The 112,662-nt window shown below is 64.4% G+C and carries 102 protein-coding genes, 3 tRNA genes and 1 pseudogene (2 of these 106 running past the window's edge); 56 read left to right on the forward strand and 50 right to left on the reverse strand.

What is annotated here, in order from left to right:
• On the reverse strand, nt 1-63 hold the 5' portion of the coding sequence (locus tag ACOAPY_RS04255) for a polyprenyl synthetase family protein (protein ID WP_465155167.1). Its footprint begins 906 nt before the window's first position; only the first 63 of its 969 coding nucleotides appear in the window; its start codon is at nt 61-63; the stop codon falls past the left edge of the window.
• 302 nt (nt 64-365) lie between these two features.
• Here ACOAPY_RS04255 and rplU point away from each other — a divergent pair, with 302 nt between their 5' ends.
• From rplU to ACOAPY_RS04280, 5 genes are all read left to right on the forward strand, one after another.
• Nucleotides 366-677 (forward strand): 50S ribosomal protein L21, encoded by a 312-nt coding sequence (gene rplU / locus ACOAPY_RS04260; RefSeq protein WP_043308929.1) that lies wholly within the window; start codon nt 366-368, stop codon nt 675-677.
• A 24-nt stretch (nt 678-701) separates the two neighbouring features.
• Entirely contained in the window at nt 702-959 is a 258-nt protein-coding gene (rpmA, locus tag ACOAPY_RS04265) for a 50S ribosomal protein L27 (protein ID WP_021702937.1), read from the forward strand.
• A 106-nt stretch (nt 960-1,065) separates the two neighbouring features.
• Nucleotides 1,066-2,289 carry an Obg family GTPase CgtA gene (gene cgtA / locus ACOAPY_RS04270; RefSeq protein WP_021702936.1) on the forward strand — a complete coding sequence of 408 codons (1,224 nt, stop codon included), beginning with the start codon at nt 1,066-1,068 and terminating at the stop codon, nt 2,287-2,289.
• 65 nt (nt 2,290-2,354) lie between these two features.
• On the forward strand, nt 2,355-3,473 hold the full coding sequence (gene proB / locus ACOAPY_RS04275; protein ID WP_330098959.1) for a glutamate 5-kinase: 1,119 nt from the start codon (nt 2,355-2,357) through the stop codon (nt 3,471-3,473).
• A gap of 10 nt (nt 3,474-3,483) precedes the next feature.
• Nucleotides 3,484-3,945, forward strand: coding sequence for a CreA family protein (locus ACOAPY_RS04280; protein ID WP_021702934.1), 462 nt, complete (start codon nt 3,484-3,486; stop codon nt 3,943-3,945).
• A gap of 99 nt (nt 3,946-4,044) precedes the next feature.
• On the opposite strand, the gene rpsT is transcribed toward ACOAPY_RS04280, so the two are convergent.
• On the reverse strand, nt 4,045-4,317 hold the full coding sequence (rpsT, locus tag ACOAPY_RS04285) for a 30S ribosomal protein S20 (RefSeq protein WP_021702933.1): 273 nt from the start codon (nt 4,315-4,317) through the stop codon (nt 4,045-4,047).
• Nucleotides 4,318-4,502: 185 nt separating this feature from the next.
• Here rpsT and murJ point away from each other — a divergent pair, with 185 nt between their 5' ends.
• The 6 genes from murJ (at nt 4,503) to ispH (ending at nt 11,849) form a co-directional block, all read left to right on the forward strand.
• Complete coding sequence (murJ, locus tag ACOAPY_RS04290) at nt 4,503-6,047, forward strand: murein biosynthesis integral membrane protein MurJ (protein ID WP_465155169.1); 1,545 nt, start codon at nt 4,503-4,505, stop codon at nt 6,045-6,047.
• A gap of 72 nt (nt 6,048-6,119) precedes the next feature.
• Nucleotides 6,120-7,058: a bifunctional riboflavin kinase/FAD synthetase gene (ribF, locus tag ACOAPY_RS04295; protein ID WP_465155171.1), complete on the forward strand. Its 939-nt coding sequence runs from the start codon at nt 6,120-6,122 to the stop codon at nt 7,056-7,058.
• Between the two features lie 14 nt (nt 7,059-7,072).
• Nucleotides 7,073-9,904 (forward strand): isoleucine--tRNA ligase, encoded by a 2,832-nt coding sequence (gene ileS / locus ACOAPY_RS04300; RefSeq protein WP_465155173.1) that lies wholly within the window; start codon nt 7,073-7,075, stop codon nt 9,902-9,904.
• Complete coding sequence (lspA, locus tag ACOAPY_RS04305; protein WP_076426898.1) at nt 9,897-10,406, forward strand: signal peptidase II; 510 nt, start codon at nt 9,897-9,899, stop codon at nt 10,404-10,406. The genes ileS and lspA overlap by 8 nt, the downstream gene beginning before the upstream one ends.
• Nucleotides 10,399-10,836: an FKBP-type peptidyl-prolyl cis-trans isomerase gene (gene fkpB / locus ACOAPY_RS04310; RefSeq protein WP_465155175.1), complete on the forward strand. Its 438-nt coding sequence runs from the start codon at nt 10,399-10,401 to the stop codon at nt 10,834-10,836. Before lspA ends, fkpB begins: the two co-directional genes overlap by 8 nt.
• A 65-nt stretch (nt 10,837-10,901) precedes the next feature.
• Nucleotides 10,902-11,849, forward strand: coding sequence for a 4-hydroxy-3-methylbut-2-enyl diphosphate reductase (gene ispH / locus ACOAPY_RS04315; RefSeq protein WP_465155177.1), 948 nt, complete (start codon nt 10,902-10,904; stop codon nt 11,847-11,849).
• Between the two features lie 71 nt (nt 11,850-11,920).
• On the opposite strand, the gene ACOAPY_RS04320 is transcribed toward ispH, so the two are convergent.
• The 7 genes from ACOAPY_RS04320 to ACOAPY_RS04350 form a co-directional block, all read right to left on the reverse strand.
• Nucleotides 11,921-12,292 carry a type IV pilin protein gene (locus tag ACOAPY_RS04320; RefSeq protein WP_465155179.1) on the reverse strand — a complete coding sequence of 124 codons (372 nt, stop codon included), beginning with the start codon at nt 12,290-12,292 and terminating at the stop codon, nt 11,921-11,923.
• An 8-nt stretch (nt 12,293-12,300) separates the two neighbouring features.
• Nucleotides 12,301-16,884 (reverse strand): pilus assembly protein, encoded by a 4,584-nt coding sequence (locus tag ACOAPY_RS04325; RefSeq protein WP_465155182.1) that lies wholly within the window; start codon nt 16,882-16,884, stop codon nt 12,301-12,303.
• 44 nt (nt 16,885-16,928) lie between these two features.
• Nucleotides 16,929-17,360: a pilus assembly PilX family protein gene (locus ACOAPY_RS04330; protein ID WP_465155184.1), complete on the reverse strand. Its 432-nt coding sequence runs from the start codon at nt 17,358-17,360 to the stop codon at nt 16,929-16,931.
• The gene (locus tag ACOAPY_RS04335; RefSeq protein ID WP_465155186.1) at nt 17,357-17,938 is read right to left on the reverse strand and encodes a PilW family protein; all 582 of its coding nucleotides are present in this window, start codon (nt 17,936-17,938) and stop codon (nt 17,357-17,359) included. The genes ACOAPY_RS04330 and ACOAPY_RS04335 overlap by 4 nt, the downstream gene beginning before the upstream one ends.
• The gene (gene pilV, locus ACOAPY_RS04340) at nt 17,935-18,492 is read right to left on the reverse strand and encodes a type IV pilus modification protein PilV (RefSeq protein ID WP_465155188.1); all 558 of its coding nucleotides are present in this window, start codon (nt 18,490-18,492) and stop codon (nt 17,935-17,937) included. The genes ACOAPY_RS04335 and pilV overlap by 4 nt, the downstream gene beginning before the upstream one ends.
• Nucleotides 18,493-18,502: 10 nt before the next feature.
• Nucleotides 18,503-18,967, reverse strand: coding sequence for a GspH/FimT family pseudopilin (locus tag ACOAPY_RS04345; RefSeq protein WP_465155190.1), 465 nt, complete (start codon nt 18,965-18,967; stop codon nt 18,503-18,505).
• 100 nt (nt 18,968-19,067) lie between these two features.
• Nucleotides 19,068-19,583 carry a GspH/FimT family pseudopilin gene (locus ACOAPY_RS04350; protein WP_465155192.1) on the reverse strand — a complete coding sequence of 172 codons (516 nt, stop codon included), beginning with the start codon at nt 19,581-19,583 and terminating at the stop codon, nt 19,068-19,070.
• A gap of 90 nt (nt 19,584-19,673) precedes the next feature.
• Here ACOAPY_RS04350 and thiO point away from each other — a divergent pair, with 90 nt between their 5' ends.
• Complete coding sequence (thiO, locus tag ACOAPY_RS04355) at nt 19,674-20,762, forward strand: glycine oxidase ThiO (RefSeq protein ID WP_465156710.1); 1,089 nt, start codon at nt 19,674-19,676, stop codon at nt 20,760-20,762.
• Nucleotides 20,763-20,774: 12 nt separating this feature from the next.
• Here the strand turns inward: thiO and ACOAPY_RS04360 are convergent, their stop codons facing one another.
• The 4 genes from ACOAPY_RS04360 to ACOAPY_RS04375 all read right to left on the reverse strand — a co-directional run bounded on the left by ACOAPY_RS04360 (nt 20,775) and on the right by ACOAPY_RS04375 (nt 25,078).
• Nucleotides 20,775-22,118, reverse strand: a complete 1,344-nt coding sequence (locus ACOAPY_RS04360; protein WP_465155194.1) for a sigma-54-dependent transcriptional regulator — start codon at nt 22,116-22,118, stop codon at nt 20,775-20,777.
• Between the two features lie 2 nt (nt 22,119-22,120).
• Nucleotides 22,121-23,713: an ATP-binding protein gene (locus ACOAPY_RS04365; RefSeq protein WP_465155196.1), complete on the reverse strand. Its 1,593-nt coding sequence runs from the start codon at nt 23,711-23,713 to the stop codon at nt 22,121-22,123.
• Nucleotides 23,710-23,934, reverse strand: a complete 225-nt coding sequence (locus tag ACOAPY_RS04370; RefSeq protein WP_465155198.1) for a PP0621 family protein — start codon at nt 23,932-23,934, stop codon at nt 23,710-23,712. Before ACOAPY_RS04370 ends, ACOAPY_RS04365 begins: the two co-directional genes overlap by 4 nt.
• Nucleotides 23,935-24,055: 121 nt before the next feature.
• Nucleotides 24,056-25,078 carry an outer membrane protein assembly factor BamD gene (locus tag ACOAPY_RS04375; protein WP_465155200.1) on the reverse strand — a complete coding sequence of 341 codons (1,023 nt, stop codon included), beginning with the start codon at nt 25,076-25,078 and terminating at the stop codon, nt 24,056-24,058.
• Nucleotides 25,079-25,225: 147 nt separating this feature from the next.
• Between ACOAPY_RS04375 and rluD the strand changes: the two genes are divergently transcribed.
• The 3 genes from rluD (at nt 25,226) to clpB (ending at nt 29,631) form a co-directional block, all read left to right on the forward strand.
• Nucleotides 25,226-26,197 (forward strand): 23S rRNA pseudouridine(1911/1915/1917) synthase RluD, encoded by a 972-nt coding sequence (gene rluD / locus ACOAPY_RS04380; RefSeq protein ID WP_465155202.1) that lies wholly within the window; start codon nt 25,226-25,228, stop codon nt 26,195-26,197.
• A gap of 7 nt (nt 26,198-26,204) precedes the next feature.
• The gene (pgeF, locus tag ACOAPY_RS04385; protein ID WP_465155204.1) at nt 26,205-26,918 is read left to right on the forward strand and encodes a peptidoglycan editing factor PgeF; all 714 of its coding nucleotides are present in this window, start codon (nt 26,205-26,207) and stop codon (nt 26,916-26,918) included.
• Between the two features lie 148 nt (nt 26,919-27,066).
• On the forward strand, nt 27,067-29,631 hold the full coding sequence (gene clpB, locus ACOAPY_RS04390) for an ATP-dependent chaperone ClpB (RefSeq protein WP_465155206.1): 2,565 nt from the start codon (nt 27,067-27,069) through the stop codon (nt 29,629-29,631).
• A 44-nt stretch (nt 29,632-29,675) separates the two neighbouring features.
• Here clpB and ACOAPY_RS04395 read toward each other — a convergent pair whose 3' ends face one another.
• Nucleotides 29,676-30,014, reverse strand: coding sequence for a PilZ domain-containing protein (locus tag ACOAPY_RS04395; RefSeq protein ID WP_076426935.1), 339 nt, complete (start codon nt 30,012-30,014; stop codon nt 29,676-29,678).
• A complete protein-coding gene (locus tag ACOAPY_RS04400) occupies nt 30,015-32,384 on the reverse strand; it encodes a DUF1631 domain-containing protein (RefSeq protein WP_465155208.1) in 2,370 nt (789 codons plus the stop codon). It abuts the gene before it with no gap.
• Between the two features lie 202 nt (nt 32,385-32,586).
• On the opposite strand from ACOAPY_RS04400, the gene ACOAPY_RS04405 reads away from it, so the two are divergent.
• From ACOAPY_RS04405 to ACOAPY_RS04415, 3 genes are all read left to right on the forward strand, one after another.
• Nucleotides 32,587-32,662, forward strand: a tRNA-Asn gene (locus ACOAPY_RS04405).
• 9 nt (nt 32,663-32,671) lie between these two features.
• Nucleotides 32,672-32,748, forward strand: a tRNA-Pro gene (locus ACOAPY_RS04410).
• Between the two features lie 5 nt (nt 32,749-32,753).
• Nucleotides 32,754-32,829: transfer RNA gene (locus ACOAPY_RS04415), tRNA-Lys, on the forward strand.
• Between the two features lie 105 nt (nt 32,830-32,934).
• Here ACOAPY_RS04415 and ACOAPY_RS04420 read toward each other — a convergent pair.
• The 4 genes from ACOAPY_RS04420 to ACOAPY_RS04435 are packed head-to-tail and all read right to left on the reverse strand — an operon-like array spanning nt 32,935 to nt 35,611.
• Complete coding sequence (locus ACOAPY_RS04420; RefSeq protein ID WP_465155211.1) at nt 32,935-34,230, reverse strand: NAD(P)/FAD-dependent oxidoreductase; 1,296 nt, start codon at nt 34,228-34,230, stop codon at nt 32,935-32,937.
• Between the two features lie 60 nt (nt 34,231-34,290).
• Nucleotides 34,291-34,464: a DUF3094 domain-containing protein gene (locus ACOAPY_RS04425; protein WP_021702229.1), complete on the reverse strand. Its 174-nt coding sequence runs from the start codon at nt 34,462-34,464 to the stop codon at nt 34,291-34,293.
• Between the two features lie 41 nt (nt 34,465-34,505).
• On the reverse strand, nt 34,506-34,988 hold the full coding sequence (locus ACOAPY_RS04430; RefSeq protein WP_465155213.1) for an MOSC domain-containing protein: 483 nt from the start codon (nt 34,986-34,988) through the stop codon (nt 34,506-34,508).
• Entirely contained in the window at nt 34,985-35,611 is a 627-nt protein-coding gene (locus ACOAPY_RS04435; RefSeq protein ID WP_465156712.1) for a DUF1780 domain-containing protein, read from the reverse strand. Before ACOAPY_RS04435 ends, ACOAPY_RS04430 begins: the two co-directional genes overlap by 4 nt.
• Nucleotides 35,612-35,681: 70 nt before the next feature.
• Here ACOAPY_RS04435 and ACOAPY_RS04440 point away from each other — a divergent pair, with 70 nt between their 5' ends.
• The 4 genes from ACOAPY_RS04440 (at nt 35,682) to ACOAPY_RS04455 (ending at nt 37,576) form a co-directional block, all read left to right on the forward strand.
• The gene (locus ACOAPY_RS04440) at nt 35,682-36,098 is read left to right on the forward strand and encodes a GNAT family N-acetyltransferase (protein ID WP_465155215.1); all 417 of its coding nucleotides are present in this window, start codon (nt 35,682-35,684) and stop codon (nt 36,096-36,098) included.
• 3 nt (nt 36,099-36,101) lie between these two features.
• Nucleotides 36,102-36,578, forward strand: coding sequence for an FAD/FMN-containing dehydrogenase (locus ACOAPY_RS04445; protein ID WP_465155217.1), 477 nt, complete (start codon nt 36,102-36,104; stop codon nt 36,576-36,578).
• Entirely contained in the window at nt 36,575-37,270 is a 696-nt protein-coding gene (locus tag ACOAPY_RS04450) for an energy-coupling factor ABC transporter permease (protein WP_465155220.1), read from the forward strand. The genes ACOAPY_RS04445 and ACOAPY_RS04450 overlap by 4 nt, the downstream gene beginning before the upstream one ends.
• 90 nt (nt 37,271-37,360) lie before the next feature.
• Entirely contained in the window at nt 37,361-37,576 is a 216-nt protein-coding gene (locus tag ACOAPY_RS04455) for a hypothetical protein (RefSeq protein ID WP_076580330.1), read from the forward strand.
• A 3-nt stretch (nt 37,577-37,579) separates the two neighbouring features.
• Here ACOAPY_RS04455 and yacG read toward each other — a convergent pair whose 3' ends face one another.
• The 5 genes from yacG to pilB are packed head-to-tail and all read right to left on the reverse strand — an operon-like array spanning nt 37,580 to nt 42,186.
• Entirely contained in the window at nt 37,580-37,774 is a 195-nt protein-coding gene (gene yacG, locus ACOAPY_RS04460; protein WP_021702222.1) for a DNA gyrase inhibitor YacG, read from the reverse strand.
• Nucleotides 37,771-38,382, reverse strand: a complete 612-nt coding sequence (gene coaE, locus ACOAPY_RS04465) for a dephospho-CoA kinase (protein WP_465155222.1) — start codon at nt 38,380-38,382, stop codon at nt 37,771-37,773. The genes yacG and coaE overlap by 4 nt, the downstream gene beginning before the upstream one ends.
• Entirely contained in the window at nt 38,379-39,251 is an 873-nt protein-coding gene (locus ACOAPY_RS04470) for a prepilin peptidase (protein ID WP_465155224.1), read from the reverse strand. The genes coaE and ACOAPY_RS04470 overlap by 4 nt, the downstream gene beginning before the upstream one ends.
• Nucleotide 39,252: 1 nt before the next feature.
• Nucleotides 39,253-40,479 carry a type II secretion system F family protein gene (locus ACOAPY_RS04475; protein ID WP_465155226.1) on the reverse strand — a complete coding sequence of 409 codons (1,227 nt, stop codon included), beginning with the start codon at nt 40,477-40,479 and terminating at the stop codon, nt 39,253-39,255.
• A 3-nt stretch (nt 40,480-40,482) separates the two neighbouring features.
• Nucleotides 40,483-42,186 (reverse strand): type IV-A pilus assembly ATPase PilB, encoded by a 1,704-nt coding sequence (pilB, locus tag ACOAPY_RS04480; protein ID WP_465155228.1) that lies wholly within the window; start codon nt 42,184-42,186, stop codon nt 40,483-40,485.
• Between the two features lie 228 nt (nt 42,187-42,414).
• Here pilB and ACOAPY_RS04485 point away from each other — a divergent pair.
• Nucleotides 42,415-42,526, forward strand: a pseudogene (locus ACOAPY_RS04485) (prepilin-type N-terminal cleavage/methylation domain-containing protein); the annotation flags it as partial.
• 480 nt (nt 42,527-43,006) lie between these two features.
• Nucleotides 43,007-43,372: a pilin gene (locus ACOAPY_RS04490; protein ID WP_465155231.1), complete on the forward strand. Its 366-nt coding sequence runs from the start codon at nt 43,007-43,009 to the stop codon at nt 43,370-43,372.
• A gap of 162 nt (nt 43,373-43,534) precedes the next feature.
• On the opposite strand, the gene nadC is transcribed toward ACOAPY_RS04490, so the two are convergent.
• Nucleotides 43,535-44,383, reverse strand: a complete 849-nt coding sequence (gene nadC / locus ACOAPY_RS04495) for a carboxylating nicotinate-nucleotide diphosphorylase (RefSeq protein WP_465155233.1) — start codon at nt 44,381-44,383, stop codon at nt 43,535-43,537.
• 304 nt (nt 44,384-44,687) lie between these two features.
• On the opposite strand from nadC, the gene ACOAPY_RS04500 reads away from it, so the two are divergent.
• The 3 genes from ACOAPY_RS04500 (at nt 44,688) to ampE (ending at nt 48,503) form a co-directional block, all read left to right on the forward strand.
• Nucleotides 44,688-47,030 (forward strand): DUF1631 domain-containing protein, encoded by a 2,343-nt coding sequence (locus ACOAPY_RS04500; protein WP_465155235.1) that lies wholly within the window; start codon nt 44,688-44,690, stop codon nt 47,028-47,030.
• A 91-nt stretch (nt 47,031-47,121) separates the two neighbouring features.
• Nucleotides 47,122-47,685: a 1,6-anhydro-N-acetylmuramyl-L-alanine amidase AmpD gene (gene ampD / locus ACOAPY_RS04505; protein WP_465155237.1), complete on the forward strand. Its 564-nt coding sequence runs from the start codon at nt 47,122-47,124 to the stop codon at nt 47,683-47,685.
• Nucleotides 47,682-48,503 (forward strand): regulatory signaling modulator protein AmpE, encoded by an 822-nt coding sequence (ampE, locus tag ACOAPY_RS04510; RefSeq protein WP_465155239.1) that lies wholly within the window; start codon nt 47,682-47,684, stop codon nt 48,501-48,503. Before ampD ends, ampE begins: the two co-directional genes overlap by 4 nt.
• Here ampE and ACOAPY_RS04515 read toward each other — a convergent pair whose 3' ends face one another.
• On the reverse strand, nt 48,504-49,391 hold the full coding sequence (locus ACOAPY_RS04515) for an ROK family protein (protein ID WP_465155241.1): 888 nt from the start codon (nt 49,389-49,391) through the stop codon (nt 48,504-48,506).
• A 181-nt stretch (nt 49,392-49,572) separates the two neighbouring features.
• On the opposite strand from ACOAPY_RS04515, the gene ACOAPY_RS04520 reads away from it, so the two are divergent.
• Nucleotides 49,573-51,603, forward strand: coding sequence for a methyl-accepting chemotaxis protein (locus ACOAPY_RS04520; RefSeq protein ID WP_465155243.1), 2,031 nt, complete (start codon nt 49,573-49,575; stop codon nt 51,601-51,603).
• A 61-nt stretch (nt 51,604-51,664) separates the two neighbouring features.
• Here ACOAPY_RS04520 and ACOAPY_RS04525 read toward each other — a convergent pair whose 3' ends face one another.
• The 3 genes from ACOAPY_RS04525 to ACOAPY_RS04535 are packed head-to-tail and all read right to left on the reverse strand — an operon-like array spanning nt 51,665 to nt 56,535.
• On the reverse strand, nt 51,665-52,444 hold the full coding sequence (locus ACOAPY_RS04525; protein ID WP_465155245.1) for a TatD family hydrolase: 780 nt from the start codon (nt 52,442-52,444) through the stop codon (nt 51,665-51,667).
• A gap of 43 nt (nt 52,445-52,487) precedes the next feature.
• Complete coding sequence (locus ACOAPY_RS04530) at nt 52,488-53,162, reverse strand: response regulator (RefSeq protein WP_465155247.1); 675 nt, start codon at nt 53,160-53,162, stop codon at nt 52,488-52,490.
• Nucleotides 53,137-56,535: an ATP-binding protein gene (locus ACOAPY_RS04535; protein WP_465155249.1), complete on the reverse strand. Its 3,399-nt coding sequence runs from the start codon at nt 56,533-56,535 to the stop codon at nt 53,137-53,139. Before ACOAPY_RS04535 ends, ACOAPY_RS04530 begins: the two co-directional genes overlap by 26 nt.
• 383 nt (nt 56,536-56,918) lie before the next feature.
• On the opposite strand from ACOAPY_RS04535, the gene urtA reads away from it, so the two are divergent.
• From urtA to ACOAPY_RS04585, 10 genes are all read left to right on the forward strand, one after another.
• Entirely contained in the window at nt 56,919-58,151 is a 1,233-nt protein-coding gene (gene urtA / locus ACOAPY_RS04540; RefSeq protein WP_061905356.1) for an urea ABC transporter substrate-binding protein, read from the forward strand.
• A gap of 201 nt (nt 58,152-58,352) precedes the next feature.
• Nucleotides 58,353-59,270, forward strand: coding sequence for an urea ABC transporter permease subunit UrtB (gene urtB / locus ACOAPY_RS04545; RefSeq protein ID WP_169919770.1), 918 nt, complete (start codon nt 58,353-58,355; stop codon nt 59,268-59,270).
• Between the two features lie 133 nt (nt 59,271-59,403).
• The gene (gene urtC / locus ACOAPY_RS04550; protein ID WP_076580360.1) at nt 59,404-60,576 is read left to right on the forward strand and encodes an urea ABC transporter permease subunit UrtC; all 1,173 of its coding nucleotides are present in this window, start codon (nt 59,404-59,406) and stop codon (nt 60,574-60,576) included.
• On the forward strand, nt 60,573-61,337 hold the full coding sequence (urtD, locus tag ACOAPY_RS04555; protein ID WP_061905354.1) for an urea ABC transporter ATP-binding protein UrtD: 765 nt from the start codon (nt 60,573-60,575) through the stop codon (nt 61,335-61,337). The genes urtC and urtD overlap by 4 nt, the downstream gene beginning before the upstream one ends.
• 147 nt (nt 61,338-61,484) lie before the next feature.
• A complete protein-coding gene (gene urtE / locus ACOAPY_RS04560; RefSeq protein WP_142136558.1) occupies nt 61,485-62,174 on the forward strand; it encodes an urea ABC transporter ATP-binding subunit UrtE in 690 nt (229 codons plus the stop codon).
• 284 nt (nt 62,175-62,458) lie between these two features.
• The gene (gene fmdA, locus ACOAPY_RS04565; RefSeq protein ID WP_142136559.1) at nt 62,459-63,688 is read left to right on the forward strand and encodes a formamidase; all 1,230 of its coding nucleotides are present in this window, start codon (nt 62,459-62,461) and stop codon (nt 63,686-63,688) included.
• Between the two features lie 54 nt (nt 63,689-63,742).
• On the forward strand, nt 63,743-64,090 hold the full coding sequence (locus tag ACOAPY_RS04570; RefSeq protein ID WP_142136560.1) for an FmdB family zinc ribbon protein: 348 nt from the start codon (nt 63,743-63,745) through the stop codon (nt 64,088-64,090).
• A gap of 135 nt (nt 64,091-64,225) precedes the next feature.
• Nucleotides 64,226-65,269: an aliphatic amidase gene (locus ACOAPY_RS04575; RefSeq protein WP_465155251.1), complete on the forward strand. Its 1,044-nt coding sequence runs from the start codon at nt 64,226-64,228 to the stop codon at nt 65,267-65,269.
• 117 nt (nt 65,270-65,386) lie between these two features.
• The gene (locus tag ACOAPY_RS04580) at nt 65,387-66,418 is read left to right on the forward strand and encodes an AAA family ATPase (protein WP_465155253.1); all 1,032 of its coding nucleotides are present in this window, start codon (nt 65,387-65,389) and stop codon (nt 66,416-66,418) included.
• 44 nt (nt 66,419-66,462) lie between these two features.
• Nucleotides 66,463-67,794: a DEAD/DEAH box helicase gene (locus ACOAPY_RS04585; RefSeq protein ID WP_465155255.1), complete on the forward strand. Its 1,332-nt coding sequence runs from the start codon at nt 66,463-66,465 to the stop codon at nt 67,792-67,794.
• A 3-nt stretch (nt 67,795-67,797) separates the two neighbouring features.
• Here the strand turns inward: ACOAPY_RS04585 and ACOAPY_RS04590 are convergent, their stop codons facing one another.
• From ACOAPY_RS04590 to ACOAPY_RS04605, 4 genes are read right to left on the reverse strand one after another with little or no spacing between them, the layout of a single operon-like run.
• Nucleotides 67,798-68,250 carry a PAS domain-containing protein gene (locus ACOAPY_RS04590; protein ID WP_076426993.1) on the reverse strand — a complete coding sequence of 151 codons (453 nt, stop codon included), beginning with the start codon at nt 68,248-68,250 and terminating at the stop codon, nt 67,798-67,800.
• A gap of 3 nt (nt 68,251-68,253) precedes the next feature.
• On the reverse strand, nt 68,254-69,264 hold the full coding sequence (locus ACOAPY_RS04595; RefSeq protein ID WP_465156714.1) for a response regulator: 1,011 nt from the start codon (nt 69,262-69,264) through the stop codon (nt 68,254-68,256).
• Between the two features lie 43 nt (nt 69,265-69,307).
• The gene (locus ACOAPY_RS04600) at nt 69,308-71,026 is read right to left on the reverse strand and encodes a diguanylate cyclase domain-containing protein (protein WP_465155258.1); all 1,719 of its coding nucleotides are present in this window, start codon (nt 71,024-71,026) and stop codon (nt 69,308-69,310) included.
• Entirely contained in the window at nt 71,023-72,060 is a 1,038-nt protein-coding gene (locus tag ACOAPY_RS04605; protein WP_465155260.1) for an extracellular solute-binding protein, read from the reverse strand. Before ACOAPY_RS04605 ends, ACOAPY_RS04600 begins: the two co-directional genes overlap by 4 nt.
• Before the next feature lie 121 nt (nt 72,061-72,181).
• On the opposite strand from ACOAPY_RS04605, the gene ACOAPY_RS04610 reads away from it, so the two are divergent.
• On the forward strand, nt 72,182-73,033 hold the full coding sequence (locus tag ACOAPY_RS04610; RefSeq protein ID WP_465155262.1) for a mechanosensitive ion channel family protein: 852 nt from the start codon (nt 72,182-72,184) through the stop codon (nt 73,031-73,033).
• Here the strand turns inward: ACOAPY_RS04610 and ACOAPY_RS04615 are convergent.
• The 7 genes from ACOAPY_RS04615 to fabR form a co-directional block, all read right to left on the reverse strand.
• Entirely contained in the window at nt 73,025-73,627 is a 603-nt protein-coding gene (locus ACOAPY_RS04615; RefSeq protein ID WP_465155264.1) for an LOG family protein, read from the reverse strand. The genes ACOAPY_RS04610 and ACOAPY_RS04615 overlap by 9 nt on opposite strands.
• A gap of 236 nt (nt 73,628-73,863) precedes the next feature.
• On the reverse strand, nt 73,864-74,745 hold the full coding sequence (locus ACOAPY_RS04620) for a hypothetical protein (protein ID WP_465155266.1): 882 nt from the start codon (nt 74,743-74,745) through the stop codon (nt 73,864-73,866).
• A 43-nt stretch (nt 74,746-74,788) separates the two neighbouring features.
• Nucleotides 74,789-75,361 (reverse strand): HupE/UreJ family protein, encoded by a 573-nt coding sequence (locus ACOAPY_RS04625; RefSeq protein WP_465155268.1) that lies wholly within the window; start codon nt 75,359-75,361, stop codon nt 74,789-74,791.
• Nucleotides 75,362-75,372: 11 nt separating this feature from the next.
• Entirely contained in the window at nt 75,373-75,987 is a 615-nt protein-coding gene (ureG, locus tag ACOAPY_RS04630) for an urease accessory protein UreG (protein ID WP_076580385.1), read from the reverse strand.
• A gap of 16 nt (nt 75,988-76,003) precedes the next feature.
• Nucleotides 76,004-76,678: an urease accessory protein UreF gene (locus ACOAPY_RS04635; RefSeq protein WP_465155270.1), complete on the reverse strand. Its 675-nt coding sequence runs from the start codon at nt 76,676-76,678 to the stop codon at nt 76,004-76,006.
• Entirely contained in the window at nt 76,675-77,175 is a 501-nt protein-coding gene (gene ureE, locus ACOAPY_RS04640; RefSeq protein ID WP_286947567.1) for an urease accessory protein UreE, read from the reverse strand. The genes ACOAPY_RS04635 and ureE overlap by 4 nt, the downstream gene beginning before the upstream one ends.
• Before the next feature lie 153 nt (nt 77,176-77,328).
• Nucleotides 77,329-77,964 carry an HTH-type transcriptional repressor FabR gene (gene fabR, locus ACOAPY_RS04645; protein ID WP_076580389.1) on the reverse strand — a complete coding sequence of 212 codons (636 nt, stop codon included), beginning with the start codon at nt 77,962-77,964 and terminating at the stop codon, nt 77,329-77,331.
• Nucleotides 77,965-78,104: 140 nt separating this feature from the next.
• Here fabR and ACOAPY_RS04650 point away from each other — a divergent pair, with 140 nt between their 5' ends.
• Both ACOAPY_RS04650 and ACOAPY_RS04655 read left to right on the forward strand, forming a co-directional pair.
• Nucleotides 78,105-79,187 carry a ferredoxin reductase gene (locus tag ACOAPY_RS04650; protein WP_465155272.1) on the forward strand — a complete coding sequence of 361 codons (1,083 nt, stop codon included), beginning with the start codon at nt 78,105-78,107 and terminating at the stop codon, nt 79,185-79,187.
• A 10-nt stretch (nt 79,188-79,197) separates the two neighbouring features.
• Nucleotides 79,198-80,277 carry a fatty acid desaturase family protein gene (locus ACOAPY_RS04655; protein WP_465155274.1) on the forward strand — a complete coding sequence of 360 codons (1,080 nt, stop codon included), beginning with the start codon at nt 79,198-79,200 and terminating at the stop codon, nt 80,275-80,277.
• 26 nt (nt 80,278-80,303) lie between these two features.
• On the opposite strand, the gene ACOAPY_RS04660 is transcribed toward ACOAPY_RS04655, so the two are convergent.
• The 5 genes from ACOAPY_RS04660 to ACOAPY_RS04680 all read right to left on the reverse strand — a co-directional run bounded on the left by ACOAPY_RS04660 (nt 80,304) and on the right by ACOAPY_RS04680 (nt 85,879).
• A complete protein-coding gene (locus ACOAPY_RS04660; RefSeq protein WP_465155276.1) occupies nt 80,304-80,510 on the reverse strand; it encodes a hypothetical protein in 207 nt (68 codons plus the stop codon).
• 160 nt (nt 80,511-80,670) lie between these two features.
• Nucleotides 80,671-81,615, reverse strand: coding sequence for a lysylphosphatidylglycerol synthase transmembrane domain-containing protein (locus ACOAPY_RS04665; protein ID WP_465155278.1), 945 nt, complete (start codon nt 81,613-81,615; stop codon nt 80,671-80,673).
• Nucleotides 81,616-81,776: 161 nt separating this feature from the next.
• Nucleotides 81,777-84,077 carry an FdhF/YdeP family oxidoreductase gene (locus ACOAPY_RS04670; RefSeq protein ID WP_465155280.1) on the reverse strand — a complete coding sequence of 767 codons (2,301 nt, stop codon included), beginning with the start codon at nt 84,075-84,077 and terminating at the stop codon, nt 81,777-81,779.
• Complete coding sequence (gene fdhD, locus ACOAPY_RS04675; protein ID WP_465155282.1) at nt 84,074-84,895, reverse strand: formate dehydrogenase accessory sulfurtransferase FdhD; 822 nt, start codon at nt 84,893-84,895, stop codon at nt 84,074-84,076. Before fdhD ends, ACOAPY_RS04670 begins: the two co-directional genes overlap by 4 nt.
• A gap of 93 nt (nt 84,896-84,988) precedes the next feature.
• Entirely contained in the window at nt 84,989-85,879 is an 891-nt protein-coding gene (locus ACOAPY_RS04680; protein WP_465156716.1) for a LysR family transcriptional regulator, read from the reverse strand.
• Nucleotides 85,880-86,250: 371 nt separating this feature from the next.
• On the opposite strand from ACOAPY_RS04680, the gene ACOAPY_RS04685 reads away from it, so the two are divergent.
• The 8 genes from ACOAPY_RS04685 to ACOAPY_RS04720 all read left to right on the forward strand — a co-directional run bounded on the left by ACOAPY_RS04685 (nt 86,251) and on the right by ACOAPY_RS04720 (nt 96,119).
• Nucleotides 86,251-87,690 carry a high affinity choline transporter 1 gene (locus ACOAPY_RS04685; protein ID WP_465155284.1) on the forward strand — a complete coding sequence of 480 codons (1,440 nt, stop codon included), beginning with the start codon at nt 86,251-86,253 and terminating at the stop codon, nt 87,688-87,690.
• A gap of 438 nt (nt 87,691-88,128) precedes the next feature.
• A complete protein-coding gene (gene hutI / locus ACOAPY_RS04690; RefSeq protein ID WP_465156718.1) occupies nt 88,129-89,268 on the forward strand; it encodes an imidazolonepropionase in 1,140 nt (379 codons plus the stop codon).
• Complete coding sequence (gene hutG / locus ACOAPY_RS04695) at nt 89,258-90,193, forward strand: formimidoylglutamase (protein ID WP_465155286.1); 936 nt, start codon at nt 89,258-89,260, stop codon at nt 90,191-90,193. The genes hutI and hutG overlap by 11 nt, the downstream gene beginning before the upstream one ends.
• A gap of 26 nt (nt 90,194-90,219) precedes the next feature.
• Nucleotides 90,220-91,893, forward strand: coding sequence for a urocanate hydratase (hutU, locus tag ACOAPY_RS04700; protein WP_465155288.1), 1,674 nt, complete (start codon nt 90,220-90,222; stop codon nt 91,891-91,893).
• 2 nt (nt 91,894-91,895) lie between these two features.
• A complete protein-coding gene (hutH, locus tag ACOAPY_RS04705; RefSeq protein ID WP_465155290.1) occupies nt 91,896-93,431 on the forward strand; it encodes a histidine ammonia-lyase in 1,536 nt (511 codons plus the stop codon).
• A 199-nt stretch (nt 93,432-93,630) separates the two neighbouring features.
• Entirely contained in the window at nt 93,631-94,341 is a 711-nt protein-coding gene (hutC, locus tag ACOAPY_RS04710) for a histidine utilization repressor (RefSeq protein ID WP_021702184.1), read from the forward strand.
• Nucleotides 94,342-94,428: 87 nt separating this feature from the next.
• Nucleotides 94,429-95,361 (forward strand): ABC transporter ATP-binding protein, encoded by a 933-nt coding sequence (locus ACOAPY_RS04715; RefSeq protein ID WP_465155292.1) that lies wholly within the window; start codon nt 94,429-94,431, stop codon nt 95,359-95,361.
• Nucleotides 95,358-96,119: an ABC transporter permease gene (locus ACOAPY_RS04720; protein ID WP_465155294.1), complete on the forward strand. Its 762-nt coding sequence runs from the start codon at nt 95,358-95,360 to the stop codon at nt 96,117-96,119. Before ACOAPY_RS04715 ends, ACOAPY_RS04720 begins: the two co-directional genes overlap by 4 nt.
• Before the next feature lie 441 nt (nt 96,120-96,560).
• On the opposite strand, the gene ACOAPY_RS04725 is transcribed toward ACOAPY_RS04720, so the two are convergent.
• Both ACOAPY_RS04725 and ACOAPY_RS04730 read right to left on the reverse strand, forming a co-directional pair.
• Complete coding sequence (locus ACOAPY_RS04725) at nt 96,561-97,490, reverse strand: MurR/RpiR family transcriptional regulator (protein ID WP_465155296.1); 930 nt, start codon at nt 97,488-97,490, stop codon at nt 96,561-96,563.
• Nucleotides 97,491-97,604: 114 nt separating this feature from the next.
• Nucleotides 97,605-98,378, reverse strand: a complete 774-nt coding sequence (locus tag ACOAPY_RS04730; RefSeq protein WP_465155298.1) for an ABC transporter substrate-binding protein — start codon at nt 98,376-98,378, stop codon at nt 97,605-97,607.
• Between the two features lie 402 nt (nt 98,379-98,780).
• Between ACOAPY_RS04730 and ACOAPY_RS04735 the strand changes: the two genes are divergently transcribed.
• The 5 genes from ACOAPY_RS04735 (at nt 98,781) to ACOAPY_RS04755 (ending at nt 104,574) form a co-directional block, all read left to right on the forward strand.
• Nucleotides 98,781-100,547 carry a cyanophycinase gene (locus ACOAPY_RS04735; protein ID WP_465155300.1) on the forward strand — a complete coding sequence of 589 codons (1,767 nt, stop codon included), beginning with the start codon at nt 98,781-98,783 and terminating at the stop codon, nt 100,545-100,547.
• Nucleotides 100,548-100,634: 87 nt separating this feature from the next.
• On the forward strand, nt 100,635-100,958 hold the full coding sequence (locus tag ACOAPY_RS04740) for a hypothetical protein (protein WP_076427050.1): 324 nt from the start codon (nt 100,635-100,637) through the stop codon (nt 100,956-100,958).
• A 61-nt stretch (nt 100,959-101,019) separates the two neighbouring features.
• Complete coding sequence (locus ACOAPY_RS04745; RefSeq protein ID WP_330099008.1) at nt 101,020-102,315, forward strand: OprD family porin; 1,296 nt, start codon at nt 101,020-101,022, stop codon at nt 102,313-102,315.
• A gap of 155 nt (nt 102,316-102,470) precedes the next feature.
• The gene (locus ACOAPY_RS04750; RefSeq protein WP_465155303.1) at nt 102,471-103,232 is read left to right on the forward strand and encodes a transporter substrate-binding domain-containing protein; all 762 of its coding nucleotides are present in this window, start codon (nt 102,471-102,473) and stop codon (nt 103,230-103,232) included.
• A gap of 79 nt (nt 103,233-103,311) precedes the next feature.
• Nucleotides 103,312-104,574 carry a cyanophycinase gene (locus ACOAPY_RS04755; protein ID WP_465155305.1) on the forward strand — a complete coding sequence of 421 codons (1,263 nt, stop codon included), beginning with the start codon at nt 103,312-103,314 and terminating at the stop codon, nt 104,572-104,574.
• A gap of 4 nt (nt 104,575-104,578) precedes the next feature.
• Here ACOAPY_RS04755 and ACOAPY_RS04760 read toward each other — a convergent pair whose 3' ends face one another.
• The 3 genes from ACOAPY_RS04760 to ACOAPY_RS04770 form a co-directional block, all read right to left on the reverse strand.
• Entirely contained in the window at nt 104,579-105,955 is a 1,377-nt protein-coding gene (locus tag ACOAPY_RS04760) for an L-serine ammonia-lyase (protein ID WP_465155307.1), read from the reverse strand.
• 94 nt (nt 105,956-106,049) lie between these two features.
• Nucleotides 106,050-107,084: an AraC family transcriptional regulator ligand-binding domain-containing protein gene (locus ACOAPY_RS04765; protein ID WP_465155309.1), complete on the reverse strand. Its 1,035-nt coding sequence runs from the start codon at nt 107,082-107,084 to the stop codon at nt 106,050-106,052.
• Nucleotides 107,085-107,094: 10 nt separating this feature from the next.
• Nucleotides 107,095-108,012, reverse strand: coding sequence for a GGDEF domain-containing protein (locus ACOAPY_RS04770; protein WP_465155311.1), 918 nt, complete (start codon nt 108,010-108,012; stop codon nt 107,095-107,097).
• Between the two features lie 339 nt (nt 108,013-108,351).
• On the opposite strand from ACOAPY_RS04770, the gene ACOAPY_RS04775 reads away from it, so the two are divergent.
• Together ACOAPY_RS04775 and ACOAPY_RS04780 are read left to right on the forward strand one after the other, a co-directional pair.
• The gene (locus ACOAPY_RS04775; RefSeq protein WP_465155313.1) at nt 108,352-110,865 is read left to right on the forward strand and encodes a TonB-dependent receptor; all 2,514 of its coding nucleotides are present in this window, start codon (nt 108,352-108,354) and stop codon (nt 110,863-110,865) included.
• 176 nt (nt 110,866-111,041) lie between these two features.
• Nucleotides 111,042-112,662, forward strand: partial view of a phytase gene (locus ACOAPY_RS04780; protein WP_465155315.1) — the 5' portion only. It continues 296 nt past the right edge of the window; the window shows 1,621 of its 1,917 coding nt (coding positions 1-1,621); its start codon is at nt 111,042-111,044; its stop codon lies off the right edge, out of view.

The following is a 112,662-nucleotide window of genomic DNA, read 5'->3' on the forward strand; positions in this document are numbered from 1 at the left end:
GATGATGCCGTCGACGGCGGTGAAATCGTCCGCGACCACGCTTTGGAAGGCCTGGGGTTGCATCGGTAACGGGGGCTCCTGGAACGTTGCCGGCATCCCGGGTGCGGGAGGCGGCGAAGGGCGGGTCGGACGGGGCCGGACCGGGCTGCGCGGCATGCTAGGGGGCGGGGTGGGGGCTGTCAAGGCAAGGCCAGGCGGGGCTTGCCTCGCGGCGGGGCTTTCCGTACAATCGCGGCCCCAAACTTCTATGGGCAACTCCCTGCCTTACGCAATTGCACGGGTGTCAGTCCGGCCCCATGCAGCCATGCCGGCCAATAACTCTTCCTATAAAGAGTCGGGTGAGCAGGTTTAACGGAGAAAAATCCATGTACGCAGTAATTGTTACCGGTGGCAAGCAGTACAAAGTCGCCGAAGGTGAATTCCTCAAGGTCGAGAAACTGGAAGTCGCCACTGGCGAATCCGTGACTTTCGACCGCGTTCTGCTGGTCGGCAACGGTGATGACGTGAAAATCGGCGCTCCGGTAGTCGATGGTGCCAAGGTTGTTGCCGAGGTGGTTTCCCAGGGTCGTCACGACAAAGTGACCATCATCAAGTTCCGCCGTCGTAAGCACCACATGAAGCGTCAGGGCCACCGTCAGTGGTTCACCGAAATCAAGATCACCGGCATCCAGGCCTGATCCCCTTTTAGGAGGCTATGACTCATGGCACACAAAAAAGCTGGCGGTAGTACTCGTAACGGCCGCGATTCCGAAAGTAAACGCCTTGGCGTGAAGATGTACGGCAGCCAGGCCATCAAGGCCGGCAACATCATCGTGCGTCAGCGCGGCACCCAGTTCCACGCTGGTTACGGCGTCGGCATGGGCAAAGACCACACCCTGTTCGCTAAAGTCGACGGCGTGGTCAAGTTCGAAGTGAAGGGCGCTTTCGGCCGTCGCTACGTGAGCGTCGTGACTGCCTAAGTCGCTGCTCGCTGAAAAAGCCCTGTCTTGCGACGGGGCTTTTTTGTTTCTGTATATCCTGTATTCCAGAGTTCACTAGCCCGCCGCTGCGGTGGGAGGCAACCCAATGAAATTCGTCGACGAAGTTTCGATATTTGTAAAGGCCGGCGACGGCGGTAACGGCATGATGAGCTTCCGCCGCGAGAAGTTCATCGAGAAGGGTGGCCCCAACGGCGGCGACGGTGGTGACGGCGGCTCGGTGTTCCTCGAGGCTGACGAGAACCTCAACACCCTGGTCGACTACCGCTATACGCGTCGTTTTCAGGCGCAGAATGGCGAGAAGGGCGGCAGTACCGAGTGTACCGGTGCCAAGGGCGAGGATCTGATCCTGCCGGTGCCGGTCGGCACCACGGTGATCGACGCTTCCACCCAGGAAGTCATTGGCGACCTGACTCGTGCCGGTCAGCGCCTGATGGTGGCGCAGGGCGGTTGGCATGGGTTGGGCAATACCCGCTTCAAGTCCAGTACCAACCGTGCGCCGCGGCAGACCACGCCGGGCAAGCCGGGCGAGCAGCGTGATCTCAAGCTGGAGCTCAAGGTGCTGGCGGACGTCGGTCTGCTCGGTCTGCCGAACGCCGGCAAGAGCACCTTCATCCGCTCGGTGTCCGCGGCCAAGCCGAAGGTCGCCGATTATCCCTTCACCACTCTGGTGCCGAACCTGGGCGTGGTCAGCGTCGGGCGTTACAAGAGTTTCGTCATCGCCGACATTCCCGGACTGATCGAGGGCGCTTCCGAGGGTGCCGGCCTGGGTATTCGCTTCCTCAAGCACCTCGCGCGTACCCGCCTGCTGCTGCATCTGGTGGACATGGCGCCGCTGGACCAGAGCGATCCGGCCGAGGCGGCCGAGGTGATCATTCGCGAGCTGGAGAAATTCAGTCCGGCGCTGGCTGAGCGTGAGCGCTGGCTGGTGCTGAACAAGGCCGACCAGTTGCTCGATGACGAGCGCGAGGAACGCATGCGTGCGGTGGTCGAGCGTCTGGGCTGGCAGGGGCCGGTATTTGTCATCTCCGCTCTGGAGCGCGAGGGTACCGAGGCGCTGAGCCAGGCCATCATGCGCTACATGGACGAGCGTGCGGTGCGCATCGAGGAAGAGCCGGACTACGCCGCCGAGCTGGCCGAGCTGGATCGGCGCATCGAGGACGAGGCGCGTGCCCGCCTGCAGGCGCTGGATGACAAGCGCGCGCTGCGCAAGGCTGGTCTGAAGAGTGTCGACGATGTCGGCGACGACGATGACTGGGATGACTTCGAGGATGATGAGGACGGTCCCGAGATCATTTACGTTCGGGACTGAGAGTAGGTATCGTGCAGCGCCGCTTTATAGCGGCGTTGTGCTGACTGGCTGGGGTAGAGGGCATCATGCGGGACAAGGTGACCGGCGCGCAGCGCTGGGTAGTGAAGATCGGCAGTGCGCTGCTGACCGCCGATGGGCGGGGCCTCGATCGTGCTGCGATGGCGGTATGGGTCGAGCAGATGGTGGCTCTGCGCGAGGCAGGGGTGGAGCTGGTGCTGGTGTCTTCTGGGGCGGTGGCAGCTGGCATGAGTCGTCTCGGCTGGAGTTCGCGGCCGAGTGCCATGCATGAGCTGCAGGCGGCGGCGGCCGTGGGGCAGATGGGGTTGGTGCAGGCTTGGGAATCCAGCTTCGGCGAGCATGGCAAGCACACGGCTCAGGTGTTGCTGACCCACGATGACCTGTCTGATCGCAAGCGCTACCTGAACGCCCGCAGCACCCTGCGCACCCTGGTCGACCTTGGTGTGGTGCCGGTGATCAACGAGAACGACACGGTGGTCACCGACGAGATCCGTTTCGGTGACAACGACACCCTGGCCGCCCTGGTGGCCAACCTAGTCGAGGCTGACCTGCTGGTGATCCTTACCGATCGCGACGGTATGTTCGATGCCGATCCGCGGCACAATCCCGATGCGCAGCTGATTTTCGAGGCGCGTGCCGATGATCCGTCGCTGGATGCCGTTGCGGGTGGTACCGGCGGTGCGCTGGGGCGCGGCGGCATGCAGACCAAGCTGCGTGCGGCGCGCCTGGCGGCGCGTTCCGGTGCGCACACGGTGATCGTCGGCGGTCGTATCGAGCGCGTGCTTGATCGTCTCAAGGCGGGCGAGCGTCTGGGTACCCTGCTGGCGCCCGAGCGCGGCCTGCTGGCGGCGCGCAAGCAGTGGCTGGCGGGGCACCTGCAGACTCGCGGCACCCTGGTGCTGGATGCGGGAGCCGTGAAGGCGCTGGCGGTCGATCACAAGAGCCTGTTGCCGGTCGGGGTGCGCGAAGTGCAGGGCAGTTTCCGTCGCGGCGAAATGGTGGTCTGTGTGGGGCCGGATGGTCGCGAGATCGCCCGTGGCCTGGCCAACTACAGTGCCCTGGAGGCGCAGAAGATCGTCGGCCAGCCGTCCGATGCCATCGAGAAGCTGCTCGGCTATGTCGATGAGCCGGAGTTGGTGCATCGGGATAATCTGATTCTGGTTTAGGGGGAGCGCCATGCGTGTTGCGAAGGGATTGCTGGGTTTGTGTCTGGCGCTGCCGCTGGTCGTGCAGGCGGAGGAGATCGGCGAGGTCTCCACGGTGTTCAAGTGGGTCGGTCCGAACGACAAGATCGTCGTCGAGGCTTTCGATGATCCCAAGGTGGAAGGGGTGACCTGCTATCTGTCGCGGGCCAAGACCGGTGGCGTCAAGGGTGGTCTGGGCCTGGCCGAGGATCGTGCCGAGGCGTCGATTGCCTGTCGTCAGGTCGGGCCGATTCGCTTCACCGGCAAGCTCAAGGATGGCGAGGAAGTGTTCAAGGAGCGCACTTCGCTGGTGTTCAAGACCATGCAGGTGGTGCGTTTCTTCGATCAGAAGCGCAATACCCTGGTCTACCTGGTGTACAGCGATCGGGTGATCGAAGGCAGTCCGCAGAATGCGGTGACGGCTATCCCAATCCTGCCCTGGGCGGCGCAGTAAGAAAAAAGCCGGGGGATGCTCCGGCTTTTTTGTTGCTTGTGCAGAATCGCAGGCAATAAAAAACCGGCCCAGGGGCCGGTTTTTCAAGAACACAACCAATCAGGCGGCGGTAGCCAGCGCCTTGATGTGGCCGTTCAGGCGGCTCTTGTGACGAGCGGCCTTGTTCTTGTGGATGATGCCTTTGTCAGCCATGCGGTCGATAACCGGAACAGCCAGGGTGTAAGCGGTCTGTGCCTTGGCGAGGTCTTTGGCGTCGATAGCCTTGACCACGTTTTTGATGTAGGTACGAACCATGGAGCGCAGGCTGGCGTTATGGCTACGACGCTTCTCAGCCTGTTTGGCGCGTTTTTTGGCAGAAGGTGTATTGGCCACCGTCAAGCTCCTCGAAAACTAGGGGGGATAGCAACAAATAAGGCCGCGAATCATGCCGATGCATCGCGGGCCTGTCAAGTGCGGAAGTGCCTTCACATGCTGGTCTGACCAGCGGTGGCTGGTTAAACTCCTCGCCTTCTAGTGTGCTGGCCCGTCGCGCCGGCCTTTTGGATCGTCGAGACTCCATGAATCTGCTCAAGTCCCTGGCCGCCGTCAGCTCCCTGACCATGGTATCCCGCGTGCTGGGGTTCGTTCGCGATACCCTGATCGCGCGCATCTTCGGTGCCGGCGTGGCATCGGACGCCTTCGTCGTTGCCTTCAAGCTGCCCAACCTGCTGCGACGCATTTTCGCCGAAGGCGCCTTCTCCCAAGCGTTCGTGCCGATCCTGGCTGAGTACAAGACGCAGCAGGGTGAGGAAGCGACCCGTACCTTCCTGGCCTATGTGGCCGGCTTGCTGACCCTGGTGCTGGCGCTGGTCACACTGCTCGGCATGCTGGCCGCGCCCTGGATCGTCTGGGTCAGCGCGCCGGGCTTCGCCGACGAGCCGGAACGTTTCGCTCTCACCGTCGATCTGCTGCGGCTGACCTTCCCCTACATCCTGCTGATTTCCCTGTCGTCGCTGGTCGGCGCCGTGCTCAACACCTGGAACCGCTTCTCGGTACCTGCCTTCGTGCCGACCCTGCTGAACGTCAGCATGATCATCTTCACCGTCTGGCTGGCACCGTATTTCGACCCGCCGATCATGGCGCTGGGCTGGGCGGTGCTGGTCGGTGGCCTGGCGCAGTTTCTCTGGCAGCTGCCGGCGCTGAAGCAGGTCGGCATGCTGGTGCTGCCGCGCCTGAGCCTGCGCGACACCGGTGTGTGGCGGGTGCTCAGGCAAATGGGGCCGGCGATCTTCGGCGTGTCGGTGGGGCAGATCTCGCTGATCATCAATACCATCTTCGCCTCGTTCCTGGTCGCCGGTTCGGTGTCCTGGATGTACTACGCCGACCGCCTGATGGAGTTGCCCTCCGGGGTGCTCGGCGTGGCGCTGGGAACCATCCTGCTGCCGGCGCTGGCCAAGACCTATGCCAGTGCCGATCGTAGCGACTACTCCAAGCTGCTCGACTGGGGGCTGCGCTTGTGCTTTCTGCTGGTGTTGCCCTGCACCCTGGCGCTGGCGATCATCGCCGAGCCGCTGATCGTCTCGCTGTTCCAGTATGGCAAGTTCACCGCCCACGATTCGGCGATGACTCAGCAGGCCCTGGTCGCCTACTCGGTAGGCCTGCTGGCGCTGATCCTGGTGAAGATTCTGGCGCCCGGCTTCTATGCCCAGCAGGACATCAAGACGCCGGTACGCATCGCCATCGTCAGTCTGCTGGCGACCCAGGCGATGAATGCCCTGTTCGTCTTCGTCATCGATCTGCGCCACGCCGGCCTGGCGCTGTCCATCAGCCTGGCGGCCTGTCTGAATGCCGGCTTGCTCTACTGGCAGCTGCGCCGCAAGCGCATTTACCTGCCGCAACCGGGCTGGGCGAAGTTCCTTGCCAAGCTGGTGTTGGCGGTGTTGGTGATGGCGGCCGTGCTGCTGGCGCTGATGCACTACATGCCGGCCTGGGAGGAGGGCGGCATGCTGCTGCGCCTGCTGCGCCTCGCTGTGCTGGTGGCTGCCGGCGCGTCGGCCTATTTCGCGGTGCTGGCGCTACTGGGGTTCCGCCCGCGCGACTTCTCGCGCCGGGCCGTACACTGAGCCGGACGCGCTGCCTGTTGCCGCTGGCCGGCTGTGCGTATAATCGACCACTTTGTAAGCAAGAAGCGCGTTATGCAGCTGGTTCGAGGTCTCCACAATCTGCTACCCCTCACCCAGGGATGCGTTGCCACCATCGGCAATTTCGATGGCGTGCACCGTGGTCACCAGGCCATCCTGGCGCGCCTGCGCGAACGCTCGATTGAACTGGGTGTGCCGAGTTGCGTGGTGATCTTCGAGCCGCAACCGCGAGAGTTCTTCGCCCCGGACACCGCGCCGGCGCGCCTGACGCGCCTGCGCGAGAAGCTCGAGCTGCTCGCCGCCCAGGGTGTCGATCGGGTGCTGTGCCTGGCCTTCAACCGCCGCCTGCGCGAGCTGTCGGCTGACGAGTTCGTGCGCCAGGTGCTGGTCGAAGGCCTGCTTATCAAGCATCTTGAGGTCGGCGACGACTTCCGCTTCGGTGCCGGTCGCAGTGGGGATTTCGATTTTCTGGTGCAGGCCGGTGTGCAGCAGGGGTTCAGCGTCGAGGCGGCGCTGACCGTCGAGCTGGACGGCGAACGCATCAGCAGCACCCGCGTGCGCCAGGCCCTGCAGGCCGGCGAGCTGGAGCTGGCCGAGCGCCTGCTGGGGCGCCCCTACGCTCTGGCTGGCCGCGTGCTGCATGGGCAGAAGCTGGCGCGCCAGCTCGGCACGCCGACCGCGAACGTGCAGCTCAAGCGGCGCAAGCCGCCGCTGCGCGGGGTGTTTTTGGTCAGCGCGCTGCACGAGGGGCACAGGTTTCATGGCGTGGCCAACATTGGCCAGCGTCCCACGGTGGCCGGCGACGGCAGCCCGCACCTGGAAGTGCATTTGCTGGAATTCGCTGGCGACCTCTACGGCCAGCGCCTGACAGTGGAGTTTCACCACAAGCTGCGCGACGAGCAGCGTTTCGCCTCTCTGGAGGCGCTGAAGACGGCGATCGACGCGGATGTCGCCGCCGCCCGGGCCTACTGGCTTGGCCAACCGCTTGATTGATCGAAGAGCCTGAGATGACCGACTACAAAGCCACGCTGAACCTCCCGGAAACAGCCTTCCCGATGAAAGCCGGCCTGCCGCAGCGCGAGCCGGAAACCCTGGCGCGCTGGGACAGCATCGGCCTGTACCAGAAGCTGAGGGAGATCGGCGCGAACCGGCCGAAGTTCGTCCTGCACGACGGCCCGCCCTACGCCAACGGCAGCATCCATATCGGTCACGCGGTCAACAAGATCCTCAAGGACATGATCGTCCGTTCCAAGACCCTGGCCGGCTTCGACGCTCCCTACGTGCCGGGCTGGGACTGTCACGGCCTGCCGATCGAGCACAAGGTGGAGACCACCTTCGGCAAGAACCAACCGTCCGACCTGACCCGCGAGCGCTGCCGTACCTACGCCGGCGAGCAGATCGAGGGGCAGAAGGCCGACTTCATCCGCCTCGGCGTCCTCGGTGAGTGGAACAACCCCTACAAGACCATGGCCTTCGCCAACGAGGCCGGCGAGATTCGCGCGCTGGCCGAAATGGTCAAGCAGGGCTTCGTATTCAAGGGCCTGAAGCCGGTCAACTGGTGCTTCGACTGTGGCTCGGCGCTGGCCGAGGCCGAGGTGGAGTATCAGGACAAGAAGTCCGACGCCATCGACGTGGCCTTCCCGGCCGAGGACGCCGACAAGCTGGCCGCCGCATTCGGCCTCGGCGCGCTGGGCAAGCCCGCTGCCATCGTCATCTGGACCACCACGCCCTGGACCATCCCGGCCAACCAGGCGCTGAACGTCCATCCCGAGTTCACCTACGCCCTGGTCGACACCGGCGAGCGTCTGCTGGTACTGGCCGAGGAGCTGGTGGAAAGCTGCCTGCAGCGCTACGGCCTGAGCGGCGAGATCATCGCTCGCGCCGAGGGTCGTGCGCTGGAGCTGATCCGCTTCCGCCATCCGTTCTATGAGCGTTTCGCTCCGGTCTACCTGGCCGAATACGTCGAACTGGGCGCCGGTACCGGCATCGTCCACTCGGCGCCGGCCTACGGCGAGGACGACTTCCGTTCGTGCAAGGGCTACGGCATGCACAACGACGACATCCTCAGCCCGGTGCAGAGTAACGGCGTGTACGTGGCCGACCTGCCGTTCTTCGGTGGCCAGTTCATCTGGAAGGCCAACCCGGCCATTGTCGCCAAGCTCGACGAAGTCGGCGCGCTGCTCAAGCATGAGGTCATTCAGCACAGCTACATGCACTGCTGGCGCCACAAGACCCCGCTGATCTACCGCGCCACCGCGCAATGGTTTGTCGGCATGGACAAGCAGGCCACCGACGGCACCACCCTGCGCGAGCGCGCCCTGAGCGCCATCGAGCAGACCCAGTTCGTACCGAGCTGGGGGCAGGCGCGCCTGCACGGCATGATCGCCGGTCGTCCCGACTGGTGCATCTCGCGCCAGCGTAACTGGGGCGTGCCGATTCCGTTCTTCCTGCACAAGGCCACGGGCGAACTGCACCCGCGCACCGTCGAGCTGATGGAAGACGTGGCCAAGCGCGTCGAGCAGGAGGGCATCGAGGCCTGGTTCAAGCTGGACGCCGCCGAGCTGCTCGGCGCCGAGTCTGCCGACTACGACAAGATCAGCGACACTCTGGACGTCTGGTTCGACTCCGGCACCACTCATTGGCACGTGCTGCGCGGCTCTCACCCGCTGGGCCACGAAGTCGGCCCGCGCGCCGACCTCTACCTGGAAGGCTCCGACCAGCACCGCGGCTGGTTCCATTCGTCTCTGCTGACCGGCTGCGCCATCGACGGCCACGCGCCTTACAAGGCGCTGCTGACCCACGGTTTCGTGGTCGACGAGAACGGCCGCAAGATGTCCAAGTCGCTTGGCAACGTAGTGGCGCCGCAGGAAGTCAACGACAGCCTGGGCGCCGACATCATGCGCCTGTGGGTCGCCTCCACCGACTATTCGGGCGAGATGGCCGTGTCCAAGGTCATCCTGCAGCGCAGCGCCGACGCCTACCGGCGTATCCGCAACACCATGCGCTTCCTGCTGGCCAACCTCGGCGACTTCGATCCGGCCAAGGACCTGCTGCCGGCCGAGCAGATGCTCGACCTTGATCGCTGGGCCGTGGACGCCGCCGCGCGCCTGCAGGCCGAGATCATCGAGGCCTACGCCGAGTACCGCTTCTGGAACGTCTATTCCAAGGTGCACAACTTCTGTGTGCAGGAGCTGGGTGGCTTCTACCTGGACGTGATCAAGGATCGCCAGTACACCACTGCCGCTGACAGCGCGGCGCGCCGCTCCTGCCAGAGCGCGCAGTACCACATCGCCGAGGCACTGGTGCGCTGGATCGCGCCGATCCTGGCCTTCACCGCCGACGAGATCTGGTCCTTCCTGCCGGGCGAGCGCAACGAGTCGGTGATGCTGAATACCTGGTACGAGGGGCTGGATCGTCTGCCGGAAGGCTTCGAACTGGATCGCGCCTACTGGGAGCAGCTGACCGAGGTGCGCGCCGCGGTGAACAAGGAGCTGGAGAACCTGCGCAACAGCAAGGCCATCGGCGGCAATCTGCAGGCCGAGGTCACTCTGTATGGCGACGAGGCGCTGCAGCAGTCCCTGGCCAAGCTCGACGACGAGCTGCGCTTCGCCCTGATCACCTCCGCTGCCACCGTCGCGCCGCTGGCCGACGCGCCGGCTGACGCGGTGGCCACCGAGGTGCCTGGTCTGAAGCTGAAGATCGTCAAGTCGGCCCACGCCAAGTGCGGCCGCTGCTGGCACTTCCGCGCCGACGTGGGCAGCAATGCGGCCCATCCGGAGCTGTGCGAGCGCTGCGTGAGCAACATCGAGGGTGCGGGCGAGGTGCGCAAGCATGTCTGATGCCTCGCGTTTCGGCCGCCTGGCCTGGTTGTGGCTGGCGGTGCTGGTGTTGATCCTTGATCAGGGCAGCAAGCAGATCGTCTTGCAGGTGCTGGAGTATGGTCAGCGCGTGACGGTGATCGACGGCTACTTCGACTGGGTCCACGTCTACAACCGTGGCGCTGCCTTCAGCTTCCTGGCTGGCGAGTCCGGCTGGCAGCGTTGGCTGTTCGCCGCCATTGCTATCGGCGTCAGTGCGGTGCTGGTGGTGTGGATGAAGCGCCTCAAGTCCGACGAGACCTGGCTGGCCATCGCTCTGGCCATGGTCCTCGGCGGTGCGCTGGGCAACCTTTATGACCGCGTCGTGCTGGGTCATGTGGTCGACTTTATCTTGGTGCACTGGCGTGACCAGTATTACTTCCCTGCCTTCAATCTGGCTGACAGCGGTATCACTGTCGGCGCCGTGATGCTGGCTTTGGATATGTTCAAAAGCAAAAAGTCCGGAGAGCCTGCGCATGACTGAGCAACGTATCGGGCCGGACAAGGAAGTCACCCTGCATTTCGCCCTCAAGCTGGAAAACGGTGACGTGGTTGACAGCACCTTCGACAAGCAGCCGGCGACCTTCAGGGTCGGCGACGGCAACCTGTTGCCGGGCTTCGAGGTTGCGCTCTATGGCTTCAAGGCCGGCGATAAGCGCAGCCTGCAGATCGAGCCGGAAAACGCTTTCGGTCAGCCCAACCCGCAGAACGTTCAGGTCATGCCGCGTGGCCAGTTCCAGGACATGGAGCTGTCCGAGGGGTTGCTGATCATTTTCAACGACGCCGCCAACGCGGAGCTGCCGGGGGTAGTCAAAGCCTTTGACGAGCAGCAGGTGACCATCGACTTCAACCATCCCCTGGCCGGCAAGACCCTGAGCTTCGATGTGGAGATCATCGAGGTTCGTCCGGTCTGACCTGCTTGACCGGGGAGAGGCGTAGACTCTCCCCATCGCCTCCATCGCGCGCCGAGATTCCCAGCATGCAAATCAAACTTGCCAACCCCCGTGGCTTCTGTGCCGGCGTCGACCGCGCCATCGAGATCGTCAATCGCGCGCTGGAAGTGTTCGGCGCGCCGATCTACGTGCGACACGAAGTGGTGCACAACAAGTTCGTGGTCGAGGATCTGCGTGCCCGCGGTGCAGTGTTCGTCGAGGAACTGGACCAGGTGCCGGACAACACCATCGTCATCTTCAGCGCCCATGGCGTGTCTCAGGCCGTACGCCAGGAAGCGGAGCGCCGCGGCCTCAAGGTGTTCGATGCCACCTGCCCGCTGGTGACCAAGGTGCATATGGAAGTCGCGCGCTACAGCCGCGACGGCCGCGAGTGCATTCTGATCGGCCATGAGGGCCACCCGGAAGTCGAAGGCACCATGGGGCAGTACGATGCCAGCAATGGCGGCGCCATCTACCTGGTCGAAGACGAGGCCGACGTGGCTGCCCTGCAGGTGCGTGACCCCGAAAATCTTGCCTTCGTCACCCAGACCACCCTGTCGATGGATGACACCAGCAGGGTCATCGACGCCCTGCGCGCCAAGTTCCCCAGCATCGGCGGTCCGCGCAAGGATGATATTTGCTACGCCACCCAGAACCGGCAGGATGCGGTGAAACAGCTGGCCGCCGAGTGCGATGTGGTGCTGGTAGTTGGCAGCCCCAACAGCTCCAACTCCAACCGCCTGCGCGAGCTGGCCGAGCGTATCGGTACCCCGGCCTATCTTATCGATGGGGCTGAGGATCTGCGTCAGGCGTGGTTCGAGGGCAAGGCACGCATCGGCATCACCGCAGGCGCCTCAGCGCCCGAGGTGCTGGTGCTCGGGGTGGTTGCCCAGCTTCGCGAATGGGGGGCGGTAGGTGCCGAGGAGCTTGAGGGTCGACCGGAGAACGTGACGTTTTCAATGCCGAAAGAGCTGCGACTCAAGTCGATTACTTGATACCTATTGGGTGACTTCTGTGCAACAAAAAGCCCGCATTCTGCGGGCTTTTTGTTGCACAGAAGCAAACGCTACCAGCTGCATTTGCCTGTCAGCGAACCCCCGCGGACATTGGCTGCATTCAGCGTGAGGTCGCCACTGATGCGGGCTGCCGAGGTGGTAGATACTGTCAGTGTGTAGTTCGCCGCGGTGACATTGCTGGCTGCAACAGTGAATACCTTGCTGCTGCTGTTGAGAGTTGTGTTGGCATCATATCTGCCGCCGTTCTCTGCTCTTCTACGCTCCATTTGTTGCGCGGCACTGCTAAGTAGTGCCTTGCCGTCCTCGCATTGGGTCTTCTCCACATAGCCGACATAGCTTGGCAAGGCGATGGTCGCCAATATGGCGATAATCGCAATGACTATTACTAGCTCAATCAAGGTGAAACCGCGTTGATTATTCATTGAGATGCTCATTTTTCATTCTTGTCGAGCCAATAGAGGCGGCTCTTGCTTGCCATGTCATAACCGCAGGGTTTTCCAACTTCGCAGCACAGTTCGCCGGGTGGGCATCCACCGCCACCACCACCGCTACCGCTGTCGATGAGTTGGGAGGGATCGTTGTAGGCCCAGCAAGTGTCACCTTTGCAGAAGACCTGTGGGTTGGAGGGCAGGGTCGCGCCTTTGAGGACCGAGAAACGGTCAGAGTTGCTGACAGCAGTGCCATCTAACAGGTTGACTCGGTAACCTCGGGAAATACCCTGCGTTGCCTTGCATGCACTTTGCGCAAGCACCGGCTGGTAGGTGTTGAAAAAGATATTACCACCAATGGCCAGCGCGTTTGATAGCACCTTTTCGCCGCCGCTGCTTAGGCTTATGTACCAGCCACTCTTCTCCAGCAGCGCTTTCTGTTGAGCCTGCTCCGCAGCGGTTTCCACTTTCAACAGGCTAGTGGCGTTGTAAAGATCGCTTTCCGTCAGTGTTGATGAAAGAGCATTGAGTTTCTCGGTTCGGAATGAGTAGAAGCGGTCCTGGACCACCTTGTCCAGAGGGTGACCACGATATCCCGATCCCAGACTAACGGTCAGGTTGATCTTGTTGTTGGCGCTCAACAAGGCAATAGCCGGCTCATTATAGAAACGACGAGTGTTGATCTCGCTGTCGCCTGCGACACTGGCGAAAATGTTGCCAGACACAAGACCGTTGCCGCTGCCTCCATTTTTGATCAGGAAGCGCCAAACCTGCCCCCCCATATCCCCGACAAACAGCTGGGTGGCGAGGCCGTCTTTGTTGATCACGGGCTGACCGCTGGCATCAGTTTCCAGCCCAGTGACGCTGATCCTGCTTGGCACGCTGTACTTCATATCGATACCGGCGGCCGATGCCGACCATAGCAGTGCTCCAGTTCTGGCGTTCACGATGAACAGATCATTGCCTTGAGTGTCAGTCCGTCGAACATTGCTCTGATTAGGCTGCCGATCTTGGTTGGGGTCGTAGCCACCGCCGAAGATCAGTACATCAGTAATGGTGCTCCCTACTTTAATCTTGGTTTTGATGGGTGCCGACCACGTTTGACCGAGCTTGGTGAAGGATCCACTGCCACCTTGAATGATCCACTTGAGTTTGGGCGAGGTACGGTTGGTAATGTCCAGAGCATAAAGACCCCGCCCGCCTCGGCCCATGCTGGCATAGGCATAGACGAACTCACTGCCATTGATCTCGCCATTCTTGTCCGTATCTTCCGCCCAAATGGTCACGCTGTTATCCATGCCGTAGACATGGGACAGATCGCCGGTATTCGCATTGGCTGCAAGACGTTTAATGTTGCCGAGCAGTTCCTTGGGCATGAATGCAAATTGTTCCCCACCTGTTTCGGTGTCGAACATCTGCACGAACCCTTCGTTGGTTCCTATGATCGCGCTCTGGACTTCGCTGATGCAGTTCCCATCGCTATCCGTGGCAGTACAGCTATAAGTGATCAGGCTGGGCGTCGAGTGAATGGGGTCGCCGATCGCTTGGCGAAGATTGCTAGTGCCCAGCTCATAGCCGCGGATGTAATTGATGAGTGCATCCCGGTCCGCGTTGGTTGCAACCCCCAGCTGCGCTGGCGTGATGGAGGTATTCAGCTGCGTTAGCGTGGTATCCCCTGCGATATTGGTCAGTAGATTGCGGCTATTTGGCACAGGCAAGTTACTGGCGGCACCACCTGCGGCAACATTACTGCCATCAGCTGCTGTTGACCACCAACTGCGGGCATTTTTACGGAAGAAGCCGGTGTTCGCATCAATAGCCTGCGTGTTGTCTAAATCTAGAACTAACGGGGAGCCGTTCCGGATACCCATACGGTAGCGCTTGAGGTTGCCTGCCCAGCGGTCCGTGGTTGCAGGACGGAATAGCGAGAAGTACAGCTGATCTTTATTGTCCTGACGGTTGAATGAGTTCACCGGCGCGGTAGCACTGACAAAAGTAGTGTCAGTGGCCAGGGCCTCTTGAATGATTGCGTTGAAGGCATTGGCCAGATCGCTGGCGTTGTCTGCGGTATACGCTTTGCCGCCTCCAGCCGATGCCACGTCGGCGAGGAACTTCTTGGCGCCAGTGCTGGCTTGCAGCGCAAAGCCAACGGTATGGGTAGTAACAAAGTTTTCATCATCTAAATTGGTTGACTGATCGGTATTTCTCAGCCATTTAGCAATCTCGACGCCGCATGTTTCCCCATCTGTTTGTTCACCACTGTTACGGCTGACGCAAGATCCGCCGATAAGGGTCTTGGCGTTATTGATAATAGTGGTGGAGTTTCCGTTGGCTTGGCCGTCTGTCATCAAGACCAGATAATTAGCTTGGCAGCTGCTTTCGATCGGGCTCGTTGGTCCCTTATGCTTGCCCGGCAGTGCAGTGTAGTAGCTGCCAGCTTGGTAAAGTAGATTGACGAGGGGGGTGCCGCTGTTAGCTTTCATGCTATTGACAGCGCCGATCATATAGTCGCGCACTTTATAACTGCTATCAGTTAAATCGCCAGAAGCTCCCAGTTTCACTTGCAGGCGAACAGCGTCGGTCTTGCTGGTTTCAAAGGCTCGAAGCGTTAGTCCTGATGAGGCCGATGTTTGCTTTAAGAGTAAAGTCAGGGCGTTGCCGTCCTGCCAGTCGTTGCGAGCGAGCACGCTCTGCAAGGCACTCTTCAGTACAGTTGAAGTGCAAGAAACGGGGATGCCCGCACCTTGGCTTGTGAACGTGCAACTTGCTTTTGTAGAGGCGGCGCGTTGTCCTAGATTGTTATTGCTGGCACTGAAGGCCGATGAGTTTCCGATGTTCTCGAAATAAACGTCTGTTGTAACTGTCGTGCCGGCGGCCGTACTAGGTGTCACTATTACACTAATATCTTCGATAGTGGCTCCTTTTCTAAACGGAACGCGCTGGAAACGTGTGCCAATAAAGGTACTTGTATCAGCGAATGGCATCAGGCTTTCATTGACGCTGACCGTCTGAGTGGTGGTGCTGCCGGATTTGTATTGGCGTGCATCATCCTTGTCTTCCAGAGCGCTCAGTTCGACGATTGGCTTCATGCAGCCGGAGTCTCCTCCGTTATAGCTGATGTTAAGGACGGGTTTGAAGCCATCATTACCATCTTGGCTGATTGCAGTGCGACTTCCATCGCCACCGCTGGGCGTTAAGATAAATGCCATGGAGTTGTTGCCGCACCAGCCGCCACGATTTACGACCTCTTGCACCTGCTGCGTTACGTCCGCTCCATTTTCCAGGTATACCGGTGGGTTCTCTGTACGCCAAGGTGCTGGTGTCCAGGTTGTCGAGGTCGTTGTACTGCGGCCTGAGAAGTCGACGCCGTTGCCGAAGTCAGCTGCATTATCACTTGCCTCGGCGGCGACATTGAAACTTACTGTCCTGTCATCCGAGCTGGCGGGCACGAAGCTAAGAGTGGCTTTGGTGATATTGGCACCCTGGGGAATATTCACAGTCTGAAAACGCAGCCCGGTAGTGCGAGAGCTGTTTTCGCTGCCGGTAAAACTGATGGTAAGTTGAGGTGCATCGACGACGTCGCCGACTGCGTAATTGAAAGTACTAAGGCCTGTCGAGCGGATGCGTACTGCAATATCACCAATGGGGTTGCTTGTCGGTGCAGTATTTTTAAGCGAGTTGACAAGGCTGGTGATATCCAGTAAGTGGGTGGTGCCTGCTTTTGTGCTTGCTACGGTGCTAGCGGCGGTAAACGAACTTGCAAGCACTGCGCTGTGGTTGAAAGCCTCCGGCGTTTTAGAGTTAACAAGTCGAACGCTGAAATTGGTGGCGTTAACGTTGGTGGTCGGGCTGAGGGAAAGTACTGCACTGGTGACAGTGACTCCCGCCGGAATGTTCAGGTTACGAAAAAGCAGTACCCCATCTCGCCCAGAACTGCCGGAGCCAGAGTTTAATGTGGTGATCTTGCCATCTGGGCACTCGGTCGTGGTGTCCATCTGCACCGAGCATGTGAAAGTGCTGCTGCCGCTGGTGCGCAGATAATATGTTGTGTTGTCATTGGAGTAGGTGTTGGGGGAGCCGAGGCTGCGAATGACGGGGCTTACAGGGCTCTTAATGTGTCCCATGACAAGCGTTGTGTCACCGGTATTATTGCTACCGTTGTAGCGGCTGGCATCATCGGCGCTGACTCTTATTTCGGGGTTCGCAACCTTCGCATTTATCGTTCCATCGATATTGTCGACTGGCTGGAGTAGACGAGGAAGTGCTGCGTCGCCAGGCGTCCCGGCAGAGTTGTTCAGCACCATCATCCCTACATTGATGCCGCTCGTCGTGTTGAGCAGATTGCTCATCGTCTCTTTGAGCGCTTTCATCCGGTTGTTCGTATTGCAAGTGCTGTTGCTATCCACGCACCAGCCCATAGAGCCCGAGTCGTCGAGGATAAATAGCACATTGGGGCGCGTGTCATTATCAGGCTTGGTACCAAAGAAAATCTCTGTGTCATCGGCTCTGCTGATGGCAGTCTGGAATAAAAAAGTTGCTGCCAATCCGAACAGACTGGTGCGCCGAATGAAGAGAGATGAGCTCATATCGTTTACCCTGAGAGCCTGAGGAGTGGAGCAGTTAGGAGAAATCATTGAATGTCTCCTCGCCGCTGTCCGCCTTGACGGTGAATAGTGGTTACGGCGCATGTGCTGCCGTCACAAACGCTCTGCCCTTCGACAACAAGATCAAAACAGTCCATCCTTGGGGCGCCGCTTCCCTGGCTGATAGATGAGCCTGGACAAATTACATCCCAGCGCGACTTTGTTTGGTCGATAGCAAATTTCGTGGCACCTACAGATCCAGTTGTTGGGAGGCTTACCTGGTCGTTGAGATAGGCGCCAGTCCATTCAGCAATGCCTGCTTCTGCGGCCTGGAAGGCCATGCTGCGTTGTTCGCTATTGGATGCAATACGCAACTGCAGGGTTGACTGGTTAGAGGCGGTAATGGCAATGATTGTCAGCATTAGCAAGAGCACTAGGCTGACCAGTAAAACCATACCTTGCTGATTGGTCGTTTTCATGGATTCGCAGTTCTCGCGATCAGTCGATTCTTGAATTCATAGGTGGAATTGAAATTCCGAGTTGCAAAATTGGCTTGATTGCTTTTGACGTTGATTGTTATTAGAACCGCATTCGCTGTGTCGGGGGCGCTTGCGTCTGGAAGTAACGTGAAACTCCCATCCACATCGTCTAGTAGTGCTTGCCCGGCGGCGCCGTTTTCTGACTTGGTTAAGCTGTTGTTGGCAAATGTATAGGTTGTTGTCTTTAGAGCTGGATTGGCGCTGTCGCAAGCGGAGGGGTCGACAAATCTAACTGTCAGGCTTTTTCCGCTATTGTTGAGTTCGACGGCATCCTCAATGGATTTGGTTGTCCAGTTATTTGTGGTGCAGGTTTGCAGACCGGCCAGGCGAGCATCTGCCCCAATGATCTCCATGGCAATGCGGCCGCTCTCCTGTACGCGAGCCAGTTCAGAGTTGCTGCGGCCGGACATGAAAGAGCTATTGAATAGGTCTGTTACGCCTAGGATTAGAATGGAGCTGATAACAACGGCAATCAGTACTTCAACAAGAGACATGCCGGTCTGGTATTGAGCATTCATAGGGCGGTAACCACCTCGACATATTGTTTTTGGTTGGTGCCATCGTTGCTATTATCCTGCCACTGAATTTTGACTGTTACAGTTGCGGTACCTAACGTTGCTAGTTTCGAAGTGTTAAACGAAACTTTGGTGTTGGCAGTGTCCACACTGGGTAGGCTTGACCTCAGGGTGGCGCACCAAGAGTTAACGTCATAACTGGCTCGGCTAGCTCCGCTTGCAGGGACGGCTCCTGATGGTGGGCTGCAGGCGGGAAGATTGGAGAGTGCATAGCTCCCGGTGTTGGCGGTGCTGGCGTTGCCGCTTGTATCGGTGATAAATAAGATTTTGTATTTCTTGTTAGGGTCACTGGGTTCTATGAGGTTGGCTTTCATGCGCTCTACGAAGTCATAAGCAAGTAGTGTCGCTTGGCTTCGTAAGTAGGCACTTTCATTAGACTTCTGGCTGCGCGCCATCAGGCTAGCCATGCCTAGCAGACCAACAGCAAGCACGACCAATGCGACCATGACCTCAATTAATGTAAAGCCTCTTAGCTTTTGCGGGCGTGGCTTGTGCATTGTGATGCTCTCAATAGTTGATCTTGGCATGGCCGACTATGTTGACTGATATGGTTCTGGTCGGCGAGGTTCCAACACTTATATTGGTTGCTACTGTGGTTCCGTCGCTCTTGAATGTTATCGCATTCCCATTAATTGTGATGCTGGGGGCGGGTGGGATGCTGCGGATAACGGTTGTGCCATCTAGTACTACTCCGCCCGCGCTCCAGTTGGTACCGCTGCAACTAGTCCCGCCAGCGCTTGCGCATATCTTTATATCTTTTCGGCGTATAACGGCTTCGCTTCGGGCGAACTGAAGCGCTCCAAGTAAGTTGTTCGCCGCTGACGTTTTTCGGGTCGAGTCGACATTGTTCTGATAGCTGGGCACAGCTATTGCTGCGCCGATAGCAATAATGGCCAGCACAACCATCAATTCCACGAGGCTGAAGCCTGTGGTGGCGGACCGCTTAGGCAAGGTTTTTCCGGTAATCCTCATCGGAATAGAGCTCTTGGATTGTTGTCAGTCACATCCTAGGTCCGTCGGTTGGACCGGACCACTCCTGGGGGATAGACGTAGCAAAAGTCCGATGAGTGACTCAGTGGCACGCGGCGCTCGTGCCAGGGGGCTGGTGGCGAATGCGCCCTGTGAGATTGATAATAATTTGTTTTTTGGGGGACCCTAGATTACACAGTGTGAGGGTGCCGTTGGCTGCTCTTGAGGTTCCGTCTGGCTCGAATGCGGCGTAGGTAAGTTTGCGAAAGCTGGCCCAATGCCAGCTGTAGCCACTAGGCAGCGGTTCGTAGCGCATTAGTGGTTCAGTGGCGTCGCGCCGTCCGTTGTTGTTTATGTCTTTGAAGACTATCAGGTGATCTGACCAGTTTGGGGAGTCATTGCAAATCTCCTGGCCAGAGCAGAGAAGCATGCTGTTTCGCTCGAATACAGCGCTGGCGCGGCTGAACTGAAGCGCGCTGAGCATTTGGTTTAATGCTGCGGTGTGCTTTTGTGCTTCCAGCGTTCTTGCCAGTGCCGGTGCTGCGATTGCGGCGGCGGTGCAGATAATTGATAGTGCTGCGAGCAGTTCGGCCAAGCTGTGGCCGCGTCTCTTTTTCATGTCTTCGAGCATCCTTGCCTGAAGTGAAGTTTGGTATTGAGTGTAGTTGAGGTTCTTGCTGTGTCGCGTCGGCGCTTTGATTTTGATGTCATGTTGGTGGGCGGTGGGGTGGTGGGTCTGCTCAGTGCGTTTCTTCTTGCTTCTTCGGGGCTGCGTGTTTCGCTGTTTGAGGGGCGGGCTTTGGGTAAAGAGGCATCCTGGGCGGGCGGCGGGATCGTGTCGCCTTTGTACCCCTGGCGTTACCCTGGTGCCGTAACGGCATTGTCGTCATGGTCGCAAGGGTATTACCCGGGCTTGGCGGCGGTGCTCAATGAGATTACTGGTGTTGATCCAGAGGTCCATGCCACCGGGTTGTACTGGTTTGATCTTGATGATTCGGCTGCGGCACTGGCATGGTCTGTTTCAGTGGGGAAGGATTTGGCGCCAATTACGCTGGCTGAGGTACGCAACCAAATTGCTGCCCTGGGTAATGGCTACAAGCGCGCACTCCATATGCCAGGCGTGGCCAACGTGAGGAATCCCCGCTTGGTCGAGGCTCTGCGCCGGGCTTTGCTGGAACATCCGCATGTAGAGGTTAACGAGTTCTGTCCCGTATCCGCTTTTGTGCTTGAGCACGGCAAGGTCTGTGGTCTTGAAACGGCTGGTGGCGAGGTGCGTGCGGATAAGGTCGTGGTCGCCGCCGGTGCCTGGAGCGGTGAGTTACTGGCGACCTTGGGGTTGCGGTTGCCTGTCGAGCCAGTAAAAGGTCAGATGATCCTCTACAAGTGCGAACCGGGCTTCCTGCCAGCCATCGTCCTGGCCAAAGGGCGCTATGCGATTCCGCGCAAGGATGGGCACATCCTGGTCGGGAGTACGCTGGAGCATGTCGGTTTTGACAAGACGCCCACCGAAGAGGCGCTGGCGAGTCTCAAGGCATCGGCGGAGGAGCTTCTGCCAGCGCTGGCTGACGCTGAAGTGGTTGGTCACTGGGCGGGATTACGTCCCGGGTCGCCGGATGGCATCCCCTTTATCGGGGAGGTGCCGCAGTTTCCGGGGTTATGGCTGAATTGCGGTCATTACCGTAATGGCCTGGTGCTGGCGCCGGCGTCCTGCGAGCTGCTGAAGAACCTGATGCTGGGCGAAGCCCCCATCGTAGATCCGGCGCCTTATGCGCCTGCGGGGCGCTTGGGGCTGGTCTAAGGGGATTCGGTATCAGTCAATGCCCAGCTTCTTCAGTCGATAGCGCATGGAGCGGAACGTCAGCCCCAGGCGCTGGGCAGCGGCGGTGCGGTTCCAGCGTGTCTCCTCGAGGGCCTGCATGATCAGCTTGCGCTCGATCTCTTCCAGATAGTCTTCCAGGTTGTCGATCTGCGCCAGCGAAGCCTCGCCGCTGCCCTCGCCGGCCGGTGCGGCATCGGCCAGGCGCAGGTCGGAGGCCTGGATCTGGTCGTTCTCGCACAGCGTGTAGGCGCGCTCCAGCATGTTCTCCAGTTCACGCACATTGCCGGGAAAGCGATAGCACTTGAGCTTGTCCAGTGCTTCCAGGCTCAGGCGGGCCGCTGGCAGGCCGCTGCCCTCGGCGAGGCGTTTAAGCATGGTGTCAGCCAGCAATGGGATGTCTTCGCGGCGCTCGCGTAGCGGCGGTACGCGCAGCTCAATCACGTTCAGGCGATAGAACAGATCCTGGCGGAAGCGCTCTGCGGCCACTTCGGCGGCCAGATCCTTGTGCGTCGCGCAGAGGATGCGCACGTCCACCACTACTTCCTGTTGGCCGCCGACTGCACGCACAGCTTTCTCCTGAATGGCGCGCAGCAGCTTGACCTGCATGGCCAGCGGCAGGTCGGCCACTTCGTCGAGGAACAGGGTGCCGCCATTGGCGGCCTGGAACAGCCCCTGTTTGTCCTCAATTGCGCCGGTGAAGCTGCCCTTCTTGTGGCCAAAAAACTCGCTTTCCATCAGCTCTGATGGGATGGCGCCGCAGTTGACCGGTACGAAGGGCTTCTCGGCGCGTGGCCCTTGCTCGTGGATCAGGCGTGCCACCAGCTCCTTGCCGCTACCGGATTCGCCGCTGATGTAGACGGGGGCCTGGCTGCGCGCGAGCTTCTGGATCTGGTTGCGCAGCGACTTCATTGGTGGCGACTCGCCGAGCAAACGGGTGTCCTGGGGGGGCTCAGCGGCTTCGCCACTGCGCAGGCGCAGGGCGGTGGCGACCAGCTCGCGCAGGCGGCCGAGGTCCACCGGCTTGGTGAGGAAGTCGAAGGCGCCTGCCTTGAGGGCGTTGATCGCGGTGTCCAGGCTGCCGTAGGCCGTGATCATGGCGACCGGTACTTCGGCATGGCGCTGCTGGATGTGCTGGACCAGTTCCAGGCCGGTGCCATCGGGCAGACGCATGTCGGTCAGGCACAGGTCGAAAGGCTCGCGGGCCAGCCATTCGCGAGCTTCCTTGACGTTGCGCGCGCTGCGCGTATCGAGCTTCATGCGCCCCAGGGTGATCTCCAGGAGTTCGCGGATATCGGGCTCGTCGTCGACGATCAGTGCTCTCTGCCGGGTGCTCATGTTCAGCTCAGCTTGCGTGGGTGGGCAAAGGTGATGCGGAAGCAACTGCCGCCACCCTCGCGCAGTTTGTAATCGAGGCGTGCCTGGTTGCTTTCACACAGCTCACGGGAAATATACAGGCCAAGGCCGGTACCCTTGTTGTCCGTGGTGTAGAAGGGTTCGAAGATGTGCTGTATCTGGTCGACCGGCACGCCGGGGCCGTCGTCCAGTACCTCCAGAGTCGGCAGGTCGCTCTCCGGGTCACGGTAGAGTTTGAGCCAGACCTGCCCCAGCTGGTGCTTCTGGGCGCTGTAGCGCAAACCGTTCTGCACCAGGTTGCTCAGAATCTGCGTCAGTTGGTGAGGGTCCATGCGGGTCTGCAGGCTGCCGCTCTGGGTTTCCAGGTGCAGTGTCTGGTCGAGTCGCGCGGAGTTGCGGAACTCGCTGGCGAAGCGGTGCAGCCAGTACTTCAGGTCGAGCAGCTGAGGCTCTGCCTGGCGCCTGCGCGACAGCTGCAGGACGTTTTCGATCACCGTATTCATGCGCCGCGAATGGTCCTGGATGATCTGTGCCAGGCGGCGATCCGGTTCCTCCAGATCCTCCGACTCCTGCAGCAGCTGGGCGGCATGGCTGATCGCGCCGAGCGGGTTGCGGATTTCGTGGGCGATACCGGCGGTCAGGCGACCCAGGGAGGCCAACTTGAGCTGTTGGGCTTGCTGGGTAACCTGCGAGATGTCGTCGAGGAAGATCAGCGTGTGCTGTTCGCCGCTGCGCTGCAGTGGGATGAAGCTCGGCTGCAGCAACGGGCCGTCCGGTATGGCCTGCAGGCTCTGTGGGCGCAGGGTCGGATTGTGCTGCCACTGCTGCAGGCGCTGGACCAGCTCCGGGCAGTGCGGGTCGAGCAGTTTGTGCTCCAGCTTGCTGCGGCCGAGCATGCTGAGGGCTCCCTGGTTGGCCAGCAACACGCGATGCTGCTTGTCCAGGACCAGGATGCCGGTGCGCATGCGTTGCAGGATCAGCGAGTTGAGTGCCTCCAGGCTGGCAACGTCGACGGCGCGCTGTTCGGCCAGGAACTCGCTCTGTTGCAGTCGACTGGCCAGGCCCTGGAGGAAGATCGCGGCGGCAAAGCACAGCGCGCCGAGGGCACCTGCCTGGACGAACTGGGGGGCTGGAGTATTGCGCAGCAGGCTGAGATAGAAGGTCAGTGCCAGCATGCCGATGGCGGCGACAGCAGCGATCAGCAGGCCGATACGGCCGCGCAGCAGGATGTTGGCAATCGCCACCGCGACTATCAGCAGGTTACCGATGCCGCTCGGGGTGCCGCCTGCGGCGAAGAACAGGGCGCACAGCAGCAGCACGTCGAGCAGTGCCAGGCTGAACACCTGGGCCAGGTGGCTCGGGCGCTGCAGCAGGACGGCGATCAGCACGTTGAGTATCAGGTAGGTCCAGCTGCCGTAGCGAAACAGCTGGGCGTGTGCCAGCTCCAGCAACTGGTCGTCCAGGTCGCTGGAAATCAGCAGCACCAGTGCCAGGCCGATGATCACCCGATAGAGGTTGTACAGCCGCAGTATGCGCCTGCCAGGGACGCCGCCGAGGGTCAGCTGTTCGGTGCTCACCGGCTGCCCTGATCCAGATGAGCCTGGCTGCAGAACCACTGTGTCCCTTGCGCCAGCGCCTTGTCACGCGGCACATGTACGCCGCACTGGGCACAACGCACCATGGGCGCGGGCGCTTCTTCCGTGGGGGCGGCCTGGGCTGTAGCGGCGGGTTTCTTGAAGCGCCGCCACAGCCAGAAGGCGGCGGCGATGAGGGCAATCCAGAACAGCAGGCGGAACATGGTGTGCTCTTCTTGTTGGCAAAGGCGCAGTTTAGCCAAGTGCGCTGGCGCAGCGCAGCAGGTAATGCGAGGGGTATGAAAAAGGGAGGCCTAGGCCTCCCTTTTTGCGGTGCTGCATGGCTCAGTCGAACAGGCCGAAGGTCATGTAGCTGAACCAGGAGCGGTCGTTGGCATTGCCTTCAGCTTCGCTTTCCAGGTCTTCTTTGACTTCGTCCTGGTTTTCCGGCTGCAGTTCGTCCGGGATTTCTTCCTTGGCGTCTTCGTACTGACGGATCACGTCCTGGCTGGCACGGGTCTCGCCGGGTGGCAGCGGCGCGTCGGATTCGATCAGGCCGAGCGTGGCTTTGGCCAACCAGGAGCGGTTGTCGGCTTCCTCTTCTACCGGCACGAACTGGCCATCGACCAGCGTCGGGTGGTCCGGGTAGTTCAGCTTCAGGGTTTCCAGGCTGGTGGCGGCCAGGTCGTCCAGTTCCAGGCGCTGGTAGGCCTCTACCATCAGGGCCAGGCCGTCACCGACGGAGGGCGTCTCCTGGAGGTTTTCCACCACGTAACGGCCGCGGTTGGCGGCAGCTACATAGGCCTGACGGCTCAGGTAATAACGACCGGCGTGGATCTCATATGCGGCCAGCAGGTTGCGCAGGTAGATCATGCGCGCCTTGGCATCCGGTGCATAGCGGCTGTTGGGGTAGCGGCTGGTCAGTTGGGCGAACTCGTTGTAGGAGTCGCGCGCCGCGCCCGGGTCACGCTTGGTCAGGTCCAGCGGCAGGAAGCGGGCAATCAGACCGCGGTCCTGGTCGAACGAGGCCAGGCCTTTGAGGTAGTAGGCGTAGTCGACGTTGGCGTGCTGCGGGTGCAGGCGAATGAAGCGCTCGGCGGCGGACTTGGCGGCCTCCGGCTCGACATTCTTGTAGTAGGCGTAGATCAGCTCGAGCTGGGCCTGCTCGGCGTAACGGCCGAAGGGGTAGCGCGACTCCAGGGCCTTCAGCTTGGCGATGGCATTGTTATAGCTGTTGCTGTCGAGGTCGTCCTGGGCCTGCTGGTAAAGCTCGGTCTCGCTCAGGTTCTCATCCACTTCCGGTTTGTTGGAGGAGCACGCGGCGGTCAGAACGAGGGTGGCGATCAGCAGCAGGTGTTTCACTTGCATGGTGGCTTGCGTCCCTGTGACGGCGGCTGTCTAGGCCTCTACCGTCCTGTTATGATGGGCGCCCCGGAAAATGCCGGGGCAAAGACGCCGTATTTAACCACAGCGTGCCGCCGAAACCAAAAGCCGCACCGCCCTCCGCAGCAGCCCATGTCCGAAGATTCCGATCAGCTCATTCAACTCACCGCCGAAGTGCCCTCCGACCTCGGTGGTCAGCGCCTCGACCAAGTCGCCGCTCAGCTGTTCGACGAGTATTCGCGCTCGCGTCTGACCGCCTGGATCAAGGAGGGCCGCCTGACCGTCGATAACGCCGTGCTGCGGCCCAAGGACGTGGTGCACGGCGGCGCCCTGCTGAGCCTGCAGGCCGAGCAGGAAGCGCAGGGCGAGTGGGTGGCGCAGGACATCCCGCTGAACATCGTCTACGAGGACGAGCACATCCTGGTGATCGACAAGCCGGCCGGGCTGGTCGTGCACCCGGCGGCCGGGCATGCCGACGGCACGCTGCTCAATGCGCTGCTGCACCATGTGCCGGATATCATCAACGTGCCGCGTGCCGGCATTGTCCATCGCCTCGACAAGGACACCACGGGCCTGATGGTGGTGGCCAAGACCCTGCAGGCGCAGACCAAGCTGGTCGACCAGCTGCAGAAGCGCTCCGTCAGCCGTATCTATGAATGCATCTGTATTGGCGTGATCACCTCCGGCGCCACCATTGATGCGCCGATCGGCCGCAGTTCGGCCAACCGCCAGCGCATGGCGGTGATCGACGGCGGCAAGCCGGCCGTGACCCACTATCGCGTGTTGGAGCGTTTCCGCTCGCATACCCATGTGCGGGTCAAGCTGGAGACCGGCCGTACTCACCAGATTCGCGTGCACATGACCCATGCCGGCTACCCGCTGGTAGGTGATCCCCTGTACGCCGGGCGCTTCCGCATTCCGCCGGCGGCCAGCCCGACCCTGGTGCAGACGCTCAAGGAGTTTCCGCGCCAGGCCCTGCATGCGCGCTTCCTCGAGCTGGAACATCCGGCCACCGGGCAGCGCATGAAGTGGACCTCGCCTTTGCCCGAGGATCTGGTCTGGCTGCTGTCGCTGCTGCGCCAGGACAATGAATCCTTCGTCTGACTGGCTGATGCCCGACTGGCCGGCGCCCGCCAGCGTACGCGCCTGCCTCACCACGCGTGCTGGCGGTGTCAGTCTGCCGCCCTTCGACGGCCTGAACCTCGGCGATCATGTCGAGGATGAGCCCTTGGCCGTTGCCGCCAATCGCCAGGTGCTGGTCGATGCCCTGGGTTGCCGTCCGGCCTGGCTCAAGCAGGTGCACAGCCCTGATGTGGTCGAGGCCGATCCCCGGCAGGTGCCGATTGCCGATGCCAGCTGGTCCGCCTCGCCGGGGATCGCCTGTGCGGTGCTGACCGCTGACTGCCTGCCGGCGCTGTTCTGCGACCGCGCCGGTACGCGCGTGGCGGCGGCCCATGCCGGCTGGCGCGGGTTGGTCGGCGGCGTGTTGGAGAATACCGTCGCCGCTCTGGGGATCGAGCCTGCCGAACTGCTGGTCTGGCTGGGGCCGGCCATAGGGCCGCAGTCCTTCGAGGTCGGGGCTGAAGTGCGCGAGGCTTTCGTCGTCGCGCACGCCGAGGCGCAGCGTGCTTTCGTGCCAAGTCGCAATGCCGGCAAGTTCATGGCCGATCTGTACGCACTGGCGCGCATCCGCCTGGCCGCCTGCGGCGTCACCACCGTGTATGGCGGTGGGCTGGACACCTTCAGCGACCCGCGTTTCTTCTCCTACCGCCGAGCCCCCCGTACTGGGCGCTTCGCCTCGCTCGTATGGATTGCACAGCCTTGATCCGGCGGCAATCCGTGCGCGACTGATCCGTGTCAACGGCCCGACGCTTGAATCGGTAAAAACTGTCCTCATCTAGAGAGCAACTCCGGGCTTCACTATTGGGAGCAGTTCAGCGCTCCGGCCCGCTCACAGAGGAAGGACACATTTCATGCGAATCGACCGTTTGACCAGCAAGCTGCAGCTTGCGCTTTCCGACGCCCAATCCGTTGCCGTGGGCCTCGACCATTCCGCCATCGAACCGCTGCACCTGATGCAGGCCCTGCTGGAGCAGCAGGGTGGTTCGATCAAGCCGCTGCTGATGCAGGTCGGCTTCGATGTGGTAGCCCTGCGCAAGGCGCTGACCAAGGAACTCGACCAACTGCCCAAGCTGCAGAGCCCCACCGGTGACGTCAACCTGTCGCAGGACCTGGCGCGCCTGCTCAACCAGGCTGATCGCCTGTCGCAGCAGAAGGGCGACCAGTTCATCTCCAGCGAACTGGTGCTGCTCGCCGCCATGGACGAGAACACCAAGCTGGGCAAGCTGCTGCTCGGCCAGGGCGTTTCCAAGAAGGCGCTGGAGAATGCCATCGCCAACCTGCGCGGTGGCCAGGCGGTCAACGACCCCAATGTCGAGGAGTCACGCCAGGCCCTGGACAAGTATTGCGTCGACCTGACCAAGCGCGCCGAGGACGGCAAGCTCGATCCGGTGATCGGCCGTGACGACGAGATCCGCCGCACCATTCAGGTGCTGCAGCGCCGCACCAAGAACAACCCGGTACTGATCGGCGAACCCGGCGTGGGCAAGACCGCCATCGCCGAGGGCCTGGCCCAACGCATCGTCAACGGCGAGGTGCCCGACGGCCTCAAGGACAAGCGCCTGCTGGCCCTGGACATGGGCTCGCTGATTGCCGGCGCCAAGTTCCGCGGCGAGTTCGAGGAGCGTCTGAAAGCCGTGCTCAATGAACTGGGCAAGCAGGAAGGGCGCATCATCCTGTTCATCGACGAGCTGCACACCATGGTCGGCGCCGGCAAGGCCGAGGGCGCGATGGACGCCGGCAACATGCTCAAGCCTGCCCTGGCCCGTGGCGAGTTGCACTGCGTTGGCGCCACCACCCTGGACGAATATCGCCAGTACATCGAGAAGGACGCCGCGCTGGAGCGCCGCTTCCAGAAGGTGCTGGTGGACGAGCCTTCCGAGGAGGACACCATCGCCATCCTGCGTGGCCTCAAGGAGCGTTACGAGGTGCACCACGGTGTGACCATCACCGATGGCGCCATCATCGCCGCGGCCAAGCTGTCGCATCGCTACATCACCGACCGCCAGCTACCGGACAAGGCCATTGACCTGATCGACGAGGCTGCCAGCCGCATCCGCATGGAGATCGACTCCAAGCCGGAGGCGCTGGATCGTCTCGACCGCCGTCTGATCCAGCTGAAGATCGAACGCGAGGCGCTGAAGAAGGAAGACGACGAAGCCGCGTTGAAGCGCCTGGAGAAGCTGCAGGACGACATCGCCAAGCTGGAGAAGGAATACGCCGACCTGGAGGAGATCTGGAAGTCGGAGAAGGCCGAGGTGCAAGGCTCGGCGCAGATCCAGCAGAAGATCGAGCAGGCGCGCCAGGAGATGGAAACCGCGCGGCGCAAGGGCGACCTGGAAACCATGGCGCGTATCCAGTACCAGACCATTCCGGACCTGGAGCGCAGCCTGCAGATGGTCGACCAGCACGGCAAGGCGGAGAACCAGCTGCTGCGCAACAAGGTTACCGACGAGGAAATCGCCGAGGTAGTGTCCAAGTGGACCGGCATCCCGGTGAGCAAGATGCTCGAGGGTGAGCGCGACAAGCTGCTGCGTATGGAGGACGAACTGCACAAGCGCGTCATCGGCCAGCACGAGGCCGTGGTGGCGGTGGCCAACGCGGTGCGTCGTTCGCGCGCCGGCCTGGCCGACCCCAACCGGCCGAGCGGCTCCTTCCTGTTCCTCGGTCCCACCGGGGTGGGCAAGACCGAGCTGTGCAAGGCGCTGGCCGAGTTCCTCTTCGACACCGAGGAGGCCATGGTGCGCATCGACATGTCCGAGTTCATGGAGAAGCACTCGGTGGCCCGCCTGATCGGTGCGCCGCCCGGCTACGTGGGCTACGAGGAGGGCGGTTACCTGACCGAGGCGGTGCGCCGCAAGCCCTACTCGGTGATCCTCATGGACGAGGTGGAGAAGGCCCACCCGGACGTGTTCAACGTACTGCTGCAGGTGCTGGAGGACGGTCGCCTGACTGACAGCCAGGGCCGCACCGTGGACTTCAAGAATGCCGTGGTAGTGATGACCTCCAACCTCGGCTCGGCGCAGATCCAGGAGCTGGTCGGTGATCGTGAGGCGCAGCGCGCCGCGGTGATGGATGCGGTGAGCAGCCATTTCCGTCCGGAGTTCGTCAACCGTATCGACGAGGTGGTGGTGTTCGAGCCGCTGGGTCGCGAGCAGATTGCCGGCATTGCCAATATCCAGCTGGCGCGCCTGCGTCAGCGCCTGGCTGAGCGTGAGCTGAACCTGGAGCTGACTGATGAGGCGCTGGACAAGCTGGTGGCGGTCGGTTTCGACCCGGTCTACGGTGCACGTCCGCTCAAGCGGGCGATCCAGCGCTGGATCGAGAACCCCCTGGCGCAGCAGATCCTGGCCGGCAAGTTCATGCCTGGTGCGGTAATCCGGGCGCGAGTGGAGGGCGAGGAGATCGTCTTCGCCTGATCGCGATGCTTAGCAAAAGCCCCGGGAAACCGGGGCTTTTTCATTCAGGCCTGCAAGTGGCGTAGCAGCAGGGCCAGGGGGGTGATCTGGTCATCGGCGAGATCGATGATGTGGAAGCCGCACCAGCCGCTGTGGCCCGGCTCGCCGGCGCGGCTCCACAGGCAGTCGGCGCCGACGCGGATCTCGTGAATGCCGTCCAGGGGCTGGTCCAGCACCAGGCGGCATTCCCAGACCGAGTCGGCTTCCGGCGGTGTCTCGCTGATCAGCATGAAGCCGTCCTCGGACAGGTCGACCACCCTGCCGAGCCTGCGGCCGCTGTGCAGGTCGAGTGCCTCGATATTCAGTTGCGTGGTGTGGCGGCTGTGCTGGCGGCGGTCGTCCATTCAGGCTCCTTGTCCGACTTCTTGGGCGCGTCCGGTGAAACGCTGCAGAACCCGGTAGATGGCGCTGAGGGCGCGATCCACCAACGGGGCGCTGCGTTCGGGCGCGACGATGCGCGCCAGGCCTTTTTCCATTTCGCCGGCCAGCTGGCGGATCGGCTTGACCGCGACCCGCTGGCCGCTGTGGTCGACGAACATGTAGTTGTGCGTGGTCGGGCTGAACCAGGACAGCTTGAGCGTGACCGTTTCCTTGTTCTGCACGAACTCGAACCAGGTGCCGAACTCCAGCTGCTGCAGCTCCTTGATCAGCGCCTGGGTACGCGCCGAGAGGGGCGTGTCGCGTTTGATCGGTTCAGCCAGTGCGGCATCTTCGCCGAGCATGGCGCCCAGCGGGCTTTCCGGCAGCTGCGTCTTGATCTGTGCGGCCAGCTGCGGCTGCTGAGCCTGGACCGCGTGCTGGCAGGCGACGATGTCCTGCAACAGGCGGCGGATGCCGTCTTCGTGGTAGCCGCCGAGCAACTCCAGGCCTTTGCGCAGCTCGTCGAGCAGGGCGACGCGCAGGCCCTGCAGGCGGGTGCGGCCTTCGGCATCCAGCGGCGCACCGCTCCAGGCCAGCTGCTCGGCGACTTCGCCGGCGCGGTGCCACTCGGCGCTGCGTTCGCCATGGCGCAGCAGGATGAATACCAGCACGTCGGCCCAGGTCAGTTCCAGGAAGTTGTGGATCACTCCCGGCAGCTGCCGCTCGCTGAGCACCTTCTGGATCACCGCGACGGCCTGCTGGCGGGCGCCGAGCAGACGGTCGCGGCCCTTGGCGGCCTCCACGGCACGGCGCTCGCGCAGTTCGACCTTGTGCCGCAGGGTGGCGACGAACTCGTTGAATTCTTCCAGCAGGCTGTCGAACAGCTGCAGGTCGCCGTTGAAGTCGTGGATCACGCGCTCCACTGCCCAGTGGATCTTCGCCAGCAGGCCGCGTTCGTCGCCTTCGCCGCCATACAGCACGCCGGCCTGGGCCATGGCGTTGAGCAGGCGGCGGGCAGGGTGGTGGTGCTGGGTGAACAGGGCCTTGTCCTGTACCGCCACCTTCAGATAGGGCGTGTGCAGGTGCGACAGGGCGGTCTTGCAGGCGTGCGGCAGGTTATCGTCGTCGAGAATGAAGTCGAACAGCATGCCGACCAGGTCGATGACGTCCGCCTCCTGATCGGCCAGTTTCTGCTGGCCTGGCAGGCTGCTGAGTGATTCCAGCTGTTGCTGCAGGCTGACCTTGAGCTCCTCGACCGGCTGCGGTCCTTGCAGGCGCTGGGCCAGAGTGCTGGCGGACTGCTGCTGCAGGCGGGTCAGTGCCTGCAGCAGTTCGCCGGCACTGTAGGTGCTGGTGGCCGTGCGCGGGGCGAAACTGGCGATACTGCGTGTGCCGCCGGGCAGCGGCGCGTCGAGGTCCTGCTGGCGGCGCTCGCCGAGCAGCGCGGCCAGGCCGCCGAGCAGCTCGCCGGGATCCTGCGGCGGCGGCGCGCTGAGGTCTGCTGGTGGGTAGATGGGCCTGTCTCCCGCGCGCGCGCTGCCCTGGACGCTTGCACCGCCCGAGCCGGTCATCGGCGAGGTGGCTGGTGCGGCCACGGTTCCGCTGTCGCTTGCAGGCGCAGCGGCCTTGGCCGGTGGTGCGGCGGGCGAGGGCGCACGCTGGGCAGTGAACTTGAGGTTGGGCAGGATGCCTGCGTTGATCAGGCGCTGATTGAGCATCTCGTACAGGGTGTCCAGCCCCTGCATCACGTGGCGATCGAACAGCGTGTAGAGAATCACCTTGATGCGCAGCGGCAGCGGATGCGGCGTCAGCGCGTCATGGAAGGCCTCGGCCAGGGCTTGGGGACCAAAGGGGTTGCTGTCTTCACCGAGCTTCTGGCCGTTGTTGAGCAGCGCCAGGCGTTGTTCCAGGGCGAACAGGGCACGTGCGCTACGCGCCTTGACCTTGCTGACCATGTTGGTCACCTGCAGGCTTTCCTCGTACTCCTCGTTCTGCACCAGGGTCAGGCTGTCGGTGTCCAGAGCATCCTGTGTGGCCTTGGGCTTGAGCTTACCGTCGAGGAAGTCGGCGAAATTCTGTGCGACGCGTTGGTGGTAGCTGCGCTCGATCTGCGGGCGCAGTTTGCGTACGTCGCGCATGGCGTCGAAGAACAGGCTCTGCACCTTGTTGTTCTCGGCTTTTTCCGCGCAGTCGAACAGGGTGTCGTCGACCTGGGTGAACAGCCCGGAGAGGTGCTCGGCCAGATTGTTCATCACCAGCTTGCGGCAGTCTTGCACCAACTCGCCGAAGCGCGGCTGGATGGCGCGGCTGGCAAGACCGGGGGCGTGGGGGGGTGGAGCGTCCTGTGAGCTCATGCAAAGTCCTGGGGGCGGCGGCCGGCCGCCTTGAGAAACGGTTCAGCTGATAAGCAATATCCTAGCCGTTTATTTGGCACTAAGGTGCGAATCAAATAAGTCGTTGTCAGGCTTGACATCGTTTTCCTGCTACGTAAAATGGCGCGCCTCTGATACGGGAAACGGCGCAAGCCGGCCGTTGAAGAGGTTGGAATAGAGTCGTTCCGCGATAGCTCAGTCGGTAGAGCAAATGACTGTTAATCATTGGGTCCCTGGTTCGAGTCCAGGTCGCGGAGCCAAATTCCAATCGGGGTATAGCGCAGTCCGGTAGCGCGCTTGCTTTGGGAGCAAGATGTCGGGAGTTCGAATCCCCCTACCCCGACCATTTTTGGGTCGTTAGCTCAGTCGGTAGAGCAGTTGGCTTTTAACCAATTGGTCGTAGGTTCGAATCCTACACGACCCACCATCATTCAAACGAAAAGCCCGCCAAGCGCGGGCTTTTTGTTGTCTGTCATTCATGGCGGCCACCCTTCGGGCGGGGGGGGGGGGCGGCGAACCGCCCCGGTCCTCTTCAGTGCAGCTTCAGCCGTGGCTCGGTGCTGCGGCCCAGGCGATCGGCGAGCATCAGCAGGGCGGTGCGCGGCAGGCCGTAAAGCGCCATCTGGTGCATGCGGTACAGCGAGATGTAGAACATTCGCGCCAGCCAGCCCTCCAGCTTCACGCTGCCCATCAGGTTGCCCATCAGATTGCCCACGGCTGAGAAGCGCGACAGCGAGATCAGCGAGCCATAGTCGCGGTAGCGAAATTCCGGCAGTGCCTGGCCGTCCAGTCTCAGCTTGAGAGCCTTGGCCAGCAGCGAGGCCTGCTGGTGTGCCGCCTGGGCGCGAGGTGGGACGGTGCGCTCGCCGTCACCCAGTGGGCAGGCCGCGCAGTCGCCAAAGGCGAAGATGTTGTCATCCTGCGTGGTCTGCAGGGTCGGACGGACCAGCAACTGGTTGATCCGGTTGCTTTCCAGGCCCTCCAGTTGCCCCAGGAAGGCCGGTGCGCGGATGCCGGCGGCCCAGACCTTGAGGCTGGCCGGCACTTCCATGCCCTGGGCGGTGAGCAGTGCATCCGCGGTCACCTGGCTGACGGCTGTGCCGGTCAGCACCGTGACGCCGAGCTTCTCGAGGGTTTTGTGTACCGGGCCACTTATGCGCTGGGGTAGCGCCGGCAGCACGCGCGGGCCGGCTTCGATCAGGGTGATGCGCATGTTCTGCGGCTGAATGCGGTCCAGGCCATAGGCGGCCAGTTCATGCGCTGCGTGGTGCAGTTCCGCTGCCAGCTCCACCCCGGTGGCGCCGGCGCCGACGATCGCCACGCTGATGCGGCCATCGTCGCGCTTGCCGGCATGGGCGCGCAGGTAGTGGCTGAGCAGTTGGCGATGGAAGCGCTCGGCCTGCTCGCGGGTGTCGAGGAAGATGCAGTGCTCGGCCGCGCCAGCCGTGCCGAAGTCGTTGGTGGTGCTGCCGACGGCGATCACCAGGCTGTCATAGGCCAGTTCGCGCTCTGGCAGCAGCTCGCCGCCGTCCTCGTCGAGGGTGGCGGCCAGCTTGATGACCTGGCGCGCGCGGTCGAGGCCGCTCATGCGCCCGAGCTGGAACTCGAAGTGGTTCCACTTAGCCTGGGCTACGTAGTTCAGCTCGTCTTCGGAGGAGTTCAGCGAGCCGGCGGCCACTTCATGCAGCAGCGGCTTCCAGATATGGGTGAGGGTGGCATCGACCAGCACGATGCTGGCCCGTTTGCGCTTGCCCAGGGTTCTACCCAGGCGGGTAGCAAGCTCCAGGCCGCCGGCGCCGCCGCCGACGATCACGATGCGATGGGTCATGGGGATTTCTCACAAGGCTTAAGGAAAGCGGTAGGCCCGGCTGGGCGAGCGCGAGGCAGCTCATAGCACCAGTCCGGCGAGCAGGCGGGAAAGCAGGCCGAGGCCGATCGTCACGGCGATCACCAGCAACAAGAGCAGCCAGGGGCGGAACGGCTTGCGTTGCACCTGGTGCTGCGGAGCGCTGAGGTACTGCTCGACGCGCTGCTGGTCTTCCGGGCTGAGGCGACTGGACATGGCGATCCTCTCGAAGAATGCCGTCATTCTAGACGCGCCGGTCACGCCGGCTCAACGCGCACTTCATCGTCCAGGCGAATGATGCCGCCCTCGATCACCCGGGCAGTGATGCCGCCATGCCCGCACATGGCCTGGAAGGTGCCGGGGCCGAGGCGCTGTTCCAGGCGCGCGCAGGGTTGGCACCAGCCGGTGGTTTCCAGCAGTGCGCGGCCGATGCGGAAGCGCCGGCCCTTGAGGCTGAACAGGTTGATGCCGCTGACCGCAATATTGCGCCGCAGGTCGGACGGAGTGATCTCGCGGCCGAGCAGGGCGCTGACTACGGCCAGATGTTCCCACTGGATCAGGGTCACCTGGCGCGCATTGCGCGGGCCTGGGCGGGCATGGTCGCCGGTCAGTCCGGCTTCGCGGCGCGCCTCCACGGCCTCGGGTTCGAGCATGGCCTCGCGCGATTGCGGGCGTACGCCTAGCCAGCGCACGCGGCCGCGCTGTGGCACCTCGGCGAGCAGTTCCGGCAGTGTGTTCACAAGGTGATACCGACGTCGAACAGCACGGTGCGCCCGAGACTGTGGCGCAGGAAGTCCGGGGCATCGCGGTGGGCGAACAGTACCCGGGCGTAGTTGGGGCCGACCAGCGACAGCGAGCGCCAGCCCTGGCGCAGGTATTCGCCGGGCGGTGGGAAATGGCTGTTGAGGTCGAGCACGTCGCGCTTGAGGCTGACATAGGCGAGCAGGTCCAGCTCGCCCAGGTCGAGCCCGCGTTCGCGATAGTTGTGCGCCTTCTTGCGCAGGGTGGGACTCAGGCGCGCCTGCAGCTCGACGGCCGGAATACGCCGGGGGCGCGATTCGCGGCGCAGCAACTGGCTCAGCGACAGGGCGCTGCGCCGGCGCTCGAGTTCTTCCTTCCATTCGTCATTGAGGCGACGCCCCTTGTCGAGCACGAAGAAGACTTCGAAGCTGGCGTCGCGGAACATTACGTCCGGGGGCTCCTGGCCGGTGCTGAACTCGTCCTGCCGATGGCGCACGTTGAGGGCTGTCAGCAGGCGCTGGCAGACCCAGCGCTCGCGCTCCCACTTGCGGGCGTTGGAGAGGAAGTCGTTGGCTTCTTCGGCCTGGCGTGTGAGCAGGCGCAGGTAGTCGGAGTCGTCCATGGCCGCAGCATAGCGTAAAGCCGGCCGAGCCGGCTGCGGTGTAAGATGAGTCGGCCATTGCGAGGTTTTCATGTTCATGCGCGCCGCGACTCCTGCCGATCACGCTGCTTTGTTTGCCCTCTGGCGCAGCACGCCGGGGATTCAGCTGCGCACCGAAGATGAGTACGGGCCCTTCTGTCGCTATCTCGAGCGCAATCCCGGATTGAGCCTGCTGGTGGAGGCCGAGGGCAGGCCCATTGCCTCCCTGTTGGCGGGGCATGATGGGCGACGCGGCTATCTGCACCATCTGGTCGTGGCACCGGCCTGGCGCGGGCGTGGGCTGGCCCGTGCGCTACTGGCCGAGGTGCTGGCGCGCCTGGCGGAACAGGGCGTGCACAAGTCCCATGTGTTCGTGCTGGGCGCGGCGCCCGCGGCCCTGGCATTCTGGCGTGCGCGCAGCGAGTGGCTGGCGCGTGACGATATCGAAGTCTTTTCCACGAGGAGTTGAGCGATGAGGTTGCTGCGCTGGTGTTGTTTCCCGTTGCTGGTCACCTGGATGGGTGTTGCCCTGGCGCAGGGCGAGGCAACACGCCTGGCACCCTGGACACTGCTCGATCAGTTCGACCGCCCTTACACCCTGGAGCCGGACCTGCGCGTGCTGCTGGTCGCGCGCGGCATGGACGCCTCCGGGCTGCTGGACGAGGCGCTGGCTGAGCTCGGCGGCGATTACCTAGAACGCCATTCGGTGGTGTTCCTCGCCGACATCAGCGGCATGCCAGCACCGATTGCCAGTCTTTTCGCCGTGCCGGCCATGCGTGACTACGGCTATCGCGTCATGCTCGACCGTAGTGGGCGGGTGGCCAGTCGCTATCCGGGCGAGAAGGCCGAACTGCTCTGGCTGGACCTGGATAACGGCGAGCTGCGTGGCCAGCGCCAGTTCACCGATGCCGGCGCGTTGCGCCAGGCCTTGCAGGCGCTGGGGCAGTGATCGCCAGCGAATTGCTGTTGCCGGCCAGCCAGTGGCTGGGCTGGCTGCTGTACGCGGCCGTCCTGGGCTGGGCGCTGTGGCGTTCGCCCTGGCTCGAGCTGTTCAGCGATCAGCGCCGCCAGCATCTGCTGTTCGGTACCGTGCTGGCGTTGTTTCTGCTCTGGCTGGTGCGGCGCGACTTCGCCTCGGGGTTGTCGTTCCATTTCATCGGCATGACGGCCGTGACCCTGCTGCTCGACTGGCCCCTGGCAGTGCTCGGCGGTTTTGCCGCCCAGCTCGGCCTGCTTGCCCTGGGGCGCCTGGATCTGTTCGCGCTGGGGGTCAACGGCCTGCTGCTGGTAGCCGTGCCGGTTGCCATCACCGAGTTTTGCGCGCTGCAGGTAGAGCGGCGGCAACCGCGCAACCTGTTCGTCTATATCTTCTGCTGCGGCTTCTTCCCGGCCGCATTGGCGGCATTGGCCTGCCTGCTCGGCGGCCTGGCAGTGCTCTGGCACGATGGTCTGTATGCCATGCCCCCGTGGCTGGACGATTTCGTCGGCTACCTGTGGCTGGTGATGTTCCCCGAGGCGTTCATCAACGGCATGTTGGTCACCGGCCTGGTGGTGTTCTATCCGGACTGGCTGGAGACCTTCAATCGCACGCGCTACCTGTCCGCACCCTGGAAGGACGGCGGTTCGGATGGTCCGCCATAAGCGGGATTTATCCTGGCGCCGGGCCTGACCTGGATCAAGATTCGCCAGCACCACGCCCTCATGCTGGAGAAAATTGCAGAGGGCAGGGCCATGGGTGTGCATCAATGGGCGCGGCAGGAGCTGGAAGGCAGTCTTGAACGGGCGCGGGCGCAGGGTTTTGATCCGGTGATGACGTTGCGTGCACTGCTCAGCGAGGCGGTGGAGTTGAATCGCCTGGAGCGGGAAGTGGCCGATCTGGCGCAGGAACTGCAGTTTCTCGCCGACAATCTCGACCCACAGCGCGACTACGCCTTCATGCGGCCCTGAGCCTCAGTGCTCGCGCGGCGGCAGGTCCCCGGAGAAGGGCGAGTCTTCCAGCGTGTCGCCGGGAATCGCATGCGCCTCGGAGGCCCAGGCGCCCAGGTCGATCAGCTTGCAGCGCTCGCTGCAGAAGGGGCGGTTGGGGCTTTGCGGGCCCCACTCGACCGGCGCGCCGCAGGTCGGGCATTCAACAGTGGCGCTCATGCTTGGCCTCCGCGCAGGGTCAGGTAGAACTGGTGCAGGCGCTCGACCTCGCCTTTCAACCAGGTTAGGTCCTGGTCGTTGGTCAGTACGTCATGGGCGTGGCGCAGGCGCTCTTCGCGGCTGGTCTGTGCCTTGAGGATGGCGCGGATCTGCTCCTCGGAGCTGTTGTCGCGGGCCATGCTGCGTTGCAGTTGCAGCTGCTCCGGGGCGTCGACCACCAGCACTCGCTGGGTGATGCGGTGCTGGCCGGATTCCACCAGCAGCGGCGATACCAGAACAGCGTAGGGCGATTCGGCGCGAGCCAGGTACTGGGCGATTTCCTGGAAGATCAGCGGGTGCAGCAGGCCTTCCAGCCAGCGGCGCTGCGCTTCATCCTGGAAAACCAGTTGGCGCAGCACCGTGCGATCCAGGCTGCCGTCGGCCTGCAATACCCGCGGGCCGAAGTGTTCGACGATCTTCGCCAGGGCCGGGCGCCCTGGCTCCACCACCCAGCGGGCGGCATGATCGGCATCCACCAAGTGAATGCCGAGGTCGATAAAGTGCTGTGCTACGGCGCTCTTGCCGCTACCAATGCCTCCGGTGAGGCCGAGAATCCAGGGTTTGCTCATCTAAAACCGGCGAACTGCAGATAGGTCGCGGTTATTTGATCACCCCAGAGCAATGCGATCCAGCCGGCAATTGCCAGATAGGGGCCGAAGGGGATCGGCGTGCTGGTTTCCTGGTTGCGCAGGCGCAGCATGATCACCCCGAGTACCGCGCCGACCAGTGACGACAGCAGGATGGTCAGCGGCAGTACCTGCCAGCCACCCCAGGCACCGAGCATGGCCAGCAGCTTGAAGTCGCCGTAGCCCATGCCTTCCTTGCCGGTCAGCAGCTTGAACAGCCAGTACACCGACCACAGGCTGAGGTAACCGGCGATGGCCCCCCACAGCGCATCCTCGAGGCTGGTGAACAGGCCGAACTGGTTGGCGATCAGGCCCAGCCACAGCAGCGGTAGCACCAGGGCGTCGGGCAGTAGCTGGTGATCGCAGTCGATCATGCTCATCGCCAGCAGACCCCAGGTCAGCAGCAGCATGCCAGCCGCCTGCCAGCCGAAACCGAAATGGAAGGCGACGTAGCCGGACAGCAGGCCGCAGGCCAGCTCGACCAGCGGGTAGCGCTTGCTGATCGGTGCCTTGCAACCGGCGCACTTGCCGCGCAGGAACAGGTAGCTGAGCACCGGGATATTCTCCCAGGGGCGAATCTGGTGGCCGCAGTGGGGGCAGCAGGAGTTCGGCAGCACCAGATTGAAAGTGCCCTGTTCGGGCTCTTCCGGCAGCTCGAGAATCTCCCGTGCCTGCTTGCGCCAGTCGCGCTGCATCATCACCGGCAGGCGGTAGATGACGACGTTGAGGAAGCTGCCGATGACCAACCCTAGCAGGGTGGCAGATAAAACAAAGGCCGGCAGGCTGCCGGCCAGGAAATCGAGTTGTATCAATTTAAGCGCCCACCACCTGGCCCATCTGGAAGATTGGCAGGTACATGGCAATCACCAAGCCGCCAACCAGTACGCCCAGTACAGCCATGATCATCGGTTCCATCAGTGCGGTCAGTCCGTCCACCATGTTATCTACCTCTGACTCATAGTGCGTGGCGACTTTATCAAGCATATCGTCAAGCGCGCCTGACTCTTCGCCAATGGCAGTCATCTGTAGGGCCATGGCGGGGAAAACGTTGGTACTTCGCATGGAAAAGTTCAATTGCATGCCGGTAGAAACGTCCTGCTTGATCTTGTGGACAGCGCTACGGAAAACTACATTGCCTGTGGCGCCGGCAACGGAGTCCAGGGCGTCCACTAACGGTACACCGGCAGCGAATGTCGTGGCCAAGGTGCGGGCATAGCGAGCAACCGAAGACATATATATGATTTTCCCAATGATTGGTGCTTTGAGCATCAATCTATCTACCCAGTTCCGAAAATTCTCTGACCTCTTGTGGATCGTAGATAAGCCGTAGACGGTCCCGGCAATTGCCAATAGCACTACGAACCACCATTCCTGTAAACTTTCTGATAGACCAACTACCATTAGTGTGAAGGCGGGTAGCTCTGCGCCAAAGTTTGCAAAAACTGATTGGAACTGCGGCACAACTTTAATTAATAGAATGGCAGAGACAACTAGCGCTACGACAATTACTGCAATGGGATAGTTCATTGCCTTCTTGATTTTCGACTTTAGTGCCTCTGTTTTCTCTTTGTACGTGGCAACACGGTCAAGTAGAGTTTCCAAGGCGCCTGACTGCTCGCCGGACTCGACTAAGTTGCAGTACAAGTCATCGAAGTACAGGGGGCGTTTGCGAAGAGCTGAGGCTAGGCTATTACCGGCGGCGACGTCTTGTTTAACGTCATCTACCAGCTTACGCATATTTGGTTTTTCCAGTCCCTCGGCAATAATGTCGAAAGACTGCAGCATAGGCACTCCGGCTTTCATCATGGTAGCCATCTGTCGGGTGAAGATAGCAATGTCCATTGGCTTTATCTTCTTGCCGCTGCGACCGAGCAGAGGCTGGGCTTTCTTACGTACCTTGAGCGGGTTAATACCCTGCTTGCGCAGTTGGGCTTTTATTAGGGCAGGGTTTTGCCCATTCATTTCTCCCTTAATTTTGGATCCGCGCCGGTCGGTGCCTTCCCAGGCGAAGGTGCTGGTTTTTATTGCTTTTTCCGCCATGGTTTAGTCCTTGGTCACGCGGTTGACTTCTTCCAGGCTGGTCACGCCCTGGATTACTTTGATCAGGCCGGAGCGGCGCAGGTCGTTGAAACCGTCCTTGCGCATCTGTGCGGCGATATCGATGGAGTTGCCGTCTTCCATGATAATCCGCTGTAGGGCGGGCGTGTTTTTAACCACTTCATAAATACCCAATCGCCCCTTGTAGCCACCTTTGCAGTTTTCGCAGCCGACCGGCCCGTAGACCTTGAAGGTTCCGACCTCCTGCTCGGTGAAGCCTTCCTCCATAAGGGCTTCTTTAGGAAGGTTTACCTCCTTCTTGCAGCTGGAGCAGAGTTTGCGCGCGAGGCGCTGGGCAATGATCAGGTTCACCGAAGTGGCGATATTGAAGCTGGGCACCCCCATATTACGCAGACGCGTCAGGGTTTCGGCGGCGCTGTTGGTGTGCAGGGTGGACATCACCATGTGGCCGGTTTGCGCAGCCTTGATGGCGATTTCGGCGGTTTCCAGGTCGCGAATCTCGCCGACCATGATCACATCGGGGTCCTGGCGCAGGAAGGCGCGCAGCGCTTGAGAAAAGTCCATGCCCTGTTTGGGATTGACGTTTACCTGGTTGATGCCCTCCAGGTTTATCTCCACCGGATCCTCTGCCGTGGAGATGTTCACGTCCACGGTGTTGAGAATGTTAAGGCCGGTATAAAGGGATACCGTCTTGCCTGAGCCTGTAGGGCCGGTAACCAGGATCATGCCCTGCGGCTGCTTGAGGGCTGTCAGGTAGAGTTCTTTTTGGAATTCTTCATAGCCGAGCGCATCAATACCCATCTGTGCGCTGGAGGGGTCCAGAATCCGCATCACGATCTTCTCGCCCCACAGGGTCGGTAGGGTATTGACGCGGAAGTCGATGGCTTTGGTCTTGGAGATTTTCATCTTGATTCGACCATCCTGCGGCTTGCGCCGCTCGGAGATATCCAGGCTGGCCATGACTTTCAGGCGTGCGGAAATGCGCGGGGAGAGCTGGATCGGTGGGCGGGCTACTTCATGCAGAATGCCGTCGGTACGAAAGCGCACGCGATAGGTTTTTTCATAAGGTTCAAAGTGCAGGTCGGAGGAGCCGCCCTTGATGGCATCCAGCAGCATTTTGTTGACAAAGCGTACAACGGGAGCGTCATCGGCCTCATTGCCCTGTCCGGCGTCCTGCTTGTCCTCATCGACCGCTTCGACATCCAGGCCGTCGAGGTCCATGTCGCCGAGGTCATCCATGCCGCTACCGGCATTGTCGAAGAATTTTTCGATGGCCTCGCCCAGCTTGTCATCCTCGACCAGTACGCTCTCGGTATTGAGGCCGGTGCTGAACTGGATATCGGTGACTGCCTGGTGATTGCTCGGATCAGACACCGCCACATACAGCTTATTGCCGCGACGCCAGAGTGGTAGGGCGCGATGCTGGCGAATCAGCTTTTCGGTGACCAGGTCGCGCGGTTGGCTTTCCTTATCTAACGAGCCGAGGTCGAAGAAAGCGACACCGAACTGTTCAGCTGTGAGTTCGGCCAGTGCTCGTGCTTTAACCAGTTTGTTCTGGACCAGGTAGGTAATGAGGGGCAGCTGATTTCTTGCTGCCTGCAGCTGCGCTTGCTGCGCTGCTTTTTCGTCTAGCAGGCCGGCCTGGGCCACCTGGCGGGCCAGGCCGGAAAGAGAAACCGCGTCGTTCATCGGTTGAGCCGTAGAGTTTCATGGATAATCCTGCCTTATAGCCTGTTTGTGCGATGCTGCCAAACAGCGCCTCAAGGGGGTGACAAAAAATGTCGCTAGTTGCCGGAGGTGGTTAGGGGGCGGTCTGGGCGGGCTGCGGAGGCCTAATGTGCGTGGCGTGTTAGATTGGCATGCAAAATGCTCTGAATAGATCAGGCTGTGTGCCTGACCACTCCAAGGAGACATTTAATGAAAGCTCAAATGCAGAAAGGTTTTACCCTGATCGAATTGATGATTGTAGTTGCCATTATTGGTATTCTGGCCGCCATCGCGCTGCCGGCTTACCAGAACTATACTCGTAATTCTGCAGACAAAGCATGTCTGGCTGAAATGAAGGCCTATGCCAACACTGCTCTGGCTGACATCCTCGATCCTAATAATGGCACTGCCGTTAAGGCTACTAACTTTAGCGCTTGTGCTACTGCGCCAGACGCTTCCGCTCAGACTGCGGCCACGCTGGGTGTATTTACTCAAACTGCCAAAGGTGGTACTCCGGGCAAGAGCATTGAGTGTGACTTGTCTAAAGGTGCCACTTGCGTGATTAAGTAACGCAGATTGTTACTAGGTTGGGTAGGTGTTCATAGTGGTGGCTAGTAATAATCTTACTAGCTTTGCTTGATCTGGCTTTCCCTCCGAGCATGTGTCGCGGCGCCCCGCTTTTTGCAGGGCGTCGTGCTTTTAGGGTTTGTATTGTTGTACTTTTATTTTGAATTTTTTGACGGTTGGGGTGCAAATAGTATTTGCAGGATTTTCCTTGTCATCCTGCATGCATTGTTATTAGATGAAAATGAATAATTTTCACCAAGAGGTGCTCATGAATTTCCGGAATAATGGGTTCACCTTGGTTGAGTTAATGGTCGTGGTTGCAATCGTGGGTTTGCTGGCGGCGATCGCGCTACCAGCCTATCAGCAATTTGTGGCTAGCTCCGCAGAAAGAGCTTGTTTGGCGGAGGCTAGAGCATACGTAAATATGGCAATGGCCGCTCTGAGTGCTAATGAGCCGGTACCATCTCCAGTGAAACAGGCCTGTGATAAGCTCGATGGTGTCGTTGATCTTTCCACGGATGTTTCAGCGTTGCCACGCAGTCCAGGTGCTCGTGGGGTATTGTGTGAGTTAAGTAGTGGCGGTAATTGTGTTCTTAAGTGAGTGCTGTGGCTGAGGCAGTATAGCCGGCGTTTTTTGTCGATGTGGCCTAGCCGGTAGAGCAATGCATTTATAATGTGAAGGGTGCGAATTTAAATCCTGCTTCTGGCGCCGTATTAAAAAGCCCCGAATTTGCCGGGGCTTTGTGTTTTAAAGTGGCTCCGGTTACAAGCTCAGCCGCATCGACAAGTCGACAGCCTTGACGTCCTTGGTCAGGCTGCCGATGGAGATGTAATCCACGCCGGTTTCGGCAATCGTGCGCAGCGTGGCTTCGTTGATGCCGCCGGAGGCCTCCAGCTTGGCGCGGCCGGCGGTGAGTTTTACTGCGGTGCGCATGTCTTCCAGGCTGAGTTCGTCGAGCATGACGATATCGGCCCCGGCTTCCAGCGCCTGCTGCAGTTCTTCCAGGCTTTCTACCTCGACTTCCACCGGCTTGCCGGGGGCGATGCCGTGGGCGGCGCTGATGGCCTGGGCGATGCCGCCGCAGGCGGCGATGTGGTTTTCCTTGATCAGGAAGGCGTCATACAGGCCGATGCGATGGTTGTGGCAGCCGCCCTGGGTGACGGCATACTTCTGTGCCAGGCGCAGGCCGGGCAGGGTCTTGCGGGTATCGAGCAGCTTCACCCCGGTGCCATCGACCAGGTCGGCAAAATGGCGGCAACGGGTGGCGACGGCCGAAAGGGTCTGCAGGAAGTTCAGAGCGCTGCGTTCGCCGCTGAGCAGGGCGCGGGCCGGGCCGTCGAGGCTGAAGAGGGGCTGGTTGGGCGCGACCCGTTCGCCTTCGATGACGTGCCAGTGCACGGCCACGCGTGGGTCGAGCTGACGGAATACCGCATCGACCCACGCGCTGCCGCAGACAACGGCGGCGTCGCGGGTGATCACGCGGGCATGGGCCAGGCGTTCGGCGGGGATCAATTGGGCGGTAATGTCGCCGCTGCCGATGTCTTCGCTCAGGGCGCGACGCGCGTTGGCTTCGATTTCGGCGCCGAGTTCGGCGAGGGTCAGGTTGGGCATCGTGGCCTCCGCATGCTGGTGGCGCGATTATAGGGATAGCCGACGGCTGGTGCAGCGTCGTCGGGAGAATTGGCTAGACCCTAGAAGGTGCGGTCCGGTCGCTGCGAATGACCGTTCGTAACCTTGATCTCCCGCTCTGTGATCTGGGTCATGTCTGCGATAGGGGGTATTTGGTCATGCTTCGCATCCCCCTATACTGAGGGTGGCTGCATTTTCTGGCGCCATCTATTTGACGTTTTTGGGTGATGCCCAGCTGATCGTTTAGCAGGCCTGTTCTGATCTGGCAGCCTGCGGGAGACTCGCAATGAAGACCGACGCGAAAGTGGTGCACCTGAACAAGGTTGCGCCCGAGCAATCGCCTACTTCTCCAGCAGGAAGGCTTCCCGTGGCCCTCATTCAGGTACGTGACAAGGCAGCCCAGCAGCTGAAGCTGAGCTTGCAGGGTTTGTTCGACAATGCTGACGACACGCTTTTCGAGATGGCGGATCGTGCGGCCAGCAACGCCGAGCAGAATGCGTTTTTCGAGGCGATGCGTGATCTGCGTCTGAAGCGCAAGACCATCGAGCGAGGTTTCCTGCAGCGAGTCTTCGAGAGCTTCGCCACACTGAATCAGTACGAAATTGGGACGCCTGCGCCGCAGCTCGGCAATGTGTCTTTCGAGAGCCTCTCGCTGGTTCAGGATGATGTCCTGGAGGAGTCGGTGGCCCTAGACGCCATGGTTTCTCGCGTAATGAGTCGTGATGGCACCGCCCTTGGCCACCTCACCACCCGTCTCAATGCGGTTATCAGTAGGAAGCTCGAAGACAAAACCAACCCGCTGGGCCCGCGTCTGCTTTGCGAGCAGTTCCTTGCCGCCTGCGAGGGGCTCGGGGTGGAGATCCGGGTCAAGCTGATCATTCTCAAGCTTTTCGAAAAGCACGTGCTGGGCGATCTCGATCAGCTTTATGCCGATGCCAACCAGCAGCTGGTCGAGGCTGGTGTGTTGCCGGAGCTGAAATCCGCGCCGCCGGCCCGCCGTCAGCCAGGGCGGTCGCCGTCCGCTGCTGCGCGTACCTCGCGTGAGGACGGGGCTGAGTCAAGAGGCGTCGCCGCTGCGGGTTATGCCGACGAGGGCGTCCAGGAGGTCTTCGGCGCCCTGCAGGAGCTGCTGTCGCAGGTGCGTGGCAGTGCCGTGCTGCCGCGGCGCGAGGTTCCTGCCGATGCCGTGCCGATTTCCAGTAATGACCTGATGCGCCTGCTGTCGCACCTGCAACAGCATTTCCCGGTCGGTGCCCAGCAGGTCAGCGACGATTATGACCTGCGCAACCAGCTCGAGGGCCTGCTGACCCGCGTCAGTGCCAAGAGTGGCAAGGCACGCGTGGTGGGTGAAGTCGATGAGGATGTGATCAATCTGGTGGCGATGCTGTTCGAGTTCATCCTCGATGATCGTACGCTGCCGGATTCGCTCAAGGCCTTGATTGGTCGGCTGCAGATCCCGATGCTCAAGGTTGCGGTGCTGGACAAGACCTTCTTCAGCCGCGGCAGTCATCCGGCCCGCCGCCTGCTCAACGAAATTGCATCTGCCGCCCTGGGCTGGAATGCCCAGGGCGACGAGCAGCGTGATGCCTTGTACCAGCGCATCGAGCAGGTCGTGCAGCGGCTGCTCAACGATTTCACCGATGATCCGGCGATCTTCTCCGACGTGCTCGCCGAGTTCATTGCCTTCACCGGTGACGAGAAGCGTCGCAGCGAGCTGCTCGAGCAGCGCACCCGTGACGCCGAGGAAGGTCGCGCCAAGGCCGAGCTGGCGCGCCAGCAGGTCGAACAGGCACTCAATTCGCGTCTGCTCGGCAAGGTTCTGCCCGAGGTGGTGGTGCGCCTGCTGCAGGAGGGCTGGAGCAAGGTGCTGCAGCTGACCTGCCTGAAGCATGGTGCCGAATCCGCCGAGTGGGTATCCGCCTTGGCGGTAATGGACGACCTGATCTGGAGCGTCGAGCCCCACGAGTCGCCGGAAGACCGTCTGCGCCTGTTGGAGCTGGTGCCGAGCCTGCTCAAGTCGTTGCGCGACGGCCTGGCCAGTGCGGCCATCGACCCCTTCGTTACCAGCGAATTCTTCAGCAAGCTGGAGAGCGTGCATGTGCAGGTCTTCCAGCGCTTCAAGCGGGAGATCGTCGAACCTCAGCCCGTGCCGCCGAGCGAGGTGGCCGCCGAGGTGCAGTTCGACAGCGTCGCCGAGTTGGGCGCGGGTCCCCTGCTGGAACTGCCGCCGCAGGAGATGGAGGAGATCGTCGAAGCGCCTGCCATGGTCGAGGTGGTCGAGGAGATCGTTCTGTTGGCGCCCGGCGAGAATCGCCAGCAAGAGCCGGAGGCCAGCCTGCCGGACGATGATGAGGCCCTGCACAAAGTGGACGAGCTCCGCGTCGGCAGCTGGGTGGAAATCCAGGAAGACGAGGAACACAAGCTGCGCGGCAAGCTGGCGGCCATCATCAAGCCGACCGGCAAGTACATCTTCGTCAACCGCACTGGCATGAAGGTGATGGAGAAGACCCGCATGGGCCTGGCGGTGGAGTTCCGCCGTGGTGCCATTCGCCTGCTCGATGATGCCCTGCTGTTCGATCGTGCCCTGGAGTCGGTGATCGGTAACCTGCGCAAGCTCAAGGGCGCCTGAGGCGCTGTTGCCTGGAAGCGCCCGGCCCTGTGCCGGGCGTTTTCGTTAGCGCACTTCTGCTAGAGTGGCGGCCAGTCATCAAGGAGCCCTTATGTGGCTGGACCCTGCCAGCGGCTGGTGTGACGGCGTGCGTCACTGCCCCTCGCCGAATTTCAACGAGCGCCCGCAAGGGGAGGTGTCCCTGCTGGTGCTGCATAATATCAGTCTGCCGCCGGGGCAGTTCGGCACCGGCAAGGTGCAGCAGTTCTTCCAGAACCAGCTGCCGGTGGACGAGCATCCCTACTTCGCCGGCATCGCCCAGCTGACCGTATCTGCGCACTTCCTTATCGAGCGCGATGGCGGTGTGATCCAGTTTGTGTCGTGCAACCAGCGCGCCTGGCACGCCGGGGTATCGCGCTTTGGCGAGCGGGAGAACTGCAATGACTTCTCCATCGGGATCGAACTGGAAGGCACCGACGAGATGCCATTCGAAGACGCCCAGTACCGGGCCTTGGTCGAGCTGACCCAGGTGCTGTTGGATGCCTATCCTGAAATGAGCGCCGAGCGCATCTGTGGTCACAGCGATATCGCGCCGGGGCGCAAGACCGACCCCGGCCCCTGTTTCGACTGGGCGCGCCTGCGCGCCGCCCTGCAGCATGAGGAGAGTGGAAGATGAACTTTCTGGTGTTGTTGCTGGTGCTGTGGGTGGAGAAGTTTTCCGCCGGGCGCTTGCGCATCCAGCAGGACGGCCCCTGGCTGCAGTGGCTGACGGCCAGTTCGGGGCGCTCGCCCTGGTCCACCCTGGCCCTGGCGGTGTTGCTGCCCGTGGCCCTGCTCGGGTTGCTGGTGCTCGCGCTCGAGCCGCTGGCCTACGGCTGGCTGTTGTTGCCGGTGCATCTGCTGGTGCTGGTCTACAGCCTGGGACGCGGCGATCTGCTGGCGGAGCTGGGGCCATTTCGCGACGCCTGGCGCCGGGGTGATGAGCAGGCCGCTCTGCATGTGGCCGAGCGTGATCTGGGGCTGGTGGCCGATGCCGAGGCCGAGTTGCTCGAACGCGTGCGTGCCTACGAGCTGTGGCAGGCCTACCAGGGCTTTTTCGCGGTGATCTTCTGGTACGCGTTGCTTGGGCCGCTGCCGGCGCTGGCCTATCGCCTGCTGGCGCTGACCGCGGAGCGGGCGAGCGATACGGCGGTGGCCGAGCGCGCGGCGCAGCTGCGGCATGCCATGGACTGGCTGCCGGTGCGGGTGCTGGCGGCCAGTTTTGCCCTGGTTGGCAATTTCTCCGCCGTCAGCCATGCGGTGCTGCATGACCTGCTCGCCTGGGATATCCCCGCCGCGCAACTGGTGGCTCGTGCCGGTGTCGCCGCTGCCGAGGTGGGCGAGGCGCAGCCCGGTGAGGCGGGAGTCGCCAGCCTCGACGAACTGTGGCAGCTGCTGATCCGCGCCGCTGTACTCTGGTATGCCGCCTTCGCCGTGTGGATCCTGCTGCTCTAGTTACTCGGGCCACAGCCAGGCGGCACCGCGCACGCCGCTGGAGTCGCCGTGGCGGGCCTGGACCAGGCGGGTGTTGACCTGGTCCGAGAACACATGGCGCACCAGCAGTGGCGGTACCTCGCGGTACAGCGCGGGGATGTTGGACAGGCCGCCGCCCAGCACTATCACGTGCGGGTCGAGGATGTTGATCACTGAGGCCAGCGCCCGCGCCAGCTGTTCACAGTACCGCGCCAGCGCCTGAGCTGCGGCGGGTTCGCCGCCCGCTGCCGCCGTTGCCAGCTCGCGTGCGTTCAGTCCCAGGTTGCTGCGGGCGGCCCAGCCGGGGCCACTGAGAAAGGTTTCGATGCAGTCGTCCAGGCCGCAGTAGCAGCGTCTGGCCGGGCCGTCGGTCGCGTTGCGCCAGGGCAGGGCATTGTGGCCCCACTCGCCGGCGATGGCGTTGGGGCCGTTCAGCAGCCGGCCATGGATGGCGATACCCCCGCCGACGCCGGTGCCCAGAATCACCCCGAAGACGCTGTCGGCACCGGCGCCGGCGCCATCGCTGGCCTCGGACAGGGTGAAGCAGTCGGCGTCGTTGGCCAGGCGTACCGGCCTCTCCAGCAGGCGCTCCAGGTCGCCCTGCAGGTCCTGGCCGATCAGACAGGTGGAGTTGGCGTTCTTGATTCGCCCGTGGTCCGGCGAGCGGGTGCCGGGAATGCCGACGCCGACGGTGCCGCTGGCACCCAACTCCATCTCTGCTGCCTGGACTAGACTCATGATGGTCAGAAGCGTGGAGTGGTAGTCACCCTGCGGGGTAGGCAATCGCCGCCGCAGCCGCTCTGTGGAGCCCTGCAGGGCAATGATTTCCGTCTTGGTACCACCCAGATCAATGCCGAAGCGAAGAGACATGCGCATTCTTAACCTTAAGTTACACAGACCGGCGCCGATATCCGGTATACAAGCGGTGGGGGAGCTGTGCCTGGCAAATGGCCAGCCCCGCTAGAATTCAGAAAGCCACGACACCTTGCCGTTCAAGCGACCAGCCTTCTCCCGGCTGGCATACAACAATAATGGCAACAGGAGACGTCTAGTGAATAGCGTGTTGTACCCTGCCATCGCGCTGATGAACCGCCTGAGCTTCGGCATGAAGTTCAGCCTGATCAGCGTGCTGTTCTTCCTGCCCATGCTGGTCACCAACTACTACTTGGTGCGCGAATCCTACGACGCCTTCGTCGATACGCGCACCGAGCTGCAGAGCCTGGAGCTGCTCAAGCAGAGCCAGAAGATGCGGCAGGAGCTGGAGCGGCTGAACGATCTCTACGAGATCAATGCGGTGCTCGGCCAGTCCGGCGAGGCGGACAAGCTCGCGGCACTGATCGCGCCTCTGGAAAAGAGTATCTCCGAGACCCTGAACGCCTTGACCTCGCCCAGCGATGACGCGCAGAAGATCGAGGAGTTCAATGCCCAGCGCGACGCCATCAAGGCGGCGCTCGACGCGGTTGCTGCCGAGTCGTCGCTGCGCAGCAAGGCAGGTCTGGTGGTCAAGGCGCTGGACAACGCCGAAGTCTTCATCAAGTTCGTTGCCAGCCAGTCCGGCCTCAGCCAGGACAGCGACCTGACCGTGCGGCAGATGGCCGAGTTGCTGACCACGGCCACGCCGCCGGTGACCGAGGCGCTGAGCAAGGGGCGTGCACTGGGTTCTTACTCGCTCGGCCAAGGGATTCTCGGCTCTTCCGACAGCACCAAGCTCGACGAAATGCTCGCCCAGCTGGAGCAGTTGCACGCCGAGTACGGCTTCAAGCTGCAGAGTGCGCTGGATGGCAATGCGCGTGCGCGCAACGAGCTGAGCACGGCAGCCGAGGCCAGCCGTGCCTCGCTGACGGAGGTCAGCGGGGTACTGGAAGAGCAGCTGCTCATGGCCGACAGCCTGGACGCGCCGTGGCAGGGTTTCTTCGATCAGCTCAGCACCGCGATCGACAAGACCTACACCTTCAACGACCAGATGCTTGGCTTCCTCGACCACGAGCTGAGCCAGCGTCTGGAGGGCAAGCGTACGCAGATGGTGCTGCTGGTGGTGGCCCTGGTGTCTGTGTTCCTCGCCATCGGTTACCTCTATGGCGCGTTCTACGTTTCCACCCGCGCCACCCTCAAGGGCTTTGGCAGCACGCTCAATAAGGTGGCTGCCGGGGATATGACGGTGAGCGTCAACGTGCGCAGCCAGGACGAGCTGGGCGAGCTGGGCGAGGTTTTCAACGGCACCGTGGCGAAGATCCGCGACCTGATCGACCTGGTCGGCCAGACCGTGGTCGAGGTGGAGCGCCAGGCGGACCGCGTCGAGCTGGTGTCCGGCGAGAGCAGCCAGGCCGTGACTGCCCAGCGCGGGCAGATCGAGCAGGTCGCCACGGCAATGAACGAGATGTCCGCCACTGCCCAGGAGGTTGCGCGCAGCGCAGCTGCGGCGGTGAGCAGTGCGCAGAGCGTCAACGACGAGACGGTCAGCGGTCGCGCCATGGTCGAGTCGCAGGTTGGCAGCATCCAGCGTCTGGCCAGCGAGATCGACCAGTCGGTCGGTGTGATCAACCAGCTGGCGGCCGACAGTGCGGCGATCAGCCAGGTGCTGGATGTGATCAAGGGTATCGCCGGACAGACCAACCTGCTGGCTCTGAATGCCGCCATCGAGGCCGCGCGTGCCGGGGAGCAGGGTCGCGGCTTCGCCGTGGTGGCCGACGAGGTGCGCAACCTGGCCAAGCGCACCCACCAGTCCACCGAGGAGATCGAGCAGATGATCGGTCGCCTGCAGAGCGGCGTGGGCGCCACCGTGACCGCCATGAACGGCAGCCACCAGATGGTGGAGAACACCGTCAACCAGTCGGCTCAGGTGCAGCAGGCGCTGGAGAATATCCTCGGCGCGGTCGGCATGATCGTCGACCAGAACCAGCAGATCGCCGCCGCCGCCGAGCAGCAGACCGCCGTGGCCCACGATATCGACATGAACATCGTCGAGATCAACCAGGCCGGCGAGCGCACCGCCGAAGGCGCGGTGCAGACCGAACAGGCCAGCCGCCAGCTGTCCGATCAGGTGGCGCGGCTCAAGGAGCTGATCAGCGCGTTCCGCGTCTGATAAGTCCTGTGCAATGTGCAAGGCCCGCCATTTGGCGGGCCTTGTTGTTTCCAGGGCTACCTCAGTCCCAGCCGAACAGCTCGGCGGCATTGCGGCTGCTGACGGCGGCCAGCTCTTCAGGCGTCACCCCGCGCAGTTCGGCCAGTGCCGCGCAGATGTCCGGCAGGTGTTCGGGGCTGTTGCGCAGGCCGGGGTACATGGCCGGGGCCATGTCCGGCGCGTCCGTCTCCAGCACGATGGTATCGGCCGGCAACTGCGCCACCACCTTGCGCAGGCGCAGGGCCTGCGGCCAGGTTGGCGCGCCACCCAGGCCCAGCTTGAAGCCGAGGCGCAGGTACTCGCGGGCCTCCTCGTAACTGCCGGCGAAGGCGTGGATGATGCCGCCGCGCTTGAGCCGGTGGCGCTTGAGCGTGGCAATGGTGGCGGCATGGGCGCGGCGTACATGCAGCAGGGCGGGCAGCTCGAACTCTGCCGCGAGCCTGAGTTGGGCCTCGAACAGCTCCTGCTGGCGCTGACGGTCGAGCGTTTCGATGAAGTAGTCCAGGCCGAATTCGCCGACCGCACACAGCCGCGGGTGGTCGGCCAGGCGCTGCAGCCAGGCGTGCAGCTCGTCCAGGTGCTCGGGGCGGTGCTGGTCGAGGTAGACCGGATGCAGGCCGAAGGCGGCATACAGGCCGTCGTGTGCCTGCACCAGGTCCCATAGGCGCTGCCAGTTGGCCTGGTACACGCCGAGCACCACCAGTTTCTCCACACCCAGCTCGCGGCTGCGCTGCAGCAACTCGGCGCGATCGGCGTCGAATTCGGGAAAGTCGAGGTGGGTGTGGGTGTCGATCAGGCGCATGGGCGCAGCATCGGCGATTTGCCGGCCCTGCGCCAGCCCTGCCTCAGGCCCGCTCGGCCATCGCCGCCAGGGCTACCGAGGTGGCGGCGGTGCGGGTTTCCACGCCGAGCTTCACGTAGACGTGCTCCAGGTGCTTGTTCACCGTGCGCGGCGACAGGCCGAGGATGTCGCCGATGTCGCGGTTGGTCTTGCCGCAGGCGACCCAGCGCAGCACCTCGACCTCGCGTTCGGTGAGCTGGAAACGCGCCGAGAGGGTGGCCTGGGCCGGTGCGTCGTTGAGGGTCGGCGCGGCGGCCGGGGTCTGCCTGGCAGCCTGGATCAGGCGGGCGGTGCGCAGGTGCGCGCCGACCCGCGCCAACACCTCGTCGGTCTGGATCGGTTTGGTCACGTAGTCGCTGCCGCCGGCGGCGAAGCCTTCCACCACGTGCTCGCTGTCGGTCAGCGCGGTCATGAACAGTACCGGGATATCGGCGCTTTCCGGCGCGGCCTTGATTCGTCGGCAGGTCTCGAAGCCGTCCAGGCCGGGCATCATCGCATCGAGCAGGATCAGGTCGGGACGCCGGCGCTGGATGCGGTTCAGTGCGCTCTGTCCGTCCAGTGCCACCAGCACCATGTAGCCCTGGGCGTCGAGGGCGTCGGAGAGCAGGGCGAGGTTGTCCGGCGTGTCGTCGACGATCAGCACGGTGCCGCGCTCAGCAAGCGGCGTGGCTGCATTCATGTTCGGCCTCCTTGAGTTGATGGTTGAGTTCGTCCAGGCGGAAGCCCTTGGCCAGGGCCCGCAGGCGTTGGGTGAAGGTGGCGCATGCCGGCGTCTGCTGCTCGATGCTGTCGAGCTTGTCCTGGATGCCGCGCATGTAGCCGAGCGCCGCCAGCTCGCGCAGCTCGGCCAGTTCGCTGGCGCTGGGCAACACTTCGATCAGCGGCGCGGCGCTCTCCAGTTCGGCCGTGCGGTGCAGCCACTGCAGGCCCAGTTGCTGCTGGATGCGTTCGAGCAGCGCCGGGGTATGCACCGGCTTGGCCAGGTAGTCGTTGCAGTACGCGGCGATACTGCGCTCGCGGTCGTCGGCGAAGGCGTTGGCCGAGATCACGATGATCGGTGCCTGGCAGGCGGCGTTGCGGCGGATCAGGCGGCTGGCCTCGAAACCGTCCATCTGCGGCATCGACAGGTCCATCAGGATCAGGTCCGGGCGCATTAGCGCGGCCTGACGGATGGCCTCCTGGCCGCTGGCCGCCTGTTCCACGCGAAAGCCCAGCGGCTCCAGCATGCCCGCCAGCACGCGGCGGTGCTCCAGGTGGTCGTCCACTACCAGTATCAGCCGGCGCGGGCCCTCGTAGCCGATGATGTCGTGGGCCACGTGCACCACCGCCTGCGGCACGCGCACCTCGGAGAGGAACAGGCGCACCTGGAAGCGCGTGCCCTTGCCCGGTTCGCTGTGCACCGACAGCTCGCCCCCCATCAGCGCGGTGAGCATGCGGGTGATGGTCAGGCCGAGACCGACGCCGTTGTCCTGGCGCATCAGATCGCCGCGCTCGAAGGGCTGGAAGATGCGTTCGATCTGCTGCGGGTCGATGCCGATACCGGTGTCGACGACCTCGAAGCAGGCGGTTTCGCGCAGGTAACCGACGCGCAGGCGCACCTCGCCCTGCTCGGTGAAGCGTACGGCGTTGCCCAGCAGGTTGATCAGGATCTGCCGCACGCGCTTTTCGTCGCCGCGTACCACGGCCGGGATGCGTCCGGCCGTCTCCAGGCGAAAGGCCAGGCCCTTCTCGGTGGCCTGCGGGGCGAACATGCGCTCAAGCTGGTGGATGAACTCGGGGAATGGGATTTCCGACAGCTCCAGGTGCAGCTTGCCGGCCTCGATCTTGGCCACGTCGAGCAGGCCGTCGATCAGCGACAGCAGGTGCGAGCCACTGCGGTAGATGGTGGCCAGTGCGTCCTGCTGACGTTCGCTCAGCGCATCATCGCGCTGCAGGATCTGCGTGTAGCCGAGGATGCTGTTGAGCGGCGTGCGCAGCTCGTGGGACAGGCCAGTGACGTAGCGGCTCTTCGCCGCATTGGCGTTCTCGGCCTGCACCTTGGCTTTCTGCAGCGCTTCGTCGGTCTTGCCGTGGGCCTCGATCTCCTGCATCAGCAGCAGGGTCTGGCGGTCCGATTCCTGTTGTGCCACCTGGCGGCTCTCGCGGGTCAGGACGATCCACCAGGCGAGCATGCCGGCGAACAGCGAGAGGGTCAGGAAGGCCTTGAGGAAGGCCTGGTACAGCGTCTGCTGCACCTCCGGCGAGTGCGGCACCAGGCCGTGCGAGACCTGGCTGTAGATCAGCGCCAGGGCACCGAACAGCATCAGCACCAGCAGGCTGAGAAAGCCCAGGTACTGCGCCAGGCGGCTGTGCAGGCGCGGAATGCTGGCCCAGGGCAGCAGCCAGTGCAGTAGCGCGTCGACCTGCTGGCTCAGGCGCCCGTGTGGCTTGCAGGCATCGCCGCAGCGCGCATCCAGCGAGCAGCACAGCGAGCAGATCGGCGTGCTGTAGGCCGGGCAAAAGGCCATGTCCTCGCTCTCGAAGCTGTTGTTGCACAGGCCGCAGCGGCCGGCGTGCTGCGCGTGCGGCGGGTGAATCAGGGTCGCCGTGCTGGTGCGCGCGATGTAGTAGCGCCCGCCGGTGTACCAGGCCAGCAGCGGTGCGCAGAGGAAGGCCGAGAACAGCGCCACCAGCGGCGAGGCGGCCTGGGGCAGGGCGCCGAACAGGCCGAAGTGGGCCAGCACCGAGAGCAGCGAGGCGATCAGCATGGCGCCGACGCCGACCGGGTTGATGTCGTACAGGTGCGCACGCTTGAACTCGATGTAGCGCGGCGACAGGCCCAGCGGCTTGTTGATCACCAGGTCCGCCACCAGCGCGCCGATCCAGGCGATGGCGATGTTGGCGTAAAGGCCGAGCACCTCCTCGATCGCCTCGAACACACCCAGCTCCATCAGCATCAGGGCGATGGCCACGTTGAACACCAGCCACACCACGCGCCCCGGATGGCTGTGGGTGACGCGGGCGAAGAAGTTGGACCAGGCCAGCGAGCCGGCGTAGGCGTTGGTCAGGTTGATCTTCACCTGACTGACGATCACGAACAGCACCATTGCGGCCAGGGCGAACTCGGGGCTGGCGAACACGTAGCCGAAGGCCACCAGGTACATCTGCGTGGGTTCGGCGGCACGCTCCATGGGGATCTCGTGCTGCAGGGCGAGGAAGGCGAGGAAGGCGCCGGCGAGCATCTTCAGCGCGCCGGGGATGATCCAGCCGGGGCCGGCCATGAGCAGCGCGGCCCACCAGCGTTTGCGGTTGTGCGCGGTCTTCTCTGGCAGGAAGCGCAGGTAGTCGACCTGCTCGCCGATCTGCGTGACCAGTGCCAGGGCCACGGTGCAGGCGGCGCCGAAGTGCAGCAGGTTGAAGCTGCCGGCCTCGCCCTCGCGCCCGGCGAAGCTGGTCCAGTCGCTCAGCGCCTCGGGATTCTTGGCGATGACGAACACATAGGGCAGCAGCAGCAGGAATATCCACAGCGGCTGGCTCCAGGTCTGCAGGCGGTTGATCAGGGTGATGCCGTAGGCCACCAGGGGAATGATGATCACCGAACAGATCACGTAGGCCAGCGCCAGCGGGATGTCGAAGTACAGCTCCAGCGCCAGGGCCATGATCGCCGCTTCGAGGGCGAAGAACAGGAAGGTGAAACTGGCGTAGATCAGCGAGGTAATGGTCGAACCGATGTAGCCGAAGCCGGCACCGCGGGTCAGCAGGTCCATGTCCACGCCGTAGCGCGCCGCGTAGTAGCTGATCGGCAGGCCGGTGAGGAAGATCACCAGGCTCACCGCGAGGATCGCCCACAGGGTGTTGGTGAAACCGTAGGACAGCGCCAGCGCGCCGCCGATGGCCTCCAGGGCAAGGAACGATACGGCACCCAGCGCGGTGTTGGCGATGCGCAGCTCCGACCACTTGCGGAACGCCCGTGGCGTGAAGCGCAGGGCGTAGTCCTCCAGGGTCTCGTCGGCGACCCAGCTGTTGTAGTCGCGGCGAATCTTGACGATGCGCTGGGTTCCGGTGGGTTGCACGGTTCGCTTCCTGATCGATGTCATGGTTGATCGCGCCGTCCCTGCGCCGAGATGTCTGTCGCGTATGCCCCGTATACCAGGGCTCCCCAGCCGCTCGGGGCGCGTCGACCTGAGCCGCCGCGAATCCCGCTACCGGCGTGGCTGCAACATCCATGCCCCCAATGGCGGCCCTTGCGCGCGTGCGCCCGGGCTTCTGTCTGGCTTCCTGCTTGCGTCCGAGAGTGCACCAGGGTGGTGCCGTGGCGCTGTACGTCAGATGACGTATGCGCTTACGTCATGCTGCGTATACCCCGGCGGGAGGGGCGCCCGCATTCTTGCGGCGAACCCGGAGCAGACCTGCGCAGACAGGCCGGCGACGATCCCACCGCACGAGGAGCACGACGATGGATGCACAACCGACCCGACTTCTACCCCGCCGGCTGGCGCTGGGCGCCGCCGCGCTCTCGCTGCTGGCCGCCAGCCTGTTCAGCCATGTGGCCAATGCCGAGGTGAACACCACCGGCCTGGCTGTGACCGACACCGAGGTGATCGTCGGCCAGCTGCACTCGGCCACCGGCACCATGGCCATCTCCGAAACCGGCTCGATCCAGGCCGAGCGCCTGGCCATCGAGCAGATCAACGCCTCCGGCGGCATCCTCGGCCGGCAGATCAAGGTGATCCAGGAGGACGGCGCCTCCGACTGGCCGACCTTCGCCGAGAAGGCCAAGAAACTGCTGGTCGGTGACAAGGTCGCCGCCGTATTCGGCTGCTGGACTTCGGCTTCGCGCAAGGCGGTGCTGCCGGTGTTCGAGAAGGAAAACGGCCTGCTCTACTACCCGACCTTCTACGAGGGGCTGGAGCAGTCGAAGAACGTCATCTACACCGGCCAGGAGGCGACCCAGCAGATCCTCGCGGGCCTGGACTGGATCGCCAAGGAGAAGGGCGCCAAGACCTTCTACCTGATCGGCTCCGACTACATCTGGCCGCGCACCTCGATGAAGATCGCGCGCAAGCACATCGAGAACGTGCTCGGTGGCAAGGTGGTGGGCGAGGAGTACTACCCGCTGGGCAACACCCAGTTCGGCTCGCTGATCAACAAGGTCAAGCTGAAGAAGCCTGACGTGGTCTTCACCGCCGTGGTCGGCGGCTCCAACGTCGCCTTCTACAAGCAGATGAAGGCCGCCGGCGTCACCGCCGCCAAGCAGAACCTACTGACCCTGTCGGTCACCGAGGACGAGCTGCTCGGCATCGGCGGCGAGAACATGGAAGGCTTCTACGCCTCCATGAAGTACTTCCAGAGCCTGGACAACCCGAACAACAAAGCCTTCGTCGAGGCCTTCAAGGCCAAGTACGGCCAGGACGCGGTCATCGGTGACGTGACCCAGGCCGCCTACCTCGGCCCGTGGCTGTGGAAGGCCGCGGTCGAGAAGGCCGGCAGCTTCGATGTCGACAAGGTCGCCGCCGCCTCGCCGGGTATCGAGCTGACCACCGCGCCGGAAGGCTACGTGAAGGTGCATGACAACCATCACCTGTGGAGCAAGACCCGCATCGGCCAGGTGCAGAAGGATGGTCAGTTCAAGGTGGTCTACGAGTCCGACCTGATCGAGCCGAACCCCTTCCCGAAAGGCTACCAGTAAGCCTGTGATGGGGTGAGGCGCGAGGTCCCTCACCCTAGCCCTCTCCCAGTGGGAGAGGGGACTGGGGCGGTGTCGCCGGTTTGCGCGGTGCCCTCCAGCCGACTCCGTATAACCCCCTCTCCCTTTGGGAGAGGGTAGGGCGACCCGCGTAGGGTGAGGGCAGAACCGCCCTTGCCATTCTTCCGCCAGAGGACCATCAACATGGAATGGCTATCGGAATTTGGTGCCATCGCGGCCATGCAGGGCTTCAACGGCTTGTCCGTGTTCTGCGTGCTGCTGCTGATGGCCCTGGGGCTGGCGATCATCTTCGGCCAGATGGGCGTGATCAACATGGCCCATGGTGAATTCCTCACCATCGGTGCCTACACCACCTTCGTGGTGTCCTCGCTGACCGAGCAGTACGCCCCGGCCTTCGGGCCCTACTACTTCTTCTTCGCCATTGCCCTGTCCTTCGTCATCGCCGGCGCCATCGGCTGGCTGGTGGAGTGGGCGATGATCAGCAAGCTCTACCACCGGCCGCTGGATACCCTGCTGGCCACCTGGGGCCTGTCGCTGGCCATGCAGCAGGCGTTCCGTTCGATCTTCGGTGCACGCGAAGTCAGCGCCACCCTGCCGGAGTGGCTGATGGGCTCGTGGAACCCCACCGAGACCATCGACATCCCGCGTAACGGCCTGTTCGTCATGGGCCTGACCATCCTGCTCACCGCCACCATCTTCCTGATGCTGTACCGCTCGCGTTGGGGCCTGCAGGTGCGCGCCACCATGCAGAACCGGGTGATGAGCCGCGCCGTGGGCATCAACACCAAGCGCGTCGATCGCATGACCTTCGCCCTCGGCTGCGGCGTGGCCGGCGTAGCGGGTGCGGCTTTCACCACCATCGGCTCCACCGGCCCGACCGCAGGTTCGCTGTACATCGTCGACACCTTCCTGGTGGTGGTCTTCGGCGGCGCGGCCAGCCTGTTCGGCACCATCGCCTCGGCGTTCACCATCGCCCAGGCGCAGTCGATCATGGAGTTCTTCATGAGTGGCTCGATGGCCAAGGTGCTGACCCTGTCGGCGGTGATTCTGATTCTGATGATGCGCCCGCAGGGGCTGTTCTCGATCAAGGTGCGCAAATGATGCGCAACGCTGTCACCCCTCTCCCGCCGGGAGAGGGGCCGGGGGTGAGGGACGGGCATCGCACTGCCGCCATCTCCCTCACCCTGGCCCTCTCCCAGAGGGAGAGGGAATGTTCAAGCATGAGGACCCGCATATGAACCCGACTCTCGACAAACTCCTGGGCGGCAAGCAGGGCGCCATCGGCCTGGCGGTGCTCGCCGCGCTGATCCTGGTGGTGTTCCCGCTGGCGCTCGACGCCTTCCGCCTGAACATGGTCGGCAAGTACCTGACCTACGCCTTCGTCGCCGTCGGCCTAGTGCTGTGCTGGGGCTACGGCGGCATCCTCAGTCTCGGCCAGGGCATTTTCTTCGGCCTCGGCGGCTACTGCATGGCGATGTTCCTCAAGCTCGAGGCCTCCGATCCGGAAAGCACCAAGATCCAGTCCACCCCTGGCATCCCGGACTTCATGGACTGGAACCAGATCACCGAGCTGCCGATGCTCTGGCAGCCGTTCCACAGCTTCGGCTTCACCCTGCTGGCGGTGATCGCGGTGCCGGTGCTGCTGGCTCTGGTGATCGGCCTGACCATGTTCAAGCGCCGCGTGGGGGACGTGTACTTCTCCATCGTCACCCAGGCCATCGCGCTGATCCTCACCGTGCTGATCATTGGTCAGCAGGGCTATACCGGCGGGGTCAACGGCATCACCGACCTGAAGACCCTGATGGGCTGGGACATCCGCACCGACGAGGCCAAGCTGATCCTCTACTTCGTCAGCGCCTTCCTGCTGTTCGGCTGCATCCTGCTGGCGCGCTTCATCATCGCCTCTAAGCTCGGCCGCCTGCTGCTGGCCATGCGCGACAAGGAAGAGCGGGTGCGCTTCTCCGGTTACGACGTGGCTAGCTTCAAGATCTTCGTGTTCTGCGTCGGCGCCGCCTTCGCGGCCATCGGCGGGGCGATGTTCACCCTGCAGGTCGGCTTCATGTCGCCGAGCTTCGTCGGCATCGTGCCGTCGATCGAGATGGTCATCTTCGCCGCGGTCGGCGGGCGCCTGTCGCTGCTCGGCGCGGTGTACGGCGCGCTGCTGGTCAACTTCGGCAAGACCTACTTCTCCGAGAGCTTCCCCGAGCTGTGGCTGTACCTGATGGGCGGCCTATTCATCGCCGTGGTCATGTACTTCCCCAACGGCCTCGCCGGCCTGTGGGACAGCCACGGCAAGCGCTGGCTGGCGCGCCTCAAGCCGAAGGCCAAGGCGCCGGTGAAGACCGAGCCGGTGGCCACACCGGTCGCCAAGGCCGCATCCACTCCCGAACTGGAGACCACCCCATGAGCCCTAATCCCGCTGGCTTCCAGATGCCCAAACCGGTGCTGGCCATCGAGGGCCTGACCGTGTCCTTCGACGGCTTCAAGGCGGTCGACGACCTCAACCTGTACATCGACCGCAACGAGGTGCGCGTGGTCATCGGCCCCAACGGCGCCGGCAAGACCACGGTGCTCGACCTGATCTGCGGCAAGACCAAGGCTACCGCCGGCAGCATCCAGTTCGAGAACCGTGAGCTGACCAAGATGCGCGAGTTCGACATCGTCCGCGCCGGGGTCGGGCGCAAGTTCCAGAACCCGTCGATCTACGAGAACCTGACGGTGTTCGAGAACCTGGAGATGTCCTACCCCAAAGGCCGCAAGGTGTTCGGCGCACTGTTCTTCAAGCGCTCGCGCGAAGTGATTGAGCGGGTCGAGCAGGTGGCGACCGAGATCATGCTCGGCGAGCACCTGCACCTGCAGGCTGACCTGCTCTCGCACGGCCAGAAGCAGTGGCTGGAGATCGGCATGCTGCTGATGCAGGACCCGCAGCTGCTGATGCTCGACGAGCCGGTGGCCGGCATGAGCGTCAGCGAGCGGGTGGCCACCGCCGAGCTGCTCAAGCGCATCAGTCAGGGGCGCTCGGTGCTGGTCATCGAGCACGACATGGAGTTCGTCAAGAGCATCGCGCACAAGGTCACCGTGCTGCACCAGGGCAAGGTGCTGGCCGAGGGCAGCATGGATGCGGTGCAGAGCAATCCCAAGGTCATCGAGGTGTACCTGGGGCACTGACAGCTCCCCTCTCCTTTCGGGAGAGGGGCCGGGGGTGAGGGGGATTCGCGCTGCACATCCCTCACCCTAACCCTCTCCCAGGGGGAGAGGGGACGGATTGCATGGCGCCCGGCTAATGGGCTGGGGTCTTCTGAAGGAGTATCGGCAATGTTCCAGATCAACAACCTCGTCTCCGGCTACGGCCAGAGCCAGATCCTCCACGAACTCAACCTCGACGTGGCGAAGAAGGAAATCGTCGCGGTGATGGGCCGCAACGGCATGGGCAAGACCACCCTGTTCAAGAGCCTGATGGGCGTGCTGCCGCAGTGGGGCGGGCAGATCAATATCGATGGTCAGGACATCTCCAAGCTGGAGACCCACCAGCGCGTCGAGGCCGGCATCGCCTACGTGCCGCAGGGGCGGATGATCTTCCCCAGCATGACTGTGCTGGAGAACATCCAGACCGGCCTGCCGGCCTCGGCCAAGGGCCAGGTGCCGGACGACCTCTACGCGCTGTTCCCGGTGCTGCAGGAGATGCGCCACCGCAAGGGCGGCAACCTCTCCGGCGGTCAGCAGCAACAGCTGGCCATCGCCCGCGCGCTGGCCACCAACCCCAAGGTGCTGCTGCTCGACGAGCCGACCGAGGGCATCCAGCCGTCGATCATCAAGGACATCGCCCGCACCCTGAAGGAGATCCGCAATCTGCGTGATCTGACCATCATCGTTTCGGAGCAGGTGCTGTCCTTCACCATGGAAATCGCCGACCGCTTTCTGGTCATCGAGAAGGGCAAATTCGTCATCGAGGAGGCACGCGACAAGGTCGACGAGGCGACCATCAGTCGTTATCTCTCCGTGTGATGGTCCGCTTTCGTAGCCCGGATGAAATCCGGGGCGGGTATCGAGGCCGCTCCCGGATTTCATCCGGGCTACGGGATTGATTTTCCGCTTTACGGCCGGCGTGTTCTCCATGCGCCGGCCGCTTTTTCGCGTCTGCGCAATATCCGCTGCAAGCCTTGCCATTACTGGTTCTGCGCATACGTCATCCAACGTATTTTCGCGCTTGCCGCACTCCCCGAGACTGGCTCCCGTACCCCGGCGCATCAATGCGTCAGGCACCCACCACTGGTCCCAGGAGCAACGTCATGACCGACACCCTGATCAAGGTCGACCTCAACCAGGCCGCCACCGAGAACGAACAAGTCCACAACCGCTGGCACCCGGACATCCCGATGGCCTGCTGGGTCAAGCCCGGCGACGACTTCATCCTGGAAACCTACGACTGGACCGGCGGCGCGATCAAGAACGACAACGACGCCAGCGACGTGCGCGACGTCGATCTGTCCACCGTGCACTACCTGTCCGGCCCGGTGGGCGTGCATGGCGCCGAGCCAGGCGACCTGCTGGTGGTCGACCTGCTCGACATCGGCGCCAAGCCGGACTCGCTGTGGGGTTTCAACGGCTTCTTCTCGAAGAACAACGGCGGCGGCTTCCTTACCGACCACTTCCCGTCGGCGCAGAAGGCCATCTGGGACTTCAAGGGCATGTTCACCAGCAGCCGGCATATCCCGGGCGTGAACTTCGCCGGCCTGATCCACCCCGGCCTGATCGGCTGCCTGCCGGACCACAAAATGCTCGCCGAGTGGAACAAGCGCGAGCAGGAGCTGATCGACACCAACCCGACCCGCGTGCCGCCGCTGGCCAACCCGCCGATGGCACCGACCGCGCACATGGGCAAGCTCACCGGCGCCGCCCGCGACATGGCCGCTGCCACCGGCGCGCGTACCGTGCCGCCGCGCGAGCATGGCGGCAACTGCGACATCAAGGACCTGTCGCGCGGCTCGAAAATCTTCTTCCCGGTCTATGTCGACGGTGCAGGTCTGTCGGTGGGCGACCTGCACTTCAGCCAGGGCGACGGCGAGATCACCTTCTGCGGTGCCATCGAAATGGCCGGCTGGGTGCACATGAAAGTCGAGCTGATCAAGGGCGGTATGGCCAAGTACGGCATCAAGAACCCGATCTTCAAGCCCAGCCCGATCACCCCCAACTACAAGAACTACCTGATCTTCGAAGGCATCTCGGTCGACGATGCCGGCAAGCAGCACTACCTGGACGTCAACCTGGCGTACAAGCAGGCCTGCCTCAACGCCATCAACTACCTGACCAAGTTCGGCTACTCGCCGGCCCAGGGCTACGCGCTGCTCGGCTCGGCGCCGGTGCAGGGGCATATCAGCGGCGTGGTCGACATCCCCAACGCCTGCGCCACCCTGTGGCTGCCGACGGAGATATTCGATTTCGACATCAACCCCAGCGCCAGCGGCCCGACCAAGTTCCTCGACGGCAGCATCGACCTGCCCATCGCCTACGACAAGTGATCCTCTCCACCCCTCTCCCGTCGGGAGAGGGGTCAGCGTCACGAGGAAATGACCATGCCGATCTACGAATACGACTGCCCGCAGTGCGGCGACTTCACCGTGCTGCGGCCGATGGCCGAGCGCGACGAGCCCTGCGCCTGCCCGTACTGCGACACCCAGAGCGCGCGGGTGATTCTCAGCGCGCCGGGCCTGGCCACCTTGCCGGGCAGTCAGCGCCGCGCCCATGAAACCAACGAACGCGCGCGCCACGCGCCGCAGACGGTCGAGGAGTACGCCAGCAAGCGCAAGCACCCGGCCGGCTGCAGCTGCTGCGGCCCGAGCAAGCCGGTCGAGCGGACCAAGGCCAATCCGCACGGTCTCAAGGCCAGCCCTTCCGCGCGGCCGTGGATGATCAGCCACTGACTTGTTTCCGTGCTGGGCTGAGCCCAGTGCGTTTCCCTGTAGGAGCGGCCTTGGCCGCGAAGCTTCTTGCATGGCCGACGTTCGCGGCCAAGGCCCGCTCCCACGGCGTCATGTCTCAGCCAAACGGAGGTTTCCATGCGTCACGGCGATATTTCCAGCAGTCCCGATACCGTCGGCGTCGCCGTCGTGAACTACAAGATGCCGCGCCTGCACAGCAAGGCCGAGGTGCTCGACAACGCGCGCCAGATTGCCGCAATGATCAAGGGCATGAAGCTCGGCCTGCCGGGCATGGACCTGGTGGTGTTCCCCGAGTACAGCACCATGGGCATCATGTACGACAAGGGCGAGATGATGGCCACTGCCGCGACGGTGCCGGGCGAGGAGACGGCGATCTTCGCCGCCGCCTGCCGCGAGGCCCGGACCTGGGGCATCTTCTCGCTCACCGGCGAGCGCCACGAGGAGCACCCGCACAAGGCACCGTATAACACGCTGGTGCTGATCAACGATCAGGGCGAGATCGTGCAGAAGTACCGCAAGTGCATCCCCTGGTGTCCCATCGAGGGCTGGTATCCGGGCGACCGCACCTATGTCTCCGAGGGCCCCAAGGGCCTGAAGATCAGCCTGATCATCTGCGACGACGGCAACTACCCGGAGATCTGGCGCGACTGCGCGATGAAGGGCGCCGAGCTGATCGTGCGCTGCCAGGGCTACATGTACCCGGCCAAGGAGCAGCAGGTGCTGATGGCCAAGACCATGGCCTGGGCCAACAACTGCTACGTGGCGGTGGCCAACGCCACCGGCTTCGACGGCGTGTACAGCTACTTCGGCCACTCCGCGCTGATCGGCTTCGACGGCCGCACCCTCGGCGAATGTGGCGAGGAGGAAATGGGCATCCAGTACGCTCAGCTGTCGGTCTCGCAGATCCGCGATGCACGCGCCAACGACCAGTCGCAGAACCACCTGTTCAAGCTGCTGCATCGTGGCTACACCGGCGTGTACAACTCCGGCGATGGCGACAAGGGCGTGGCCGATTGCCCGTTCGAGTTCTACCGCACCTGGGTGCTGGACGCGCAGAAGGCCCAGGAGGACGTGGAGAAGCTGACCCGTTCGACCATCGGCGTGGCCGATTGCCCGGTGGGCGAACTGCCGCACGCCGGCAAGGAACGTACGGCCGGGTAGGCTTGTCTCCCCTCTCCCCCTGGGAGAGGGGCCGGGGTTGAGGGGCTGCCTTATCGCTCCCTCACCCTGACCCTCTCCCGGAGGGAGAGGGAATCACTCCCCGCACCGGAGCCTGCAATGCCCTTCGCCAACGACCTGCTCGAACACAACCGCCAGCGACTGGCCGAGGCGGCGCCGGCCAGCCTGCAGTCGCGCTTCCTGTTCGAGCCGGCCACGGTCATGGCCCTGCTGCGCGAGCGCATCGTCGGCCAGGATGCGGTGCTGGAGCAGGTCGAGGCGCTGCTCAAGGTGGTCAAGGCCGACATCGGCGAGCGCGAGCGGCCGCTGTCGGTCAATCTGTTCACGGGCCCTACCGGCGTCGGCAAGACCGAGGTGGTGCGCCTGCTGGCGCAGGCCATCCATGGTCGTGCTGATGCCCTGTGCCGCATCGACATGCACACCCTGGCCCAGGAGCATTACGCCGCCGCGCTGACCGGCGCGCCGCCGGGCTATGTCGGCAGCAAGGAAGGCACCACCCTGTTCGACGCCGAGGCTATTGCTGGCAGCTTCGGTCGCCCCGGCATCGTGCTGTTTGATGAACTGGAGAAGGCCAGCCCCGAGGTGCTGCGCAGCCTGCTCGGCGTGCTGGAGAACGGCCGCCTGACCCTCACCGCCGGCAGCCGCACCCTGGACTTCCGCAACAGCCTGATCTTCATGACCAGCAACGTCGGCGCCCAGCCGGTGCAGCGCCTGCGCGAACGCTTCGCGCGTGGCTGGCGGCGCTGGCTGGGCCTGCGCGCCGACGAGGCCGGTGAGCGCGAACGAGCGCTCACGCGCAGCTTCGACCCGGAGTTTCTCAACCGCATCGACCGCATCCTTGATTTCCAGAGTCTCGACGACGACTGGCTGCAGGCGCTGCTGGAGATCGAGCTGAGCAAGCTCAACCAGCGCCTGGGCCGCCAGGGCCGCTCGCTGTGGCTGGAGGAGGGCGCGGTGCAGTGGCTGTGCCGCGCCCACGACGCACGCTACGGCGCCCGTGCATTGGCGCGCCGGGTGCGTACCGAGCTGGAGCCGGCGATTGCCGACTGCCTGCTGCGCGACCCGGCGGCGATCCGTCTGCGCGCGCAAGTCACTGACGATGGGTTGTGCGTGGTGGTCGAGCACGACTGAACGAACGGTTAAACTGGCAGCTTTCCGCTTCCGGTTGCTCCGCCATGTCCTTCGCCAACCTTGGCCTGATCGATTCCATCCTGCGCACACTTGAGGCGCTCGACTACCGCGAGCCCACGCCGGTGCAGAAGCAGGCCATTCCCGCCGTGCTCAAGGGCCGTGACGTGCTTGCCGCGGCGCAGACCGGCACCGGCAAGACCGCCGGCTTCGCCCTGCCGCTGCTGCAGAAACTGACCATGGAAGGCTCGCAGGTGGCGGCCAACTCGGTGCGCGCGCTGGTGCTGGTGCCGACCCGCGAGCTGGCCGAGCAGGTGGCGCAGGCGGTGCAGCAGTACGCGCAGAATCTGCCATTACGCACCTACACGGTGTACGGCGGGGTCAGCATCAACCCGCAGATGATGAAGCTGCGCAAGGGCATCGACCTGCTGGTGGCCACGCCCGGCCGCCTGCTCGACCTGTACCGGCAGAATGCCGTGCGCTTCGACCAGCTGCAGGCGCTGGTGCTGGACGAGGCCGACCGCATGCTCGACCTGGGTTTTGCCAAGGAGCTGGACGAGCTGTTCTGCGCGTTGCCGCGCAAGCGTCAGACCCTGCTGTTCTCCGCCACCTTCTCGGACGCCATCCGCCTGATGGCCAAGGAGCTGCTGCGCGACCCGCTGTCCATCGAGGTCAGCCCGCGCAACACCACGGCCAAGGGGGTCAAGCAGTGGCTGGTGACGGTGGACAAGAAGCGCAAGAGCGAGCTGCTGCTGCACCTGTACCGCGAGCGCGGCTGGGACCAGTTGCTGGTGTTCGCCAAGACCCGCAAGGGCGTTGACGAGCTGGAGCAGCTGCTGCTGGCCGAGGGCATCGCTGCCGACTCGATCCACGGTGACAAATCGCAGCCGGCGCGCCTGCGCGCGCTGCAACGATTCAAGGCCGGCGAGGTGCGTGTGCTGGCCGCCACCGACGTGGCCGCGCGTGGCCTGGACATCAGCGAACTGCCGCGGGTGGTCAACCTCGACCTGCCGATCGTCGCCGAGGACTACGTGCACCGCATCGGCCGTACCGGTCGTGCGGGCGCCACAGGTGAGGCGGTGTCGCTGGTCTGCGCCGACGAAGTCGAATTGCTGGCGGCCATCGAGACGCTGATCGGCCAGGTCATCCGGCGCCAGGACGAGCCGGGCTTCGAACCGGATCACCGGGTACCGGTCACGGCCCCCGGTGGCGCCGTGCTGAAGAAGCCGAAGAAGCCCAAGGTCAAGCTGGTGCCGGGGGCCGGTAAGGGCAAGATCCACATGGGCAACTGGTTCGAGGCTGATGACGACAAACCCAAGGCCAAGGCCGTGCGCGCGGTACCCAAGTTCGGCGAGAAGCCGCGGCCGAAGAAGAAGTGACGGCTACTGGGGCGTGGTCTGGCGCAGCTGCGCCTCGGCCGCCTCGGTGACGTCGTAGATCATCAGGCAGACGTGCTCGACCTCGCGCCCGGCGGCGGCCAGCGGCATGATGGTGAGGTTCTGGTACATGAAGTCGGCCTGCCCGGTGATCGGCCGATAGGTCTCGAAGCGCAACAGGTAGGGGCGCTGCTGCCACAGGCTGAAGGCGCGGGTACCCAGGCGCAGCACGGTACCGACCTTGCGCTCCAGCCAGACCCGGTCGATCTCCGGGAACAGCTGGAACAGGCTGCGCCCCTGCACCTGGTCGGCGCCCAGGCCCGAGTGGTTCTCCATGAAGCTGTTCCACACTTCCACGCGGAAGTTGCGGTCCATCACCAATACGCCAACATCCAGGCACTGGACGATATCCAGCAGCCAGTGCAGTTCGCGCATGTCGATCTGGGCTTCACCGGCCATGTTCTACTCCATCAGGTACTGGATCTTGGCTGTCAGCCGCGGAATCGAGTTCTCGGTGAACAGCAGCAGCAGGTCGAAGTTCACTTTGTGGTTTTCCAGTCCGTAGCTGATTTCCACCGCGAGGGTTTTGCGCCAGCGCGCGCCGTTGAACTGGATCAGCTCATCGATGCTGCGCGCGTGCTGGCCGAGCAACTGCGGATGTCCCTGGGAAAAGCGGATGTCGAGCTGCTCGGCGATACCGGACAGACAGGCGCCGATGAGGATGCTGGCCAGGTCCATCAGCATTTCCGAAGTGGCAGCATCGCTGCCGGTGCGCAGCCCCAACAGGTGGGCGATGTCGGCGACCTGCGAGTCATGGAACAGCAGCAGGGCCTCGCCAGCAATGGCCTCGCCGACGAACCCCTGGCACACCGCGCTGAGCTGCTCGCCGCGGTTGGCGTCGGTCAGGGCCATGTGCAGCTCACTGGCTTCAAAGATGTTCACGGCGGGGATTGGCAGCTGTACGAATACCCCCAGTTCCTCGGCCAACAGCGCGGCGGCGCGGCCCATGGCTACGTTGCTGACCTCGCGCAGGGCATCGCGGAAGCCGACCTTGGGCGTCGGCGCGGCGGTGGGGACGACGGGCTCGATGTCCGCTGCCGTGGCTGTCAGCTGCAGCAAGCCCAGTTCGTCGAGGGTGGCGCGTAGTGTCTCGGCCGGTGCTGGCTTGCGTACGAATGCCAGCGCCCCCAGCTCGGTCACGCGGCGCCGCGCCTCTTCCTGCACGTCTCCCGAAACCACGATGATGCGGCAGGCATGCCCTTCTTCGCGCACCTGGGCCAGTACCTGGTAGCCATCCATCACCGGCATGGTCAGGTCGAGCAGCACGACCTCGCCCAAGCCCTGGCGGATGGCGGCCATGGCCTCCTCGCCCTGGCTGGCCTGGGTGATGTTCACCGGCCATTCGGGGGGCAGGGCGCGGATCAGTTGCTTGCGCGCCATGGCGGAGTCGTCGCAGACCAGCAGTGGAATCAATGGAGTCACCCGGCAAAGTCAGTATCCGATAGCAAGCATAGACTCAGTGCTGCTCGTTGGATTCATAGCTATAGGTATTACGGCCCGCATTCTTCGCCGCGTACATGGCGCGGTCGGCCTGTTGCACCAGGGATTCGATATCGTCGCCGTCGCGTGGGAACAGGCTGACGCCCATGCTGGCCTGGACCTGAACCTCGTGACCGTCGAGCAGCATGGGCAGCTGGAAACGTTCGTGCAGCTTGTGCAGCACGGCAACGACCCGACTGGGGTCGTCGAGTTGTTCGATCAGAATGACGAATTCATCGCCCCCTAGGCGCGCTACCGTGTCGCTCTCACGCGTGGCCGAGCGCAGAAGGTTGGCGACGGCCTGCAGAACGCGATCGCCTGCACTGTGGCCGAGGCTGTCATTGAGCTCCTTGAAGTGGTCGAGGTCGACAAAGATCACCGCCAGCGGCCTGGCGCTGCGGCGCGCGGCCGCCAGGGCGTGCTCCAGGCGCTCAAAGAAGAAACGGCGGTTGGGCAGGCCGGTCAGCGGGTCGTGCCGGGCGAGGTGCTCCAATGCGCTGCGACTGCGCCCGAGCTCTTCCAGGTGCTCGACGATCTCTTCCTGCATCTGTACCAGGCTGCGTGCCAACTGGCCCAGCTCGTCCTGACGCTGTACAGGCAGCGGTGCGCTCTTGCGCTCGCGTGCGAACTGCTGGACGGCCAGGTTGATGCTCGTGAGCGAACGCGTCAGTGCTCGTGAGGCGATGGAGGCGATCACTACGGCCAGCAGGCTGGCGAATATCACCACCTGGATGATGAGGCTGCCAAGCCGGTTGCTCTCCTTGAGCACATACTCTTCCGGCTGTGCCAGGCCGAGTACCACGAAGCTTTCGGCATTGCCGGGGTTGGTGGTGAGGCGCACGAAGGCGGCGACCAGGTCGCTTTTCCCGTCGTTGCTGCGACCAATCAGGCTGGAAACATCACTGTCCAGGAGCTGGCTGACGGCAGGGAACTCTTCCTGAAGGAAGACGCGGCGCCCCTGATCGAAGCCGAAGGTGCGGCGCTGGTCGGGATGGATGAGCAAGTCTCCCCAGCGGTTGCTCAGGTACACGTGGTAGTAGGACGGCAGCTCGCCCTTTAGCTGGTCGAACAGCTGGTTGAGGTCGATATTGATGACGATCAGCGCATAGGCCTTGCCGTTCTCATCCGCTATTGGGGTGGACACGTGCAGCGTCGGCTGCCCTAGACCCGAGTGGGCACCGAGTTCGTGATTGATCACGATGGGCGAGAGCCGCACCTGGCCCGGAGACAGGCGCAGGGTATCGAACACATAGTCGAAGTGCCCCTTCTCCTGCAGTGCAGCGCCCTCTATGCGCAGTGGCTGTAGGCCGTCACGGTCGACCCGTACCTGTTCCAGGCCATGACCGGCGGCACTGATCATGCGAATCTGCATGTATTCGGGGTGGACCTGCATCAGGGTGCTGAATAGTTTCGCCAGGTCTCGCTCGGCGTGCTCGCGATCCTGCTCGCGGGTAAGTTGGGGCAGTGTTCTTCCCTGGGCGATACCCGCCAGCATGAGGGTGTCACGCGAGATGCCGTCGATATTGCCGCGCAGGTTGCGACCGAGCACCTGGGTGGCCGTCAGCAGGTCACGTTCAGCCGCCTTCAGCAAGGTTGCGCGGCTGCTGCTGTAGCTGTAGTAGCCGGTCAGTCCACAGGCTAGAACCCCGAATACAGCCAGCAGGCTGCCCAGCTTGAAGGCTATGCCGAACCTCATGGCACCTCCGCCAGAGGGGGGCGTTCGCCGGAAAGAATGCGCTCCCAGAGCTGCGCCCGGCGTTTGGCATCCTCCACCGGACGCAGCCAGATCATGCGCCCGGAGATGTCCATGCTTTCCGGTTCCTGAAGGGTATTGGACAGGCCCTGGCGCTCGACCAGGGCACGGCTCATCGGTTCCTCCAGGCTGAAGTCGATCCAGGCTTCGGCCAAGGCCAGGTTGCGAGCCCCGCGGCTGACTGCCCAGCAGTCGAGCCAGGCCAGCGCCCCCTCCTGGGGGAGGACATAGCCGACGTCCGCGCCGGCATCACGCAGTTGCTTGAGCTGCTGGCGCCCATAGTTGGCCCACAGCAGGGCAATGCGGTGCTCCCTGAACAGGCTGGCCGCCTCTTCGGGCAGCGAGTAGAAGGTCAGCACGTTGCGGCGCAGGGCGATCAGCTGCTCGCCGAGCATCGGGAAGTCTGCTGCATCGATCTGGAACGGGTCTCGGCCGCGTGCCTGGCTGGCCAGCGAAAAGTTGTGGCTGCTGCCATTGAAGGCCAGTACCCGCCCCTGCAGTCTGGGGTCCCACAGGCTGGTGATGGAGCTGGGGGGCTCGGCGAACTGGCTGCGGTCGTAGATCAGCCCCGTTTCGGAGTAGGTATACGGAATGGCGTAGACCTTGCCATCGTGGGTGATACCGGGAATCTTCGGGTAGTCGCGGAAGCGCCACAGTTGCTGGGCCGTGCGGGGGATGCGTGCCGGCTGTAGCGGCTGCAGCAGTTTCTGCTGAACATAATGCTCGATCTCCGCCGTATTGGCGGCGATCAGGTCGTAGTCATCACCGTTGTTGCGGGCCAGCTTGCTGCGCAAGGCGTCATCGTTGCCGACCAGGGTGACTTCCACTCTGACGCCATGACGCTGTTCGAACTGCTTTACCAGATCGGCATCGGCGTAGCCCGGCCAGGTCAGCAGGCGTAATGACTGTTCTCCGGAGGCATAGCCCGGGGCCAGGGGCAGCAGTACGGCGAGCAACACCAGGATCGGGCGCATCATCGAGGTAACCGGAGGAGGGGCGCACAAGCAGTGTATACGATGGCAAATTGCCCTGCTGCCAGCGTTTTCCGCGCTGCGTGCTAGCGTTTTCCCAGTCATCCACCGTTTGCGGGAGAGCGTCATGGAAGAAGGGCAAGCACTGGTCTCGGCGGGTACCGCCAAGGTCAATCAGTTGTTGGAACTGGCAGCGCAGTATGGAGCTGCCTTCGCCGTGAAGATCCTGGCCGCCATCGCCTTCTGGGTGGTCGGCCGCTGGCTGATCGGCTTCGCCGTCGGCCTGCTGCAAAAGGGCCTGGGCCAGCAGAAGGTCGACCCGACCGTGCTGCGCTACCTCGGCAACTTCGTCACCGTGACCCTGAACATCCTCCTGGTGATCGGCATCCTCGGCTACTTCGGGGTGCAGACCACCACCTTTGCCGCGCTGATCGCCGCGGTGGGCCTGGCGATCGGCATGGCCTGGTCAGGGTTGCTGGCCAACCTGGCCGCCGGGGGCTTCATCATCGTCCTGCGGCCGTTCAAGGTGGGCGACTTCGTCACCGTCGGCGGCGTGACCGGCACGGTCACCGAGATCGGTCTGTTCGTCACCGCCATCAATACGCCGGACAATGTGCTGACCCTGGTGGGCAACAACAAGATCTTTGGCGACACCATCCAGAACTACTCGCACAACGCTTTTCGCCGTGTCGACCTTAAGGCTCAGCTGGCGGGCTCGGCCGACTGGAAGGGGGCAGCGGCGCTACTCAGGCAGCGCATCGCCGCCATCGACAATGTGCTGGCGACACCGGCCGTCGATGTCGAGATCCTGGAGTTCAATCTGGTCGGCCCGGTGCTGGCGGTACGTCCCTATTGCCATACCGACCACTACTGGCAGGTCTACTTCGACAGCAACAGGGTGATCAAGGATGCCCTGGGTGAGGCCGGCTTCCCGGCACCGATGCCGGCGCAGACGGTGATCGTGCAGCAATCAGGTTGAGGGCGGCGACTTGGGCTCACGGTCGACCCATTTGGGAGCGGCCGTGGGTTGCCAGGCGCTCATCCGGTCGAGCAGTGCTGCCGGTGACGCATCGATCTGCAGGATGGCGCGGTGCTGCTCGCGGACGAAGCGCTCGGCCACCAGGTGGTCGAGGAAGTCGGTGAGGCGTGCGTAGAATCCCTCCACCTCAAGCAGGCCGAGTGGCTTGGCGTGGTAGCCGAGCTGGCCCCAGGTCCAAACCTCGAACAGCTCCTCCAGGGTGCCCAGGCCACCGGGCAGGGCGATGAAGGCATCGGCCAGCTCGGCCATGCGCGCCTTGCGCGCGTGCATGCCGTCGACCACTTCCAGGCGACTCAGGCCCTTGTGGCCGATTTCGGCGCGCTCCAGGCTCTGTGGGATGATGCCGATGACCTCGCCGCCAGCGGCCAGGGCGGCGTCCGCCACCACGCCCATGAGGCCGACGGCGCCACCGCCATAGACCAGGGTCAGGCCGCGTTCGGCGATATGACGGCCGAGCTGGGCGGCAGCCTCATGGTAAATGGGGCGGGCGCCGGGGCTGGCGCCGCAGAATACGCAGACTGACTTCAGGCTCATGCACTGTGCTCCCATGGACGAAAGGGCGCACAGGGTAACCCTGTCCGATCGGTCAGGCGAGTTCCTGCGGGCAGCGGCCGCTGGCGCCGGCGGCGTAGGTCGCGAGAAGACTGTGCAGCAGGTCGTGCAGGTTCATGGCGTTCACTCCCGGGCAATAATGGGGTAAGCCTAGGTGGTGCCACCGGCGAATGCCGGTTGATTGTCTCGATCAGACCGATAGCCTGGCCTGGAGACACTCAGGGCAGCGAGGTCAGGTTCTTCCCCGCGCGCTCGCCGAAGAACCTGTCCAGCCAGGCCCGGTAGTGCTTAACCGTGGTGGGTGGCACATAGACGTGTTGGGCGGCGACGAAGTGCGCGATCACTTCCGGCTGGCGGGCGATCTGGTCGATGCGCCGGACCAGCTCCGCGCCAGCCGCGTTCTTGCTGCAGTAGATGCCGCTGACGATGGGCGTGTTGGCCTCCTGCAGCGGCAGCAGCGTCACCGCTAGCGTGGTCGGGCGTTGCTGCTGGGCGAACTGGATGACTTCCGCATACTCCAGCAGGTAGTCGACGCGGCCGCGTTCGAGCATGTCGAACAGGTTGTTGCCGGCGCTGCTGGTCTGCACACGTATCAGTTGTGGCTGGGCGCCGGGGGCCAGCAGCAATGGGTCGAGCGCGGGCCCGTAGCTGCGGTCCTGAATCAGCCCGCCGCGCAGACTGCGATCGCGCAGCAGCTGTTGCAGGGACACTTCCGCTTGGTCGCCGGCAATGCGCTGACGGTCCTCGCTGCGAATCAGCAGCTGATGCGGCATGGCCACGAACAGGCTGACGTAGTGGCCAAACTGGTCTCGCTCGGCGGTCCGGAAAGTCGGCAGGAAGCAACTCAGGGGTTCGCGCTTGACCTGCTCGAAGCCACGGGTGAGGTTGACCAGGCTGTAGCGGTGCTGGTACTCGGGCAGGCGCTGGATAATCTGCTGCAGCAGGTCGATGATCACGCCGCTGCGCGGCTGCCCGTCTTCGATGTTGACCAGTCCCGGCCAGGGGCTCATGCCCCAGGTGACTTCGAGTGGAGTGGGGCTCTGCGCCCTGGCCAGGCCGGTGACGCAGAGCAGCAGGCCGAGCAGAAGGCGCGCGAGCATGGAGGAGACCGCATTGAGGAGTTTCGGCGCCAGTTTACCGGTATCAGCTCCCCAGCAGCCACACGCCGGCACCTGCCGATGCAGCGCCGGCCGCGCGCACCAGCGGAGCGGCCGCCTGCGGTAGCCAGCGTACCAGCGCATAGCCGGCACCATGCAGGGCAGCGGTGGCGGCGACGAAGCCGACCGCGTAGCCCCAGGGGCTGGCCAGCGCCGGAAGTTCCAGGCCGTGGGCCACGCCGTGGGTCAGGGCAAACAGGGCAGTCAGGCCCAGCGCCATGGCGACCGGCAGGCGCGCGGCAACCGCTACCAGCAGACCGAACGCCAGTACCGAGCCGGCGATGCCAGTCTCCATCAGCGGAATTTCCAGTCCGGCGAAGCCGAGCAGGCCGCCGAGCAGCATGGTCACAACGAAGGTCAGTGGCAGTGCCCAGCGCACGGCGCCGCTCTGCTGGGCGGCCCACAGGCCGACGGCGAGCATTGCCAGCAGGTGGTCGAGGCCGGTGATGGGATGGGCGACGCCGGCCAGCAGGCCGGAGTGGTCATGGCCGCCATGGGCGAAGGCCAGCGCCGGGCTGAGGAACAGGGCGATGGCGAACAGGGTTTTGCGCAGTTGCATGGTGGATCTCCTTAGGCGGCGCCGAGCATGCCGTGGCGTTCGATGAAGGCGATGATCTGGTCCAGACCCTGGCCCACTTTCTGGTTGCTGAACACGAAGGGCTTGTCGCCACGCATCTTGCGCGCGTCGCGGTCCATCACTTCCAGCGAGGCGCCGACCATCGGCGCCAGGTCGACCTTGTTGATCACCAGCAGGTCGGACTTGCAGATGCCGGGGCCACCCTTGCGCGGCAGCTTGTCGCCGGCGGACACGTCGATCACGTACAGGGTCAGGTCCGACAACTCCGGGCTGAAGGTGGCGGAGAGGTTGTCGCCACCGGACTCGACGATGATCAGGTCGAGTCCCGGGAAGCGCCGGTTGAGCTGCTCGACTGCTTCGAGGTTGATCGAGGCATCCTCGCGGATTGCCGTATGCGGGCAGCCGCCGGTTTCCACGCCGATGATCCGTTCGGGCGCCAGGGCCTCGTTGCGCACGAGAAACTGGGCGTCCTCCTGGGTGTAGATGTCGTTGGTGACCACGGCGATGTTGTAGCGCTCGCGCAGGGCGCGGCACAGCGCCAGGGTCAGGGCGGTCTTGCCGGATCCGACCGGGCCGCCGATGCCGACGCGCAGAGGTTGGCTGTTCATGGCTGAGTTCCTTGTTTCATGAGCGGAAGAGACGGCTGTACTGGCGCTCGTGCGCCATGCTGGCCAGGGCCAGGCCAAAGGCGGCGCTGCCCCAGTGTTGGGAATCCAGGGTGGTGGCCTGGTGGCGGGCCTGCTCCAGCAGTGGTAGCAGCTCCGAGGTCAGACGCTGTGCGGCCTGCTGGCCCAGTGGCAGGGTTTTCATCAGCACGGCCAGCTGGTTTTCCAGCCAGCCCCACAGCCAGGCGGCCAGGGCATCTTCGGCGCTGATGTTCCAGGTGCGTGCAGCCAGCGCCCATGCCGGTGCCAGGCCGAGCTCCGGCTGTGTCTTCAGAAAGGTTCGGGCCGCTTCGTCGAGCTCTGGCAGGCCCTCCAGCAACTGCTTCAGCGAGTAGCCCATCTGCCGGCTCTCCAGGGCCAGCTCGCGGCTCTCGCGGCTGGCGCGGTGGTGTTCGGCGAGGTCGGCCAGGCTGTCCCAGTCGTCCGCCGCTGCGGCCCGGCAGTGGGCCAGCAGCAGGGGTGCCTCAAAGCGCGCCAGGTTGAGCAGCAGTTGGTCGGCGATCCAGCGCCGCGCGCTGTCCGGGTCCTGCACCAGGCCGCTGTCGACTGCCATTTCCAGTCCCTGGGAATAGCTGTAGCCACCAATCGGCAGCTGCGGGCTGGCCAGGCGCAGGAGTTGCCAGGCGGGATTCACAGGCGCACGCCGAACTGGTGCAGGCGCGGGCCGTAGTTGAACTCGGCGTCGCCATGATGGGAATGGTGATGGCCGCCGCCGTAAGCACCATGTTCGGGCTGGAAGGGCGCCTCGATCGGGCAGGTGCTGGCGCCGAGCTGGTCGAGCATGGCCTGTAGTACGTGGTCTTCGGGCAGGCGCAGCCAGCCGTCGCCAAGCTGCAGGGTGACGTGGCGGTTGCCCAGGTGGTAGGCCGCGCGCAGCAGTTCGAAGCTGCTGGCGCAGGTGACGTGCAGGAGTTTCTCCGGGCGCGCGCAGACCCGCACGATGCGCCCGTCCTCGGCGCGCAGGCAGTCGCCGTCATGCAGCGGCGGTTGGCCGCGTTCAAGGAACAGACCGACGTCCTCGCCGGCCGCACTGAAGCAGCGCAGGCGGCTCTTGCTGCGGGCATCGAAGGTCAGGTGCAGTTCTTCATCCCAGTAAGGCTGGGGGGGCAGGCGGTGATGGATCACCAACATAGGGGGCTTCCGGCCGGGCAATGGTCCTGTGACCAGAGCAAGGCCCTTGCCAAGCCGGTGATGCCCGCCGCTGGCGGGGCTGTGCCAGAAGTTGGGGCTTACGGATGCCTTATGTTGGTGCGCTGTCTATCGAGAGGAGCTGTTCTGGTGCGCTCAGTCGCGGCCCTGGCCGAGACCGCGCCAGTGTTTGGCGCCGATGAAGATGAAACGCAGCTGCTGGGTCATCTTCGCTTCGGGAGTGAGGTGCACGGGCAGGCCCTCGGCGGGCGGGTCAATCAGCTCGGGCAGGGTGGCGAACACGGTCTTCACCACCAGGTCGGAGACCACGTCGAGTGCCGCATCGTCCAGGTGCGGAGTGCGGTTCATCAGCTTGAGGTCGGCGGCCAGGTCGTCGGTGATCTGCTGGCGCAGGCGGCCGATGGCCTGGCGCACCGGCTGCGAGCCACCGTATTGCTCGCGGGCGAGGAAGAGAAACTGGTTACGGTTGTCGCTTACCGCGTCGAGGAAGATGCGCGTGCTGGCCTCGATGATGCTGCCCATCTCGAACTGGCTGCGGCGCACTTCGCGCAGGGTGCTGCGGAAAGTGGCGTCGACCTCGGCGACCAGGGCCAGGCCCAGCTCGTCCATGTCCTGAAAGTGCCGGTAGAAGCCGGTTGGCACGATGCCGGCGGTGCGGCTGACTTCGCGCAGGCTCAGGCTGCCGAAGCCGCGACCGCTGTCCATCAGGTTGCGCGCGGCATCCATCAGGGCCCGGCGGGTCTGCTGTTTCTGTTCGGCGCGTGGTGACATGGCATTCGGCAGGTGGCGAGATTGCGGCGCACTCTAACAAAAGCGTTTTACCGGCGTCGAATGACAATCAGTGAACACTTGTTGACTGAAGTGAAGTGCTTCTGGCATTTTGTGAACACTTGTTCACTGGAATATGTCGCATGTCGCTCTTGCCTCTTTTCGCCATCCGCTGGCTGGCACCGCTGCTGGGACCTGTGCGCGTGCTGGTTGCGCTAGGCTGGCTGCGCGAGTCGGAAGTCGATGCCGTGCTGGCCTGGCTGCACCCGGCCTGGCGCCTGAACCGGGTCTTCGCTCGGGTGGCGGCGCGCTGCTGGGTCAGTGACGACCTGCTGGCGCTGCGCCTGCGCTGCAATGGCAATGCGCGTGGCTGGCGCCCTGGCCAGCATGTGCAGCTGTACCTGCCGATCGATGGGGTGCGCCATAGTCGCAGCTACAGCCTGACCCGGGTCGAACGTGGCGGCGCCATCGAGCTGGGCATTCGCCGCCAGCCGGGCGGCCGTTTCTCCAATCATCTGCTCGACCACCTGGCCGTGGGCGATCTGGTCGAGCTGGGCATGGCTCAGGGCGATCTGTGCTGGCCGCAGGCGGCGCCTGGCGTCGGGCTGCTCGCCGCCGGCAGCGGTATCACGGCACTGCTCGGGCTGCTGCGCGAGGCGCTGGAAGCCGGCTATGCGGCGCCGGTGACGTTGCTGCACTACGTGCGTGCCAGTGGCCAGCAGGCGTATGCAGCCGAGCTGCAGGCGCTGATGCAGCGCCACCCGAACCTGCAGGTGTACTGGCAACTCACCGGTCCCGAGGCGGGGCCGCAGGGCGGGCGCTTCCGGGCCGCGCACCTGCAGGGCATGGAGGGCTTTGCCCTGCTCGTCTGCGGGCCGGCAGGGTTCGTCGAGGCAGTGCGGGCGGGCGCTGTGGGCGCGCTGCAGGCAGAGGCTTTCAGCCCCCTGCGGCATGCGCCGGAGGCCGGCCAGGCGCTGCGCCTGAACTTCTCCCGCAGCCGCCTGGAAAGCCTGGGCGACGGCTCGCGCAGCTTGCTGGAACAGGCCGAGGCGGCCGGCTTGCGGCCGGCCCATGGCTGCCGTCAGGGCATCTGTGCCGGCTGCACCTGCACCCTGCTGGGCGGGGCGGTGCGCGACCTGCGCAGCGGCCAGGCCTTCGCCGAACCCGGCCAGCCGATTCGCATTTGCGTCAGCGCGCCGCTGGGCGATGTGCAACTCGATCTCTAGGACAACGACGATGCGACTTGACCGTGAACTGACCCCCGTGGAACTCGACGCCTTCGCCGCCGAACTGGACGAACTGCGCCGCCAGACCCTCGCGTCGCTGGGCGAGGCCGATGCCCGCTACATCCGCCGGGTGCGCGGCGCCGTGCGCCTGTGCTGCTGGAGCGGCCGCGCGCTGCTGATGTTCGGCTGGTTCCCGCCCACCTGGCTGCTTGGCAGTCTGCTGCTGGGCCTGGGCAAGATCCTCGAGAACATGGAGCTGGGCCACAACGTGATGCACGGCCAGTACGACTGGATGAACGATCCGGAGCTGGCCGGCCGGCGCTACGAGTGGGACATCGTCGGTCCGGCCGACTTCTGGCGGCACACGCACAACCATACCCATCACACCTGGACCAACGTGATCGGCATGGATGACGACGTCGGCTACGGCGTGGTGCGCCTGTTCCCCGAACAGCGCTGGAAACCCTTCTACCGCTGGCAGCCGCTGTGGGTCACGCTGCAGGCGCTGCTGTTCCAGTACGCCGTGGCGATCCAGCACCTGCGCCTGGACAAGTGGTACAAGGGCCGCATCAGCGGCGCTGAGGTACGCCCGCTGCTGCGCCAGTTCGGCCTCAAGGTCGCGCGCCAGTGGCTCAAGGACTACGCCCTGTTTCCCCTGCTGGCGCTGCTGCTCGGTGCCAATGCCCTGGCGGTGCTGGCAGGTAACGTGCTGGCCAACCTGCTGCGCAACCTGTGGACCTTCCTGGTCATCTTCTGCGGCCACTTCACCGAGCGCGCGGCGGTGTTCAGCCAGGAGTCGGTGCAAGGGGAGAGCCGTGGTCACTGGTACCTGCGCCAGCTGCGGGGCTCCAGCAACCTGGAGGGGGGGCGCCTGTTCCATATCCTCACCGGCAACCTCAGCCACCAGATCGAGCACCACCTGTTCCCCGACCTGCCGGCGCGACGCTATGCCGAGCTGGCCCCGCGTGTGCGCGAGATCGCCGCGCGCTACGGCCAGGTCTATAACAGTGGCCGCCTGTCCCGGCAGTTCGCCAGCGTGCTACGACGTATCTGGATCTACCGTCTGCCGCCGGTGGCGACGGCGCCATAAAAAGCCCGGCGGGCGCCGGGCTTGGCTCAGACGGCTCGGCGCGTGCCCCGCGAGGCCCCGTTCTCGGCGAGCAGGTGGTTGTGGGGCAGGTAGTCGGCAGCGCTTTCGGCGACGGTAGCGGGAGCGCTGCTTTGGCGCAGCTCGGTCAGCGGCGGCTGCTCTTCGCCCGGCAGGGCGAAGGCGACGCTGGTTAGGCTGGACAGGATAAGGCTGGCAATCAGGTGCTTCTTCATCTCGAGGCCTCCGGTGGAAGCGGACAGTGGCTACGGAGCACAGGGTACTCAGGTAGCGGCGAGACAGAAGTCGATCATCCTGATGGTGTTCATCGACGTTGCTGATGCAGGTCGTGACAGGCGGGCTCAGGCCCCGGGAGCGGGGCACGGCGGCCTGGGACTACCGGTCTGCCGGCAGGCGCCGCAGACGCCATTGGCTCCATTCGAAGCCGAGCACGACCAGCAGCGACAGTGCGAAGGGCAGCAGCAGGTAGAAGGCGCGGAACACAATCAGGGCTGCCAGGACGTCGACCTTCGGCAGTTCCGGCATGGCGGCGAGGAAGGTTACCTCTAGCACGCCGAGCCCGCCTGGCGCATGAGACAGCAGTGCCAGGGAGAAGGAGGCGAGGAACACACCGAGCACCACGACATAACCCGGGTTGTTTTCCGCCGGCAGGGCGAAATAGATGATCGCGGCGGCGCAGGCCAGCTCCAGCGGACCGGCAATCAGCTGGCGGCCAACGATACCCAGGCGCGGGTATTCGACATGCAGCTTGCCCCAGGTCCAGGGCTTGAACTGACGCCAGGAGCCAAGTGCGTAGAGCGCCACCAGGCCCAGCAGAATCAGGCCGATGGCAACCGACAGCCAGGGACTCACATCCGCTACCCGGCGGATCAGTTCTGGCTCGTAGATCAGGACCGCGCCACCGGACAGCAGCACGCCGAGGGCGAAGGTGAAGGAGCAGAAGACGATCAGTACGCCGATCTCCTGTGGCGTCAGTCCCTTGCTTCGGTAGGCGCGGTAGCGCACGACGGCTCCGGAGAACACCGAGGCGCCGATGTTGTGAGCCAGGGCGTAGGTGGTGAAGGAGCACAGGGTGATGAACCACCAGGAAATCTTCTTGCTCAGGTGGGCAATGGCGATGCGGTCGTACCAGGCCAGGGCGCAGTAGGCGCCGAGGGTCGCTCCCGCCGCCAACAGCCAGTTGTGCAGGCGGATGGCGTGCAGGCTGTCAGTCAGCTCGTCCAGGGAGATGGTGCGGATCTCCTTGTAGAGCAGGTAGCAGGAAAACACGACTGCGGCCAAACCGACGACGGTCCAGATCCAGTCGCTTCTCTTCATCATCGACGATGGCTCCCCGTCTTTAATTCAACGCAGTCCGTTGGCTACTGTGGCGCACACGCGGTAAAGCGGGCAGGCGGTGCGCAAATCGGCGTGCAGTATCCCGAAGGCGGGCCTTTGGCTCAAGCTGCGCGTTTGCAGCGGGTGTTACAGGGTGATTCGTGTCAGGCGATCCGGGCCCCCGCGCGACTGGGCTCCAGACGAATGGCGATGAACTTGGAGGTGGGCGTGTGGCTGCCGCTGCCGATGCTGTGCAGTGGCACCAGCGGATTGGTTTCCGGGTAGTAGGCGGCCGCCTGGCCGGGGGGCGTGTCGTAGGCGACCAGGGTGAAGTCGTGCACGCGCCGCTCGATGCCGTCGTCCCACAGTGACAGCAGGTCAACGCGCTGGCCCGGCACCAGGCCGAGGCGACGAATGTCCTGTTCGTTGACGAAAATCACCTCGCGCATGCCGTGGATGCCACGGTAGCGGTCATCCAGGCCGTACAGGGTAGTGTTGTACTGGTCGTGGGAGCGCAGGGACTGCAGTATCAGGTGGGGTGCTGCAGCCTGGCTAAGGACCTGGGCCGGTAGCAGATCGTCGGGCAGGCTGTGGGCGACGAAGCGGGCTCGGCCGCTGGGCGTGGTCCAGTGTCGCTCCGCGGCCGCATTGCCCAGGTAGAAGCCGCCGGGTTGATCCAGGCGAGTATTGAAGTGAGCGAAGCCCGGGATGGTCTCGGCGATCAGTTCGCGGATGCGCCCGTAGTCCTCGATCAGGTGCAGCCAGTCCACCGGCTGGGGACCGAGCAGTGCCTGGGCGATGCCGGCGATGATTGCCGGTTCCGAACGCATCGCGCGCGACAGCGGGGCGAGCTGTCCGCGTGAGGCGTGCACCATGCTGAACGAATCCTCTACCGTGACCGCCTGCGGGCCGACGGCCTGCAGGTCGAGGTCGGTACGCCCCAGGCACGGCAGAATCAGCGCCTGGCGACCGTGCATCAGGTGGCTGCGGTTGAGCTTGGTGCTGATCTGTACGGTCAGCTCGCAGCGCTGCAGGGCTGCATGGCTGCGCAGGCTATCCGGTGTGGCCTGGGCGAAATTGCCTCCGAGGCCGATGAATACCCGGCTGCGGCCCTCCAGCATGGCGGCAATCGCCTGGACGGTGTTGTGCCCCTGGGTGCGTGGCACCGTGAAGCTGAAGCGGCGCTGCAGGGCATCGAGGAAGGCCGCCGACGGCCGCTCGTTGATACCCATGGTCCGGTCACCCTGCACGTTACTGTGGCCGCGCACCGGGCACAGTCCAGCCCCGGGCCTGCCGATATTGCCGCGCAGGAGCATCAGGTTGGTGATCTCCTGGATGGTCGCCACCGAGTGGCGGTGTTGGGTGATGCCCATCGCCCAGCAGATGATCACCCGCTCGGCGCTGGCGTACAGGCGGGCGGCGTGTTCGATCTGCGCCCGCGCCAGGCCCGACTGTGTCTCGATCTGCGCCCAGTCGCTGGCTTCCACCCGCTCCAGCCAGGCTTCCAGGCCTTCGCAGTGCTGCGCGATGAAGGCATGGTCGAATACGCTGCCCGGCTGCTGGCGCTCCCATGCCAGCAGGCACTTGGCCATGCCGCGCACGGCCGCCATATCGCCGCCCAGGCGTGGACGGAAATAGGCGTTGCTGGTCGGCGCGGAACCCCCGGTCAGCATCTCCAGAGCATGTTGCGGATGCTGGAAACGCTCCAGGCCGCGCTCCTTCAGGGGATTGAAGCAGACCACGCTGGCGCCGCGCGCCACCGCTTCGCGCAAGGGTTCGAGCATGCGTGGATGATTGGTGCCGGGGTTCTGCCCAAACACGAAGATGGCGTCGGCTTTGGCAAAGTCGGCGAAGGTCACCGTGCCCTTGCCCACACCAATGCTCTCGCCGAGCGCCACGCCGCTGGCCTCGTGGCACATGTTCGAGCAGTCGGGAAAGTTATTGGTGCCGAAGGCGCGTACCATCAGCTGATAAAGGAAGGCGGCCTCGTTGCTGGCTCGACCCGAGGTGTAGAACTCGGCCTGATCGGGGCTGTCCAGGCTCCGGAGGACGTCGGCGATCAGGGTGAAGGCGGCATCCCAGGTGATCGGTACGTAACGGTCGCCTGCCGCATCGTATTGTAGGGGTTCGATCAGCCGCCCCTGCTGCTCCAGCCAGTAATCGCTCTGTGCGCGCAGCTGGGCGACGCTGTAGCGGGCAAAAAATGCCTGGCCGATACCGCGTCGGGTGGCCTCCCAGTTGACCGCCTTGGCGCCGTTCTCGCAGAACTTCACCAGGTGGCTGTCGGGGGAGTCGCCCCAGGCGCATCCGGGGCAGTCGAAGCCGCCATTCTGGTTGGTCCTGAGCAGGGCGCGCAGATTCCTTATCGGCTGCCGGCTGTCCAGCCAGTGCTGGGTGACGCTGCGCAGCGCGCCCCAGCCAGCGGCGGGGCCGGTGTAGGGCTGGTAGCGCGGTTCGCTGCTCATGTCGCAAGCTCCTCAAGGCCGGGAAGCGGGCTGTAGACCCGGGGGGCGCTGTGGTGGGGCAGGTGGATCAGATTCAGGTGGTGCCGGCGTGCCCAGTCCACGGTAAGGGCAGTCGGCGCGGAGAGGCTCACCAGGGTCGGCAGGCCGGCGCGGACCGCCTTGTGCAGCAGCTCCAGGCTGCAGCGACTGGTCACCACGGCGAAGCCTGCGCGGGCGTCAAGACCCTGCTTGGCGAGGGCGCCGATCAGCTTGTCCAGTGCGTTGTGCCGACCGATATCCTCGCGACACAGGCGCAACTCGCCGCTTGCATCGACGAACAGTGCCGCATGCAGGGCGCCGGTTGCTTGGGCGCGCTGCTGGGCAGCGCTGATGCGTTCGCGCAGGCCGATCAGGTGGGTGATCGCTGGCAATGGCTGCGCGTGCAGCGGTTCCAGCTGCGGCAGCGCCTGCTCCAGCGCGGCCACGCCACACAGCCCGCAGCCGCTGGTGCCGGTCAGTTGGCGGCGCTGCTGCTTGATGCTCCAGAAGGCGCGACTGCTGACGCGCACCTCGGCCCGGCGCGCCGCGCCGGTGCCGCGCAGTTCGATGTCATAGATGTCGTCGATGGTGTCGATCAGGCCGCTGCTGAGGCTGAAGCCGCGGATGAAGTCCTCCAGCTCGCAGGGAGACACCATCATGACCGTGTGATTCAGTCCGTTGTAGTCGATGGCCAGCGCGCATTCCTCGGCCAGCGAGGCTTCGGCGGGAGCGCCGGCGCTGCCCAGTTCGAGGTAGGCGTAGGCGGACGGAGGTGGCGTGAGTGCGGACGCTATAGGCATGGGGAAAGCCCTTCTGCGGAGGGATCGAGCCCAGCCTAGGCCTCGTGCAGGGTGGCGTCTAATCGCTGTTGTCGATGAGGTGATCGACCTGCTCTATCGCGTGGCGCCCAGCAGATGCCGGGCTTCGTCGAAACAGGCGGCGGCCAGTGCCGAACGTGGCGCGCCGCGGCGCAGCAGCAGGCCCAGCGGTGCCAGGGTCTGGGCTGCCTCGATGGGCGTCAGCTGCAGATGCTCGGCCAGGGTATCGAGGCCGCTGTCCAGCGGCATCACCGCGCAGCACAGGCCGGCCTGTGCGGCCTGCAACAACTGATGAACGGCATCGCTTTCCAGGCGCGGCTTTGGCGCCAGGCCGCGGCTGCGCAGGGCGTGGTCGACCGACTGGCGAAAATGCATGCCGCTGGAAAGCAGGCCCAGCGGCAGGGCCGCTACCGCTTCCCAGCTCAGGCTGGCGGTGGCGAAGTGGAAATGGCGGCGGTCATGCAGCAGGCCCATGCGCGTATCGGCCAGTTCCAGGCTATCGAAATGGCTGCGGTCCAGGCGCTCCAGGTAGGAGATGCCGAGGTCCAGCTGGTTGCGCCCGAGTCGTTCGAGGATCTGTTCGCTACTCAAGGCAAACAGGCGAAAGCGCAGCTCCGGGTGTTGCGTTGCGAACAGCTGTACCAGGCGCATCGGGTCGAATCCGCCCAGCGGCACCACGCCGAGGCGCAGGGTGCCGACCAGTTGACCGCGGCAGGCTGCGGCCTCCGTGAGTAGCCCGTCCTGCGCCGCCAGGACGCTGCGTGCCCAGGCCAGAATGCGCTCACCGGCCTCGGTGAAACCTTCGAAGCGCTGGCCGCGCCTGACCAGTTCCAGTCCGAGTTCCTGTTCCAGGCCTCGCAGGCGCATGGAGAGAGTGGGTTGCGTGACGTGGCAGCGTGCGGCGGCCTGGCCAAAGTGACGGGTCTCATCGAGGGCGACAAGGAAATTGAGCTGCTTGATGTCCATGGTCTGGCCGTCAGTGGGAATGCGCCGACGATACTGCGGCAAGGACCGTGGCGACCAGCCTGAAAGAGGGTGAAGCAGGCTGTCAAAAATATAGAACTGCCTCTCGCGTCGGTGCTCGCATTCAGCCCATGTTTTTCAGTGGTTTACAGTCTGTAACAAGGCATGTCGTCGGTTAATGGAATAAAAGCGGCCAAATTTGTTTGACATATTTTACGTTTTTGCCAGACTGCGCGGCCTGGCGCGGGGATCATCGGTGCCCCGTGTTCAAAGCAGGCCAGGAGGGCCATAACAAAAACCTGTAGCCCGCCGTCCCAGCCCCTCCGCCTTGCGGGGCAGCCTGTGGCGGGCCGATGTCGCTGGAACGGAAAAACATGCTGATCTGGTTCGTCGCGCTCTACCTGCTGGCCACCGTGGCCATCGGTTTCTATGCCTCCACCCGGGTACACAACACCCGAGACTTCGCCGCTGGCGGTCGCAGCATGGGCTTTCCCATCGTCGCGGCGATGGTGTTCGCCACCTGGTTCGGCTCCGAGGCCGTGCTGGGCATTCCCGCCACTTTCCTCGAGGAAGGCTTCGCCGGCATTGTCGAGGATCCCTTCGGTTCCTTCTGGTGCCTGTTCATCGTCGGCGCGATCATCGCCCGCCCGCTGTACCGCCTGAACCTGCTGACCATTGGTGACTATTTCAAGAAGCGCTACGGCTCGCAGGTCGAGCTGATCGTCAGCCTGGTCATCGTCATGTCCTATCTGGGCTGGATTGCCGCCCAGCTGATCGCCCTTGGCGTGGTGTTCAACGTGATCTCGGATGGTGCCATCAGCACCACTCAGGGCATGCTGCTCGGCACCTTCATCGTCCTGCTGTACACCCTGTTCGGCGGCATGTGGTCGATCGCCCTGACCGACTTCTTCCAGATGATCATCATCGTGGTCGGCCTGGTCTACCTGGTCTGGCTGTTCAGCGACATGGCCGGTGGCGCCGATGTGGTCATCAGCCAGGCAGCCAGCGAAGGCAAGTTCACCTTCCTGCACAGTTTCGAGCCTAAGGATATCGTCGCCTTTATCGGCGCGGCGGTGACCATGATGCTCGGCTCCATCCCGCAGCAGGACGTTTACCAGCGTGTGATGTCGGCGAAGACCGAGAACATCGCGGCCCGCGCCTCGATGGCCGGCGCCGTGTTCTACCTGGGCTTCTGCATGCTGCCGATCTTCCTGGTGTACGCCGCCTCGATGATCGACCCGGCGCTGGTGCAGAAGTGGCTGGCCGAAGACTCGCAGATGATCCTGCCGCTGATGATCCTGGAGAAGACTCCGCTGTTCGCCCAGATCATGTTCTTCGGCGCGCTGCTGTCGGCCATCATGTCGACCGCTTCCGGTACTCTGCTGGCGCCCTCGGTGACGCTGGCCGAGAACGTGCTCAAGCGTTTCCTGCCGGAACTCAACGACAAGCAGTTCCTGCTGCTGATGCGCTGCGTCATTGTGGTTTGCGCGGTGGCGACCCTGACCTTCGCCCTGCTTTCCGACGCCAGCATCTACGAGATGGTCGGCAACGCCTACAAGGTGACTCTGGTCGCCGCCGTGGTGCCGCTGTTCGCCGGCCTGTTCTGGAAGCGCGCCACGACTCAGGGCGCCCTGTTCGCCATCGCCTTCGGTCTGTGCTCCTGGATCTACCTGGAGTACAGCTGGACCGAAGAGGCGTTCTGGCCGCCGCAGCTGGCGGGCCTGTTGTTCAGCATCGCGGGCATGGTGATCGGTACCCTGCTGCCGCAGTTCAAGCGCAACGATAACGACATGCTGGCTGCCCAGCCGCAGTAAGCGTTGTGCTGAGAGAAAGGACCCCGCCTAGGCGGGGTCTTTTCGTTTTGGGGCATTGGCGGGGGGGGCTGCACGGCATGAGGCATGTCGCCTGGGCGTTGCCTTCGGCGGCTGTGATGTCCTCCAGCGGTGCCGGGTGGATATCGGTGGCCTGGGCAATGGCTTGTGAGCGTGCCCGCAAGGAGGGCGATGAGCGGGAAGGGCGGTTGTGCTTTTATGTATATACATTTGCAGGTGTCCTGCCGCCAGGCGTGCTCAATTTCTCTGCTAGATGCGAAGGGGTTTGTTTGATTGTCTGGGGTTGACGGCGAACGAGATACGACTTAAATGTATATACATTAAGTCAAGGATAGCGCCGTCGTGTCCCAGTCCTCCCGCAAGCGCCGGCTCTGGCGTGATCTGACCGTCTTCGATGGCCTGCAGGTGCTGGCCGAGCCCATGGCCGTGCTGGTGGAGGGTGATCGCATCGCCGGCCTGTGGCCCGAGCGCGACTTTGACCCGATGCTGGCTGTCGGCGCCGAGGAGGCCGGGAGCGGCGGGGTGATGACCCCAGGCCTGGTCGACTGCCATACCCACCTGGTGTATGCCGGCGACCGCGCCGGCGAGTTCGAGCAGCGCCTGGAGGGCGTCAGCTACGAGCAGATCGCCCGTGCCGGTGGCGGCATCCTCAGTAGCGTGCGCGCCACCCGCGCCGCCAGCGAGGACCGGCTGATCACCGCCAGCCTGCCGCGCCTGGACGCGCTGCTGGCCGATGGCGTGACCACGGTCGAGATCAAGTCCGGCTACGGCCTGACCCTGGTCGACGAGCTGAAGATGCTGCGCGTGGCCCGGCGCCTGGGCCAGCTGCGCCCGGTGCGGGTGACCACCACCTTGCTTGGCGCCCATGCGCTGCCGCCGGAATACGCCGGTCGCGCCGACGACTATGTGAGCCTGGTCTGCGAGCAGATGATCCCGGCGGCCGCCAGTGAACGCCTGGCCGACGCGGTGGACGTGTTCTGCGAGGGCATCGGCTTTTCCCCAGCGCAGTGCGAGCGCATCTTCCAGGCAGCCCGCGACCATGGCCTGGCGCTCAAGGCGCATGCCGAGCAGCTGTCCAATCTCGGCGGCAGCGCCCTGGCCGCGCGCTACGGCGCACTGTCGGCCGACCATGTCGAATACCTCGACGAGGCCGGCGTGTGCGCCATGGCCGGGGCCGGCACGGTGGCCGTGCTGCTGCCCGGTGCCTTCCAGGTGCTGCGCGAAACCCGGCTGCCGCCGATCGAGCTGCTGCGCCAGTACGGCGTGCCGATGGCCGTGGCCAGCGACGCCAACCCCGGCACCTCGCCGATTTGCCTGCCCACGCTGATGGCGCATCTGGCCTGCACCCTGTTCCGCCTGACCCCGCGCGAGGCCCTGGCCGGCATGACCGTCCACGCCGCCCGTGCCCTCGGCTTGCCGGAACTGGGGCGCATCGCCGTCGGCGCGCCCGCCGACCTGTGCCTGTGGGATATCCGCCAGCCCGCCGAGCTGGCCTATGCGGTGCAGGCCGGGCGCCTGCGCCAGCGCATTTTCTGCGGAGAGATTACCCATGCACGCTGATCGCCCTTCCATGGCCTGCTGGACCGGCCGCATCGACCCCGAGCCGGACAGCCCGCGCTGGCACCAGCGCATCCGCGCGCTGAGCGAAAACAGCGAGCCGGGTCTGGCCCTGCTCGGCTTTGCCTGCGACGAAGGCGTGCGGCGCAACCACGGCCGTGTCGGTGCCGCCGGTGGCCCGCAGGCCTTGCGCAAGGCCCTGGCCAACCTGGCCTGGCATCGCCAGGCGCCGGCCTACGACGCGGGCGACGTGGCCTGCGAAGACGGCGATCTGGAGGCAGCCCAGGCGCGCCTCGGGCGCAATGTCTGCGCGCTGCTGGAGGCCGGTCACCTGCCCATCGTCCTTGGCGGCGGCCACGAGGTGGCCTTCGGCAGCTGGTTGGGGCTAGCCGAGCATCTGAGCGGCCAAGCCGCACCGCGTATCGGCATCGTTAATTTCGACGCCCATTTCGACCTGCGCGACCCGGCCCACGTGCATTCCTCCGGCACGCCCTTCGCGCAGATCGCCGAGGCCAGCGCCGCGCGCGGCTGGCCGTTCCGCTATGCCTGCTTAGGGATAAGCCGAGCCAGCAATACCCGCGCACTGTTTGCCCGCGCTGCCGAGCTGGGCGTGCTGGTGCGCGAGGACCGCGAGATCCGCGAATCGACCCTGGACGCCATCGGCGCCGAGCTGGACGCCTTCGCCGCCGGCTGCGACGCCCTCTACCTGACCTTCGACATCGACGTGCTGCCGGCCTGCGAGGCGCCCGGCGTCAGCGCCCCGGCCGCGCGTGGCGTGCGCCTGGAGCTGCTGGAGCCGCTGCTCGAACGGCTCAAGGCCAGCGGCAAGCTGCGCCTGGCCGACTTCGCCGAGCTCAACCCCGAACACGACATCGATAGCCGCACCGCCAAGGCGGCGGCGCGCCTGATCCATCTGCTCAGCCTCTGAGCGCCGAACAACAAGAGGAAACCGCTGTGACCACCCGATACCGCGACGTTGAAATCCGCGCCCCGCGCGGCACCACGCTGAATGCCAAGAGCTGGCTGACCGAAGCGCCGCTGCGCATGCTGATGAACAACCTCGACCCGGAGGTGGCCGAGAACCCCAAGGAGCTGGTGGTGTACGGCGGCATCGGCCGCGCCGCGCGCAACTGGGCGTGCTACGACAAGATCGTCGAGACCCTGAAGGAACTGAACGATGACGAGACCCTGCTGGTGCAGTCCGGCAAGCCGGTCGGCGTGTTCAAGACCCACGCCAACGCGCCGCGCGTGCTGATCGCCAATTCCAACCTGGTGCCGCACTGGGCGACCTGGGAACACTTCAACGAGCTGGATGCCAAGGGGCTGGCCATGTACGGCCAGATGACTGCCGGCAGCTGGATCTATATCGGCAGCCAGGGCATCGTCCAGGGTACCTACGAGACCTTCGTCGAGGCTGGTCGCCAGCACTACGGCGGCAACCTCACCGGCCGCTGGGTACTGACCGCCGGCCTTGGCGGCATGGGCGGCGCCCAGCCGCTGGCCGCTACCCTGGCCGGCGCCTGCTCGCTGAATATCGAGTGCCAGCAGTCGCGCATCGACTTCCGCCTGCGCAGCCGCTACGTCGACGAGCAGGCCAAGGACCTCGACGACGCCCTGGCGCGTATCGCCAGGTACTGCGCCGAAGGCAAGGCCATCTCCGTGGCCCTGCTGGGCAACGCCGCCGAGATCCTGCCGGAGCTGGTCAAGCGCGGGGTTCGCCCGGACATGGTCACCGACCAGACCAGCGCCCACGATCCGCTCAACGGCTACCTGCCGATCGGCTGGACCTGGGAGCAGTACCGCGACCGCGCGCAGACCGACCCGCAAGCGGTGGTCAAGGCCGCCAAGCAGTCCATGGCCGTGCATGTGCAGGCCATGCTCGACTTCCAGAAGCAAGGCGTGCCGACCTTCGACTACGGCAACAACATCCGCCAGATGGCGAAAGAGGAGGGCGTGGCCAACGCCTTCGACTTCCCCGGTTTCGTTCCGGCCTATATCCGCCCGCTGTTCTGCCGTGGCGTCGGCCCGTTCCGCTGGGCGGCGCTGTCCGGTGATCCGCAGGACATCTACAAGACCGACGCCAAGATCAAGGAACTGATCCCGGACGACGCCCACCTGCACCGCTGGCTGGACATGGCCCGCGAACGCATCAGCTTCCAGGGCCTGCCGGCGCGCATCTGCTGGGTCGGCCTGGGGCTTCGCGCCAAGCTCGGCCTGGCGTTCAACGAGATGGTGCGTTCCGGTGAGCTGAGCGCGCCTATCGTCATCGGCCGCGACCACCTGGACTCCGGCTCGGTGTCCAGCCCCAACCGCGAGACCGAGGCGATGATGGATGGCTCCGACGCCGTGTCCGACTGGCCGCTGCTCAACGCCCTGCTCAACACCGCCAGCGGCGCCACCTGGGTGTCCTTGCACCATGGCGGCGGCGTGGGCATGGGCTTCTCCCAGCATTCCGGTATGGTCATCGTTTGCGATGGCACCGACGAGGCCGCCGCGCGCATCGCTCGCGTGCTGACCAACGACCCGGGCACCGGGGTGATGCGCCACGCCGATGCCGGCTACCAGACCGCCATCGATTGCGCCAAGGAGCAGGGCCTGAACCTGCCGATGATCGGTCAAGGAGAGTGAACGTGACTGCCCTGAATCTGTACCCCGGCCAGCTGACCCTGGCCGACCTGCGCGCCGCCTACCAGGCCCCCGTACACCTGACCCTGGACGCGAGTGCCCACGAGGCCATCGACGCCAGCGTCGCCTGCGTCAACCAGATCATCGCCGAGGGCCGCACTGCCTATGGCATCAACACCGGCTTCGGCCTGCTGGCCTCGACCCGCATCGCCACCGCCGACCTGGAGAAACTGCAGCGTTCACTGGTGCTGTCGCATGCCGCCGGCATCGGCGAGCCGCTCAGTGATGCCATGGTGCGGCTGATCATGCTGCTCAAGATCAACAGCCTGGCGCGCGGCTTCTCCGGCATCCGGCGCCAGGTGATCGAGGCGCTGATCGCCCTGGTCAACGCCGAGGTTTACCCGCATATCCCGCTGAAAGGCTCGGTGGGAGCTTCCGGTGACCTGGCGCCGCTGGCGCATATGTCGCTGGTGCTGCTCGGCGAGAGCCAGGCGCGGCATAAAGGTGAATGGCTGCCGGCGACCGAGGCCCTGGCCGTGGCCGGCCTGGAACCCATGACCCTGGCCGCCAAGGAGGGCCTGGCCCTGCTCAACGGTACCCAGGTGTCCGCCGCCTATGCCCTGCGCGGGCTGTTCGAGGCCGAGGACCTGTACGCCGCCGCCAGCGTTTGCGGCGCCCTCACCGTGGAGGCGGCGCTGGGCTCGCGCGCGCCCTTCGATGCGCGCATCCATGCCGCCCGTGGGCAGAAAGGCCAGATCGACGCGGCCGCCGCCTACCGTCACCTGCTCGGCGCCAGCAGCGAAGTCGGTCGCTCCCATGCCGCCTGCGACAAGGTGCAGGACCCCTATTCGCTGCGCTGCCAGCCGCAGGTGATGGGCGCCTGCCTGACCCAGCTGCGCCAGGCCGCCGAGGTGCTCGGCGTTGAGGCCAACGCGGTGTCGGACAACCCGCTGGTGTTCGCCGCCGAGGGCGAGGTGATTTCCGGCGGCAATTTCCACGCCGAGCCGGTGGCAATGGCCGCCGACAATATCGCCCTGGCGATTGCGGAAATGGGCTCGCTGTCCGAACGGCGCATCTCGTTGATGATGGACAAGCACATGTCGCAGCTGCCGCCCTTCCTGGTGGCCAATGGCGGGGTCAACTCCGGCTTCATGATCGCCCAGGTCACGGCCGCGGCTCTGGCCAGCGACAACAAGGCCCTGGCCCATCCGCACAGCGTCGACAGCCTGCCCACCTCGGCCAACCAGGAAGACCACGTGTCGATGGCGCCGAATGCAGGCAAGCGCCTGTGGGACATGGCCGCCAACACCCGCGGCGTGCTCGCCGTGGAATGGCTGGGCGCCTGCCAGGGCCTGGACTTCCGCGAGGGCCTGCACAGCTCGCCGGCGCTGGAGCAGGCCCGCGCGATCCTGCGCGCCAGGGTGCCCTACTACGTCGAGGATCGCTTCTTCGCCCCGGACATCGCCGCCGCCGACGCCCTGCTGGCCGAGCGGGTGCTGACGCCGTTGCTGCCGGCCGGGCTGCTGCCGTCGGTGGGCTGATGTGATAGGGGAGCGGGGCTACGGAAAGCTCGTTCTCCCGCTAGGAGTAGGGTGGAAAACGCCGCAGGCTTTCCACCTGCCGGGCCCGGTGGAAATCGCTGCGCGGATTTCCACCCTACGCGACCCGCGTCTCGCGCTGGGAGAGGGCAGGCAAGCTCCGTTATCATCCGCCGCAACCGGGTATTTCCAAGGAGCCACCGTGACCAGCAGCACCCCGCGCTATAAGGCCATCGAGGACTTCCTGCTCGAACGCATTCGCGGCGGCGCCTACCCGGTTCACCACCAGATTCCCCCGGAGGAGCAGCTGGCGCGCGACTTCGCCGTCAGCCGCATGACCGCCAACAAGGCGATCAACAACCTGGTGCAGCAGGGCTACCTGGTGCGCCAGGCCGGCCTCGGTACCTTCGTCACCGACCGCAAGGCCGAATCCTCGCTGCACGAGGTGATGAACATCGCCGCCGAGGTGCGCGGCCGTGGCCATGCCTACAGCAACGACGTGCTGCGCTGCGAGGCGCTGGCGGCTGACGACGAGGTGGCCTTGCGCCTCGGCCTGCGCCTGGGCGCCCAGGTGTTCCACAGCATCCTGGTGCACCGCGAGGATGGCGTGCCGATCCAGCTGGAAGACCGCTTCGTCAACCCGCGCTGGGTGCCGCATTACCTGGACAGCGATTTCAGCCAGCAGACGCCCAACGAGGTGCTGGTGGCCAGCTGCCCGATCTCCGATGTCGAGCATGTGGTCGAGGCGGTGCTGGTCGATGCGCAGACCGCCGCCTGGCTGGACATCGACCCGGCCGCACCCTGCCTGTCGATGATCCGCCGTACCTGGTCGGACGAGCACCTGGTCAGCTACGCCCGCCTGCTCCACCCCGGCGACCGCTACAAGCTGCGTTCCCATAACAAGCGCCGTTGATACCTGGCCGTTGCGTCAGGCTTGGCGAGCGATGGTGATGCTTCCTGCTCTACAATCGCTGTTTTCCCGCCAGACCAAGGAGCCGCCGTGGAATCGGTAATCGCGGTCGAGAACCTGAGCAAGACCTACAAGTCCGGTCACTCCGCCCTCAAGCACATCAATCTGGAGATCCGCAAAGGCGAGATCTTCGCCCTGCTGGGCCCCAACGGCGCCGGCAAGACCACCCTGATCAGCATCATTTGCGGCATCGTCAATCCGGGCGAAGGCAGGGTGCGGGTCGCCGGCTTTGATATCAAGGCCGACTACCGCGCCGCGCGCTCGGCCATCGGCCTGGTGCCGCAGGAGCTGGTCAACGACGTGTTCGAGACGGTCTGGGCCACGGTCAGGTTCAGCCGCGGTCTGTTCGGCAAGAAACCTGACCCACAGTACCTGGAGCAGCTGCTCAAGGACCTGTCGCTGTGGGACAAGCGCGACGCCAAGATCTTCGAACTGTCCGGCGGCATGAAGCGCCGGGTGATGATCGCCAAGGCATTGAGCCACGAACCGTCGATCCTGTTTCTCGACGAGCCCACCGCCGGCGTCGACGTCGAGCTGCGCCGCGACATGTGGAACATGGTGCGGCGCCTGCGCGAGCGCGGCGTGACCATCATCCTCACCACCCACTACATCGAGGAAGCCGAGGAGATGGCTGACCGCATCGGGGTGATCCGCAAGGGCGAAATCATCCTGGTGGAGGACAAGCAGGTGCTGATGCACAAGCTCGGCAAGAAGCAGCTGACCCTGCAGCTCAAGCACCCGCTGGCCAGCGTGCCGGCGCAGCTGGCCAGCTATGGCCTGGAGCTGACCGACGACGGTCATGCCCTGGTGTTCACCTTCGACGCCCAGCACGAGCACACCGGCATCGCCGAGCTGCTCAAGGACCTGGCTCAGCACGGCATCGACTTCAAGGACCTGCAGTCCAGCGAAAGCTCGCTGGAGGACATCTTCGTCAGCCTGGTGCACGACAAGGAGCGCGCATGAACCTTTATGCCATCAAGGCCATCTACCTGTTCGAGCTGGCCCGCACCTGGCGTACCCTGCTGCAGAGCATCGCCACCCCGGTGATTTCCACGTCGCTGTACTTCGTGGTGTTCGGCTCGGCCATCGGCAGCAGCATGACCGAGGTGCACGGCGTCAGCTACGGCGCCTTCATCGTGCCTGGCCTGATCATGCTGGCGCTGCTCACCGAGAGCATCGGCAACGCCTCGTTCGGCATCTACATGCCCAAGTACTCGGGGACTATCTACGAGATCCTCTCGGCGCCGGTGTCCTACTTCGAGATCCTGGTTGGCTATGTCGGCGCGGCGGCGACCAAGTCGGTGATCCTCGGCCTGATCATCTTCTTCACCTCGATGCTGTTCGTCGATTTCGAACTGGCCCACCCGTTCTGGGCCCTGGCGCTGCTGGTGCTGACGGCCATCACCTTCTGCCTGTTCGGCTTCATCATCGGGGTGTGGGCCGATGGCTGGGAGAAGCTGCAGATCGTGCCGGCGCTGATCGTCACGCCGCTGGCCTTCCTCGGCGGCAGTTTCTACTCGATCAGCATGCTCCCCGAGCTGTGGCAGAAGATCACCCTGTTCAACCCGGTGGTGTACCTGATCAGCGCCTTTCGCTGGGCCTTCTTCGGTATCGCCGACGTCAGCCTGGGGCTGAGCCTGGGCATGATCGGCGGCTTCCTGCTGGCCTGTGTGGCGGTGGTCAGCTGGATCTTCAGGACCGGCTATCGGCTGCGTCACTGAGCGTTAGGCGTAGACAAGAACGGAGGCCGAGGCCTCCGTTTTTGCACCTCCGCTTCGTGGTAAGGGACGAGCGGGTTTGGAGTAGGGCTCAGCCCGCATAGCGGCAAGAATGCGCTATCAGGCAGCACGGAGTTTGAGTCCCCGTCAGGAGGCCGAGTGGAGGTGGTACGCAGGGGGACGAGCCGCAGGGATGCGGCGAGAGGCTTAAAGGGCCATGGATGGCCCTTGTAAGCCGGCCTCCGGAGTGGCACCGGAGCGAGGGAAGCCTGGCCGCAGGCCAGGCCCGGATGTCGGGGGGCGTTTTCTTTTGCTTACTTTTCTTTGCGCCGGGCGGCGATCCGCAAACAAAGAAAAGTGAGTCGCCCAGCAGGGCGAAACCGAAAGTACCGGCACACGCCGTAATCGGCTTGAGAGCGGGTCGCCGCTCCGCAATGTGGGCAATCAGTCGCCGCGCTTGCGCGGCCGCTTGCGCCGTGGCGGCTCCTGGTTCGGCACGTGCAGGTAGGACAGCACGCTCTCGGTCAGCTCGGCGGCCAGGCGCACGGCTTCCTTGTTGCGCGTCATTACGGCCGCCACCAGGCTCTCGATCAGCGCCAGCACGGCGATGTTGGAGCTGATCAGCACCGGATGCTCGGCAGTGGCGAACAGGCTGTGATCGGCGATCGGCGCCAACGGCGAGGCCGGTGAGTCGGTGATGGCCAGCACCTTGGCGCCACGCTCCAGGGCATAGCGCGCCAGCTGCAGGGTATCCAGCGAATAGCGTGGCAGGGAGATGGCCAGCAGGGCGTCCTCGGCGGTGATGCTGGCCAGGCGGTAGGCAGCATTCTCGTTACCGCCTTCCATGCTGACCGCCACCGCATCGGCGCAGTAGGGCACCAGGTTGGCGGCGGCCAGGCCGGCCAGGTAGGCACTGTTGCCGAAGCCGAGGATGTACACCCGGCGTGCCGCGGCCAGCACCTCGACGAAGGCGGCGAAGGTGTCCTGGCTGTTGCCGTTGGCGGTGCTGCCCAGGTTGCTGCCGGCGATGCGCATCTGTTCATGCAGGCCGAAGCTGCCATCGCTGCGTTGGGCCAGTTCGTTGCGCAGCTTGTCCACCGGCGAGACCAGGTCTTGCAGGGTCGCCACCAGCGCCGTCTTCAGGGCGCTGAAGCCGCCAAGCTGCATGGCGCGCGCCAGGCGGTTGACCGCTGCCGGTGAGGTGTCGGTGGCCTGCGCCAGTTCCTCGATGGTCAGGGTCGCGGCCTTCAGCGGGTGGCGCAGGATGAAGTCAGCCACCTTGCGCAGCGAGGGCTGCAGGTCGGGGGCGACGGCGGCGAGCTTGCGCATCACCGGGGAGGCGTAGACCGTGATATTGCTCGGGGCGGGCGTCATGCTGAGGGGCGTCCTGCTGATGAAGGGCTGCAGTGTATCCGATGGGCGCGGCGCACGGCCCCATGAAAAAAGGGGTATCCGCACCTCGGCGGATACCCCTTCGGCGGCAGGTGCTTACTGACCGTAGATGTCGTAAGCGAAGTATTTGCCCTGTACTTCCTGGTACTTGCCGTTGGCACGCAGGGCGGCGATGGCTGCGCTGAATTTATCCGCGGTGGCGGTATCGCCCTTGCGCACGGCGATGCCGGCGCCGTTGCCGAAGTACTTGTGCTCGTTGAAGTCCGGACCGACCAGGGCGAAGCCTTTGCCAGCCTCGGTCTTGAGGAAGCCTTCGCTGATGTTCACCACGTCGGCCAGGGAGGCATCGATGCGGCCGGAGGCGAGGTCGAGGAAGGCCTCGTTCTGCGAACCGTAGCGCACCACCTCGATGCCGGCATCGGCGAAGCGATCGCTGGCGTAGCGGTCATAGGTGGAGGCGCGCTGCACGCCGACCTTCTTGCCTTTCAGGTCGACCAGCGGGTCCTTGATCTCGCTGCCGGCCTTCATCACCAGCTTGCCGGGGGTGTGGTAGTACTTCTTGGTGAAGTCGACCGACTTCAGGCGGTCCGGGGTGATCGACATGGACGACAGCACCGCGTCGACCTTGCGCACCTTGAGCGAGGGGATCAGGCCGTCGAAGGCTTGCTCGACCCACTCGCACTTCACCTGCATCTCGGCGCACAGCGCATTGCCGATGTCGTAGTCGAAACCGCTGATCTGCCCTTCCGGGGTCTTGAAGGCGAAGGGCGGGTAGGCCGCCTCGATGCCGATACGCAGCGTGTCCTGAGCCTGGGCCAGGGTGGCGCAGGCGGACAGCGCCAGGGCGCCGAGCAGAGCAATCTTGTTCATCTTGTAACTCCTGTGGTGGCGGTGAAGCCCGCCGCATGGCGGGCGCTTGGGTCGGTGTTGCAGTGCCGGCCTGGTGAGCCCGCTGATCAAGCGGGGGTGGTGACACGCGGTGTGTCAGCAAAACTAAGATCAAGAAAAATTTGTGTCAACAAGGCTTTTTTGTGAAAAAAATAATTCATCTTGGTGTGCGTTGGTGTAAGCCTCTGAATAGACGGTTTTCGGCTTTATAAGCTGATCGAATGGTTATGAAAGGAGGTCGACTCGGGGCTTGTCGAAGGAAATGGCTTGATATACAAGATTTCAAAAATATGATTTCTTGAAAAAAATAAATCATATCGAGCGCTGCCCAGGCAGCCGACGAAAGCCCGTATTCATCAGAACAAGAGCAACAAGAACATGAGAATGCACGCTAAATCCGGCGCCTTGCTCGCCGCCCTGATCCTGGCTGGCCATGCCGCGCCAGTCCTGGCCGAAGGCCACCTGCTGGCCGTCGGCGGCATGCTGCGGGCCAGCAACAGCGAGGTCTACGAGAAGCTCATCGAGCTGGCCGGCGGCCGCCAGCAGGCGCGCATCGCCATCATGCCAACGGCCAGCGGCAGCCTGGGTTCGAGCAAGCGCTTCCAGGCCGAGCTGCAGGCCCTGGGCGTGCCGGCCGAGCGCATCAGCATCGTCGGCATCGACAAGCAGAACTACCAGAACACCATGAACGATGCGGCCGTGCTCAAGCCACTGACCGAGGCCAGCGCCGTGTGGTTCGTCGGCGGCGATCAGGCGCGCATCGCTCGCGCCCTGTACAACGCTGACGGCAGCGAGTCGCTGACCCTCAAGGCGGTGCGTGGCGTGTTCGATCGTGGTGGCGTGGTGGCCGGTACCAGCGCCGGGGCGAGCATTCTCGGCGCCACCATGCCCACCGCCTATGGCGTGGTGATGGACACCCTGGACTTCGGTGTGGCAGCCAGGGCCGACCAGCGCGGCACGGCGCTGCTCAAGGGCGCGGGCCTGTTCAAGGCCGGCATCATCGACCAGCACTTCGACCAGATCGAGGAAACCAGCACCGGCCGTGCCGCGCGCATGGCCAGCTACCTGGTCGGCCAGCAGCCGGCGCGTGGTTTCGGTCTGGATACCAATACCGCGCTCTGGGTCCAGCCCGGCGGCCAGCTGCAGGTGCTCGGCGAGGGCTACCTGACGGTGATGGATGCCGCCGAGGCGCGCAAGGAATTCGGCCTGTATGGCACGCGCCTGGAAAACGTGCGCCTGGCCATGCTTGGCGACGGCGATCGCTACGACCTGAACAGCGGGCGCATCCAGCCGGCGGACGGCAAGGAAGTGATCAGCGCCGGCAACGAGTACCTGGTGGGCAACCAGCTGCTCACTGACCTGTCGGCGGTCTCCGCCATCTCGCGCGCGGTGCTTTATGGCCTGGCCGACAACACCGCCACCCGCCAGGTCGGCCTGATGACCCGCTACAACCCGGCCAACGGCTACCACTATGGCTACCGCTTCGTGTTCAGCGAGGCGCCGGGCTTCCAGGCCCACAGCCGCTTCCACGATTCGCTGACCAACTACACGGTGCAGAACGTGCGCCTGGACATTGCCCCGGTGGATGCCTTCCTCGGCGACCCGGCGCGCAGCAGCCCGAGCGATGCCGCCGCCAGCCGCTGGCCCGACGCCGTGCGGGCGGTGGCCTTCCGTGGCCTGATGACCAGCGACGCCGCCAACCGCTTCGAGCCCAAACGCGCCCTGACCCGCTATGAGCTGGCCAACGCGCTGCAGATGACCCTGGCCGCCGAGCCGGCGCTGGACAAGCTGCCGAAACTGGCCGACGTGCCCGCCGAGCATCCGCTGCGCGAGCAGATCGAGGTGGTCGTGTCCAATGGTTGGCTGCAGGCCGGCGGGCGCTTCGACGGTGAGCGCGCGGTCAGCCGCGGCGAATGGGCACTGGCCTGCAAGGCATTGGTCGAGCGCTTCCGCCGCGCGCCGCTGCAGCGCCGGGCCAGCCTCAGCGATGTTGGTGGGTTGCCGGCGCCGATGGCCGAGGCGGCCGCCCTGCTGGTTGGCGAAGGCTGGCTCGAAGCCGCCGATGGGCGCTTCGAGCCCGAGCGCCCGCTGACCCGCGAGGAAGCGGCCCACAGTCTGGCGCGCCTGATCGGCCTCGCCCAGTCCACCTGAGTCATACCGGATTACGCGGAAATCGCCCCGTCACGGCGGGGCGAAACGGGCAGCTCATGCCCGCGCAATGCCCAACGAGAGTGAGCCATGCAACTGAATCACCTGGAGATCTTCGCCCTGGACAAGCTGCTGCAGGACCGCCCGCCGGTGGCTGAGGCCCTGTTCGACGACAGCACTCGCGTGCTGGAGCGGGTCGAGACGCCGGCCGGTTTCTACGCCGTGATCGACCTGCAGCGCGACCTGCGCGATGTCGGCGGGCTGGCCGAGCGGGAGTGGCGTTTCCGCCTGAAGCGGCAGAAAAGCGCGGGTTATTTCGTCTGCTGGCCGGACGGCGATTCGCGCCTGTGCCTGGAGGCGGTGATCAACAGGGGCGCACGTCCACCGGTGCTGACGCCGGAACTCTTTGTCTGACCGGGCAAAAACCAGAAAGGGCCGCAACGGCCCGCCAACACACCCAAAAACGGAGTAAGGCATGAACCTTGTGAAACTGAGCTGTCTCGCACTGGCGGTCGCGGCCGCCAGCACCCAGCTGGCCATGGCCGGGCAGGCCGACGCCAAGGGCTTTATCGAAGACAGTGAGCTGAACCTGCTGAACCGCAACTACTACTTCAACCGCGACTTCAAGAACAAGCCGGGCAGCCAGAGCTACCGCGAGGAGTGGGCGCATGGCGTGATGGCGGAGTACGCCTCCGGCTTCACCCAGGGCACCGTCGGCTTCGGCGCCGATGCCTACGGCTACATGGGCATCAAGCTGGACAGCGGCCGTGGCCGTACCGGCACCGGCCTGCTGCCGGTCAGCGACGAAGGTCGTGCCCAGGATGAATACGGCGAGGCCGGCGGCGCGGCCAAACTGCGCATCTCCGAAACCGTGCTGAAGTATGGCGAGATGCGTACCGAGGCGCCGGTATTCGCCACCTCGCACAGCCGCCTGCTGCCGGAAACCGCCACCGGCTTCCACGTTGCCAGCGACGAGATCGACGGCCTGGCTCTGGAGGCTGGTCACTTCACTGCCTACAACAATCGCAACTCGACCAACAGCGACGACGAGCTGCTGGTCAACTACGGCAGTGGTGAAGCGGGCAAGACCATCGACTTCGCCGGCGGCTGGTACAGCGTCAACGACGACCTCAGCCTGGGCCTCTATGCCTCGCGCTTCGAGGACACCTGGAACCAGTACTACGGCAACCTCAACTACACCCTCGGCATCAGCGAAGGGCAGAGCCTGAACTTCGACCTCAACCTGTACCGCACCAGCGATACCGGCGATGCCCTGCAGGGTGACATCGACAACACCACCTACAGCCTGGCGGCCACCTATGGCCTGGGTTCGCACTCGATCCTGCTGGCCTACCAGCGCGTCAACGGCGACACCCCGTTCGACTACGTGGGTGGCGACTCGATCTTCCTTGCCAACTCCATGCAGTACTCCGACTTCAACGCGCCCAACGAGAAGTCCTGGCGCATCGGCTACGGCTATGACTGGGCCGGCCTGGGCATCCCCGGCCTGACCACCAAGGTCACCTACGTCAAGGGCAGCGACATCGACGGCACCGACGCCGACGTCAATGGTGGCTACGTCGGCTACTACGGCGAAGACGGCGAGCACAGCGAGACCGACATCGACATCAAGTACGTGGTTCAGGAAGGTCCGGCCAAGGACCTGTCGATCCGCCTGCGTCAGGCCTTCCACTACGCCAACGATGATCAGGGCGAAGGCGATCTGCACGAGTTCCGCGTGATCGTCGACTACCCGCTGAGCATCCTCTGACGGCCGCCCCACGCCCCGCGTGATCGCTGGGCGTGGGACGTTGCCAGGGCGTCGGTGCCCGTGGGCGCCGACAGCTTTGATTCAAGGTCTGCTACGAATGCTCCTTTGGCCTTGAGGCGCCGGCCCGGCGCCTTTTTTTCTCACGGGACTGAGCCATGAGAATGCCTTACCTGCTGATCGCGATGCTGCTGATGTGCCCGGTTCATGCCGAGCCCCTGCGCATTGCCATGGAAGGACAGTTTCCCCCCTTCGAGGAAGTCGACCCGCAGGGCCATCTCAAGGGCTTCAACGTGGATATCGCCCATGCCCTGTGCGCGCAGATGCAGCGCCGTTGCGAACTGCAGCGCTTCGCCTGGGACGACCTGATTCCCGCCCTGCAGCAAGGGCGCACCGACCTGATCCTGGCCTCGATGTCGATCACCGAGGAACGCCAGCAGCAGGTCGATTTCACTCGCAAATATGCCCAGACCCCAGCCTTCTTCTTCGCCCGCGAGGGGGCGATCAACGAGGTGATCGTCACCCCGCGCCGTCTGCGCGGCAAACGTGTGGGCGTGCAGCGCGAGACCACTTACGACCGCTTTCTCACCGCGCGCTACCAGGCGCATGTGGCGGTCCTGCGCTTCGCCAGTGCCGCCGACACCTACCAGGCCCTGCAGCGCGGCGACGTCGACCTGGTGCTGGATGACGCCGTGTCCGGCTATTTCGGTTTCCTGCAAACCCCGCGCGGCCAGGGCTTCGAGCGGGTCGGCAATGCCGTCAGCGCGCCACGCTTCTTCGGCAAGGGCCAGGGCATTGCCGTGCGCAAGGGTGACGACGCCCTGCGCGAGGGCCTCGACCAGGCCCTGCTGGCGATCCTCGACAACGGCGTCTATCGCCGCATCGAGCGCCGCTATTTCCAGCGTTTCAGCGTTTATTGATCCAGCCGTTTTCGCAGTACCCGTTGTACGACATCCACAACAACAACGCTGCAGCCGCTGCAGCCACGGAGAACTGAAGATGAAACTGAGCAAGCTGTGTCGCCAGGCCGTTCTGGTCATGGCATTGATCCCCGGTCTGGGGCATGCGGCCGGAGCGCTGCTGCTGGTGGGAGGCGGGCTCAAGGACGACAACACCGCGCTGTACCAACGCTTTATCCAACTGGCCGGAGGTAGTGGCCAGGCCAAGATCGGCGTGATCACCGCTGCCTCGATTCCGGAGAGCCAGGACCCGGATGCCGGCACCGCCAACGCGGCCAACTCCAGGGCCAACGGCCTGTATTACGCCAACCTGCTGAAGACCTACGGCGCGGCGGACGCGCAGTGGATTCCCATCGACCTGGACAACATCGCCAACAGCAGCAACCCGACCGTGGTCAACCAGATCAACGGCATGACCGGCTTCTTCTTCGGCGGTGGTGACCAGTCACGCCTGGTGCAGACCCTGCAGACCGGCAGCCGCGCCGACACCCCGGCACTGGCGGCGATCCGCGCCAAGTACAACGCGGGCGCCGTATTGGCCGGTACCAGCGCCGGCACCGCGATCATGGTCGACGGGCCGATGGTCACCGGCGGCGAGAGCTACGAGGCGCTGCGCTACGGGCCCTACACCACGCCCTCCGGCGATGACCTGTCCTATGACCCGCAAGGCGGCTTCGGCTTCTTCAACCACGGTCTGCTCGACACCCACTTCAGCGAGCGCGGGCGCCAGGGCCGTATCGTGCGCCTGGCCGACTACACCGGCGTGCCCTTCGCCTATGGCGTCGACGAGAACACCGGGCTGCTGGTCAAGGACAATCCCACACTGGGCCAGGTGGAAATGGAAGTGATCGGCACCGGCGGCGTATTCGTCTTCGACCTGCGCAATGCCGAGCGCGGCACTGGCAGCAGCTGGGCGCTGTATGACGTGCTGGCCAGCTACCTGACCAGCGGCGACAAGTTCCGCCCGCAGAGCGGCCAGTTCGTCATTGGTGCCGGCAAGACCAGCCTGCGTGGCCGCGAGCAGTACAGCAGCGCGATGACCGCCACCGGCGACATCTTCAGCAGCCCCAACAACAGTGGTGCCAACGGCCGACGTAAGCCGCGCGAGTTCGTCATCGTCAGCGCCGACCTGTTCAACAGCCGAGCGACCAGCACCCTGGGCCGCACCTACGAGCGCAACCCGCGTTACCGCGTCGACCTGATCAAGAGCACTCAGTTCGACAGCCACGGCTACCAGGGCACCATCGCTGGCAAGAGCCTGACCTCCTACCTGCGCCTGCTGACCGACTTCCGTCCCGACTGAAGCCTCAGCACTCGATGATGTTGACCGCCAGGCCCCCCCTGGCGGTTTCCTTGTACTTGCTCTTCATGTCCGCGCCGGTATCACGCATGGTGCGGATCACCCGATCCAGTGAGATGAAGTGCTGGCCGTCACCGCGCAGGGCCATGCGCGCGGCGTTGATCGCCTTGATCGAGCCCATGGCGTTGCGCTCGATGCACGGCACCTGGACCAGCCCGCCGACCGGGTCGCAGGTCAGTCCCAGGTTGTGCTCCATGCCGATCTCGGCAGCGTTCTCCACCTGTTGGATGGTTCCACCCAGCACTTCGCACAGCGCCCCGGCGGCCATCGAACAGGCCACCCCGACCTCGCCCTGGCAGCCGACTTCGGCGCCGGAGATCGAGGCGTTTTCCTTGTACAGGATGCCGATGGCCGCGGCGGTGAGCAGGAAACGCACCACCCCGTCGTCATTGGCGCCCGGCACGAAGCGCCGGTAGTAGTGCAGCACCGCCGGCACGATGCCGGCCGCGCCATTGGTAGGCGCGGTGACCACACGGCCGCCACTGGCATTCTCCTCGTTGACCGCCAGGGCGTAGAGGTTGACCCAGTCCATCACCGTCAGCGGGTCGCGCAGGCTGGCCTCGGGGTTCTGGCTGAGCTGGCGGTGCAGGGCGGCGGCGCGGCGGCGTACCTTGAGGCCGCCGGGCATGGTGCCCTCGTTGCGGCAGCCTGCGGTGACGCAGTCCTGCATCACCTGCCAGATGTTCAGCAGGCCGGCGCGGGTCTCCGCCTCCGGGCGCCAGGCCGCCTCGTTGGCCAGCATCAGTTGGCTGATCGACAGGTTGTGCTCGGCGCACAGCGCCAGCAGCTGCCTGGCGGTCTTGAAGGGGTAGGCCAGCTCGGTGCGGTCCTCGACGATGCGGTCGGCGCCGGCTGCTTCCTCGTCCACCACGAAGCCGCCGCCCACCGAGTAGTACTCGCGGGCGCGGAGCTGCAGGCCGGCGGCGTCGAAGGCGCGAAAGATCATGCCGTTGGGGTGGTAGTCCAGGGGCTTCCTGATCAGTGCCAGGTGCTCCTTCTCGACGAAGCGGATGGTCTTCTCGCCGCCCAGTTGCAGCTGGCCGCTGGCGCGCAGAGCGGCCAGGCGGCTGTCGATGGTGGCGGTATCGACCGTATCCGGCTGCTCGCCTTCCAGGCCCAGCAGCACGGCCTTGTCGCTGCCGTGGCCCTTGCCGGTGGCGCCGAGCGAACCGTACAGCTCGACCTTGAGGCTGGCGGTGGCTGCCAGCAGCCCCTCGCGCCGCAGGCCGTCGACGAAGCGCGCGGCGGCGCGCATCGGCCCCACGGTGTGCGAGCTGGAGGGGCCGATGCCGATCTTGAACAGGTCGAAAACGCCGAGGGCCATGAAGTACTCCTGTGACTGGATGGTCACAAGCTTACACCCTAAGCCTGCGGCGATCCGTCGCGGATGCGACCCCGAGTTGCCGAGCTTCGCCGCGCTACAGCCCGAACATCTGCCGCGCCTGGCTCGGCACCAGGCCGGTCCAGCGCTTGAACGAGCGGCGGAAGTTGGTGGTGTCGTTGAACTGCAGGTAGGCGGCGACTTCCTCGTTGCCATAGCCGCGCACCTGGTACAGGTACAGGGCGACGTGCTTGCGCGCCTGGTCCAGCTGTTCCTGGAAATGCGTGCCGTGCTTCTGCAGCTTGCGCTTGAGGGTCGAGGCGCTCATGCCCAGGGCCAGGGCCACACCCTCCAGCTGCAGCTGTTCGCGGATATGCGCCAGCAGGTAGCTGTACAGGCGATCCAGCAGGCCGGCGCGAAAGCCCAGGGCATCGAGCTGCGCCAGGCCCTGCTGCTGCGCGGCGCGCCCGGCGGTGAGCGCCGCGCCGGGCCAGGGCTGGTGCAGGTACTCGCGTGGCAGGCGCATCAGGTCCAGCGGCGCGTCGAAGCGTACCGTCTCGCCCAGGTGTACCCAGTACTGCTCCACGTAGCGCGGCTGGGCGTGGCTGAAGCTGCATTGCCAGGGCAGGGCCTGGCCGGCCAGCCAGCGGCTCATGGCCACCAGCGCGGTGCACGAGGCTTCCAGCAGGAAGCGCCGCTGGGCGCCGATGCCACAGCTGTCCAGCCAGTACAGGTACAGGTACTGCTCGTCAAGCAGCAGGCGCGGGCTGAGCAGCGGGCTGAGCAGGGCGCGCTGGTCGGCGAGCACGTCCAGCGCCTGGCGCAGGTCGGCGGCATGCTGCAGGGCATGGCTGGCCGGGCCGTAGTGTCCCGGCAGCAGGCGCTGGCCGAACAGGAAGCTGCTGTCGTCGGCCTCGAGCAGGCGCCGCGCGTTGTCGATCAGGCAGAGGAACTGCTGCGGACTCAGGCGCGCCTGGCCGCTGAGGATGTCCTCGTGGAACAGGCCGCTGCCGCGCAGCAGGCGGTGGCTGTCGATACCGCGCGACAGGGCCAGGTCGAGCAGCACGGCCGGCTGCCAGTGGCCGGGGATGAAGCGGCTGTCGCATTCGTACCAGTCGGTCGGCAGGGTCATGGCGGCGGCCTCAGGCGCTGTGCGCGTAGGGCGGCTGCTTGGCCTTGGCCAACGCCAGGTTGAGACGTTGCAGCAGGCCATCGGCATCGTCCTGCAAGGCCATCACGGCGGCCGTGCTGGCCTGCAGCTGCAGGCGCTCGCCATGGGCGCGGGCCTTGTACGCCAGGTGCGCCACGGCCAGGCGCAGCTCCTCGGCCAGCAGTTGCGCTTCGCGTGCGCCGGTATTGGGTAACAGCACCACGAAACGATCACCGGCCAGGCGGCAGAGCAGGTCGCGGTGGCGCAGGTTGAGCAGCAGCAGCTGGGTCAGCGCCTGCAGCACGCGGTCGCCCTCGGCGTGGCCATGCAGGCGGTTGATCTGGCTGAAGTCGTCGAGGTCGAGGATCACCAGCGACAACGGCTGCTGCTCGGCGCGCGCCTCGGCCAGGCTCTGCTGCAGTTGCCGGCGCAGGTAGTCGGCGGTGTTCAGCGGGGTCAGCTTGTCGAACAGCAGGTGCTCGCGGAACAGCCGCTCGCGCTTTTCCATCTGCGCGCTGATGGCCAGTTGTTCGCGGTGCCAGTGGTAGATGCCGAGGGTCAGCAGGACCAGGCCGAGCGGCATGGGCGCCGACTCCAGCCAGTGGTCCCAGCTGATGCTATCCGGCAGCAGGATGAACTCGTCGAGGGCGTCCACCCACCAGGAGAGGAACACCAGCCCCAGGCCCAGGGCGAGGAAGTTGGTCACCCGCCCGGCGGGCCGGCTCTTCAGTACCAGGCCGAGCCAGACCAGGCAGAGCAGGGCAGAGCCACCTTCGCCGAGGATGTCCAGCCACACCCAGTCGCCCATCGGCTTGAGGTCGCCGGCGCCCAGGTGCAGCAGCAGGGCGGCATTGGCGGCCAGCAGCAGGGCGGCCAGTTTCAGGCGATGCAGACCGAACAGGGTGGGCATGGTGGGCTCCGCGCAAGAGGTTCGGGCGTCAGCAGAGCAGAGCCATGTGACCGAATGGTTGCAGCGGGGGAGGTCGAATCGGCTCAGGGCAGATGCCGATTATTTTTCCCGGGCCCAGGGTAGGGCGGGTCAAACCCGCGTTGGTGCGGGCTCGCGGGTTTCACCCGGCCTACCAGGAAGGCCTGCGCCTGGGTCATTTCGGCTCAGATCGGCGGGAAAACCCCGGCAAATCGGGCCTGCGCCGAGACCCTGTCACAGAAGCGTCATCCGCGGCTCCTAGCTTGCGCCCCAGGTCGCCGGGCACTGGTCCGGCCGCAACGCTTATCTGGGGAGATCAGCATGTACAAACGCCAACTCAATGCCCGCCGTGCGGGTTTTACCGTCAGCGTCCTGGCGCTGGCCATCGCCGCCACCCCACTGTGGGCGGCCGACGAGCATGTCGAAGTGATCGGCCAGGCCGCCAGCATCGACCAGGCACTCAAGGAGCAGCGGCGTTCCGACAGCGTGCAGAGCACCGTGCACGCCGACGGCGTGGCCCAGCTGCCGGACCAGAACGTCGCCGAGGCCACCCAGCGCCTGCCGGGCGTGAGCGTCGAGCGCGACCAGGGCGAGGGCCGCTTCGTCAGCGTGCGTGGCCTGGGCCCGGACCTCAACAGCGTCAGCGTCAACGGCACCCTGATCCCCTCGCCGGAGGCTGATCGCCGCGCCGTAGCCCTCGACGTGCTGCCGTCCGAGCTGGTGCAGTCGCTGTCGGTGGTCAAGACCCTGACCCCTGACATGGACGCCAACTCGCTCGGCGGCACCATCGAAGTGGAGAGCCTGTCGGCCTTCGACCACAAGGGCCTGTTCTATACCGGCAGCGCCGAGGGCAGCTACGACGACAACACCGAGCAGACCAGCCCGAAATTCTCCGGCGCCATCAGCGACCGTTTCAGCCTCGGCGACGGCACCGACAACTTCGGCGTGGCCGCCGCGCTGAGCTGGCAGCAGCGCGATTTCGGCTCGGACAACGTCGAGACCGGCGGCGACTGGGACTTCGAGGACGGCGCCCGGCTCGAGCAGTTCGAGCAGCGCGACTACGACATCCGCCGCGAGCGCAGCGGCCTGGGCCTGAACTTCGACTACCGCCCGGACGACTTCTCCAGCTACTACCTGCGCACCCTGTACAGCCGCTTCAAGGACACCGAGACGCGCAACGCCGCCGGCGTCGAGTTCGCCGATGCCCAGCAGCCCGGCGAGGCGGGTGATGCCGAGGGCTGGCGCGAGCTGAAGGACCGCGAGGAAACCCAGGAGATCCAGTCCTTCGTACTGGGCGGCGAGCAGCTGGTCGGCCAGTGGACCTTCAACGGCCAGGTCGGCTACAGCCAGTCCAGCGAGGACACGCCCGGGCACATCGGCGGCGCGCTGTTCGAAGGCAACGACGACTTCGCCGATGTCGGTTTCGACAGCACCCGCAAGCCGCGGCTGAACGTCGGCGACGACTTCTACGACCCGGCCAGCTTCAGCCTCAGCGAGGTGGAGTGGGCCGAGGAGAACACCGAAGACACCGAGAAGAACATCAAGCTCGACGCGGCCCGCGACTACGACCTGGCCGGCCACGCCGCCCAGGTCAAGTTCGGTGGCAAGCTCAGCCGCCGCGACAAGAGCAACGACACCGATATCTGGACCTACGAGGACCTCGGCGACTTCGGTTTCAGCGACGAGCAACTGGGCATGGACCAGTTCACCAAGGGCACGGTCGCCTACAGCCTGGACCGCTTCGGCCCCGGATTGTCGGCGGACCGCATCGAAGACCTGATCGGCGGCCTGGACCGCAGCGAGTTCTTCAACGAGGAGGAGTCGCGGGTCAACGACTTCGACATGAGCGAGGACATCAACGCGGCCTACCTGATGCACACCCTCGACATCGACGACCTGCGCATCATCACCGGCCTGCGCTACGAGGGCACCGAGTTCGAGGCCAATGGCACCGGCATCCGCGACGGCGACTACGAGAGCATCGAGGCCAGCAACGACTACCACCACTGGCTGCCGGGCCTGCACGCGCGCTACCAGCTGGACAAGGACACCCAGGTGCGTGCCGCCATCACCCACAGCGTGGTGCGGCCGACCTTCGGCCAGCTGGCGCCAGGCTTCGTCATCGACGGCGACGAGGCCAGCTTCGGCAACCCGGCGCTCGACCCGCTGGAGTCGCGCAACTACGACCTCGGCATCGAGCACTACCTGGGCCGCGCCGGCGTGGTGTCCGCCTTCCTGTTCTACAAGGACATCGAAAACTTCGTCTACAACGCCGACCTGGCCGGCACTGGCGAGTGGGTCGATTTCGCCGAGGCCAACACCTTCGCCAACGGTGACAACGCCGACCTGTGGGGCCTGGAGCTGGCCTACTCGCAGAAGTTCGACTGGCTGCCGGCACCCTGGAACGGCCTGCTGCTGGGCGCCAACGCCACCTTCAGCCGCTCCGACGCCAGCATTAGTGGCTTCGATGCCGACAGCGGACGCGAGCTGTCGCGCGACATCGACCTGCCGTTCCAGTCCGACACCGTCGGCAACCTGATGCTCGGCTGGGAGAACGACAAGCTCAGCCTGCGCCTGTCGGCCAACTACAAGTCCGACTACCTCTACGAAGTGGCCGGCATCGACGACGAGCTGCACGACCTGCACGTGGACGACCAGGTGTTCGTCGACTTCAGCGCCGGCTACTTCCTGACCAAGGAGCTGCAGCTCAAGTTCGAGGCGCAGAACCTCACCGACGAGAGCTACTACGTCTACACCGGGCGTAATGCCTACAACGCCCAGTACGAAGAATACGGCCCGACCTACAAGCTCGGCCTGACCTTTACCCACTTCTGACTCGCGCCTGCTGCGCGTCGGCCATACGGCCGGCTGCACGATATAAGCCCCCTCTCCCGTTTACGGGAGAGGGCGGGGGGAGAGGGCCTGAGTCGCCCCCTCTCCCCAACCCTCTCCCCTAGGGGAGAGGGAGCTGTGTCTGCCAGGCAAGCTTCATCACAAGGATTACCTACGCAATGCATCCATCGTTCCCCCTTTCCCTGCTGTTCGCCGGACTGCTGCTGGCCGGTTGCGACCAGCTGCCTTCCTCGGCTTCGGCCGCAGCGCCGAAGCTGAGCCTGAGCCCTTGGGGTGCCTCCAGCCAGCTCAAGGCCGAGGACCTGCGCTTCGCCGGCGAGCAGCGCCTGGCCGCCAGCGAGCAGCGCGGCCTGCTGCTGCTCGATGCCCAGGGCGCCGAGCTGGCGCGCCTGCCCGGGCGCTTCACCGGCCTCGATAGCCGCGAGCTGGACGGCCAGCTGCTGGTCGCCAGCCTGGACGCCGCCAGCCAGCGCCCGACCCTCGCACTGCTCGACCCGAGTACGCGTCAGTGGGGCCGCAGCCTGGTGCTGCCGGCGCGCGACTACGCGGTGACCGGCCTGTGCCTGTACCGCGACGAGGCGGCCAACCTCTACCTGTTCCTGGTCGGCGAGGAGGGCCGTGGCGAGCAGTGGCTAGTCGGCACCGACCGTTCGCTGCGCGACGAGGCGCTGCGCGTGCGCGGCCTGCCGCTGCCGCCGCAGGCCGAGTTCTGCCAGGTCGACGATGGCGCCAACCAGCTACTGGTGAACGAGGAAGGCGTCGGCCTGTGGGCCTACCCGGCCCATCCGGAGGCCGAGGCCAGCCGCGTGCCGGTTGACATGGTCAAGCCCTTCGGCGGCCTGGAGCAGGGCGTGGGCGCCATGGCCAGCGTGCCGGGTGGTGTGCTGGCGCTGGATGTCGGCGCCGGCAAGCTGCACCTGTACCAGCGCCAGGGCGAGACCTGGCAGGCCGCCGGCAAGGTTGACCTGCCGGGCCTGGAAGAGCCCGAGCGCCTGGCCGTGCGGCCGAGTGCCCAGGGCCTCGACCTGCTGCTGCAGGACGACGGCAGTGGCAGCTTCTACGAGGGCGCGCTGGCCTGGCAGCCGCAGCCGGTGGCCACGGCCGAGGCGCTGGTGAATGTCCCCGCGTTACGCCAGAGCGAACCGGTCGGCCGCCACGGTGACGCCGCCGATGATCCGGCGATCTGGGTCGACCCGGTCAACCCGGCGCGCTCGCGCGTACTCGGCACCAACAAGAAGCAGGGCCTGCTGGTCTACGACCTGGACGGCACGCTGCTGCAGGAACTGCCGGTGGGCCGCCTGAACAACGTCGATGTGCGCGCCAATTTCAGCCTGGGCGGCGAGCGCGTCGACCTGGCCGTGGCCAGCAATCGTGACCGCGACAGCATCGCCGTGTTCGCCATCGACCGCGCTAGCGGCGAGCTGCGCGAGGCCGGCGAGATTCGCACGCCGCTCAAGGAAATCTACGGCATCTGCCTGTTCCAGCCGGCCAGCGGCGAGCTGTACGCCTTCGCCAACGGCAAGGACGGCAGCTTCCTGCAGTACCGCCTGAGCGACAGCGGCGGCGAGGTCGCGGGTGAGCTGGTGCGGCGCTTCGCGGTGGCCAGCCAGCCCGAGGGCTGCGTGGCCGACGACCAGCGCCAGCGCCTGTTCATCGGCGAGGAGGACACCGGCGTGTGGGCGTTGGACGCCCGTGCCGACGGCCCCACCGAGTTGCACGAGGTGATGAAGGTCGGCGGCGCGCTGCACGCCGATGTCGAGGGCCTCGGCCTTTACCAGT

The sequence above is a fragment of the Pseudomonas stagnisoli genome (assembly GCF_048595745.1).
Lineage (GTDB): Bacteria > Pseudomonadota > Gammaproteobacteria > Pseudomonadales > Pseudomonadaceae > Aquipseudomonas > Aquipseudomonas alcaligenes_A.

Bases quoted from the DNA above. Each gene is read 5' to 3' on its own strand.
- ACOAPY_RS04350 (WP_465155192.1), bottom strand. From the start codon at position 19,583: ATGAAAAAGAGACGCGGCCACAGCTTGGCCGAACTGCTCGCAGCACTA.
- ACOAPY_RS04375 (WP_465155200.1), bottom strand. From the start codon at position 25,078: ATGCAAGTGAAACACCTGCTGCTGATCGCCACCCTCGTTCTGACCGCC.
- ACOAPY_RS04730 (WP_465155298.1), bottom strand. From the start codon at position 98,378: ATGAACAAGATTGCTCTGCTCGGCGCCCTGGCGCTGTCCGCCTGCGCC.
- hutI (WP_465156718.1), top strand. From the start codon at position 88,129: ATGGCCGTGCTGGTGGAGGGTGATCGCATCGCCGGCCTGTGGCCCGAG.
- ACOAPY_RS04765 (WP_465155309.1), bottom strand. From the start codon at position 107,084: ATGACCCTGCCGACCGACTGGTACGAATGCGACAGCCGCTTCATCCCC.
- ACOAPY_RS04475 (WP_465155226.1), bottom strand. From the start codon at position 40,479: ATGGCGGAAAAAGCAATAAAAACCAGCACCTTCGCCTGGGAAGGCACC.
- ACOAPY_RS04680 (WP_465156716.1), bottom strand. From the start codon at position 85,879: ATGGACATCAAGCAGCTCAATTTCCTTGTCGCCCTCGATGAGACCCGT.
- lspA (WP_076426898.1), top strand. From the start codon at position 9,897: ATGTCTGATGCCTCGCGTTTCGGCCGCCTGGCCTGGTTGTGGCTGGCG.
- ACOAPY_RS04670 (WP_465155280.1), bottom strand. From the start codon at position 84,077: ATGAGCAGCGAACCGCGCTACCAGCCCTACACCGGCCCCGCCGCTGGC.
- ACOAPY_RS04370 (WP_465155198.1), bottom strand. From the start codon at position 23,934: ATGTTCCGCCTGCTGTTCTGGATTGCCCTCATCGCCGCCGCCTTCTGG.
- ACOAPY_RS04400 (WP_465155208.1), bottom strand. From the start codon at position 32,384: ATGAGCTCACAGGACGCTCCACCCCCCCACGCCCCCGGTCTTGCCAGC.
- ACOAPY_RS04775 (WP_465155313.1), top strand. From the start codon at position 108,352: ATGTACAAACGCCAACTCAATGCCCGCCGTGCGGGTTTTACCGTCAGC.
- ACOAPY_RS04525 (WP_465155245.1), bottom strand. From the start codon at position 52,444: ATGCGCCTGATCGACACCCACACCCACCTCGACTTTCCCGAATTCGAC.
- ACOAPY_RS04755 (WP_465155305.1), top strand. From the start codon at position 103,312: ATGAAACTGAGCAAGCTGTGTCGCCAGGCCGTTCTGGTCATGGCATTG.
- clpB (WP_465155206.1), top strand. From the start codon at position 27,067: ATGCGAATCGACCGTTTGACCAGCAAGCTGCAGCTTGCGCTTTCCGAC.
- ACOAPY_RS04625 (WP_465155268.1), bottom strand. From the start codon at position 75,361: ATGCAACTGCGCAAAACCCTGTTCGCCATCGCCCTGTTCCTCAGCCCG.
- ACOAPY_RS04725 (WP_465155296.1), bottom strand. From the start codon at position 97,490: ATGACGCCCGCCCCGAGCAATATCACGGTCTACGCCTCCCCGGTGATG.
- ACOAPY_RS04515 (WP_465155241.1), bottom strand. From the start codon at position 49,391: ATGTCTCTTCGCTTCGGCATTGATCTGGGTGGTACCAAGACGGAAATC.
- ACOAPY_RS04590 (WP_076426993.1), bottom strand. From the start codon at position 68,250: ATGGCCGGTGAAGCCCAGATCGACATGCGCGAACTGCACTGGCTGCTG.
- coaE (WP_465155222.1), bottom strand. From the start codon at position 38,382: ATGAGCAAACCCTGGATTCTCGGCCTCACCGGAGGCATTGGTAGCGGC.
- ACOAPY_RS04575 (WP_465155251.1), top strand. From the start codon at position 64,226: ATGCGTCACGGCGATATTTCCAGCAGTCCCGATACCGTCGGCGTCGCC.
- ACOAPY_RS04320 (WP_465155179.1), bottom strand. From the start codon at position 12,292: ATGAATAATCAACGCGGTTTCACCTTGATTGAGCTAGTAATAGTCATT.
- ACOAPY_RS04685 (WP_465155284.1), top strand. From the start codon at position 86,251: ATGCTGATCTGGTTCGTCGCGCTCTACCTGCTGGCCACCGTGGCCATC.
- ampD (WP_465155237.1), top strand. From the start codon at position 47,122: ATGTGGCTGGACCCTGCCAGCGGCTGGTGTGACGGCGTGCGTCACTGC.
- ACOAPY_RS04425 (WP_021702229.1), bottom strand. From the start codon at position 34,464: ATGTCCAGTCGCCTCAGCCCGGAAGACCAGCAGCGCGTCGAGCAGTAC.
- ACOAPY_RS04760 (WP_465155307.1), bottom strand. From the start codon at position 105,955: ATGGCCCTCGGCGTTTTCGACCTGTTCAAGATCGGCATCGGCCCCTCC.
- ACOAPY_RS04600 (WP_465155258.1), bottom strand. From the start codon at position 71,026: ATGAGGTTCGGCATAGCCTTCAAGCTGGGCAGCCTGCTGGCTGTATTC.
- ACOAPY_RS04750 (WP_465155303.1), top strand. From the start codon at position 102,471: ATGAGAATGCCTTACCTGCTGATCGCGATGCTGCTGATGTGCCCGGTT.
- ACOAPY_RS04445 (WP_465155217.1), top strand. From the start codon at position 36,102: ATGAGGTTGCTGCGCTGGTGTTGTTTCCCGTTGCTGGTCACCTGGATG.
- ACOAPY_RS04335 (WP_465155186.1), bottom strand. From the start codon at position 17,938: ATGAATGCTCAATACCAGACCGGCATGTCTCTTGTTGAAGTACTGATT.
- ileS (WP_465155173.1), top strand. From the start codon at position 7,073: ATGACCGACTACAAAGCCACGCTGAACCTCCCGGAAACAGCCTTCCCG.
- yacG (WP_021702222.1), bottom strand. From the start codon at position 37,774: ATGAGCGCCACTGTTGAATGCCCGACCTGCGGCGCGCCGGTCGAGTGG.
- ribF (WP_465155171.1), top strand. From the start codon at position 6,120: ATGCAGCTGGTTCGAGGTCTCCACAATCTGCTACCCCTCACCCAGGGA.
- ACOAPY_RS04325 (WP_465155182.1), bottom strand. From the start codon at position 16,884: ATGAGCTCATCTCTCTTCATTCGGCGCACCAGTCTGTTCGGATTGGCA.
- ACOAPY_RS04330 (WP_465155184.1), bottom strand. From the start codon at position 17,360: ATGAAAACGACCAATCAGCAAGGTATGGTTTTACTGGTCAGCCTAGTG.
- ACOAPY_RS04345 (WP_465155190.1), bottom strand. From the start codon at position 18,967: ATGAGGATTACCGGAAAAACCTTGCCTAAGCGGTCCGCCACCACAGGC.
- ACOAPY_RS04530 (WP_465155247.1), bottom strand. From the start codon at position 53,162: ATGAATGCAGCCACGCCGCTTGCTGAGCGCGGCACCGTGCTGATCGTC.
- ACOAPY_RS04570 (WP_142136560.1), top strand. From the start codon at position 63,743: ATGCCGATCTACGAATACGACTGCCCGCAGTGCGGCGACTTCACCGTG.
- proB (WP_330098959.1), top strand. From the start codon at position 2,355: ATGCGGGACAAGGTGACCGGCGCGCAGCGCTGGGTAGTGAAGATCGGC.
- thiO (WP_465156710.1), top strand. From the start codon at position 19,674: ATGTTGGTGGGCGGTGGGGTGGTGGGTCTGCTCAGTGCGTTTCTTCTT.
- nadC (WP_465155233.1), bottom strand. From the start codon at position 44,383: ATGCCCAACCTGACCCTCGCCGAACTCGGCGCCGAAATCGAAGCCAAC.
- ACOAPY_RS04655 (WP_465155274.1), top strand. From the start codon at position 79,198: ATGCGACTTGACCGTGAACTGACCCCCGTGGAACTCGACGCCTTCGCC.
- fmdA (WP_142136559.1), top strand. From the start codon at position 62,459: ATGACCGACACCCTGATCAAGGTCGACCTCAACCAGGCCGCCACCGAG.
- rluD (WP_465155202.1), top strand. From the start codon at position 25,226: ATGTCCGAAGATTCCGATCAGCTCATTCAACTCACCGCCGAAGTGCCC.
- ACOAPY_RS04770 (WP_465155311.1), bottom strand. From the start codon at position 108,012: ATGCCCACCCTGTTCGGTCTGCATCGCCTGAAACTGGCCGCCCTGCTG.
- fabR (WP_076580389.1), bottom strand. From the start codon at position 77,964: ATGTCACCACGCGCCGAACAGAAACAGCAGACCCGCCGGGCCCTGATG.
- ACOAPY_RS04360 (WP_465155194.1), bottom strand. From the start codon at position 22,118: ATGAGCACCCGGCAGAGAGCACTGATCGTCGACGACGAGCCCGATATC.
- ACOAPY_RS04440 (WP_465155215.1), top strand. From the start codon at position 35,682: ATGTTCATGCGCGCCGCGACTCCTGCCGATCACGCTGCTTTGTTTGCC.
- ACOAPY_RS04580 (WP_465155253.1), top strand. From the start codon at position 65,387: ATGCCCTTCGCCAACGACCTGCTCGAACACAACCGCCAGCGACTGGCC.
- ACOAPY_RS04455 (WP_076580330.1), top strand. From the start codon at position 37,361: ATGGGTGTGCATCAATGGGCGCGGCAGGAGCTGGAAGGCAGTCTTGAA.
- ACOAPY_RS04610 (WP_465155262.1), top strand. From the start codon at position 72,182: ATGGAAGAAGGGCAAGCACTGGTCTCGGCGGGTACCGCCAAGGTCAAT.
- ACOAPY_RS04605 (WP_465155260.1), bottom strand. From the start codon at position 72,060: ATGATGCGCCCGATCCTGGTGTTGCTCGCCGTACTGCTGCCCCTGGCC.
- ACOAPY_RS04615 (WP_465155264.1), bottom strand. From the start codon at position 73,627: ATGAGCCTGAAGTCAGTCTGCGTATTCTGCGGCGCCAGCCCCGGCGCC.
- fkpB (WP_465155175.1), top strand. From the start codon at position 10,399: ATGACTGAGCAACGTATCGGGCCGGACAAGGAAGTCACCCTGCATTTC.
- rpmA (WP_021702937.1), top strand. From the start codon at position 702: ATGGCACACAAAAAAGCTGGCGGTAGTACTCGTAACGGCCGCGATTCC.
- ACOAPY_RS04660 (WP_465155276.1), bottom strand. From the start codon at position 80,510: ATGAAGAAGCACCTGATTGCCAGCCTTATCCTGTCCAGCCTAACCAGC.
- ACOAPY_RS04280 (WP_021702934.1), top strand. From the start codon at position 3,484: ATGCGTGTTGCGAAGGGATTGCTGGGTTTGTGTCTGGCGCTGCCGCTG.
- ACOAPY_RS04500 (WP_465155235.1), top strand. From the start codon at position 44,688: ATGAAGACCGACGCGAAAGTGGTGCACCTGAACAAGGTTGCGCCCGAG.
- ureG (WP_076580385.1), bottom strand. From the start codon at position 75,987: ATGAACAGCCAACCTCTGCGCGTCGGCATCGGCGGCCCGGTCGGATCC.
- urtE (WP_142136558.1), top strand. From the start codon at position 61,485: ATGTTCCAGATCAACAACCTCGTCTCCGGCTACGGCCAGAGCCAGATC.
- ispH (WP_465155177.1), top strand. From the start codon at position 10,902: ATGCAAATCAAACTTGCCAACCCCCGTGGCTTCTGTGCCGGCGTCGAC.
- ACOAPY_RS04435 (WP_465156712.1), bottom strand. From the start codon at position 35,611: ATGGACGACTCCGACTACCTGCGCCTGCTCACACGCCAGGCCGAAGAA.
- ACOAPY_RS04665 (WP_465155278.1), bottom strand. From the start codon at position 81,615: ATGATGAAGAGAAGCGACTGGATCTGGACCGTCGTCGGTTTGGCCGCA.
- ACOAPY_RS04395 (WP_076426935.1), bottom strand. From the start codon at position 30,014: ATGGACGACCGCCGCCAGCACAGCCGCCACACCACGCAACTGAATATC.
- pgeF (WP_465155204.1), top strand. From the start codon at position 26,205: ATGCCCGACTGGCCGGCGCCCGCCAGCGTACGCGCCTGCCTCACCACG.
- urtB (WP_169919770.1), top strand. From the start codon at position 58,353: ATGGAATGGCTATCGGAATTTGGTGCCATCGCGGCCATGCAGGGCTTC.
- ACOAPY_RS04735 (WP_465155300.1), top strand. From the start codon at position 98,781: ATGCACGCTAAATCCGGCGCCTTGCTCGCCGCCCTGATCCTGGCTGGC.
- ACOAPY_RS04740 (WP_076427050.1), top strand. From the start codon at position 100,635: ATGCAACTGAATCACCTGGAGATCTTCGCCCTGGACAAGCTGCTGCAG.
- pilB (WP_465155228.1), bottom strand. From the start codon at position 42,186: ATGAACGACGCGGTTTCTCTTTCCGGCCTGGCCCGCCAGGTGGCCCAG.
- urtA (WP_061905356.1), top strand. From the start codon at position 56,919: ATGGATGCACAACCGACCCGACTTCTACCCCGCCGGCTGGCGCTGGGC.
- cgtA (WP_021702936.1), top strand. From the start codon at position 1,066: ATGAAATTCGTCGACGAAGTTTCGATATTTGTAAAGGCCGGCGACGGC.
- hutG (WP_465155286.1), top strand. From the start codon at position 89,258: ATGCACGCTGATCGCCCTTCCATGGCCTGCTGGACCGGCCGCATCGAC.
- fdhD (WP_465155282.1), bottom strand. From the start codon at position 84,895: ATGCCTATAGCGTCCGCACTCACGCCACCTCCGTCCGCCTACGCCTAC.
- pilV (WP_465155188.1), bottom strand. From the start codon at position 18,492: ATGCACAAGCCACGCCCGCAAAAGCTAAGAGGCTTTACATTAATTGAG.
- urtD (WP_061905354.1), top strand. From the start codon at position 60,573: ATGAGCCCTAATCCCGCTGGCTTCCAGATGCCCAAACCGGTGCTGGCC.
- ACOAPY_RS04720 (WP_465155294.1), top strand. From the start codon at position 95,358: ATGAACCTTTATGCCATCAAGGCCATCTACCTGTTCGAGCTGGCCCGC.
- ureE (WP_286947567.1), bottom strand. From the start codon at position 77,175: ATGTTGGTGATCCATCACCGCCTGCCCCCCCAGCCTTACTGGGATGAA.
- murJ (WP_465155169.1), top strand. From the start codon at position 4,503: ATGAATCTGCTCAAGTCCCTGGCCGCCGTCAGCTCCCTGACCATGGTA.
- ACOAPY_RS04650 (WP_465155272.1), top strand. From the start codon at position 78,105: ATGTCGCTCTTGCCTCTTTTCGCCATCCGCTGGCTGGCACCGCTGCTG.
- ampE (WP_465155239.1), top strand. From the start codon at position 47,682: ATGAACTTTCTGGTGTTGTTGCTGGTGCTGTGGGTGGAGAAGTTTTCC.
- ACOAPY_RS04620 (WP_465155266.1), bottom strand. From the start codon at position 74,745: ATGCTCGCGCGCCTTCTGCTCGGCCTGCTGCTCTGCGTCACCGGCCTG.
- ACOAPY_RS04420 (WP_465155211.1), bottom strand. From the start codon at position 34,230: ATGACCCATCGCATCGTGATCGTCGGCGGCGGCGCCGGCGGCCTGGAG.
- urtC (WP_076580360.1), top strand. From the start codon at position 59,404: ATGAACCCGACTCTCGACAAACTCCTGGGCGGCAAGCAGGGCGCCATC.
- ACOAPY_RS04745 (WP_330099008.1), top strand. From the start codon at position 101,020: ATGAACCTTGTGAAACTGAGCTGTCTCGCACTGGCGGTCGCGGCCGCC.
- ACOAPY_RS04490 (WP_465155231.1), top strand. From the start codon at position 43,007: ATGAAAATGAATAATTTTCACCAAGAGGTGCTCATGAATTTCCGGAAT.
- ACOAPY_RS04585 (WP_465155255.1), top strand. From the start codon at position 66,463: ATGTCCTTCGCCAACCTTGGCCTGATCGATTCCATCCTGCGCACACTT.
- rplU (WP_043308929.1), top strand. From the start codon at position 366: ATGTACGCAGTAATTGTTACCGGTGGCAAGCAGTACAAAGTCGCCGAA.